This window comes from Roseateles saccharophilus, from assembly GCF_031458095.1.
GTDB classification, from domain to species: Bacteria; Pseudomonadota; Gammaproteobacteria; order Burkholderiales; family Burkholderiaceae_C; genus Pelomonas; species Pelomonas saccharophila_A.
Window position 1 is genome coordinate 851,092 of the sequence record NZ_JAVDXU010000001.1, and the last position, 109,715, is coordinate 960,806.

General features: G+C 67.8%; 113 protein-coding genes and 2 tRNA genes (2 of these 115 only partly in view). 49 read left to right on the forward strand and 66 right to left on the reverse strand.

The window, feature by feature from the left end:
* Positions 1-307 carry the 5' portion of a tRNA adenosine(34) deaminase TadA gene (gene tadA, locus J2X20_RS03770; protein ID WP_310261044.1) on the reverse strand. It extends 254 nt beyond the left edge of the window, so only the first 307 of its 561 coding nucleotides appear in the window; its start codon is at positions 305-307; its stop codon lies off the left edge, out of view.
* Positions 308-332: 25 nt separating this feature from the next.
* Positions 333-836, reverse strand: coding sequence for a winged helix DNA-binding protein (locus J2X20_RS03775; protein WP_310261047.1), 504 nt, complete (start codon positions 834-836; stop codon positions 333-335).
* A 57-nt stretch (positions 837-893) separates the two neighbouring features.
* Between J2X20_RS03775 and pxpB the strand changes: the two genes are divergently transcribed.
* The 6 genes from pxpB to J2X20_RS03805 all read left to right on the forward strand — a co-directional run bounded on the left by pxpB (position 894) and on the right by J2X20_RS03805 (position 6,016).
* Entirely contained in the window at positions 894-1,547 is a 654-nt protein-coding gene (gene pxpB, locus J2X20_RS03780) for a 5-oxoprolinase subunit PxpB (RefSeq protein ID WP_310261049.1), read from the forward strand.
* Positions 1,544-2,476, forward strand: a complete 933-nt coding sequence (locus J2X20_RS03785) for a 5-oxoprolinase subunit C family protein (RefSeq protein WP_310261051.1) — start codon at positions 1,544-1,546, stop codon at positions 2,474-2,476. The genes pxpB and J2X20_RS03785 overlap by 4 nt, the downstream gene beginning before the upstream one ends.
* A complete protein-coding gene (pxpA, locus tag J2X20_RS03790) occupies positions 2,461-3,195 on the forward strand; it encodes a 5-oxoprolinase subunit PxpA (protein WP_310261053.1) in 735 nt (244 codons plus the stop codon). The genes J2X20_RS03785 and pxpA overlap by 16 nt, the downstream gene beginning before the upstream one ends.
* A 165-nt stretch (positions 3,196-3,360) precedes the next feature.
* Positions 3,361-4,074, forward strand: coding sequence for a DUF969 domain-containing protein (locus tag J2X20_RS03795; RefSeq protein WP_310261055.1), 714 nt, complete (start codon positions 3,361-3,363; stop codon positions 4,072-4,074).
* The gene (locus tag J2X20_RS03800) at positions 4,071-5,030 is read left to right on the forward strand and encodes a DUF979 domain-containing protein (RefSeq protein WP_310261057.1); all 960 of its coding nucleotides are present in this window, start codon (positions 4,071-4,073) and stop codon (positions 5,028-5,030) included. Before J2X20_RS03795 ends, J2X20_RS03800 begins: the two co-directional genes overlap by 4 nt.
* Complete coding sequence (locus J2X20_RS03805; RefSeq protein ID WP_310261060.1) at positions 5,030-6,016, forward strand: DUF72 domain-containing protein; 987 nt, start codon at positions 5,030-5,032, stop codon at positions 6,014-6,016. The genes J2X20_RS03800 and J2X20_RS03805 overlap by 1 nt, the downstream gene beginning before the upstream one ends.
* On the opposite strand, the gene J2X20_RS03810 is transcribed toward J2X20_RS03805, so the two are convergent.
* The 11 genes from J2X20_RS03810 to guaB all read right to left on the reverse strand — a co-directional run bounded on the left by J2X20_RS03810 (position 6,006) and on the right by guaB (position 19,150).
* A complete protein-coding gene (locus J2X20_RS03810; RefSeq protein WP_310261061.1) occupies positions 6,006-6,248 on the reverse strand; it encodes a hypothetical protein in 243 nt (80 codons plus the stop codon). The genes J2X20_RS03805 and J2X20_RS03810 overlap by 11 nt on opposite strands.
* A 93-nt stretch (positions 6,249-6,341) precedes the next feature.
* The gene (thpR, locus tag J2X20_RS03815) at positions 6,342-6,887 is read right to left on the reverse strand and encodes an RNA 2',3'-cyclic phosphodiesterase (protein ID WP_310261063.1); all 546 of its coding nucleotides are present in this window, start codon (positions 6,885-6,887) and stop codon (positions 6,342-6,344) included.
* Positions 6,888-6,890: 3 nt separating this feature from the next.
* The gene (locus tag J2X20_RS03820; RefSeq protein WP_310261066.1) at positions 6,891-7,118 is read right to left on the reverse strand and encodes a hypothetical protein; all 228 of its coding nucleotides are present in this window, start codon (positions 7,116-7,118) and stop codon (positions 6,891-6,893) included.
* Positions 7,119-7,180: 62 nt separating this feature from the next.
* Entirely contained in the window at positions 7,181-7,831 is a 651-nt protein-coding gene (locus J2X20_RS03825) for a hypothetical protein (protein ID WP_310261069.1), read from the reverse strand.
* A gap of 22 nt (positions 7,832-7,853) precedes the next feature.
* Positions 7,854-10,043 carry a phosphocholine-specific phospholipase C gene (locus J2X20_RS03830; protein WP_310261072.1) on the reverse strand — a complete coding sequence of 730 codons (2,190 nt, stop codon included), beginning with the start codon at positions 10,041-10,043 and terminating at the stop codon, positions 7,854-7,856.
* Between the two features lie 205 nt (positions 10,044-10,248).
* On the reverse strand, positions 10,249-10,692 hold the full coding sequence (locus tag J2X20_RS03835; RefSeq protein WP_310261077.1) for a hypothetical protein: 444 nt from the start codon (positions 10,690-10,692) through the stop codon (positions 10,249-10,251).
* 23 nt (positions 10,693-10,715) lie between these two features.
* Positions 10,716-12,158 carry a hypothetical protein gene (locus J2X20_RS03840; RefSeq protein WP_310261080.1) on the reverse strand — a complete coding sequence of 481 codons (1,443 nt, stop codon included), beginning with the start codon at positions 12,156-12,158 and terminating at the stop codon, positions 10,716-10,718.
* Positions 12,159-12,467: 309 nt separating this feature from the next.
* The gene (locus J2X20_RS03845) at positions 12,468-14,453 is read right to left on the reverse strand and encodes a phospholipase D-like domain-containing protein (RefSeq protein WP_310261083.1); all 1,986 of its coding nucleotides are present in this window, start codon (positions 14,451-14,453) and stop codon (positions 12,468-12,470) included.
* A gap of 339 nt (positions 14,454-14,792) precedes the next feature.
* On the reverse strand, positions 14,793-16,379 hold the full coding sequence (guaA, locus tag J2X20_RS03850; RefSeq protein WP_310261086.1) for a glutamine-hydrolyzing GMP synthase: 1,587 nt from the start codon (positions 16,377-16,379) through the stop codon (positions 14,793-14,795).
* A gap of 7 nt (positions 16,380-16,386) precedes the next feature.
* Complete coding sequence (locus tag J2X20_RS03855; protein ID WP_310261089.1) at positions 16,387-17,619, reverse strand: MFS transporter; 1,233 nt, start codon at positions 17,617-17,619, stop codon at positions 16,387-16,389.
* Between the two features lie 61 nt (positions 17,620-17,680).
* Positions 17,681-19,150, reverse strand: coding sequence for an IMP dehydrogenase (gene guaB, locus J2X20_RS03860; protein ID WP_310261092.1), 1,470 nt, complete (start codon positions 19,148-19,150; stop codon positions 17,681-17,683).
* A gap of 202 nt (positions 19,151-19,352) precedes the next feature.
* Between guaB and J2X20_RS03865 the strand changes: the two genes are divergently transcribed.
* The gene (locus tag J2X20_RS03865) at positions 19,353-19,835 is read left to right on the forward strand and encodes a DUF4124 domain-containing protein (RefSeq protein WP_310261095.1); all 483 of its coding nucleotides are present in this window, start codon (positions 19,353-19,355) and stop codon (positions 19,833-19,835) included.
* Positions 19,836-19,849: 14 nt separating this feature from the next.
* On the opposite strand, the gene J2X20_RS03870 is transcribed toward J2X20_RS03865, so the two are convergent.
* Positions 19,850-20,164, reverse strand: coding sequence for an RnfH family protein (locus J2X20_RS03870; RefSeq protein WP_310261098.1), 315 nt, complete (start codon positions 20,162-20,164; stop codon positions 19,850-19,852).
* Positions 20,154-20,612, reverse strand: coding sequence for a type II toxin-antitoxin system RatA family toxin (locus J2X20_RS03875; RefSeq protein ID WP_310261101.1), 459 nt, complete (start codon positions 20,610-20,612; stop codon positions 20,154-20,156). The genes J2X20_RS03870 and J2X20_RS03875 overlap by 11 nt, the downstream gene beginning before the upstream one ends.
* A gap of 47 nt (positions 20,613-20,659) precedes the next feature.
* Here J2X20_RS03875 and smpB point away from each other — a divergent pair, with 47 nt between their 5' ends.
* Positions 20,660-21,118 carry an SsrA-binding protein SmpB gene (gene smpB, locus J2X20_RS03880; protein WP_310261103.1) on the forward strand — a complete coding sequence of 153 codons (459 nt, stop codon included), beginning with the start codon at positions 20,660-20,662 and terminating at the stop codon, positions 21,116-21,118.
* Here the strand turns inward: smpB and J2X20_RS03885 are convergent.
* The 4 genes from J2X20_RS03885 to phaR form a co-directional block, all read right to left on the reverse strand.
* Positions 21,104-22,294 (reverse strand): PLP-dependent transferase, encoded by a 1,191-nt coding sequence (locus J2X20_RS03885; protein ID WP_310261106.1) that lies wholly within the window; start codon positions 22,292-22,294, stop codon positions 21,104-21,106. The genes smpB and J2X20_RS03885 overlap by 15 nt on opposite strands.
* Positions 22,294-23,691 carry a 30S ribosomal protein S12 methylthiotransferase RimO gene (gene rimO, locus J2X20_RS03890; protein ID WP_310261109.1) on the reverse strand — a complete coding sequence of 466 codons (1,398 nt, stop codon included), beginning with the start codon at positions 23,689-23,691 and terminating at the stop codon, positions 22,294-22,296. Before rimO ends, J2X20_RS03885 begins: the two co-directional genes overlap by 1 nt.
* Positions 23,692-23,779: 88 nt before the next feature.
* A complete protein-coding gene (locus J2X20_RS03895) occupies positions 23,780-24,001 on the reverse strand; it encodes a hypothetical protein (RefSeq protein WP_310261112.1) in 222 nt (73 codons plus the stop codon).
* Between the two features lie 94 nt (positions 24,002-24,095).
* On the reverse strand, positions 24,096-24,623 hold the full coding sequence (gene phaR, locus J2X20_RS03900) for a polyhydroxyalkanoate synthesis repressor PhaR (RefSeq protein ID WP_310261114.1): 528 nt from the start codon (positions 24,621-24,623) through the stop codon (positions 24,096-24,098).
* A 184-nt stretch (positions 24,624-24,807) separates the two neighbouring features.
* Here phaR and J2X20_RS03905 point away from each other — a divergent pair, with 184 nt between their 5' ends.
* From J2X20_RS03905 to J2X20_RS03990, 18 genes are all read left to right on the forward strand, one after another.
* On the forward strand, positions 24,808-25,212 hold the full coding sequence (locus J2X20_RS03905) for a hypothetical protein (RefSeq protein ID WP_310261117.1): 405 nt from the start codon (positions 24,808-24,810) through the stop codon (positions 25,210-25,212).
* Positions 25,213-25,345: 133 nt separating this feature from the next.
* Complete coding sequence (locus J2X20_RS03910) at positions 25,346-25,795, forward strand: Hsp20/alpha crystallin family protein (RefSeq protein ID WP_310261125.1); 450 nt, start codon at positions 25,346-25,348, stop codon at positions 25,793-25,795.
* Between the two features lie 25 nt (positions 25,796-25,820).
* Positions 25,821-26,213 (forward strand): Hsp20/alpha crystallin family protein, encoded by a 393-nt coding sequence (locus J2X20_RS03915; protein ID WP_310261128.1) that lies wholly within the window; start codon positions 25,821-25,823, stop codon positions 26,211-26,213.
* Between the two features lie 16 nt (positions 26,214-26,229).
* Positions 26,230-26,766: an Hsp20/alpha crystallin family protein gene (locus J2X20_RS03920; RefSeq protein ID WP_310261130.1), complete on the forward strand. Its 537-nt coding sequence runs from the start codon at positions 26,230-26,232 to the stop codon at positions 26,764-26,766.
* A 274-nt stretch (positions 26,767-27,040) separates the two neighbouring features.
* Entirely contained in the window at positions 27,041-27,301 is a 261-nt protein-coding gene (locus tag J2X20_RS03925) for a hypothetical protein (protein WP_310261132.1), read from the forward strand.
* Between the two features lie 528 nt (positions 27,302-27,829).
* On the forward strand, positions 27,830-28,609 hold the full coding sequence (locus tag J2X20_RS03930; protein WP_310261135.1) for a GntR family transcriptional regulator: 780 nt from the start codon (positions 27,830-27,832) through the stop codon (positions 28,607-28,609).
* A 13-nt stretch (positions 28,610-28,622) separates the two neighbouring features.
* Positions 28,623-30,350: a fumarate reductase/succinate dehydrogenase flavoprotein subunit gene (locus tag J2X20_RS03935; protein WP_310261137.1), complete on the forward strand. Its 1,728-nt coding sequence runs from the start codon at positions 28,623-28,625 to the stop codon at positions 30,348-30,350.
* A gap of 14 nt (positions 30,351-30,364) precedes the next feature.
* Positions 30,365-30,598 (forward strand): 4Fe-4S dicluster domain-containing protein, encoded by a 234-nt coding sequence (locus tag J2X20_RS03940; protein ID WP_201804485.1) that lies wholly within the window; start codon positions 30,365-30,367, stop codon positions 30,596-30,598.
* Positions 30,599-30,600: 2 nt separating this feature from the next.
* Positions 30,601-31,557 carry a HEAT repeat domain-containing protein gene (locus J2X20_RS03945; protein WP_310261142.1) on the forward strand — a complete coding sequence of 319 codons (957 nt, stop codon included), beginning with the start codon at positions 30,601-30,603 and terminating at the stop codon, positions 31,555-31,557.
* The gene (gene fdxA / locus J2X20_RS03950) at positions 31,554-31,892 is read left to right on the forward strand and encodes a ferredoxin FdxA (protein ID WP_310261144.1); all 339 of its coding nucleotides are present in this window, start codon (positions 31,554-31,556) and stop codon (positions 31,890-31,892) included. Before J2X20_RS03945 ends, fdxA begins: the two co-directional genes overlap by 4 nt.
* A 79-nt stretch (positions 31,893-31,971) precedes the next feature.
* Positions 31,972-33,450: an ABC transporter substrate-binding protein gene (locus J2X20_RS03955; protein ID WP_310261147.1), complete on the forward strand. Its 1,479-nt coding sequence runs from the start codon at positions 31,972-31,974 to the stop codon at positions 33,448-33,450.
* A 5-nt stretch (positions 33,451-33,455) separates the two neighbouring features.
* Complete coding sequence (locus tag J2X20_RS03960; protein ID WP_310261150.1) at positions 33,456-34,388, forward strand: ABC transporter permease; 933 nt, start codon at positions 33,456-33,458, stop codon at positions 34,386-34,388.
* 5 nt (positions 34,389-34,393) lie between these two features.
* Positions 34,394-35,254, forward strand: coding sequence for an ABC transporter ATP-binding protein (locus J2X20_RS03965; RefSeq protein WP_409034154.1), 861 nt, complete (start codon positions 34,394-34,396; stop codon positions 35,252-35,254).
* Complete coding sequence (locus J2X20_RS03970; RefSeq protein WP_310261155.1) at positions 35,254-35,562, forward strand: gamma-butyrobetaine hydroxylase-like domain-containing protein; 309 nt, start codon at positions 35,254-35,256, stop codon at positions 35,560-35,562. Before J2X20_RS03965 ends, J2X20_RS03970 begins: the two co-directional genes overlap by 1 nt.
* A complete protein-coding gene (locus J2X20_RS03975) occupies positions 35,559-36,332 on the forward strand; it encodes a ferredoxin--NADP reductase (protein ID WP_310261157.1) in 774 nt (257 codons plus the stop codon). Before J2X20_RS03970 ends, J2X20_RS03975 begins: the two co-directional genes overlap by 4 nt.
* Before the next feature lie 6 nt (positions 36,333-36,338).
* A complete protein-coding gene (locus tag J2X20_RS03980; RefSeq protein WP_310261159.1) occupies positions 36,339-37,388 on the forward strand; it encodes a YeiH family protein in 1,050 nt (349 codons plus the stop codon).
* A 452-nt stretch (positions 37,389-37,840) separates the two neighbouring features.
* Positions 37,841-38,578, forward strand: coding sequence for a DNA/RNA non-specific endonuclease (locus J2X20_RS03985; RefSeq protein ID WP_310261161.1), 738 nt, complete (start codon positions 37,841-37,843; stop codon positions 38,576-38,578).
* Between the two features lie 459 nt (positions 38,579-39,037).
* Positions 39,038-40,177 carry a hypothetical protein gene (locus J2X20_RS03990; RefSeq protein ID WP_310261163.1) on the forward strand — a complete coding sequence of 380 codons (1,140 nt, stop codon included), beginning with the start codon at positions 39,038-39,040 and terminating at the stop codon, positions 40,175-40,177.
* A 467-nt stretch (positions 40,178-40,644) separates the two neighbouring features.
* Here the strand turns inward: J2X20_RS03990 and J2X20_RS03995 are convergent, their stop codons facing one another.
* The 7 genes from J2X20_RS03995 to J2X20_RS04025 all read right to left on the reverse strand — a co-directional run bounded on the left by J2X20_RS03995 (position 40,645) and on the right by J2X20_RS04025 (position 46,755).
* Positions 40,645-41,490 carry a CPBP family glutamic-type intramembrane protease gene (locus J2X20_RS03995; protein ID WP_310261167.1) on the reverse strand — a complete coding sequence of 282 codons (846 nt, stop codon included), beginning with the start codon at positions 41,488-41,490 and terminating at the stop codon, positions 40,645-40,647.
* A gap of 233 nt (positions 41,491-41,723) precedes the next feature.
* Positions 41,724-42,164: a response regulator gene (locus tag J2X20_RS04000; RefSeq protein WP_310261170.1), complete on the reverse strand. Its 441-nt coding sequence runs from the start codon at positions 42,162-42,164 to the stop codon at positions 41,724-41,726.
* A gap of 108 nt (positions 42,165-42,272) precedes the next feature.
* Complete coding sequence (locus J2X20_RS04005) at positions 42,273-42,596, reverse strand: hypothetical protein (RefSeq protein ID WP_310261172.1); 324 nt, start codon at positions 42,594-42,596, stop codon at positions 42,273-42,275.
* Positions 42,568-43,008 (reverse strand): hypothetical protein, encoded by a 441-nt coding sequence (locus J2X20_RS04010; protein WP_310261174.1) that lies wholly within the window; start codon positions 43,006-43,008, stop codon positions 42,568-42,570. The genes J2X20_RS04005 and J2X20_RS04010 overlap by 29 nt, the downstream gene beginning before the upstream one ends.
* 491 nt (positions 43,009-43,499) lie before the next feature.
* Positions 43,500-43,576: transfer RNA gene (locus tag J2X20_RS04015), tRNA-Val, on the reverse strand.
* A gap of 45 nt (positions 43,577-43,621) precedes the next feature.
* A complete protein-coding gene (locus J2X20_RS04020; protein WP_310261177.1) occupies positions 43,622-45,877 on the reverse strand; it encodes a RelA/SpoT family protein in 2,256 nt (751 codons plus the stop codon).
* The gene (locus J2X20_RS04025) at positions 45,874-46,755 is read right to left on the reverse strand and encodes an alpha/beta fold hydrolase (RefSeq protein WP_310261180.1); all 882 of its coding nucleotides are present in this window, start codon (positions 46,753-46,755) and stop codon (positions 45,874-45,876) included. The genes J2X20_RS04020 and J2X20_RS04025 overlap by 4 nt, the downstream gene beginning before the upstream one ends.
* A gap of 46 nt (positions 46,756-46,801) precedes the next feature.
* Between J2X20_RS04025 and J2X20_RS04030 the strand changes: the two genes are divergently transcribed.
* The gene (locus tag J2X20_RS04030; protein WP_310261183.1) at positions 46,802-47,572 is read left to right on the forward strand and encodes a 3-hydroxybutyrate dehydrogenase; all 771 of its coding nucleotides are present in this window, start codon (positions 46,802-46,804) and stop codon (positions 47,570-47,572) included.
* Here J2X20_RS04030 and J2X20_RS04035 read toward each other — a convergent pair whose 3' ends face one another.
* Positions 47,573-48,265 (reverse strand): SIMPL domain-containing protein, encoded by a 693-nt coding sequence (locus tag J2X20_RS04035; protein WP_310261186.1) that lies wholly within the window; start codon positions 48,263-48,265, stop codon positions 47,573-47,575.
* A gap of 139 nt (positions 48,266-48,404) precedes the next feature.
* On the opposite strand from J2X20_RS04035, the gene ompR reads away from it, so the two are divergent.
* Both ompR and J2X20_RS04045 read left to right on the forward strand, forming a co-directional pair.
* Positions 48,405-49,139, forward strand: coding sequence for an osmolarity response regulator transcription factor OmpR (gene ompR, locus J2X20_RS04040; RefSeq protein ID WP_056197934.1), 735 nt, complete (start codon positions 48,405-48,407; stop codon positions 49,137-49,139).
* A gap of 20 nt (positions 49,140-49,159) precedes the next feature.
* Positions 49,160-50,479, forward strand: coding sequence for an ATP-binding protein (locus J2X20_RS04045; RefSeq protein WP_310261193.1), 1,320 nt, complete (start codon positions 49,160-49,162; stop codon positions 50,477-50,479).
* A 40-nt stretch (positions 50,480-50,519) separates the two neighbouring features.
* Here the strand turns inward: J2X20_RS04045 and J2X20_RS04050 are convergent, their stop codons facing one another.
* Complete coding sequence (locus J2X20_RS04050; RefSeq protein WP_310261196.1) at positions 50,520-51,218, reverse strand: hypothetical protein; 699 nt, start codon at positions 51,216-51,218, stop codon at positions 50,520-50,522.
* 47 nt (positions 51,219-51,265) lie between these two features.
* On the reverse strand, positions 51,266-51,754 hold the full coding sequence (ispF, locus tag J2X20_RS04055; RefSeq protein WP_310261199.1) for a 2-C-methyl-D-erythritol 2,4-cyclodiphosphate synthase: 489 nt from the start codon (positions 51,752-51,754) through the stop codon (positions 51,266-51,268).
* Between the two features lie 76 nt (positions 51,755-51,830).
* Here ispF and J2X20_RS04060 point away from each other — a divergent pair, with 76 nt between their 5' ends.
* The 7 genes from J2X20_RS04060 (at position 51,831) to J2X20_RS04090 (ending at position 60,264) form a co-directional block, all read left to right on the forward strand.
* On the forward strand, positions 51,831-52,532 hold the full coding sequence (locus J2X20_RS04060; protein ID WP_310261202.1) for a substrate-binding periplasmic protein: 702 nt from the start codon (positions 51,831-51,833) through the stop codon (positions 52,530-52,532).
* 22 nt (positions 52,533-52,554) lie between these two features.
* Positions 52,555-54,741: a patatin-like phospholipase family protein gene (locus J2X20_RS04065; protein WP_310261204.1), complete on the forward strand. Its 2,187-nt coding sequence runs from the start codon at positions 52,555-52,557 to the stop codon at positions 54,739-54,741.
* Between the two features lie 95 nt (positions 54,742-54,836).
* Positions 54,837-55,409, forward strand: a complete 573-nt coding sequence (locus J2X20_RS04070; protein WP_310261207.1) for a DUF4402 domain-containing protein — start codon at positions 54,837-54,839, stop codon at positions 55,407-55,409.
* Between the two features lie 20 nt (positions 55,410-55,429).
* Positions 55,430-55,864 (forward strand): hypothetical protein, encoded by a 435-nt coding sequence (locus tag J2X20_RS04075; protein WP_310261210.1) that lies wholly within the window; start codon positions 55,430-55,432, stop codon positions 55,862-55,864.
* Position 55,865: 1 nt separating this feature from the next.
* On the forward strand, positions 55,866-56,315 hold the full coding sequence (locus tag J2X20_RS04080) for a DUF4402 domain-containing protein (protein ID WP_310261212.1): 450 nt from the start codon (positions 55,866-55,868) through the stop codon (positions 56,313-56,315).
* A 68-nt stretch (positions 56,316-56,383) separates the two neighbouring features.
* Complete coding sequence (locus tag J2X20_RS04085) at positions 56,384-57,217, forward strand: fimbrial biogenesis chaperone (RefSeq protein WP_310261216.1); 834 nt, start codon at positions 56,384-56,386, stop codon at positions 57,215-57,217.
* A 20-nt stretch (positions 57,218-57,237) separates the two neighbouring features.
* Positions 57,238-60,264, forward strand: a complete 3,027-nt coding sequence (locus tag J2X20_RS04090) for a hypothetical protein (protein ID WP_310261219.1) — start codon at positions 57,238-57,240, stop codon at positions 60,262-60,264.
* Here the strand turns inward: J2X20_RS04090 and ispD are convergent.
* From ispD to J2X20_RS04110, 4 genes are read right to left on the reverse strand one after another with little or no spacing between them, the layout of a single operon-like run.
* Positions 60,233-60,934, reverse strand: a complete 702-nt coding sequence (gene ispD, locus J2X20_RS04095) for a 2-C-methyl-D-erythritol 4-phosphate cytidylyltransferase (protein ID WP_310261222.1) — start codon at positions 60,932-60,934, stop codon at positions 60,233-60,235. The two genes, J2X20_RS04090 and ispD, sit on opposite strands and share 32 nt — an antisense overlap.
* 7 nt (positions 60,935-60,941) lie before the next feature.
* Positions 60,942-61,901, reverse strand: coding sequence for a bestrophin family protein (locus J2X20_RS04100; RefSeq protein ID WP_310261226.1), 960 nt, complete (start codon positions 61,899-61,901; stop codon positions 60,942-60,944).
* Complete coding sequence (locus J2X20_RS04105; RefSeq protein WP_310261229.1) at positions 61,898-62,779, reverse strand: alpha/beta fold hydrolase; 882 nt, start codon at positions 62,777-62,779, stop codon at positions 61,898-61,900. Before J2X20_RS04105 ends, J2X20_RS04100 begins: the two co-directional genes overlap by 4 nt.
* The gene (locus tag J2X20_RS04110; RefSeq protein WP_310261232.1) at positions 62,776-63,525 is read right to left on the reverse strand and encodes a class II aldolase/adducin family protein; all 750 of its coding nucleotides are present in this window, start codon (positions 63,523-63,525) and stop codon (positions 62,776-62,778) included. The genes J2X20_RS04105 and J2X20_RS04110 overlap by 4 nt, the downstream gene beginning before the upstream one ends.
* 72 nt (positions 63,526-63,597) lie before the next feature.
* On the opposite strand from J2X20_RS04110, the gene J2X20_RS04115 reads away from it, so the two are divergent.
* From J2X20_RS04115 to J2X20_RS04145, 7 genes are all read left to right on the forward strand, one after another.
* Positions 63,598-64,635 (forward strand): RNA methyltransferase, encoded by a 1,038-nt coding sequence (locus J2X20_RS04115; protein ID WP_310261235.1) that lies wholly within the window; start codon positions 63,598-63,600, stop codon positions 64,633-64,635.
* A gap of 96 nt (positions 64,636-64,731) precedes the next feature.
* A complete protein-coding gene (locus tag J2X20_RS04120) occupies positions 64,732-65,328 on the forward strand; it encodes a chalcone isomerase family protein (RefSeq protein ID WP_310261238.1) in 597 nt (198 codons plus the stop codon).
* A 67-nt stretch (positions 65,329-65,395) separates the two neighbouring features.
* Positions 65,396-66,388 (forward strand): 2-hydroxyacid dehydrogenase, encoded by a 993-nt coding sequence (locus J2X20_RS04125; RefSeq protein WP_310261240.1) that lies wholly within the window; start codon positions 65,396-65,398, stop codon positions 66,386-66,388.
* 11 nt (positions 66,389-66,399) lie between these two features.
* Entirely contained in the window at positions 66,400-66,735 is a 336-nt protein-coding gene (locus J2X20_RS04130; protein ID WP_310261243.1) for a hypothetical protein, read from the forward strand.
* A gap of 101 nt (positions 66,736-66,836) precedes the next feature.
* Entirely contained in the window at positions 66,837-68,051 is a 1,215-nt protein-coding gene (locus tag J2X20_RS04135; RefSeq protein ID WP_310261246.1) for a TolC family protein, read from the forward strand.
* A 5-nt stretch (positions 68,052-68,056) separates the two neighbouring features.
* Complete coding sequence (locus J2X20_RS04140) at positions 68,057-69,250, forward strand: efflux RND transporter periplasmic adaptor subunit (protein ID WP_310261249.1); 1,194 nt, start codon at positions 68,057-68,059, stop codon at positions 69,248-69,250.
* Positions 69,251-69,414: 164 nt separating this feature from the next.
* Positions 69,415-72,558, forward strand: a complete 3,144-nt coding sequence (locus tag J2X20_RS04145) for an efflux RND transporter permease subunit (RefSeq protein WP_310261255.1) — start codon at positions 69,415-69,417, stop codon at positions 72,556-72,558.
* Here J2X20_RS04145 and J2X20_RS04150 read toward each other — a convergent pair.
* The 4 genes from J2X20_RS04150 to J2X20_RS04165 form a co-directional block, all read right to left on the reverse strand.
* Entirely contained in the window at positions 72,523-73,884 is a 1,362-nt protein-coding gene (locus tag J2X20_RS04150; RefSeq protein ID WP_310261258.1) for a sigma-54-dependent transcriptional regulator, read from the reverse strand. The two genes, J2X20_RS04145 and J2X20_RS04150, sit on opposite strands and share 36 nt — an antisense overlap.
* Positions 73,871-75,715: an ATP-binding protein gene (locus J2X20_RS04155; RefSeq protein WP_310261261.1), complete on the reverse strand. Its 1,845-nt coding sequence runs from the start codon at positions 75,713-75,715 to the stop codon at positions 73,871-73,873. Before J2X20_RS04155 ends, J2X20_RS04150 begins: the two co-directional genes overlap by 14 nt.
* Positions 75,693-77,039 carry an MFS transporter gene (locus tag J2X20_RS04160; RefSeq protein ID WP_310261263.1) on the reverse strand — a complete coding sequence of 449 codons (1,347 nt, stop codon included), beginning with the start codon at positions 77,037-77,039 and terminating at the stop codon, positions 75,693-75,695. Before J2X20_RS04160 ends, J2X20_RS04155 begins: the two co-directional genes overlap by 23 nt.
* 164 nt (positions 77,040-77,203) lie before the next feature.
* Complete coding sequence (locus tag J2X20_RS04165; RefSeq protein ID WP_310261266.1) at positions 77,204-78,973, reverse strand: DUF885 domain-containing protein; 1,770 nt, start codon at positions 78,971-78,973, stop codon at positions 77,204-77,206.
* 120 nt (positions 78,974-79,093) lie between these two features.
* On the opposite strand from J2X20_RS04165, the gene mfd reads away from it, so the two are divergent.
* From mfd to J2X20_RS04190, 5 genes are all read left to right on the forward strand, one after another.
* On the forward strand, positions 79,094-82,552 hold the full coding sequence (mfd, locus tag J2X20_RS04170) for a transcription-repair coupling factor (RefSeq protein WP_310261268.1): 3,459 nt from the start codon (positions 79,094-79,096) through the stop codon (positions 82,550-82,552).
* A 59-nt stretch (positions 82,553-82,611) separates the two neighbouring features.
* A complete protein-coding gene (locus J2X20_RS04175) occupies positions 82,612-83,154 on the forward strand; it encodes a PEP-CTERM sorting domain-containing protein (protein WP_310261271.1) in 543 nt (180 codons plus the stop codon).
* Between the two features lie 47 nt (positions 83,155-83,201).
* Complete coding sequence (gene serB / locus J2X20_RS04180; RefSeq protein ID WP_310261272.1) at positions 83,202-83,912, forward strand: phosphoserine phosphatase SerB; 711 nt, start codon at positions 83,202-83,204, stop codon at positions 83,910-83,912.
* Positions 83,909-84,643, forward strand: coding sequence for a substrate-binding periplasmic protein (locus J2X20_RS04185; RefSeq protein WP_310261274.1), 735 nt, complete (start codon positions 83,909-83,911; stop codon positions 84,641-84,643). The genes serB and J2X20_RS04185 overlap by 4 nt, the downstream gene beginning before the upstream one ends.
* Positions 84,644-84,955: 312 nt before the next feature.
* Positions 84,956-85,693, forward strand: coding sequence for a PEP-CTERM sorting domain-containing protein (locus J2X20_RS04190; RefSeq protein ID WP_310261276.1), 738 nt, complete (start codon positions 84,956-84,958; stop codon positions 85,691-85,693).
* Between the two features lie 70 nt (positions 85,694-85,763).
* Here J2X20_RS04190 and J2X20_RS04195 read toward each other — a convergent pair whose 3' ends face one another.
* The 6 genes from J2X20_RS04195 to J2X20_RS04220 all read right to left on the reverse strand — a co-directional run bounded on the left by J2X20_RS04195 (position 85,764) and on the right by J2X20_RS04220 (position 90,942).
* The gene (locus J2X20_RS04195; RefSeq protein ID WP_310261280.1) at positions 85,764-85,988 is read right to left on the reverse strand and encodes an RNA-binding S4 domain-containing protein; all 225 of its coding nucleotides are present in this window, start codon (positions 85,986-85,988) and stop codon (positions 85,764-85,766) included.
* Complete coding sequence (locus J2X20_RS04200) at positions 85,981-87,693, reverse strand: thiamine pyrophosphate-binding protein (RefSeq protein ID WP_310261283.1); 1,713 nt, start codon at positions 87,691-87,693, stop codon at positions 85,981-85,983. The genes J2X20_RS04195 and J2X20_RS04200 overlap by 8 nt, the downstream gene beginning before the upstream one ends.
* A 57-nt stretch (positions 87,694-87,750) precedes the next feature.
* Positions 87,751-88,038, reverse strand: coding sequence for a hypothetical protein (locus J2X20_RS04205; protein ID WP_310261287.1), 288 nt, complete (start codon positions 88,036-88,038; stop codon positions 87,751-87,753).
* Positions 88,039-88,223: 185 nt separating this feature from the next.
* Positions 88,224-88,643, reverse strand: coding sequence for an NAD(+)--rifampin ADP-ribosyltransferase (gene arr, locus J2X20_RS04210; RefSeq protein ID WP_310261289.1), 420 nt, complete (start codon positions 88,641-88,643; stop codon positions 88,224-88,226).
* A 216-nt stretch (positions 88,644-88,859) separates the two neighbouring features.
* A tRNA-Arg gene (locus J2X20_RS04215) sits at positions 88,860-88,936 on the reverse strand.
* Positions 88,937-88,953: 17 nt separating this feature from the next.
* Entirely contained in the window at positions 88,954-90,942 is a 1,989-nt protein-coding gene (locus J2X20_RS04220; protein WP_310261291.1) for an OPT family oligopeptide transporter, read from the reverse strand.
* Positions 90,943-91,204: 262 nt separating this feature from the next.
* Here J2X20_RS04220 and J2X20_RS04225 point away from each other — a divergent pair, with 262 nt between their 5' ends.
* Positions 91,205-91,600, forward strand: a complete 396-nt coding sequence (locus tag J2X20_RS04225) for a hypothetical protein (protein WP_310261294.1) — start codon at positions 91,205-91,207, stop codon at positions 91,598-91,600.
* 6 nt (positions 91,601-91,606) lie between these two features.
* On the opposite strand, the gene J2X20_RS04230 is transcribed toward J2X20_RS04225, so the two are convergent.
* The 23 genes in view from J2X20_RS04230 to J2X20_RS04340 are tightly spaced (at most 19 nt apart) and all read right to left on the reverse strand, a layout consistent with a single transcriptional unit that may run on beyond the window.
* Positions 91,607-92,347: a sigma-70 family RNA polymerase sigma factor gene (locus J2X20_RS04230; protein ID WP_310261297.1), complete on the reverse strand. Its 741-nt coding sequence runs from the start codon at positions 92,345-92,347 to the stop codon at positions 91,607-91,609.
* Positions 92,301-93,041, reverse strand: coding sequence for a flagellar type III secretion system pore protein FliP (fliP, locus tag J2X20_RS04235; protein ID WP_310261299.1), 741 nt, complete (start codon positions 93,039-93,041; stop codon positions 92,301-92,303). The genes J2X20_RS04230 and fliP overlap by 47 nt, the downstream gene beginning before the upstream one ends.
* Positions 93,038-93,373 carry a flagellar biosynthetic protein FliO gene (locus tag J2X20_RS04240; protein ID WP_310261301.1) on the reverse strand — a complete coding sequence of 112 codons (336 nt, stop codon included), beginning with the start codon at positions 93,371-93,373 and terminating at the stop codon, positions 93,038-93,040. The genes fliP and J2X20_RS04240 overlap by 4 nt, the downstream gene beginning before the upstream one ends.
* Positions 93,370-93,744: a FliM/FliN family flagellar motor switch protein gene (locus J2X20_RS04245; RefSeq protein WP_310261303.1), complete on the reverse strand. Its 375-nt coding sequence runs from the start codon at positions 93,742-93,744 to the stop codon at positions 93,370-93,372. The genes J2X20_RS04240 and J2X20_RS04245 overlap by 4 nt, the downstream gene beginning before the upstream one ends.
* On the reverse strand, positions 93,702-94,415 hold the full coding sequence (locus J2X20_RS04250) for a FliM/FliN family flagellar motor C-terminal domain-containing protein (RefSeq protein WP_310261305.1): 714 nt from the start codon (positions 94,413-94,415) through the stop codon (positions 93,702-93,704). The genes J2X20_RS04245 and J2X20_RS04250 overlap by 43 nt, the downstream gene beginning before the upstream one ends.
* Entirely contained in the window at positions 94,412-95,605 is a 1,194-nt protein-coding gene (locus J2X20_RS04255; RefSeq protein ID WP_310261307.1) for a flagellar hook protein FlgE, read from the reverse strand. The genes J2X20_RS04250 and J2X20_RS04255 overlap by 4 nt, the downstream gene beginning before the upstream one ends.
* Before the next feature lie 19 nt (positions 95,606-95,624).
* Entirely contained in the window at positions 95,625-96,005 is a 381-nt protein-coding gene (locus J2X20_RS04260) for a flagellar hook assembly protein FlgD (protein ID WP_310261309.1), read from the reverse strand.
* A complete protein-coding gene (locus J2X20_RS04265) occupies positions 95,989-97,086 on the reverse strand; it encodes a hypothetical protein (RefSeq protein WP_310261311.1) in 1,098 nt (365 codons plus the stop codon). The genes J2X20_RS04260 and J2X20_RS04265 overlap by 17 nt, the downstream gene beginning before the upstream one ends.
* The gene (locus J2X20_RS04270; RefSeq protein ID WP_310261313.1) at positions 97,064-97,642 is read right to left on the reverse strand and encodes a hypothetical protein; all 579 of its coding nucleotides are present in this window, start codon (positions 97,640-97,642) and stop codon (positions 97,064-97,066) included. The genes J2X20_RS04265 and J2X20_RS04270 overlap by 23 nt, the downstream gene beginning before the upstream one ends.
* The gene (locus J2X20_RS04275) at positions 97,639-98,949 is read right to left on the reverse strand and encodes a FliI/YscN family ATPase (protein ID WP_310261315.1); all 1,311 of its coding nucleotides are present in this window, start codon (positions 98,947-98,949) and stop codon (positions 97,639-97,641) included. Before J2X20_RS04275 ends, J2X20_RS04270 begins: the two co-directional genes overlap by 4 nt.
* 3 nt (positions 98,950-98,952) lie before the next feature.
* Positions 98,953-99,669, reverse strand: coding sequence for a FliH/SctL family protein (locus tag J2X20_RS04280; protein ID WP_310261317.1), 717 nt, complete (start codon positions 99,667-99,669; stop codon positions 98,953-98,955).
* Positions 99,666-100,124 carry a hypothetical protein gene (locus J2X20_RS04285; RefSeq protein WP_310261319.1) on the reverse strand — a complete coding sequence of 153 codons (459 nt, stop codon included), beginning with the start codon at positions 100,122-100,124 and terminating at the stop codon, positions 99,666-99,668. Before J2X20_RS04285 ends, J2X20_RS04280 begins: the two co-directional genes overlap by 4 nt.
* Entirely contained in the window at positions 100,121-101,569 is a 1,449-nt protein-coding gene (gene fliF / locus J2X20_RS04290; protein ID WP_310261321.1) for a flagellar basal-body MS-ring/collar protein FliF, read from the reverse strand. The genes J2X20_RS04285 and fliF overlap by 4 nt, the downstream gene beginning before the upstream one ends.
* Positions 101,570-101,572: 3 nt before the next feature.
* Entirely contained in the window at positions 101,573-101,875 is a 303-nt protein-coding gene (fliE, locus tag J2X20_RS04295; RefSeq protein ID WP_310261323.1) for a flagellar hook-basal body complex protein FliE, read from the reverse strand.
* Positions 101,872-102,303, reverse strand: a complete 432-nt coding sequence (locus J2X20_RS04300) for a flagellar basal body rod protein FlgC (RefSeq protein ID WP_310261325.1) — start codon at positions 102,301-102,303, stop codon at positions 101,872-101,874. Before J2X20_RS04300 ends, fliE begins: the two co-directional genes overlap by 4 nt.
* The gene (locus tag J2X20_RS04305; RefSeq protein WP_310261327.1) at positions 102,303-102,668 is read right to left on the reverse strand and encodes a flagellar basal body rod protein FlgB; all 366 of its coding nucleotides are present in this window, start codon (positions 102,666-102,668) and stop codon (positions 102,303-102,305) included. The genes J2X20_RS04300 and J2X20_RS04305 overlap by 1 nt, the downstream gene beginning before the upstream one ends.
* A 9-nt stretch (positions 102,669-102,677) precedes the next feature.
* Positions 102,678-103,781 (reverse strand): flagellar basal body P-ring protein FlgI, encoded by a 1,104-nt coding sequence (locus J2X20_RS04310; protein ID WP_310261330.1) that lies wholly within the window; start codon positions 103,779-103,781, stop codon positions 102,678-102,680.
* 1 nt (position 103,782) lies between these two features.
* Complete coding sequence (locus J2X20_RS04315) at positions 103,783-104,451, reverse strand: flagellar basal body L-ring protein FlgH (RefSeq protein WP_310261334.1); 669 nt, start codon at positions 104,449-104,451, stop codon at positions 103,783-103,785.
* The gene (locus J2X20_RS04320; protein WP_310261337.1) at positions 104,448-105,128 is read right to left on the reverse strand and encodes a flagella basal body P-ring formation protein FlgA; all 681 of its coding nucleotides are present in this window, start codon (positions 105,126-105,128) and stop codon (positions 104,448-104,450) included. The genes J2X20_RS04315 and J2X20_RS04320 overlap by 4 nt, the downstream gene beginning before the upstream one ends.
* Entirely contained in the window at positions 105,125-105,886 is a 762-nt protein-coding gene (locus tag J2X20_RS04325; protein WP_310261339.1) for a flagellar hook-basal body protein, read from the reverse strand. Before J2X20_RS04325 ends, J2X20_RS04320 begins: the two co-directional genes overlap by 4 nt.
* Position 105,887: 1 nt before the next feature.
* Entirely contained in the window at positions 105,888-106,595 is a 708-nt protein-coding gene (locus J2X20_RS04330) for a flagellar hook-basal body complex protein (RefSeq protein WP_310261342.1), read from the reverse strand.
* The gene (locus tag J2X20_RS04335) at positions 106,592-108,634 is read right to left on the reverse strand and encodes a flagellar biosynthesis protein FlhA (RefSeq protein ID WP_310261344.1); all 2,043 of its coding nucleotides are present in this window, start codon (positions 108,632-108,634) and stop codon (positions 106,592-106,594) included. The genes J2X20_RS04330 and J2X20_RS04335 overlap by 4 nt, the downstream gene beginning before the upstream one ends.
* On the reverse strand, positions 108,631-109,715 hold the 3' portion of the coding sequence (locus J2X20_RS04340; protein WP_310261348.1) for an EscU/YscU/HrcU family type III secretion system export apparatus switch protein. It continues 4 nt past the right edge of the window; 1,085 of the gene's 1,089 nt are visible here — the last part of the coding sequence; its start codon lies off the right edge, out of view — the gene reads right to left on this strand; the stop codon is at positions 108,631-108,633. Before J2X20_RS04340 ends, J2X20_RS04335 begins: the two co-directional genes overlap by 4 nt.

The window sequence follows — 109,715 nt, forward strand, 5'->3', positions numbered from 1 at the left end:
AGCGTGCATGCATCAGCGCCATCGCGCACATCGCGCAGGGCTCCAGCGTCACGAAGAGCTCGCACTCGGGCAGGCGGTAGTTCTCCAGCAGCGTGGCCGCATGGCGCAGGGCGACGATCTCGGCGTGGGCCGTCGGGTCATGCGTCGTGATGGGGCGGTTGTAGCCGGTCGCGATGATCTGGCCGTCACGCACGATGACGGCCCCCACCGGCACCTCGCCCACCAGCCAGGCGTTGTGGGCCTGGTCCAGCGCCTGGCGCATGGCGTATTCGTCGGCGGGGGTGAAGATCGTCGGCTGCTCGCTCATCGGGCCGGCAGTTTAGGCCCGGGCTTCAGAGCGAAGCGGCGGAACGCGACGCCTGGTCATAGAGCCCCGACAGAAGGCGCATCAGTTGGGCGCAGTCGCCGATGTCCTGGTTCTGCTGGCCGCTGTCGGCCAGGGCCTCCATCAGGCAGCGCTCGCGCACCTCCCGGTAGGCCGCGCACAGGGCCTGGCCCTGCTCGGTCGTCGAGAAGAAGGCCTCCTTGCCGATCTTCTCGCTGCTCACCAGCCCCATGCCGACCAGCTTGCGCAGCGAGTAGGCGACGACATGGGTGTCCTCCACATTCAGCACGAAGCAGATGTCGGCCAGCTTCTTCTTGCGGTCGCGGTGGTTGACGTGGTGCAGCAACGAGATGTCCAGCGCGGCCAGGTCTTTCATGCCGGCGGCGGCCATGCAGCGCACCATCCAGCGGTTGAAGGCATTGCTGACGACGATGAGTCCGAACTCGAACTCCGACAGCTCGGCGCTCTTTTCAGACACCAGATGCGAGGACGACACGATGCTGCGAACCATGATTGACATCATAAGCACGACTCGAATACAAATCGTATACGTTTTATTGATATTCAAATGAACACCGCGCCACCCGACCTCCTCGTTCGCCCGCTGGGCGAGGCGGCGCTGTGCTGCGCGGTGGACGGAGCCATCGACCTGGAACATCAGCAGCGCATCTGGCAGCTGGGCGCCGGGCTGGCCCAGACCGGGGGCGTGCTCGGCCTGATCCCGGGCATGAACAACCTGACCTTGACCTTCGACCCGCTGCAGACCGACGGCGCGGCTCTCGAGCAGGCCGCCCGCGCGCTGTGGGCGCGCCCGCTGCGGCGCCAGCAGGCGGGGCGGCTTGTCGAGATACCGGTGCGCTATGACGGGCCGGACCTGGCCGAAGTCGCCGCCCACTGCGGCCTGTCGCCCGAGGAGGTCGTGCAGCGCCACACCGCGGCCGACTACGTCGTCTATTTCATCGGCTTCCAGCCCGGCTTTGCCTATCTGGGCGGGCTGGACCCGGCCCTGCACACGCCGCGCCGCAGTGAACCGCGCACGGCCGTGCCGGCCGGCAGCGTCGGCATCGGCGGCGCCCAGACCGGCATCTATCCCCTCGTCACCCCCGGCGGCTGGCAGCTGATCGGCCGCACCGCCCTGCCCCTCTTCGACCCCCAGGCCGAGCCGCCGACGCTGCTGGCCCCGGGAGATCGCGTGCGCTTTGTCGCGGAGGCGTCTTCATGATCGAAGTCCTGCGCGCTGGCCCGCTGACCACGGTGCAGGACCTCGGCCGCGACACCTGGCGCGATCGCGGCATCAGCCGCTGCGGCGCCATGGACGACGTCGCCCTCGCCTGGGGCAATCTGCTGGTCGGCAACGACGCCGGCGCGGCGGGACTCGAGTTCACCCTCGGCCACGCCACGTTGCGCTTCAAGGCCGACTGCTGCATCGCCGTCACCGGCACCGATGCCGACGCCATGCTCGACGGCCGGCCGCTGCGGCCCTGGTGGCGCCAGCGCGCGCAGGCCGGCCAGACGCTGAAGCTCGCCGCGCCGCGCGAGCGCATGCGCAGCTATCTATGCATCTCGGGCGGCATCGCCCTGCCCCCGGCCCTGGGCTCGCTCAGCACCGACCTGAAGGCCGGCTTCGGCGGCCTCGGGGGCCGTGCCCTGCGCGACGGCGATGTGCTGCCACTGGCCGTGCCGGAACGCCTGCCCACACGCAGCATCGGCATCCGCCCTCCCGACTGGAACGCCAGCGTGCGCGTGCTCCCGGGCCCCGAGCATGAGGACTTCTCCGCCGCTGCGCACGAGGCCTTGTGGGCGATCGACTGGCAACTGACGCCCCAGAGCAACCGCATGGGCTATCGCTTTGCCGGGGCCGAACTGAAACGCGAGCGCGGCGGCGAACTCGCTTCGCACGGCGTGCTGCCCGGCGTCATCCAGGTGCCGCCGGCGGGCCAGCCCATCGTGTTGATGGCCGATGCGCAGACGACGGGCGGATACCCAAGGATTGGCGTCGTCATCCGCGCCGACCTGTGGAAGCTCGGTCAGCTGCGCTTGGGCGCCACGCTGCGCTTCACGCCCTGCACCGCCGACGAGGCTGTCGCCGCCCTGCGCGAGCGCCAGGCCACGCTGGCTCAACTGAGGACTGCCCTATGCATGTCGACCTGAACGCCGATCTCGGCGAAGGCGCGCCCGACGACGCCGAACTGCTGGCCCTGGTCAGCTCGGCCAATATCGCCTGCGGCTGGCATGCCGGCGATGCGCGGCTGATGCAGGCCACTGTGGCCGCGGCGCTGGAGCGCGGCGTGGCCATCGGCGCCCACCCGAGCTATCCCGACCGCGAGAACTTCGGCCGCAGCGAGATGCAGCTGGCGCCGGCCGATGTCAGGGCCGACCTGATCTACCAGATCGGCGCGCTGGACGCCCTGGTGCGCGCCGCTGGCGGCCGGCTGCACCACGTCAAGCCCCACGGCGCCCTCTACAACCAGGCCGCTCGCGATCCCGAACTCGCAGACGCCATCGCCACCGCCGTACTTGACGTCAATCCGTCGCTGGCGATCTACGGTCTCGCTGGTGGCGAACTGTTGAAAGCCGCCGAGCGCGCCGGCCTGCGCGGCGTCGCCGAAGTCTTTGCCGACCGCGGCTACCGCGCCGATGGCAGCCTGGTGCCGCGCAGCCATCCCGGCGCCTTCGTCGAAGACACGACCCAAGCCGTCGCCCGCACGCTGCGCATGGTCAGCGAAGGCGTCGTGCAAGCCGTCAGCGGCGAGATTGTTCCCCTGCAGGCCCAGACCATCTGCCTGCATGGCGATGGCCCCTACGCCCTCACCTTTGCCCGCGCCATCCACCAAGCCCTCACTCAAGCCGGCGTCGAACTGCGCGCCTGAAATGAAGCCCCTCGCCCGGTCTTGCCCCACTGAACGCGGGCACACCCGATCGATCCCCCGAGGGGATGACGATGCTCGCGGCGTCTAGCCGCGAGCACATCGTCAACGCGGGCCGGCTAGGGAGCGGCCCGGCGCTCGACCCGCAATAACCCATGGAGAACTGACATGTCTGCTGATGTATCCCTCTGGCCGCTGATCGGCGTCGCCGTCGTCATCGTCGGCTTTGTGCTGCGCTTCAACCCCGTCCTTGTCGTGGCTGCGGCGGGAATCGCGACCGGCCTGGCGGCCAAGCTGCCGCTGGACCTCATCCTCGCCAAGCTCGGCACCGGCTTCGTCAAGACGCGCAACCTGCCGCTGACCCTGCTGCTGCCCCTGCCCATCATCGGCCTGCTGGAACGACACGGCCTGCGCGAGCGCGCACAGACGTGGATAGCAGGCATTCGCTCGGCGACCGCGGGTCGGCTCCTCGTCGTCTATCTCTTCATCCGCGAATCGGCCGCCGCCATGGGCCTGACGTCCCTGGGCGGCCATGCGCCCATGGTGCGACCTCTCGTCGCCCCCATGACCGAAGCCGCCGCCGAGAAGACCCATGGCCCCATCCCCCAGGCCGTGCGCGACAAATGGAAGGCCATGGCCTCGGCGACCGACAACGTCGGCCTCTTCTTCGGCGAGGACATCTTCGTCGCCTTCGGCTCCATCGTGCTGATGCAGACCTTCCTGGCCGAGAACGGCATCGTCACCGACCCCTTGCATATCGCGCTGTGGGGCATCCCGACGGCCATCGCCGCCTTCATCATCCACGCCGCGCGGCTGATCAGGCTCGACCACCGTCTGCCGCAAGACATCGCCCGCGCCCGCGCTCTGGAGAACCAGGCATGAACGCTCTTCTCAAGCTTGACCAGCTCTTCCTGCTGACCGGCATCGCCCTCGTCATCGTCGCGGTGCTGACCTGGCGCGACCGCAGCAACCCGCGGCGCTGGAGCAGCGGCCTGTTCTGGGCCCTGTGGGCCCTCATCTACCTGGCCGGCGACATGCTGCCGCCGGTCGTCAGCGGCCTCATCGTCGTCATGCTCGCGGCCCTCGGCGGCCTGGGCGGCGTGTCCCTGGGCAAGCATGGCCAGCGCGAGGTCAGCGAGCGCCAGGCCAGCGCGGCGCGCCTGGGCAACAGGCTCTTCCTGCCCATCCTGGCCATCACGGTGCTGGCCCTGGTCGGCACGCTGACGCTGAAGGACGTCAGCCTGGGCGGCTGGCTGCTGGTCGAGAGCAAGAACGTCACGCTGATCAGCGTCGGCCTCGGCGCCCTGGTCGGCCTGGCCAGCGCGCTGTGGATGACGCGTGAGACGCCCATGCAGGCCCTGCGCGAGTCGCGCCGCCTGCTCGAGACCATGGGCCCCGCCGTCATCCTGCCGCAGATGCTGGCGACCCTGGGGCTGCTGTTCACCGACGCCGGCGTCGGCAAGGCCGTGGCCCATCTGACGACCAGCTATATCCCGGTCGACAACGCGCTCTACGCCGTCGCCGCCTATGCCCTGGGCATGGCCCTGTTCACCATGGTCATGGGCAATGCCTTCGCGGCCTTCCCCGTCATGACGGCCGGCATCGGCATTCCCATCCTGCTCGGCATGCACCACGGCAACCCGGCCGTCATGGCCGCCATCGGCATGTTCTGCGGCTACTGCGGCACACTGATGACGCCCATGGCCGCCAACTTCAACATCATCCCCGCCGCCCTGCTCGAGCTGAAGGACAAGAACGGCGTCATCCGCGCCCAGCTGCCCACGGCACTGATGCTGCTGGCCGTCAACATCGTGCTGCTCAAGCTACTGATGTTCTGATGCAGGACGAGCTGTTCGGTGGCGAGGTACCGGCCAGGCGCTCGCGCGGCGTGCAGCCGGCGCCGCCCGAGGCCGATGACCAGGCCCTGGCCGCGGCGCTGTCGCCGCATATCCACCTCGGTACGTCGACCTGGAGCTATCCGGGCTGGGAAGGCCTGGTCTGGGCCGGCAAGCACAGCGAGGCGACCCTGTCCAAGACCGGCCTCACGGCCTATGCCGCCCACCCGCTGCTGCGCGCCGTCGGCATCGACCGCGGTTTCTACCGGCCGATCACCGCGAGCGAATTCCAGCGCCATGCCGAGCAAGTGCCAAAGGGCTTCCGCTTCACGGTAAAGGCACCCAGCCTCGTGACCGACGCGCTGCTGCGCAGCGAGGACGGTCGCCGCCAGGAACCCAATCCGCTGTTCCTGGACGCCGTCACGGCGCTGCAGACCTTCATCGAGCCGGCTTACGAAGGCCTGGGCACCACCATAGGTGCCCTGGTCTTCCAGCTCAGCCCCCTGCCCGCCCTGCGGCTCTCGCGCATGAACGAGCAGCTCGACCGGCTGCATGCTCTGCTGCTGGCCCTGCCTAAACCGCCGGCCGGCGTGCTGGCCGTCGAGGTACGCGACGCGGCTTGGCTATGCCCGGACTTCGTCGCCCTGCTGCGCGGCACCGGCGCGCGCTACTGCGTCGGCCTGCATCCCAAACTGCCGCCGCTGCAGGAGCAATTGCCGCTGCTGCGCGCGCTGTGGCCGGGGCCGTTGGTGGTGCGCTGGAATCTGAACCGCCTGCACGGCCCCTATGGCTACGAGGAGGCCGAGAAGCTGTATGGCGAGTTCAACGCGATGCTGGACCCCGACCCCGAGACGCGCGCCGAGCTGGCCCGCGTCATCCGCGGCACCGCCGGCGCGGGTCAGGATGCCTTCGTCACCATCTCCAACAAGGCCGAGGGCTCGGCGCCGCTGAGCGTGCGGGCCCTGGCCGAGGCCATCGTCAAGGGCTGACGGGCTTGGCGCGGGGCGCGCGGCGCTTGGCCGGCGGCTTGGCTGGAGACTTGGCGGCCGTCTGAGGCGTCGGCAGATTGCCGCCCTCGGCCTCCCAACGATGCACGTCTTCGCGATGCAGGCGCTTGTCGTCATGGGCCCGGCGCAGCCTCTGCTTGTGGCTGAAATGCTGGATCAGCTTGGCGGCCAGGGCCGAGGTGGCAACGAGGGCCAGGATGGATTTGGTCAACATGGTGGTCTCTCCTTGCAGGGGGACGCTCCATGGTGGCCAGGGCCCGGCTGGCCGCCCGTCGGCCGGCGGCTTCAAGCCCTGTAGGAGCAGGCCTCAGCCCTGCAGGGGCCAGCGCGCGATGATCTCGTGCCGCGTCTGGCCTTGGGGGCTTTTGACGAGGACGAATTCGCCGGCCACCCAGCCGGCCAGGTCGACAGCCCAGTCTGGCGCCGTGCGCTTGTCGTAGCGCAAGGTCAGATGCGGCTGGAAATCGCGCTCCGGCGTCGGCAAATCATGCGCGGCAAGACGCTCGACCAGGGCCTCATGCAGCTCACGCACGGCCTCCAGGCCCTGGCCGCCCGTCAGTACGAAAGGGTGCTTGGACGAGCGCTCGTTGCCCCAGCTCCTGAAGCAGTCAAAGCTCAGGTCAAAGGCCGGCCAGACGACCTCGGACGCGGCGCGGCTCGCGCGGGCAATGAGCTCGGCATCGGGCTCGGCGTCGAAATAGCCGAAGTAGTGCAGCGTGATGTGGAAGATGCGGCTGGGCCTGAGCCGGGCCTGCAGCCCACGGGCCTCGTGCTCGGCAGTGGCAAAGCGGGCGATGCGCTCGGCCGTCTCTTCGTCCGGCCGCAGCGCGAAGAAGAGCCTGTGGCCGGTCACGCCTCAGTTCGTCGATGCCGAGGCCGCTTCGGCGGCTTTCCGGGCGGCCTCGTCGATGGAGTTCTGCACCTGCTGGCCCACGGCCTTGGGCGTGGGCAGGGCCGCACCGCCCGCCGCGGCCGACGACGCGCCCGCGGCAGCCGGCTTCAGGGCCGTGGCTTGCTTCTTGGCGAGCGACAGCACGATGGCCGCGACGATGACGAGGGCGAGAAGGCTGAAGGCTGCGCGCATGGCGGGCGGAGATGGTTGAGCCGGCATCGAGCATAGCCCGAGCCGCCCGGTCCCGCCCTCCTTCAGCGGCGCCGCCTCAGCAAGCCACCCAGCAGCCCCAGCCCCGCCAGCGCATAGGCCAGGGTACCGCCCTCGGGCACGCTGCTGACGACGAAGGACAGGTTGTCGGCATAGCCGTCGTTGTCGCCGCCGCCCAGCCGCTCCATGGACAGCGAGAACATCAGCGCGCTGGTGTTGGCCGGCAGTTGGCCCGACGCCGTGCGCAGGAACAGGCCGGTCTGGTTGCCGCGCTCGGCCGGCGTCACCGGGCCGATGGCGGCATGGCCGATCTCGTTGTCCTGGGCATCGAGGAAGGACACATAGAGCAGCGCGTTGTCGCCCTGGGCAGCCCAGCCGCCGAGGTAGCCGCTCAGCTCGTAATGCAGGGACTGGCCGGCCAGGGCGCCGAGGTCCAGGGTCTGGAAGCCAGCGGCCTGCGCGGTCAGGCCGGTGAACATCTTGCTGCCGCGGTCAAGCGGGCCGGGCTGGGTCGGCAGCACCCAGTTGCTGCCGTAGTCGACGGACTGGAACAGCGAATAGCCTTCGAAGCCGGTCCAGCCGGAGACGCCGGCCTCCGCATTGCCGTTGACGATGAGATTGCTGCCCGGGGTGGCCTGGGCCTGGGCGCCAAAAGCCACAGCCAGCAGGGCCAGGCCGAGGGTGTGCTTGATCATGAGGGGATGCCTTTGCGGGGGGTCAGGGATGGGTCTGGTCGAGCACGGCGGCGCCGGACATGGCCGGATCGCTGACCGAGGGCTCGCCGTTTTCCAGATGGCCGGCCAGGCGCAGGCCGAAGCCGGCCACCTCCTTGGCCTTGAGGCTGTAGTCGTACCAGCGGTGCTCGCCGTCGACCGAGATGCGCACGGTCTGGCTGCTGCCGGCGCTCACGATCCAGTTACGGTCGGGCACGGCGGCGTAGCGGTGGGTCTGCAGCACAAAGGTGCAGGCCTTGCTGCCGGTATTGCGCAGCTCCAGCACCAGCTCGAGGTAGACGCGATCGGCCTGCACGCCCACTGCAGGCTGGGCCTGGGCCACGCCGGCCTTGGGCAGGTTGCCGGTGAAATGGCGGTGGAAGCCGTTCGGGCCCAGCACCCACAGGTCGTAGGCCGAGCCGGCGGCGCCCGTCCAGGCGCCCTCAAGCTGCTTGCCGGCCTCGACGGTGTAGCGGCGCGGCAGCTGGTCCAGGGCCAGGCGGTTGTAGACATGGAAGACGGCACCGGCCGTGCCCGTGTTCTCGAAGCGCAGCGTGACGCCCGCGGCCGCGGCGCTGCATTGCACCTGCAGCTCGTAGGGCAGAGCCCGGGCCATGCGCAAGCCGGCCTCTTGCACCGGTGCGGCCAGCGTGGCCGGCGCGGCCGGCGTCTTGGTGCCGGGCAGGGTCAGGGCACGGGCACGCAGCGCGGCGGTGGCCGGCAGGTTCTGCATGAAGGCGCTGTCCTCGGGGCGGGCGAAGTCGAAGCAGCCGGTCAGGTCGCCGCTGACGGCGCGCCGCCACGGCGTGATCAGCGGCTCCGGCACGCCGAAGCGCGCCTCGATGAAGCGGATGACCGAGGTGTGGTCATGCACCTGGGAGTTGACCCAGCCGCCCTTGGTCCAGGGCGAGACGACATACATGGGCACGCGCGGGCCCATGCCATAGGGACGGTGCTGGTAGGCCGGGTCGCTGCCGTTGAGCACGTGGTGGTATTCGCCCGTCGTGTCCACCGTCGAGGCGCCGGCCAGCCTGGCCTTGGCCGGGTCGGCGTCATAGGCCTCGTAGGACGGCGCGGCGGGCGGCGGCAGGTGATCGAAGAAGCCGTCGTTCTCGTCGAAGTTGATGAAGAGCACGGTCCTGGACCAGACGTCCGGGTTGGCCGTCAGCGCCTCCAGCACGCGAGCCGTGTAGTCGGCGCCCGAGGCCGGGCTGGACGGCCCCGGGTGCTCGGAGCCTTCGGCCGTGGCGACGATCCAGGACACCTGGGGCAGCTGGTTGGCCAAGACGTCGGCCTTGAGCTGGTCGAGATCTCGCGTGCTGACGCCACGCTCCTTCAGCTGCGCCGAGAACCCCGGCCGGCCGTACCAGGCGTCACGGAAGGGCCGAAAGCCCGCCAGCGAGTTGTCCGTGAAGTTGTCGTTCATGTCCTGGTAGACCTGCCAGGAGATGCCGGCAGACTGCAGGCGCTCGGGATAGGTCGTCCAGGTGTAGTCGGTCAGCGGGTTCTCGTTGAACCAGTCGTGGCTGTTGTCGGTGGATGGGCCGCCGGCCAGGGCCAGCGGGTCGTTGCCGCCGCTCCACAGGAAGAGGCGGTTGGTGTTGGTGCCGGTCTGCGTGGCGCAGTGGTAGTGGTCGCAGAGTGTGAAGGCCTTGGCCAGCGCGAACTGGAAGGGGATGTCCGCCTCCTTGAAATAGCCCAGGGAATGGGCCTGCTTGGCGGCCGGCCAGTTGTTCATTCGGCCGTGGTCCCAGGCCGCCTGGGCATCGGTCCAGGAGTGCGGCGTGCCGCTGACGCGCATGACCGAGAAGTCCTGCTGGGTGTTCAGGTGGAAGGGCGCGATGGCCGTGCGCTGGCCACCCCAGTTGGGCCGGCCGGGCACCTTGGCGCCGCCGCCATTGGGCTGCACGAAGACGGTCTTGCCGGTGAAGGTGCCCGGGCGGTCCAGCGTGGGCGCCGGGAAGGGATCGCCAAAGCCGCGCACGCCGGCCAGGGTGCCGAAGTAGTGGTCGAAGGAACGGTTCTCCTGCGTCAGGATGACGATGTGCTCGACATCGTGCAGGGTGCCGGTGCGCTGGTGGGCGGGGATGGCCAGGGCGCGCCGGATGACGGGCGGGAAGCTGGCCAGCGCGACGCTGGCACCAGCGGCCTGGCCCAGGCTGCGCAGGAAGCCGCGGCGATCTTGTGAGGACATGGGGCACTCCGGGAAGAAGAGTCGGGATGGCGAGCGACTCTAGGAATGCGATGTGCAGGCCTCGTGACGGCGGCTGCGCCTGATGGACCAGGCTTGAACCCTGATTGGGTGACGCGTTAGCAGACGGCGTCTTCGACTTGTCATCACCCGGAAAAAACCCGCCGAGGCTGCGTGCCATCGGCGGGTTGGCGAAGAGCTTTGGACGTCAAGGTCGCCGCGTCGACAGCACGAAGCGCACCAGCCGGCGCTGCGCATCCGCCGTGACGCCGAAGGACAAGCTGCCCCAGTCCTTCTCATACACCAGATAGACCGGCACGCTGCCCGGGCGGAAGCGCGGTGACGGGATCTCGGTCTTGAAGTCCAGCCCGTAATGGGCGCCGATGGCCGTGCCGTCAATGCCGCCGTCCTCACGCAGGGTCGCGCTGAGAAAGATCGCGCCGTCGCCGATGTCGGGGTCGGGCATGCGCAGGTCGATGGCCTCATAGGCGCCTCCCTTGCCTGGAGCGGCTTCCCAGGACTCAACGGCGCCCGTGTCGGCGTCCGGGTTGCGCACCAGCGTGGCGCCCAGGAGTTGCCCGATCTTGGCGGGGTCCAGGGCCGGCTCGGCCAGCAGCTGGTCAATCGTGGCGAAGAGGATGGGGTCGCTCATGGGCGGGCGCTCCGGCTTGAAGGTCAGGGGAAGAGGGTCACGCCGCTCAGGTCGGCATAGGAGAGCTGCTTGGCGGGCTCGGACGCATGGGCGCTGTTCCAGGTGTCGATATGGCCGCGGCCATAGTAGGTCTTGTAGTCCTCATGCGTCGTGCTGGTGATGAGGCTGCCGAATTCCTTGGCCATGTCCTGGCGGGCCGTGGCCTCGTCGATCTCGCCCTTTTCCAGCTTCTCGTAGATGGCCATGAATTTGCCGGAGGCGTCGGCCGGCACCTCGCTGACCACGCCCTTGGCCGCATGCTCCTTGGCCGTGCGGCAGGCCACGAGCTGGGCCTCGCCTTCGTCGATGAAGTCGACCTCGGTGGCCTTGCGCACGTACTCCAGCCCGCTGGCCACGCTGGCCACCGTGGGCTTGGGCGGCGGCGTGAACAGCGCGTGGCCGGTCTCGTGCGCCAGCCCGCCCAGGGCCTCGTCGAGCGGGTCGTTGGGGTCGATGGCGATGGTCTTGTTGATCTTGTCGCAATAGCTGCCGCCGCCGGGCTCATTGAGCTTGATGACCCATTTGTCCTGCTGCAGCTTGACGATATTGGTCTTCAACGTCGGCGACTTCGCCAGCTTCTCGTTGATGCCCTTGAGGCCCTTCTTGATGGTCTTGCTGCCCTTGGGCACCTTCTCCAGCGGCGTCTCGGCCAGCTGGTTGGTCTTGTCGACGACGGTCTGGGCGAACTTCTTCAGCTCGCTCTCCGACATCGGCTTGTCGGTCTTGCCGAGCTGGTCCTTCAGGGCCTGGTCGAGGATGCGCTTTTGCTCGGCATCGAGCTTGTCCGAGCCCTTGAGCTTGGCCAGCTCGGTACCGGTGGAGCTGAACTTCGCTGTCGCCGTGTCGACATTGGCCTTGCGTGCCACCGCCTTGGCGTAGTCGGCGACGGCGGTCTTGAACGCCGGCAGGGCCTTGATGCCGTCGACGTAGGCGGCGATGGTCTTGGGATCGGCGGGCAGCCTGGCCTGGGCCTGGGTGACCGCGTCGAAGGCTGCCGTGAGTCCGGTGGGCGCCGTTGCCGGCTGGCCCTTGAGCGCCTTGTCGATGTCGGCCTTGGCGCTGTCGTACTTCTTCTTCAGCTGCTGGACGGCCTGGGCCTCGGCCTTCAGGTAGGCGGCCACCTTCCCGACCAGCAGCTCCAGCGCCTTGGCGGCGCGGGCGTAGTCCGGCAAGGTCTTGGGATCGGCCACCAGGCCGCGGCGGGCGCTCAGCACGGCCGCATGGGCCGACTCCACGCCAGGCGGCGTCACATCGGGCACCTTGGCCAGATCGCCCTGCTCGAGCTTGAGCTTGGCGGCATCGTATTTTTCCTTGGCCGCAGTCAGCGGGTCGGGCTTCTTGGGCTTGCTGCCGACCGACTCCAGCACCTCGCGAAGGGCGGTCTTGCCGCTTCCCTGCTTGGGCAACTGGTCGGGCGGCGTGGACATGGAAGCACTCCTTGCTGCGCCAGGGCAGCGCCGCTGGCGGCGGCATGGCGCGCGAGGATATCAGCGACGGCACCACTTCGCCGAGTTGAGCGACCACCGCCGGGCCTTCACCGACACCCTCTCCAGTTTCCCGCAGGGACACGGCAAGCCCAAGCGAAGTCCCGCACTTCACCCGAGAACGGGGCGACTCCGTTCACCCCGGAGCCCCACCCGTGATGCGGGCCTGAGTTTCGCGGCAACTGGATCATTGGCGCTACGCCTGGCGGCAGTTCGAAGCCGTCGTCTGTGCCGCCCGCTGGCTGCAGGCATTCAGTTCGGCCGGCCGCGCGCGAAATAGCGCATCAACGCACCCTTCTCGCCTTCTGCATAAGCCTCCAGCCAGGAATCATCCGAATCCAGGAAGCCGGACCAGCCTTTCTGATGCTTCTCCTGCCGCTCTGCCTGAACCGCACGGAAGCGGTAGTGGTCGTAGACGTCGAGGATATGCACCGCATAGGCTTCGGCCAGGGCCTGATCCCCACTCACGATCACCATGTTCTCGTCGTTGCAGTAGGAGGCCTTGAAGCCCAGGTTGTGACTGCCGAGGATCACCGTGCATTCCGGCGACAGCGGATCGATCACGACCACTTTGTCGTGAATGATTGCCCCGATGCCACCCTTCGCAGTCAGTTGTTCCGCCCCGAAGTCCGCCAGCAGTGCCCGATCGTCGACGCGCGACGCGCGAACGATCGAGACGTTGTTCTCGAAGAAGGTGCGCGGCGATTCGGCCGCCTCGTCGTCGCTGTCGTCGTCGGGATCGTTCTTCTTGGCGGCCACATAGTTCGGCATGGCCTGCGCGCTGGACACGGCGCCGGTGACGATGAGCTTGCCATCCTTGCGTCCGATGTCGATCGCCTCGCCGATGATGCAATCCTTGCCACTCTGGGCCGGGTAGAAGGCGAGGAAGAGGATGGCCTCGCGTGCGAGCCGCATGCGCCGGTAGACCTCCTGCAGGTCGGGCGGAGTCTTCTTCCCCTTGGTCCGCTGCTGCATATTCGGCGAATACCAGAGTTCGATACGCGCCCCGTTGGCGAGTCCCACGCTGGCAGAGGCTTCATTGGAACGTCTGAACTCCAGGCTTTGCTGGTTCTTCGACATGGGGCTGCTGAAGGGATTCGGCACGGCCAGCGCGTCCGCTTTCATGCGCTCCCAGTAGTCCATGAAGAGCTGCGCGACAGCATCGTCTTCGATCAACAGCGCATTGTTGCTTTGCCCCGCAACCCCCGTCGAAGTCCAGTTGGTGCTGCCGGTGAATACCGAACGCGCCCCGCCGTCCGCGGGATCATGCACGACGAACTTGTTGTGGCCGATGTGCGTCGCGTTGTTGAACATGCGGTGCTGGATGTCGGCACCGGCATCGATCAGTGCCTGCCGTGCCTTGGCGTTTCGGCCATCCCACTTGCCATCCTCCAGCCCTGTGTTCGCCAGGATGACATGGATGCGTGCCGCGTTGGCGAGGAGGAGATCGACCAATTCCTTGTCGTCCAGTTCGTACAAGGCCAAGTGGAACGTTCCCGGCCGTCCGAACAGTTCGTGCAGCAGCGGCAGGACGTCGCCGGCCAGATACTTGCGATGCGGGTCGGCGGGATTGGAGATCTTCTCGAACAGCTCGTTGGGGGAGATTTGACCGTCCTCCATCAGCACGTTGCGCAGCCACTGGGCCGCGAGAATGCCGTTGGTGAACGTCGACCTGAACACGCTGCGATGGCTGGTCACGCGAACCGGTTCGGTGGGTACGGCTGGCCCCAGGTAACCCAGCGGACGCGGCTTGCCCTCGTAGGCCTTGACGGCGACCTTGACGGGGTGTCCGTTCCCGTCCTTGACCGGCCGCCCACTGGCGTCTCGTTGAACGACCTGGACCGACTTTGGCGTCGGATCAGGCGCCGCTGGCATGCCCGGCTCCAAATCGCCAAGCGGGCGGATTTCGTACCGAACGAAGACCTCTGCGGGCCGGCGCTGGAGGCCGTCACGCCTCTTGCGGACGGTGAGGTCGCGCCATTCGAGCTTCTGCACCGGCCAGATGCCCGTGTCCTGCGGCAGCCAATGAGGATTGCGTTGGCCGGAAAAACCCACCCAACTCGCGCAACGCACGCGATCCTCGCTGCCGTCTGCACGCAGGGCGACGGATCCGTCGGCGTTCAGGTACACGCGGGTGACCTCAAAGCCGAGGCATCCCTCGATCTTGCCGTCCAGGTTCCAGGCAACGTAGGCGACTTCGTTGTTGGCGTACGCGCAGGCGCTGACGATCTTCCCCATGAGCCCTCCTTGCCGCGTCCCGATCTGGAACGGCATGACCTCAAGCTAGCCCTGACTCATGACACCTGATTGCAGGGCTGCAACGCACGCGACGTTCCCTCGCCAGCGCCACGCGCACATCCTCAATGCTGTGGATATGCGCTAACTGATGCCCGCAACGGCGAGTGCCGGCCGACCAGGCGTTTGGTGGGCGCAGGGGTAGCCAACCTGCCATCCAGGCACCGCACCTGCGTGACGGGGATTTACCAGCTTGGCCAGCACCAAGCGGCTCGACGAACAATTCGCCGCAGGTCTTGCCCCAAGGTCTGCCCAGATTGCCAACAGTGGCCCGATATCAAATCATTCCCACTCGATGGTCGCGGGCGGCTTGCTGGAAACGTCGTAGGTCACGCGGTTGATGCCGCGCACCTCGTTGATGATGCGGCCCGAGGTGCGCTTGAGCAGCGCATAGGGCAGCTCGGCCCAATCGGCCGTCATGAAGTCGCTGGTCTGCACGGCTCGCAGGGCCACGACATAGTCATAGGTACGGCCGTCGCCCATCACGCCCACGCTCTTGACCGGCAGGAAGACGGCGAAGGCCTGGCTGGTCAGCGCATACCAGCTCTTGCCGGAGGCCGGGTCGATGGTGTTGCGCAGCTCCTCGATGAAGATGGCATCGGCGCGGCGCAGCAGGTCGGCATAGTCCTTCTTGATCTCGCCTAGGATGCGCACCCCGAGGCCCGGGCCCGGGAAGGGATGGCGGTAGACCATGTCGGCCGGCAGGCCCAGAGCCACGCCCAGGGCACGCACCTCGTCCTTGAACAGCTCGCGCAGCGGCTCCAGCAGCTTCAGGCCCAGCGTCTCGGGCAGGCCGCCGACGTTGTGGTGGCTCTTGATGGTGATGGCCTTCTTGGTCTTGGTGCCCCCGCTCTCGACGACGTCGGGATAGATGGTGCCTTGCGCCAGCCATTTGGCGTTCGTGAGCTTCTTGGCCTCGGCCTGGAAGACTTCGACGAACTCGGCGCCGATGATCTTGCGCTTCTTCTCGGGGTCGCTGACGCCGGTCAGCTTGCCGAGGAACTGGGCGCTGGCATCCACATGCACGACCTTGGCGTGCAGGCGGCCGGCGAACATGTCCATGACCATCTGGCCTTCGTTCAGACGCAGCAGGCCGTGGTCGACGAAGACGCAGGTCAGCTGGTCGCCGATGGCGCGGTGGATCAGGGCGGCGGCCACGCTGGAATCGACACCGCCAGACAGGCCCAGGATGACTTCCTCATCGCCGACCTGCTCGCGGATCTTTGCAACCGCCTCATCGATATAGCTGCCCATCTGCCAGTCGCCCTGGCAGCCGGCGATGTCGCGCACGAAGCGGCGCAGCAGCGCGTCGCCCTGCACCGTGTGCGTGACCTCGGGGTGGAACTGCACGGCGTAGTAGCGCTTTTCCTCGTTGGCCATGCCGGCGATGGGGCAGCTGGGCGTGGAGGCCATCAGCTTGAAGCCGGGCGGCATCGCCGTGACCTTGTCGCCATGGCTCATCCAGACCTTGAGCATGCCGTGCTTCTCGGGCGTCTCGAAGTCCTGGATGCCTTCCAACAGCTTGGTGTGACCGTGCGCCCTCACTTCGGCATAGCCGAACTCGCGGTGGTCGGCCGCCTCGACTTGGCCGCCCAGCTGCACCGTCATCGTGAACATGCCGTAGCAGATGCCCAGCACCGGCACGCCGGCGTCCCACACGGCCTGCGGCGCGCGCAGCTCGTGGTCCTCGTAGGTGGAGGCGTGGCTGCCGCTGAGGATGATGGCCTTGGGCGCGAACGACCTGATGAAGTCGTCGGACACGTCGTTCGGGTGGATCTCGCAGTACACGGCCGCTTCGCGCACGCGGCGGGCGATGAGCTGGGTGACCTGGGAGCCGAAGTCGAGGATGAGGACTTTGTCGTGTTGCATGGTGAACTCAGGCGGTTTGCAAAGCGGTGCGCTGGCCGTGGAAGAAACGATAGGCCACGATGAGGGCGATCAGCTGCAGGGCGGCACAGGTGTAGAAGGGCAGGCCCATCAGCGGATCGGTCGCCGGGCGGTGCGACACCCAGCCCAGCAGGGTCAGGCCGACGCCCGGGGCGAGGACGGCCATCAGGCTGTTCAGCGACGACACGGCACCCATGGCCTGGCCCTGGCGGTCGGCCGCAGCGGCGTTGGAGATGATGCTCTGCACCGCCGCCGTCGCGACGCCGCCGAGCAGGTTGAAGCCGATGACGGCATACATCATCCAGCCCTCGGTGGCCAGGCCGAAGCCCAGATAGGCCAGCGAGGCCGAGCCCATGGCGACGAGGGCCAGGCGCTGCGGGCTGTAGCGGGCCAGCAGCGGCTTGAGCAGCACGCCCTGGCTGATGACCGAGACAATGCCGACGGCGAATAGAGACCAACTGACCTCCAGCGGCCCCCAGCCGAACTTGAACTTGGTGTAGAGCACCCAGGTCATGTGCAACATGAACTGCGCCAGCGAAGCCAGTGCAATGACGACGACCAGGGAGCCAACGCCCTTCAGCGCCACCAGGCCGCGCAGGGCCGACACGGGATTGGCCTTCTTCCAGTTGAAGCCGGTGCGCCGGTCCAGCGGCAGCGACTCGGGCAGCACGAAGAAGCCATAGCACCAGTTCAACACGGCCATGCAGCCCGCGGCGATGAAGGGCCAGTGCACGTCGTAGTGGCCCAGCCAGCCGCCGATGACAGGGCCCAGGATGAAGCCCAGGCCGAACATGGCGCCGAGCTGGCCGAAGCGGCGAGCGCGATCTTCAGCGGGCGTGATGTCGGCCACATAGGCGTTGGCAATGGCGATATTGGCCTGCATGGCGCCCGAGAACAGGCGCACCACGACCAGCATCCACAGCGCCGTGGCCATGGCCGTCACGAAGAAGCTGAGGGCCAGGCCGGCAAAGCCGATCAGCAGCACCGGGCGGCGGCCATAGCGATCCGACAGCGAGCCCAGCACGGGAGAGCCAATGAAGTTGGCCACGCCGAAGGCCAAGGTCACCAGCAGGAAGGCCGAGGTCTGCTCGTCGTTGCTGTGCGTGAAGGTCCCCACGATATGCGGCAGCACCGGCACCATCAGGCCGATGGAGATCATGTCGATCAGCACGGCGGCCATGATGAAACCCATGGCGGGAGTGCGTTTCGGGGGCTGGCTCATCGTGATTCTGAAAAGAGAAACGGGGCGATTCTCAAATCGCCCCGTTGTCGCGGTCAGCAGCTCATTCGCTGCGGTAGTTGGGTGCTTCCTTGGTGATCTGCACGTCGTGGACATGGCTTTCACGCATGCCGGCCGTCGTGATCTCGACGAACTCGGCCTTGTTCTGCATGTCGGCAATCGTCGCGCAGCCGCAGTAGTGCATGGAGGCCTTCAGGCCGCCGGCCATCTGGAAGATGACCTGCACGACCGAGCCCTTGTAGGGCACCTGGCCCTCGATGCCTTCGGGCACCAGCTTGGACGTGTTGGGGTTGTTGCCCGAGGTGTCCTGGAAGTAGCGGTCCGCGCTGCCCTTGGCCATGGCGCCCATGGAGCCCATGCCGCGGTAGCTCTTGAAGGTGCGGCCCTGGTAGAGGATGGTCTCGCCCGGGGCTTCCTCGGTGCCGGCGAAGGCGCCGCCCATCATGACGCAGTCGGCGCCGGCGGCGATGGCCTTGGCCAGGTCGCCCGAGTAGCGCACGCCGCCGTCGGCGATGACCGGCACGCCGGTGCCGCGCAGGGCCGTGGCGACGTTGTCGACCGCCGTGATCTGCGGCACGCCGACGCCCGCGACGATGCGGGTGGTGCAGATGGAACCGGGGCCGATGCCGACCTTGACGCCGTCGGCGCCGGCTTCCACCAGCGCGAGGGCCGCGGCGCCGGTGGCGATGTTGCCGCCGATGACGTCCACGTTCGGGAAGGCGCGCTTGACCCAGCGCACGCGCTCGACGACGCCGGCGCTGTGGCCGTGGGCCGTGTCGACGATGATGGCGTCGACGCCGGCCTTGACCAGCAACTCGACGCGCTGCTCTGTGTCTTCACCGAAGCCGACCGCCGCGCCGACGCGCAGCTTGCCGTGGGCGTCGCGGGCGGCGTTGGGGAAGCTGGTCTGCTTGGTGATGTCCTTGACGGTCATCAGGCCGCGCAACTCGAAGGCGTCGTTGATGACGACGACGCGCTCCAGCTTGTGGGTGTGCATCAGGGCCTTGGCTTCGTCCAGCGACGCGCCTTCGCGCACGGTGATGAGCTTTTCGGCCGGCGTCATGATCTCGCGGACCTTGGCGTCCATGCGCGTCTCGAAGCGCAGGTCGCGGCCGGTGACGATGCCGACGACGCGCTTGCCTTCGACGACCGGGAAACCGGAGAAGCCATGCAGGCGGGTCAGTTCGACGGCGTCGCGCACCGGGGCGTCGGGGCTGATGGTCAGCGGTTCGCGGACGACGCCGCTCTCATAGCGCTTGACCCGGGCCACCTCGCGCGCCTGGGCTTCGGCCGACAGGTTCTTGTGCACGATGCCGATGCCGCCTTCCTGCGCGATGGCGATCGCGAGGCGGGCTTCGGTCACGGTGTCCATCGCGGCGGACACCAGCGGCAGGTTCAGGGGGATGTTGCGCGACAGGCGGGTCGCAAGGCTGGTGTCGCGTGGCAACACCTGGGAGAACGCTGGCACCAACAGAACGTCGTCGAAGGTGAGCGCTTTGCCGAGAAGGCGCATGAGGAAAGCTCCAGACGCAAAGCGGCATTATACGGAGGGTCAGATGACCCGTCGCGCCGCCCCGGTGCAGAGGCCTTCGCGAAACTGGGGCAACGGGTTCGCCGAGACTGTGCATTGCGTCCCGTTTTGCCGCCATTGCCCCCACGTGAACAGGCCCTAAACTGGTCGGATGTCTCGCCAAGCCCTTCGCCAAACTCTCCTCGTGCTGCTCTGCCTCGCCGCTGCCGGCGCCGCCCAGGCGCAATGGAAGTGGCGCGACGCCAAGGGCAATGTGCAGTACAGCGACATGCCGCCGCCGCCCGGCACGCCGGACAAGGACATCCTGCAGCGGCCCTATGTGGCCAAGCCGACCATCGTTGTCGCGCCGCCCGCAGCTCCCGCCAGCGCCGCTTCGGCACCCAAGCCGGCCGCCAGCGCGCCGACCAAGGCCGAGCTGGACGCCGCCGCGCGCCAGAAGCAGGACCAGGAAAGCGAAGCCGCCAAGAAGAAGGAAGAAGAGCGCCGCGTGGCCGCCCAGCGCCGCGAGAACTGCGCCCGCGCCCAGGCCAATCTGCGCGACCTGCAGAGCGGCCAGCGCCTGACCCGCACCAACGAGAAGGGCGAACGCATCTTCATGGACGACGCCCAGATCGCCGCCGAGGTCAACCGCGCCCGCGACCTCATCACCAGCGAGTGCAACAAGTAAGGGGCGAGGCCGGCTCAGCCTGAGTGCTTGGGCCGGTGGCGCGACACGATGCGCTCGCCGCGCTTGGCATAGCGCAGCCGCCGGGCTTCCTTGGGATCGACGGTCAAGGGGCGATAGACCTCGATGCGGTCGCGCTCGCGCAGCGCGGTCGTCAGCGGACGCAGCCGCCCCCAGATGCCCAGGCGCAATTCCTCCAGAGGCTGGCTGTGCGCCGCCATGAAGTCGGCGCAGGCGCGCAGCGCCGCCTCCAGCGTGGCGCCCTCCTCCACCTCCAGCCAGCGCTGCTGGACAACGCCGGCGGCAGGGCTCCAGACCAGTTCAACGCGCACCGTAGAGGCCTTCCGCGCGCTGCACGAAGCTGTCGACAAAGGTGTTGGCGATGCGATCGAACACCGGGCTGACGACGGCCTCCAACGCACCGCTCGTGAAGGCATAGCTGAGTTCAAAAGCGATCTTGCAGGCCGTCGCCTCGGCGTCCGCTCCGGGCTTGTTCAGCGGCTGGAACTGCCACAACCCGTCCAGATGCGAGAAGGGGCCGTCGACCAGCTCCATGCGCACGCTGCGCCCGTCCTCGTTGCGGTTGCGCGTCGTGAAGGCATGGCGCACGCCGGCATAGGCCAGATGCAGGCGGGCCGTGACCGTGTCGTCCTCGCGCGCCAGCACATCGACCTTGTTGCACCAGGGAAGGAACTCGGGATAGCGCTCCACTGCGGTGACCAGCTCGTACATCTCACGTGGCGTGTACCAGAGCAGAACGGACTTTTTGACCTGCTTCATAGAATGCCGGGATTGTAAGAAGGGCCTTGCGCCCCACATCCCACTTCATGTCCATCGCCGAGAACCGCCGCGCCCGCTACGACTACCACATCGAGGAACAGTTCGAGGCCGGTGTCGTGCTGTCCGGCTGGGAGATCAAGGCCATCCGCGCCGGCCAGGTCCAGCTGACCGACGGCTACGTGATGATCAAGGACGGCGAGCTCTTCCTGATCGGCTGCCGCATCAATGCGCTGCGCAGCGCCTCCACCCACGTCACGCCCGAAGCCGATCGCACCAAGAAGCTCCTGATGCACAAGGCCGAGATCAAGCGCCTGGTCGGCAAGGTCGAGCAGCGCGGCTTCACCCTGGTGCCGCTGAACCTGCACTACAAGGGCGGCCGCGTGAAGGCCGACATTGCCCTGGCCAAGGGCAAGGCCCAGCATGACAAGCGCGAGACGGAGAAGAAGCGGGACTGGGAGCGCGAGAAGGGTCAGCTGATGCGGCACAAGGTGTCAGCGAAGGGCTGACAAGGCCTGCTCGATGTCCGCCTTGAGGTCATTGCCGTCCTCGAGGCCAATCGCGAATCGCACCAAGGTGCCGCCCTCGAAGGGCAACGGCAGGTCACGGCTGCGGCTCATGTCGTAGGGCACGGCCAGGCTCATGGGGCCGGCCCAGGAATAGCCGATGCCGAAGAGCTGCAGCGCGTCGACGAAGGTATCCACCTGGGCCGCGCTGTATTCGGGCTTGAACACCGCCGAGAACAGGCAGGCCGCGCCGGCGCCGCCGACGGCCAGCCAGTGCTCGTGGCCGGGCGAGCCGGGCAGCGCCGGGTGGAAGACCTGGGCCACCTCGGGCCGGCCGGCCATCCAGCTGGCCAGCTCGCGCGTCACGCGATCCTGGGATTCGTAGCGCAGCGGCATCGTCGGCAGGCTGCGCAGCACCGCCTCCACATCGTTCAAGCCCAGGCCATAGCCCAGATGCTCGTGGGTGTGGTTGAGGCGGTCGTGCAGTTTGCGGTCGCGCGTGCAGACCGAGCCCATCAGCACGTCGGCGCCGCCGCTGGCGTATTTGGTCAGGGCCTGCATGACGATGTCGGCGCCCAGGCCCGGATGGGTGCCAGGCGCCGGCTCGAAGCCGTTGAAGGCCAGGCCCGCGCCCCAGGTGTTGTCCAGGGCCGTCGTGATGCCGCGCGCGCGGCAGGCGGCGAGCGTGCCCAGCAGGTCGGGGAACTCCAGCGTGATCGAGCCCGCCGCTTCCAGCCAGACCAGCTTGGTGTTGTCGCGCAGCTCCGGCACCGTCAGCGGGTCGTAGAAGCGGTGCGTGACGCCCCATTGCGGCAGCCAGGACTCGGTCAGATAGCGGTTCTGGCCATAGACGTTGTCCGGCACCAGCACCTCGTCGCCCGGGCGCAGCATGGCCAGGGACGGCAGCGTCACCGCCGCCAGGCCGCTGGGCACGAGCAGGCAATACTCGGCATGCTCCAGCGTCGCGATGCGGGCCGCCAACGTATAGCTCGTCGGCGTGCCGTGCAGGCCGTAGCGATAGGTCAGGCCATCGCGCGGCCGCGGCTTGTGCAGATCGGCCGTGTTTCTGAAGAGCACGGTCGAGGCCTTGGCCACCGGCACGGGCACCGCATCCCAGCCTTGCGGGGCACGGTAGGGGTGGTGGATGAGCTGGGTACTCGGTGCCTTCTTCTTGCTCATCAGACCAGGCTCGCCACCAGGTCATGGCCATCCGCGGCGACGACGCGCGCACGCACGAAGTCGCCCACCTTCATCGTCTTGCTGGCCTTCTCGGGCGGCAGGATCTTCACGGTGCCGTCGATCTCGGGCGCGTCGGCGTAGGAGCGCCCCACCCCGCCCTTGCGGCCCAGGGCCGGCGCGGAGTCGACGAGGACCTGCAGCGTCTGGCCCACGCGGGCCTGCAGCTTGGCGGCCGACACCTGCTCGGCCACGGCCATGAAGTGCGCGCGGCGCTCCTCGCGCACTTCCTGGGGCAGCGCGCCGGGGATGTCGTTGGCGCTGGCGCCCTCGACCGGCGAATAGGCGAAGCAGCCGGCGCGATCGATCCTGGCTTCCTGCATGAAGTCCAGCAGATGCTGGAACTCGGCCTCGGTCTCGCCGGGGAAGCCGGCGATGAAGGTGGAGCGGATGACCAGCTCCGGGCAGCTCTCGCGCCAGCGCAGGATGCGCTCCATGTTCTTCTCGCCGTTGGCCGGGCGCTTCATGCGCTTGAGCACATCGGGATGGGAATGCTGGAAGGGCACGTCCAGATAGGGCAGCACCAGGCCCTCGGCCATCAGCGGCAGCACCTCGTCCACATGCGGATAGGGGTAGACGTAGTGCAGGCGCACCCAGGCGCCATAGGGCTTGGCGAGCTCGCCGAGCTGGGCGACCAGGTCCAGCATGCGCGTCTTGACCGGCTTGCCGTCCCAGAAGCCCATGCGGTACTTGACGTCCACGCCATAGGCCGAGGTGTCCTGGCTGATGACGAGCAGCTCCTTGACGCCGCTCTCGAACAGCGCCCGGGCCTCGTTCAGCACGTCGCCGATGGGGCGGGACACCAGGTCGCCGCGCATGCTGGGGATGATGCAGAAGGAGCAGCGGTGGTTGCAGCCCTCGCTGATCTTCAGATAGGCGTAGTGCTTGGGTGTCAGCTTGACGCCGAAGCTCGGCACCAGGTCGACGAAGGGGTCGTGGGGCTTGGGTACATGGGTGTGCACCGCGTCCATGACCTCCTGGGTGGCGTGCGGGCCGGTCACGGCCAGCACGCTCGGGTGGATCTCGCGCACCAGGCTGCCGGCATCCTTGCTGGCCGCGCCGGCCTTGGCGCCCAGGCAGCCGGTCACGATGACCTTGCCGTTTTCGGCCAGGGCCTCGCCGATGGTGTCCAGGCTTTCCTTGACGGCGTCATCGATGAAGCCGCAGGTGTTGACGATCACCAGGTCGGCGCCGGCAAAGGTCTTGGAGGTTTCATAGCCCTCGGCACGCAGTTGCGTGAGGATGAGCTCGGAGTCGGTGAGGGCCTTGGGGCAGCCCAGGGACACGAAGCCGATCCTGGGCGCGGCGGCCGCAGCGGCGGTGGTGGCGGATTCATTCATCCGCCTATTTTCGGCGATGTGGCGAGAAACCGGCTCGGGGGCCACCAGGCGCCCGCGCGAAATGCCCGAACCTGGGCCATTGCGCCGGCTATTCGACCGCTTCGACCGTGACGGAAGCCGCAAACGGAGCGTCGGTCGCCCGGGCTTCGCGGATGACGTAGCGCCCGACGCGCCCGCCCGAGGGATCGACCACCTCGAAATAGCTGATCCGGGTGTCGACGCCCTCGGAGCGGACCGATTCGCCGCCCGTACGCCTCAATTCGTGCCCAGGCGGCACATAGATACGCCGCTCATGCTTCTTGTCGCTCATGCCCGCTCCACCAACATTGCCAAGCTGGCAGGTGCGGACGGGATCTAGAAGGACAAGGCGCTATTACCTGCGCTCACGCGCCGTTACGCGAGGCCTATTTCTTGGGCACGAAGGGGAACATCACGCCCGCCTGCTTGAGCTGTTCCTGCCACTGGTTCATCAGCGTCTTGGACTGCTCGGCATAGCCGCCCATCAGCCCTGTCCAGGCCTCGGGCGTGAAAGGCATGCCGGGCGTCTGCTCGGTGAAGCGCTGCTGCATGTCGGTGAAGGCCTGCATCTGGCGCTCCAGCAGCCCGCCCATGACGCCCTGCATGGCGTGGCCGTAGAACCGGATGATCTGGGCCAGGGAGTTGGTCGAGAACATCGGCACGCCGCCAGTCTCTTCCTCCAGGATGATCTGCAGCAGGATGGAGCGGGTCAGGTCCTCCTGGGTCTTGGCGTCGTGGACCTCGAAGTCCACGCCCTCCAGCACCATGCGCTTCACATCGGCCAGCGTGATGTAGCTGCTGGTCTGCGTGTCGTACAGGCGCCGGTTGGGGTACTTCTTGAGGATGCGCAAACCGGGCTTGGCGTCGCCGGCCTGGGCTTGATCGGGTGCCGCTTTCTTGCGGGCTGTCGCCATGCGGAGATCTCCTGTGCAGTGCAGCAAATTCTAGGCAGACCCTGACTTTGCCTCTGAACGGGTTTACCTGGGGCCGCTTCCAAAAATCAGAAGCCATGCCATGGGTGGGAAGCCGGCCTCCTACACAAGCTTCGGCATCGGCGTAGCAACACTCCTGGCATAGCAACGACAACGACGGTGCGCCATGAGATTCGTCCTCGACTTCCTCGTTGGCGGCATCACTGCGGTGATCGTCACCAGCGCCGCCTGCGCTCAGCCGGCCCCCTCTTCCTCGCCACCCGCTTCGGCGCCCGAGACCGCGGCCTCAAGGGTGGCCCCGGATCGCAATCCAGCCCTCACGGCCTCCGAGAACGCGAAGGAACCTGGGGTGCAGCGGCCTGAGGAGCGGGTGGTTCCGCAGATTTCGGTGCCACTCAGGTCCAGGAACATCACCGCCCCTGCTGCACCGCCTGCATCCGCACCTGTCGGCAGCCGGCCGGGCGGCGTCAATGACGCAGCCGCGCGTTGCCTGGCCGCAGACAGCGCCAAGACGAAGGCGGCCTGCGAGGGCGCCGGCAAAGCTTCCGAGCCGGCGAAGGCCGCACGCTGAGAATTTCACGCCATCGGCTGCCCCCTAGTTCAAGGGAGCGAAGCCCACCCTTGAAATAGCCTGGCTTGCTCCTAATTCCGCGGTGACCGGCTGGACACCCGGCCGGTGAACATCACTGAACGGAGATCAAGCCATGTTCAACTCATTGCTGACCCATCCGAACAGCCTGTTCGGACAATTTGACCGCTTGCACCGCGAGCTCGACGAGGTCTTTGGCATCGCAGGGCTGCCCACCAGCATTCGCTCGGTGGCGACCGGCACCGTGCCGCAGATCAACCTCGGCCGCACGCCGCAGAGCGTGGAGGTCTATGCCTTCGCGCCGGGCCTGGATGCCAGCAAGATCGAGGTCACCCTCGACCGCGGCGTGCTGCGCCTGGCTGGCGAACGGGTGGCGCCCGCGTCAGGCAGCGATCGCCAGCGCTTTTATGCGCGCGAGCGTGCCACCGGCCGCTTCGACCGGACGGTCGCCTTGCCTGACGACGTCGATCCCGACCAGGTCAAGGCCAGCTACCGCGACGGCGTGCTGCAGGTGAGCATCGCCCGCCGCGAAGCAGCGCAGCCCAAGCGCATCGCCATCCAGTAATCACCGCCTTGAAGGAGTCGACATCATGAGCAAGGAGATCACTCAAAGCGACAAGCCCCAGACCGCCTCGGATACCGCTGTCACCGAGCGGGCAGTAACGCCGGCTGTGGACGTCTTCGAAGACGAAACCGGCATCACGCTGCTTGCCGATATGCCGGGCGTTCCTCGCGACCAGCTGGAGCTGCACGTGGAAGGCGATGCCCTCCTGATCGAGGGGCGCGTCCAGCCGCAGACGCCGAACGGCCTGGAGGCCATCTATGCCGAACTGCGTGTGCCGCGCTACCGCCGCAGCTTCACCCTCAGCCGCGAGCTCGACACGTCCAAGATCGATGCCAACCTCAAGGACGGTGTGTTGACGCTACGCATTCCGAAGCAGGCACACGCGCAACCGCGGCGAATCGCCGTCAACGCGGGGTGACCGGAGGGCCGAAACCATGACGCATCTCGCAGAGCAGTTGAAACATGGCGCCGGCCAAGCCTGGGAATCGCTGACGGAGGGCTGGCGCGAACTGGGCTCGCGAGCCAGCGGTGCGTTGACGCGCTTCTGGAGCGACGCCGACGACGCGCAGCCCGCCAATGCCGATGGCGGCAAGCCGAACATGGCTGGCAAGGCCGATCGCTGGCTCCCGCCGGCCCGCTGGTCCTTCATGGCGGTGGATGTCTACGGCGCCCATGACAAGCTGGTCGTCCGCATCGAGGCGCCCGGCATGGCGCAAGAGGACTTCCAGATCGAGATGAGCTCGCCGGAGGTGCTCAGCGTGCTCGGACGCAAGCGCTACGCCCGCGAACACGCGAGCAGCAGCTATGCGCTGGTGCAGTGCGCGTACGGCACCTTCCGGCGGGACATCCGCTTGCCGGCGGCGGTGGACGTCGAGCATGCCAAGGCCACCTATGAGGCCGGCGTGCTGCGCATCGAACTGCCTCGGCGCGAGCTGGCTTCGCACCGCCGCATCGAAGTGCGCGTGGCGTGACCTGATAGGCGTCGCCACACAGCCCTCACGGCCCGCTGACCCAGCGCATGGTTGTGGGGGCCCCAAGCTCTTTGTGAATGCCTGAACCGATTCGGGTGAGGAACTGAATCATGGCCAAGTTGAACGCTTGCATCGCCACATCGGGACGCGCGCCGCGTTCGCGCCCGTCCATGACGCCGTCCCAACTCCGGGCCTACTTGCTCGCCCGGGAAACACTGCGTCGCCTCCAACATGCTGCCTCGGTCTCGATGTCGCGGGCCATGGAGGCGCACAAATGAGCCTCGAGTGCTATCGAGTCAAGGTGCCAGAGGGCAGACGGCTGACCGGCTTCACGGTTGCCGGACAGCGCGTGCCCCTTCTGCCGGGCGAATATCACGTCCACCGCTTGCCGCCCAAGGCTGCGTTGACCGGCGCCGCCGCGCTGCGCTTCGTCGGCGCTCATGGACTCGACAACGATGTTCACATCAAGCTGCCCGACGGAGCCGACATGAGCAAGGCGTTGTCCGTTGAAGTACAGCCGGTCGAGGAAGCTTGAACTGGCAAACCGGAGCGGCCACTGCGCCGGGAAGCCGAAGTCGCCAGGACCGCCGGTCTCCCTGCGGCACCTGAGCCAGGCCCGTTCTTCGCGGGAGCTGAGCTGTTCTGCCTGGCCGAGCGCTGTCTCGGCATGCGGAACTGCTGTTGAGGTCGCACATCCGAATGGGTGCCGAAGCGGTCAATCCGGGCTGACAGTGTCCGCCTGAACCTGAAGCCCGCGCTCCACCGCGGCACCGCAAACGGGCGACAACTGCGCGCAGGGATGGGGCGTCGACCCGCTTCGGTGCACGGGCCTGTGGCTGCCGTGTGCCGGAATTTCCTCGCCGCCGGCAGAGCGGAAAACCGGCATGTTCCAGGGCGTCATACGCAACGAACAGACCTTCCCTGGGGCGCCAACAACGAACGCTGAGCACCTCAAATCCGACTCCAGTGAGGCTGGCACGGCTCATGCTCGTGATGACTTGTCATAACGAGTTGGACGGCCATGAGCAAAGGCGCTCTTGCAGCTAGGAAACCGTTGGCGCTGGTGACCGCCCCTGGGGCGGACGGCGCTCAGCGCATCAAGCTCACTTCACCGCTGCCGCTGTACACGCAGATCAAGGAGATCCTGCGCGCCCGCATCCTCGACGGCAGCTACCAGCCGCATCAGCAGATGCCGTCGGAGAGCGAAATGATGGCGTCGTTCGACGTCAGCCGCATCACGGTGCGCCAGGCGCTCAACGACCTGCAGAACGAAGGCCTCATCTTCCGCATCCACGGCAAGGGCAGCTTTGTGTCCAAGCCCAAGGCCTTCCAGGACCTCGGGCGCCTGCAGGGCTTCGGCGAGGCGATGCGGCAGATGGGCTACGAGACCTTCGCCCGCGTGCTGTCCATCAAGACGGTTCTGCCGCCGCCGCAGGTGGCGGAGAAGCTTCATCTGCCCAAGCGCGCCAAGGTCACGGAGCTGCATCGGCTGCGCTTCCTGAACCGCGAGCCGATCTCGCTGGACGTCACCTACGTGCCGGCGGCGATAGGCCAACGCCTGGCCAAGGAAGACCTGGCCGCACGCGATGTCTTCGCCATCCTGGAGAACGACTACGGCCTCGCGCTCGGCCATGCCGAGCTGCAGATCGGCTCGACGCTGGCGGACGAGACGCTCGCCGGTCAGCTCCGGGTCGAAGAGGGATCCCCCGTGCTTTTCATCGAGCGCACGACGCACACGGCTGACGGCGTTCCCATCGACTACGAACACCTCTATTACCGCGGCGACGCCTTCCAGTACAAGGTGCGCGTCGATCGCGTGCCTGTTTCCGAACGAGCCTCTTGAGGAGAGCCTGCACATGGACACGATCGAACACGAGTACGACATCGTCATCGTCGGCGGCGGTACCGGCGGCCCGATGGCCGCGGTGAAGGCCAAGGAGAAGAACCCCAAGCTGCGCGTGCTGCTGCTGGACAAGGCCAACGTCAAGCGCAGCGGCGCCATCAGCATGGGCATGGACGGACTGAACAACGCCGTCATTCCCGGCCATGCGACGCCCGAGCAGTACACCAAGGAGATCACCGTCGCCAACGACGGCATCGTCGACCAGAAGGGTGTCTACGCCTACGCGGCCAACAGCTACCCGATGATCGAGGAGCTGGACCGCTGGGGCATCAAGTTCGAGAAGGACGAGACCGGCGACTACTCGGTACGCAAGGTCCACCACTTGGGCAGCTATGTGCTGCCGATGCCCGAGGGGCACCACATGAAGCGGGTGCTCTACCGGCAGCTCAAGCGGGCACGCGTGGAGATCACCAACCGCGTCGTCGCGACCCGGCTGCTGACCGGCCCGAGCGGCGAGATCGCCGGCGTGATGGGCTTCGACTGCCGCACGGCCGACTTCCACGTCATCAAGGCCAAAGCCGTCGTCATCTGCACGGGTGCTGCCGGGCGGCTCGGCCTGCCGGCCAGCGGGTATCTGTTCGGCACCTACGAAAACCCGACGAACTGCGGCGAGGGCCATGTGATGGCCTATCACGCGGGTGCGGAGCTGACCAACCTCGAGTGCTTCCAGATCAATCCACTGATCAAGGACTACAACGGCCCGGCCTGCGCCTACGTCACCGGCCCCTTCGGCGGCTACACCTCCAACAACGCCGGCCAACGCTTCATCGAGTGCGACTACTGGAGCGGCCAGATGATGATGGAGTTCTTCAACGAACTCGAAGGCGGCAAGGGGCCGGTGTTCCTGAAGCTCGACCACCTCGCCGAGGAGACGATCAGCGAGATCGAGCACATCCTGCACACCAACGAACGTCCCAGCCGCGGCCGCTTCCACGCCGGCCGTGGCACCGACTACCGCAAGCAGATGATCGAGATGCACATCTCGGAGATCGGCTTCTGCAGCGGCCACAGCGCCTCGGGCATCTGGACCAACGAGCGCGGTGAGTGCTCCATTCCCGGGCTGTACGCCGCCGGCGACTGCGCCAGCATCCCGCACAACTACATGCTGGGCGCCTTCGTCTATGGCAAGTTCTGCGGCGAAAACGCGGCGGACTATGTCAGCGGCATCGCGCAGCCGAGCTTCGAACCGGCCAAGGTCGAAGCCGAGAAGGCTCGCGTCTACGCGCCGCTGGGCAAGACGGACGGGCTCACGCCCTTCCAGGTCGAATACAAGACGCGTCGCATCGTCAACGACTACCTGCAGCCGCCCAAGGTCACCCGCAAGATGGAGATCGGCCTGCAGCGCTTCGACGAGATCCGCGAGGACCTGCAGCACATGGGCGCGGCCGACCCGCACGAACTGATGCGGGCCATGGAGGCCCACACCATCCGCGACTGCGCCGAGCTGGCCGCGCGCGCCTCGCTGTTCCGCACCGAGAGCCGCTGGGGCCTGTACCACCTGCGCGTGGACCATCCCGACAAGAACGACGCCGACTGGTTCTGCCACACCAACGTGACGAGCGATGCCAACGGCAACGCCGTCTTCCGCAAGCGCGCCGTCGAGCCCTATGTGGTGGAGCTGAACGACGAAGAGAAGTCTGCCTACCAGCGCCTGCGCGTCGCCACCCCGGCCGCCGCCTGACCCCGGAGATCGCCATGACCATCGCCCTGACCCGAACCCAGGCCCCCGTCGTCATCGACGAAGACAAGTGCATCGCCGACAAGGGCTGCACAGTCTGCGTGGACGTGTGCCCCCTCGACGTGCTGGCCATCGACCTCACGAAGAACAAGGCCTTCATGAAGTTCGACGAATGCTGGTACTGCATGCCCTGCGAGAAGGACTGCCCCACCGGCGCCGTACGAGTCGACATTCCCTACCTGGTGCGCTGATCATGCAGTCCGCCTCCATCCACGACCGACTCCGCGATGCCGACGCGGGCGTGCGCCGCATCGCCGTCATCGACCTGCCCTACACCGACGAGGAAGACGATATCGCGCCGCTGCTGATCGCAGCGCTGGGCGACGCCGACGCCGCCGTGCGGCTCGAGGCCGCCAAGGCCCTCGAAGGCTTCGAGGAGCCCGCGGTGTTGGCGGCGCTGGCGCCCCGGCTCAGGGATGACGACGCCGCCGTCCGCGAGGCCGTCGCCTACACGCTGGCGGAGTTGAAGGACGCGGCCTCCGCCTCCGCCCTGCTGCCCTACCTCGATGACGCCGATCCCGAGGTGCGGGCCGCCGCGCTGCTGGCCGTGAAGGCCCTGCGTGTGGACGCGGCCTTCGACCCCGCCATGGCGGCGCTCTCGCACGCAGACGCCAGGGTACGCCGCGCCGCCGTCAGCGTGCTGGGCTATCTGAAGAAGCCTCAGGCGATCTCCGCGCTGACCGAAGTCGCCGCCCATGACGCCGACGCCGAAGTGCGCCGCGTCGCCGTCGGCGCGCTCAGCTTCGCGAACGATGCCGACATCAGCGTGCATCCGGCCCTCAGCCGCGCGCTCGCCGACCCTGTGTGGCAGGTGCGCGAGGAGGCCGCGACGACCTTCGCCAAGACCGGCTCCGCGCTGGGCGTTCCCAACCTCGTGCGCGCCATGGACGACGAGTACTGGCAGGTGCGCGTGAAGGCCGCGCGCAGCCTGGGCAAGCTCAGGGCGCGCGACGGCGTCACCGCGCTGGTGGAGGCGCTGATCCACCCGGTCAGCAACCTGCGCAAGGAGGCCGTCATCGCCCTCGGAGAGATCGGCGACCCCCGCGCCATCACGCCGCTGGAGCGCACGCTGCGCGACCCGGATCCCGACGTGCGCAAGCTCTCCAAGCTCGCCCTCACCACCATCCAGATGCAAGGCGGTGTCGTATGAGCTTCGTCGTCACCGAGGCTTGCATCCGCTGCAAGTACACCGACTGCGTCGCCGCCTGCCCGGTGGAGTGTTTCCACGAAGGCCCGGATTTCCTCGTCATCGACCCGGCCGCCTGCATCGACTGCGGCGTCTGCGTGCCCGAATGCCCCGTCGAGGCCATCTACGACGAGAAGGACCTGGCGCCCGAGCACCGCGAGTACGTGGAACTCAACCGCCGCCTGGCCTCGCAGTGGCCGCTCATCACGGCCGCGCAGGACCCCTTGCCCGATGCCGAGCACTGGGCCGGCAAGGCGCACAAGCGCGCCCTGCTGACCGAGAACGCCGAGCAGGTCTGAAGACTGGTGGAGCCGCCGCGCAGGCATCGATCTTGCGCAACGACTTCGTGAACGTGAACCGATTGCCCAGGAGATTGAGATGAGGATTGCCACGCTCTCGCATGTTCCCGCCGCCATCCTGCGATGCCTGACCGGCCTCGCGCTCGGCATGGTCCTCCTGCAGGCCCACGCCGCCAAGGAGGTGGTGACGATAGGCATCGGCACTCAGAACACCACCACCAACACCGTCACCGGCGGCGTCGTGCTCAAGGAACTCAAGCTGCTGGAGAAGCGCCTGCCCAGGACCGGCAAGTACGCCAACATCGAGTGGAAGCTCGACTGGCAGAACTTCACCTCCGGCCCGCCCATCACCAACGGCATGGTTGCCGGCAAGCTGCAGATCGGCATGATGGGCGACTATCCGCTCTTGGTGAACGGCGCCACCGGCCAGCAGAACAAGGGCAACGAGACGCAGTTGGTCGCCGTCATCGCCTACAACGCCTTCGGCTCGGGCAATGGCGTGGTGGTGCACAAGGACAGCCCCTACTACGAGCTGGCCGACCTGAAGGGCAAGACGGTCTCGGTGCCCTTCGGTTCGGCGGCGCACGGCATGATGCTGCAGGCCATGCAGGAGCGCGGCTGGCCGGCGGACTACTGGAACCTCGTCAGCCAGAGTCCCGAGGTCGGCACGACCAATCTGCAGGAAAAGAAGATCGACGCGCATGGCGACTTCGTCCCGTTTGCCGACCTGCTGCCGCAGCGCGGCTTCGCCCGCAAGATCTTCGACGGCGCGCAGACCAAGATCCCGACCTTCCACGGCGTGGTGGTGCGCAAGGAGTTTGCGGACAAATACCCCGAAGTCGTGGTCGCCTACATCAGGGCGCTGATGGAGGCCAACGACTGGGTGCGCAAGGATCCCAAGCTCGCCGCCACCCGGATCGAGGAATGGACCAAGATCGAGAAGGAAGTCGTCTACCTCTTCCTCGGCCCCGGCGGCATCCACACGCTGGACCCGAGCATCAAGCCGCGCTGGATCGAGACGATCAAGATCGCTCACGGCGTGCTGTCCAAGCTCGGCCGCGTGAAGGAGTTCGACATTGCCGCCTGGGTCAACGAGAGCTATCTGCGCGAAGCCTTCAAGCAGCGTGGCCAGGACTACGAGGCCCAGAAGCAGACGCTGGCCAACTACGACATCGCCGGCAACGACCCCATCTGCAAGCTGCCCGTCACGCGCCCCAAGGAAGCCGGTGAGATCTGGTTGGCCTCCGGCGAGATCGTCGCGCTCAGTTCGCCCGCCTGCCTGCTGGCCGGCATGAAGCAGTACGAGGCAGCGGGCAAGAAGGTCAACGTCGCCTATCTCTACGACAAGGAGCTGGGCATCAAGGTCGTTGCTGACAAGGCCTTCTACGCGGTGGATGCCAGCAACCCCAAGGCACCGCTGGCCGTGCCCTTCCTGCTGCGCAAGGACGCCGAGGCCTACGCCGCCAAGACGCACGGCAGGCTCGCCACCTTCGCGGAAGCCCTGGGCCAGGCGTCCGCGACCGTCGTCGCCACCACCACCGCGGCCAGCGCGAAGTGACTGCCATGAGCGCCCTGCCCCGCATCGAAACCTTCGTGCCGCCGCCCGTGCAGGCCGCACCCAAGGCCGCCTTGCCCACCCACGTGGGCCAAGGCGTGACGCCGCTGCCCTTGCCGCTGCCGGTGGCCACGGCGCCCAATCTGTGGCAGCGCTTCTGGCGGGGCCGGGGCGCGACGGCGCTGATGGGCGCGCTCTCCATCGCCAGCGTGCTGCTGTTCTGGCAACTGGCCACGCACTACAAGCTCGATGCCTACATCCGCTTCAACAACATCCCAACGCCCTCACAGGTGCTGGAGAAGGTGATCGAGGTCAACGCCAGCCCGAAGTTCGTCACCAACATCGGCATCAGCGTGAGGCGCATCCTGCTGGGCTTCCTGGTGGCGACCCTGCTGGGCGTCGGCCTGGGCGTGGTGATCGGACGCTACCGCCTGGCGCGGGCGCTGGCCATGCCGGCACTGGAGGTGTTCCGCCCCATCCCGGCCATCGCCTGGGTGCCGATGTCCATCATGCTGTGGCCCGACAACGAAGTCAGCATCGTCTTCATCACCTTCCTCGGCGCCTTCTTCCCCATCCTGCTCAACACCGTGCACGGTGTCGAGGCCATCGATCCGGTGCTGCTGCGCGCGGCACGCACGCTGGGCGCCGGCGAGGCCAGCCTGCTCAGGCATGTGGTGCTGCCCGGCGCCCTGCCCCACATCTTCACGGGCCTGGCCGTCGGCATGGGCGTGGCCTGGGTGTCGCTGATTGCCGCCGAGATGATCTCGGGGCAGTTCGGCATCGGCTACTTCACCTGGGAAGCGTATTCGCTGATCAGCTACGCAGAGATTGCGCTCGGGATGATCACGATCGGCGTGCTGGGCCTGCTGTGCAGCGGCGGCATCCGGCTACTGGCCAAGCTCGCCATGCCCTGGCAAACCCATTCGCAAGGAGGTCGGTGATGGACATGCCGGTGGCGTCTCATGGCCGCGTGGACGTGCGCGACCTGCATATCCGCTTCCACGTCAAAGGGCGGGAGGTCGAGGCGGTGAGCGCAGCCAACGTGCACGTTCGGCCCGGCGAGTTCGTTTCGCTGATCGGCCCCTCGGGCTGCGGCAAGTCCACGCTGCTGAACGCCGTGGCGGGCTTCCTCCAGCCCAGCGCCGGCCAGGTGCTGCTGGACGGCCAGCGCATCACCGGCCCCGGCTCCGACCGCGGTGTCGTGTTTCAGCAGTACTCCCTCTTCCCTTGGATGACGGTGCGGGCCAACGTGGAGTTTGGCTTGCGCATGCAGGGCGTTTCGGCCAGCGAGCGCGAGGCGCAGGCGCGCACGCTGCTGGGCCTGGCCGGCCTGCTCTCGTTCGAGAACCACTATCCGGAGCAGCTCTCCGGCGGCATGAAGCAGCGCGTGGGCATCGTGCGCGCCCTGGCCACCAGCCCCCAGGTGTTGCTGATGGACGAGCCCTTTGGCGCGCTCGACTCGCAGACCCGCGTCGTCATGCAGGAGATCCTGACCAATATGTGGCAGCGCCTGCGCATCTCGGTGCTCTTCATCACCCACGACATCGAGGAGGCCGTGTTCCTCTCCGACCGCATCTACGTGATGACGGCGCGCCCCGGCCGCATCAAGGCCGAACTTGACGTGCCGCTGCCGCGGCCGCGCACCGCCGAGATGACGTCCTCGCCCGAGTTCGCCGCCATGGTGAGGCAGATCAAGGGCCTGATCCGCGAGGAGAGCATCGCCGCCATGGGTGGCGAGCTGAGCGAAGGCGGCCTGGGGGGCTTGTGCACGGATGTCGGCCCGCGGGGCGTGGGGCAGTTGGTGTGATGGGCTCGCACGACACCGTGCCTGCCGAAGTGGTGTGGCACCAGGCCAGCGGCGTGCTGCAGCTGGGCTGGGCCGACGGCCGCCAGGTGCGATTCACCGCGCCGCGCCTGAGGTCGGCCTGCAAGTGCGCCGGCTGCGAGAAACACCGCCGCGCCGGTCACCCGCAGACCGCACCCGCCGACACCGCCCTGACCGGCATCCATCCGATCGGCGAATTCGGCCTGCAGCTCGTCTTCAGCGATGGCCACGACCGCGGCATCTTTCCCTGGCCCTATCTCCACCAACTTGCCTTGGAGTCCTGCGCATGAGCCACCTCTTCGACGCCCAGGTGCTGGACGTCCGCCACTGGACCGACCGCCAGTTCTCCTTCACATGCACCCGCGACCCGGGGTTTCGCTTCCAGAGCGGCCAGTTCACGATGCTCGGCCTGATGGTGGAGGGCAAGCCGCTGCTGCGTGCCTACAGCGTGGTGAGCCCGCACTGGGAAGAGACGCTGGAATTCCTCAGCATCAAGGTGCCCGACGGCCCGCTGACGTCGCGGCTGCAGCACATCCAGGCGGGCGACACGGTGCACATCGGCCGCAAGGCCTCGGGCACCCTGCTCACCCAGAACCTGCTGCCGGGCCGCCACCTCTACCTCCTGGCCACCGGCACGGGCCTCGCGCCCTTCATGGCCATGGTGCGCGACCCCGAGGTCTACGAGCTGTACGAGAAGGTCATCCTCGTGCACGGCTGCCGCCAGGTGGCCGAGCTGGCCTACGAAGACGTCATCACCCGCGAGCTGCCCGACAACGAGTATTTCGGTGACCAGGTGCGCGACAAGCTCATCTACTACCCGACCGTGACGCGCGAGCCCTTCCGCAACCAGGGGCGCATTCCCGTGCTGATGCAGACCGGCAAGCTGGCAAGCGACATCGGCCTGCCGCCGCTGTGCAAAGACAACGACCGCTTCATGCTCTGCGGCAGTCCGGAGATGCTGCGCGACACGCGCGCGCTGTTCGACGACATGGACCTGAGCGAGGGGAACATGAGCCACCCCGGGCACTTCGTCATCGAGCGGGCCTTCGTCGAGAAGTGAGCGGCCATGCTGGCACGCGCCGCATTCCTCGAGGCCCCGAGCCAGACCTTGCGACGGGTCTGGCCGGGCTGGGCCACCTGCGTGCTGATCGCACTGGCGGCCTCCTTCGTGGCGGCCCTGCACCAAGGCCCGCCGATGCTGTATGCGCTGCTGTTCGGCACCGCAGTGCATTGCCAGGACCCGAAGGACCGCACCGCGGCCGGTGTGGACTTCTGCAGCCGCACGCTGCTGCGCCTGGGCGTCGGGCTGCTGGGCGCGCGCATCACCTGGGACCAGGTGGTGGGCCTGGGATGGCCAACGGTGCTCGTCGTCTTGGGTGCGGTCGCCACCACCTTGTTGTGCGGCTGGTGGGGGGCCAAGGCCTTGCGCCTGCCCTGGACGCTCGGCGTACTGACGGGCGGGGCCACGGCGATCTGCGGCGCCTCCGCGGCGCTGGCCATCGGGGCCGTGCTGCCACGCGCCAGCGACGGTGACACGCCGAACGAACGCCACGCCCTGGTCGTCGCTGTGATGGCGACGTTGCTCTCGACGGCAGCCATGCTGGCCTTTCCGCCGATGGCGCACTACCTGGAGCTCACGCCGGCTGCAGCTGGCCTGTTCATCGGCGGCAGCATCCACGACGTGGCCCAGGTGGTGGTGGCCGGATATGCCATCTCGCCGGCGGCCGGTGATGCCGCCTCGCTCGTGAAACTGCTTCGCGTGAGCCTGCTCGTCGCCGTTGTGCTGGGCGTGTCCATCGCCTGCAACAGGCCGGCAGCGAAGCATGACCCGGCCCAACCGCGGGCCCTGCGGCTGGGCGGGCTGGTGCCCAGCTTTCTATGGCTGTTCGTTGCGCTGGCCGCGCTCAATTCCCTGGGCTGCCTGCGCCCTGTGCAGGACCCGCTCAACCTGGGGTCCCGCGCATGCCTGATGCTGGGCGTGGCGGGGCTGGGCATGAAGACCTCATTTCGGCACCTCGCCAGCGCCGGCTGGCGCCCGGTCCTGCTGATGCTGGCGACGAGCACGTGGCTTGCCGCTGTCACTCTTGCCGCAGCTTGCTGTCTGGGCCTGCATTGAACTTCATGGACTGGCGCGGGGGCCATCTATCCGTCGAAGGGGTGCCGAGCCTAAACATCGTCTGCAGGTCGCCGTCCCGGGCGTTGCTCACCCTGATCGGCTTATCGCGACAGAACCTGACCAGATCCGCCCCCGGGAAAGTCCCAGGGCTCATGACCCGCCACCGTCACACGAATATTGCTTACTTACTAGTAAGTCAAACAAGACCAGTTTGACTTCATGACCCTGCAGCCCGGAAATGCCGTAAAGCGGTGCTGATCGCACCGTTCCGGGTGCTGCGACACGGGGCGCGTTGGGAAGTAACTGTAGGAAGCCGCATCCGACCGATGCCTGCCAAGAGCGGGCAGCGCCCGGATTGCGTGTGCTCGGCCCGATCGGGCTGAGATGCGGTCGCGCCGTATGCCGTGCAGGGACATGTCACCTCTCCTTTCTAAACACCAAGAGGATCTGACATGACTCGCCAATTGATCGTCACCCTGTTCTTTGCCGTGCTGGGCCTCAATGTCCAGGCCGCCGTCGTCACGCTGGACAAGGGCGGCTTCAAGCTGACCTACGACTGCACCAACCGCGCAGCCACCCGCTACGAATACACGCTGACCAAGGACACTGGCAGCGCCGCACGTCCTTCCAGCTTCTACCTGGACCCCGATCTGCCGTCGGGCTGCCTCGGCCAGCTGTCTACCGCCTCCTACGCCAGTGTCGTCAGCGGCTGGGACCGCGGCCACCTGGTCACGAGTAACCACATGGACGCCAGCACGACCTATATCAAGCGTGCAAACTACATGAGCAACATCGTGCCGCAGGTCTCGACCTTCAACCAAGGCATCTGGGTGGAGGCCGAGAACGTGGCTGAGTGCTACCGCGACCTGGCCACGGTCTACGTCTACGGCGGCCTGGTCTACAACGACACAAGCAACGACTACTTCGTCTCCTCGCACGGCATCAAGACGCCGGACTACTTCTGGAAGACCGTCATCACCACCGACGCCACGTCTGGCGCGACCAAGGCGATCAGCTGGTACATCCCGAACAAGTCCGGCCTGAGCTCGCTGAACAGCTACATCGTGTCCATCAGCGAACTGGAGACCAAGATCGGCGCGGCCAACGTGGGGATCACCGCCACCGCCACAGTCAAGGCGATGAAGCCGACGACGACGTGGGCCACCCCGAGCGGCTGCGACCTGAGCTGAGGCGCACTCGGCCCGGTTCTGCCGCAGTACGCATATCGTGACGTGGCAGGACCGGGCAGTGTCGTAATAGCGCGGCTGGGCCACGGAAAGACCTCAAGGCAGTTCAGCAGGTGGAACCTGGAACACGTTCTTGGCCAGATCGAGGCCGATCGTCGCAATCTCCATGGTGGACGCTCCTTCGATCGAGTGGTTGCTGACGCTTCCACTGTGGCACTTCGGTGCCGTCTACCGGTGGGGCGTCCATCCGATTGCTTACGCACGATCAGGCGATCGTTCTCAGCTCGGCGCCGTCTTGCCAGAGGGCCTTGAGGCCACGCTTACAGACCAACCAGCCACCATCGCTGACCAGTTCGCTGGCGCTCAGCGCTGACCTGGCGGAAATGAACTTTGCAGGGCCGGCGCGGTAACCTCCGTCGCCGGCGCGGCCCGCCCGCCCGGGCCCGCCACTCCAAGGAGCCAATGAAACCAAGCACCGCCTGGACCGCAGCCGCCATCGCTGTCGTGGTGCTCGTCGCCGTGCTGGCCTGGCCTAGCGCCGAGACGCCCGCGCCGGACGCCGCTGAATCGCCCCCCGCGCAGGTGCTGGCGCTGCCCTCCGCGCCAGCCGGCTCGGCGCCGCCGGCCGGGCCCGCTGCCGCGCAGCCGGTGCTGCTTGCGGGCGCCAAAATGATGGTGGTGGACTTGTGCGGCCTGGGCCGCTTCTCCGCCGCCGCGCCCGCCGCCGACGACGAGGAGCCGCTGGATCTGGAATCCCTGCCCGGCCCGGTGGGCCGCGAGCCGCTGGCCGCCGCTCGTGCGACGCTGCTGGCCCAGTTGCGCCAGGGCGACGCGCGCGCCCGCGCCGCCGCGTTGCTGTTGTCGCCACCCGAGGGGGACGACCCCGCCGCCGAGCAGGCCTGGTCGCGTCAGCTGCTGCAGCTGGCGCAGAGCAGCGGCCAGCCTGAGGTGCTCGGCTGGGCCGAGAGCGCCTGCGCGACACAGCCCGACCCCATGGCCTGCCGCCACGGCCTGATCCGTGCGCGGCTGAAGCTGGAGCCCGACAACGCCGCCCACTGGGCCGCGCTGGCCGATGCCGACCCCAGCGCCTCAGACGAGGCCTGGCGCGGCCTGCTGCGGTCGCGCCGCTGGCAGGAGCGCCCGCAGTCGCTGCTGCTGGCCGCCCAGGCGGCGCTGCCCGACAGCCTGCCCGGCTATCTGCGCCTGGCGCTGGGTGCCGAGATGCGGCTGCGCGCGCCGGCACCATCGGGCGGCGGCGAGGGCTTCATGCAGGAGCGCTGCCAGCAGCACGGCCGCACCGAGGAATGCGGCGCGCTGGCGCGGCTGCTGTCCGAACGCAGCGACGCGCTGCGCACGCTGAGCAACGCCACCGCGCTGGCCCAGGCCGCAGGCTGGCCGGCCGACCACCAGCAGCGCCTGCGCGCCGAGGCCGAGCGGCTCGCCCGCGCCTCGCCCACCTGGTGGCGCCGGCAGGGCCAGCCCATGGCCTGCGCCACGGTGCAGAGTTGGCAGCAGCACCTGACCGAGGTGGCGCGCGTCGGCGAGGTGGCGGCGCTGCGCGAGCTCAGCGCCCGCCAGGCAGCCGCCAGCGCGGTGCAATGAACGCACGCTGTGCATCGCCTGGGATTCCGATCTGGCGGAATTCCTAAGCACGCTGGAGCCCGACCGGGTGAAGGGCACCCACCCGGAATATCGACGGGGCGCTGGAGCTGCTTGAGCGTTGGGTCGCCCACCGCCTGGACCTTTCGAATGAGGGACGTCTTGCTCTCATGGGCGGGAGCATTGGCGCGGGAATCCGGGGTCCAGAATCTAAACCCCACGCCGCTGCTACCCCAACGCCAATCCTGTCGAGGGCGGCAGGTCGTGCTTCCAAGCCCTGCTGTTGCGGGACGGACGTTCGCTGCGGCCGGTACGCTGATCTACCTTCGGCGTCAAACGCCCCGCTGGCGCGCGGCTGTTTTGGGCACAGTGCTGCCGTATGGACGCCGTCCGCGACCGTCAGCTATCGCTGCGAAGCCGTCGCCGCTGCGGAGGGCCTGACACGGATAGCGGCTCCAGGCTGAGAACCGCTATCCGCGGTTCGGTCCCCATGAATTACCGGCGCGCATGCCGACCGGGAATTGGGTCAAGCCGCCCTCGCGGCGCCCCGCGGCCATATGAGCAAGGCCACTGCGATGGCTGCATTGAGCAGCGCGATCGCCGACAGGATGGTGGGGCCTTGCTGCGTCGATCCGGGTGGGTACTCGGGCACCCACAGGGATGCGGCGCCGGTGCGCAGGCCGGTGGTGTCCTGGACCACGTTGGTCGCGACGTGAAAGCCCAGCGCGAGCGGCAGACTGCGCCAGCGGGAGAAGGCGGCCCCGAAGACCAGCGCGGAAGTGAAGACGACCGCCAGGACGCTGAGCCCTGGCAGCCCCGGCCTGCAGGTGCAGCAGTGCGAACGCAGCAGATGTGGTCAGGGTGGCGGCAGCGGCTCCGCATGCCGAGTCCAGCCGAAGGAAAAGGTAGCCGCGGTAGACAAGTTCCTCGCCGAGGTTGTTCAACAAGTGGAACAGGCAGGCCGCCAGCACGGCGCCGCCGCTGAAGGCTGGATTGGCGTGCCAGAAGGAGCCCGTGACCAGCGTGACGATGCCCATCCAGGCTGCCGCCAGCGCAGTGCCAGCCAAGAAGCCTGCCGCGAAACAGCTCGCCGGCCGCTGGCCGCGGCCCAGCCCCAGGGCGGCGCCCCTCCAGCCTTGCGCCCGCAAGGCCCACGCGGTGAGCCAGGCCACCGTGGTGGCCAGCACCAGGACGGGAATGACACCCGCCGTGGGGCTGTGCAGGCCGATGGGAGGGAAGTTCAGCAAGAACAGGTAAAGCAGGACGCAGGCAGCGGCGCCAAGCAGGAAGAGCGCTGGGATTTTGCAAGAGGCCAAGGCTTTATCTCCAGGGGTCCGACGCGCAAAGGCTGGCATGGGCGTTCCTCAAGGGAATGAGCATGAGGGGGAGCCTGACGGCGCAAGCTCCGCGCCCACCAAGATAAACGCCTGCGCTGCTGATGTCGGATTCGCGGCGTTGTCGGTCTGGGGGGCAGCGGATTCGGGTTGACCGAAATGGCCGGCGAGCGGAACGGGCGGCGGCTCAGTCCGCGGAAGCCGATGCAACCTGCCTAGCTTTCGGCTTGGGGCTTCTTACGCGCCTTGACATCGAGCGCGCGTTGCAAGGCGATCTCAAGCCTCTGACGACTCACCGGCTTAATCAGATACTCGAACGCACCGAGGCTCATTGCCTTGAGAACGTCGATGTTGAGCCTGTCTCCAGTCAGAAGAACGACGCGGAAAGATCCGGCGGAGATGTCTTCACTGAGCCTGCGGACAACCTCAATGCCGGACATGTCCGGTAGGTGCATGTCGAGCAGTATTGCGTCGGGATGTTCGCTTCGGGCCAGTCTTACGCCTTCATCGCCAGTCAGTGCTCGAATGAGACGCACGTCGGGATGGCTCGACAAGAGCTCTTCCACCACGATGAAGCTGATAGGTTCATCCTCGACATACAAGACTGAGCCCCGTAGCGTTGCCGAGGCAGGGCTCTCAGTCGAGGAGGTAGTCATATCGTGCTCCACGAAGTGGGTGACGACGAGCGACCTCCAGCGCATGCGAACGGCAACTTCCAGCCCATAGCCGCAGGCCGCTCCGCTGCGGGCGCAGACGTTGCGTGCTCACGGATGGGATGGTACGTCTTGACTGCCCGTTCGCGCCATGAACCCCACGGCTGCTACGGCGTTCGCCTCCAGATGATTTCGCCCGTTCAGCACCTTACGATCATTCGCTACTGCCGGGACGGCAGGCAATGGGATAGTGAACAGATTCGTTCGCCGTCGTGGCAGCACGTAGCTGTCGCCATTCGACGAATGGACAACTTCTGCCTTCCCATTGTTCTGTTGAACTGCAAAGAGCATGACGATGATGAGGGCATCATCAACGTGATTGGTGGTGCTGTCTGCGGGGTTCTGCTCATACCTTGGCGAGGAAGGCCGCTGCATCACCCGCTTCACACTTCCAGTCTGCGAAGACGCCGACCAGATTGCATTCCACGCAGCGGCAAGCTATGTAGTACCAGCGCACGTCATGTGTGCCCTCGTACACGGAGACACCAGACATCAGCTCGAACACCTCGTTCTCGCACACGCACTCGTGCGCCTCGGGCGCGGCTTCTTCAACGTAGTCCGCACTGTCGCCCATCAGGTGTTCCTGCCCGCAGTCAGTGCAAGTGCGGATCGCCACGCCGGCTTCTTCATCGGTCTGCAGCGCGAAGGTCCGGCACCCGCAATCGCATTTGGACGCGGCAAACCGGACGGCCTCGTGGCGATTCGCAACGCTGTAGCTACGCAGCTCGGCTTGGGTGTCGCCGGACGTTGTTCCGTACCAGAACTCGCCCTTCTTCGTCAGTGCCATTGATGCTGCTCCATCATTCAAGGCGGGCTTCCCGGTAGGCCTGACGCCAGGCTCGCCCCGATCATCTGGATTTTGCCCGGCGGCCCGGCGAGTCGTCGTCAAGGGCCGGGTCGGGGTGATCGCCGAGTTTCAAGCCTGGCTTCGCGCAGGAGCCCCAGGAATATCAACAGAAGAACTTGGCCGCTACCCGCCGGATGAGCTGGGCGCAGTCTCACAACCGCCGGGTTCAACTCCTGGCCGGCGTCGAGGTGCGCGAGATCAGCATGGACGATTGGCTCAAGGCCAACAAGACTTCAAGGCCGGCTGATTGCCTGGACGGCGCACGGCGGTAGCGCGGCCATAGGCATTGGCACCTGCGTTGATCAAACCCCGTTCTTTGCGGCCCGGTTTTCCGTACTTTTTCCGTACGGCCAAAGAAAAAGCACCTAGCGTTTCCGCTAAGTGCTTGTTCTACCTACCGACAGACCGAACCATGGGATCGGTCTCAAATCTGGTAGGCGCGATTGGATTCGAACCAACGACCCCCACCATGTCAAGGTGGTGCTCTAACCAACTGAGCTACGCGCCTGAAGAGCTGCGCACTATAGCATGGTTTTTTGGGTGTCGTCCAGATTCACTTGCGGCGCGCAGAACGAACGCCCGAGATGGCGCAGAGATCGCGCAGCACCTTGGCCAGCTTGGACGCATCCGACAGCTCCAGCGTGAAGCTCATCCAGGCCGTGTCGCCGCCACCGGCCCTGGGCTTGGTGGCGCCGGGCTTCATCGATTGCGTGTTCACGGCGACGACGTTCATCTTCTCCTTGGCGAAGACTTCCAGCACGTCACGCAGCAGGCCCTGGCGATCGCCCGCTTCCACAAGCACATCGACCGGATAGACCGGTGCCTTGCCCGCGGCCTCGCCGCCGCCCCACTCCACCGCGATGACACGCTCGGGTGAACGGCGCTTCATCTCGGCGAGATTGCTGCAATCGCTGCGATGGATGGCCACGCCCTTGCCGCGCGTGACGAAACCCTGGATGGCATCCGGCGGCGCAGGCCGGCAGCAGCGCGACAGCGTCGTCAGCAGCGAGTCGATACCCACCACCAGCACGCCACCGCGCGTGCCGCTGCTGGCGCTGCGCGTGTGCTTCTGCGCGAGCAGCTCGTCCTCGTCGGCCACGGGTTCGGGCGGACGCAGCAGCAGCTCGATATTGCGCAGCGAGTACTCGTCCTTGCCGACGACCTCGAACAGTGCGTCCGCGCCCTTGAAGCCCAGGCGCGCGGCCAGTTCGTCGAGCTTGAGTGCCGTCTTGCCCTCGCGCTGCAGCAGCTTCTCGACCAGGTCGCGGCCCTTGGCCACGGTCTGGGCCAGCTGCAGCGCGTTGAACCAGGCCCTGACCTTGGCGCGCGAGCGCTGGCTCTGCAGATAGCCGAGTTCGGGGTTGAGCCAGTCCAGCGACGGCCCGCCCTCCTTGGCCGCGATGATCTCCACCGTCTGTCCGCTGTGCAGCGGCGTGTTCAGCGGCAGCATCTGCCCGTCGATGCGGGCGCCGCGGCAGCGGTGGCCGAGGTCGGTGTGCACCGCATAGGCGAAATCCACCGGCGTCGCACCGGCCGCCAGCTCCACGATGGTGGCCTGCGGCGTGAAGACATAGATGCGGTCGTCGAAGCTGGCCGCGCCTTCGGCATGGGTCGCGTCGCGCTCCCAGGCCAGCAGCTGGTTGAGCACCGCCTTGCGGGCGCGCGCCACCTGTTCCTCGAACTCGCCAGCCGCACTGACACCGGCATAGCCCCGCGCCCCCGCCTCTTTGTAGGCCCAGTGCGCGGCCACGCCATGCTCGGCGTGTTCATGCATTTCGCGCGTGCGGATCTGCACCTCCATGGCCCGGTCGTCGGGCCCCAGCACGACGGTGTGCAGGGACTGGTAGCCATTGGGCTTGGGCTTGGCGATGTAGTCGTCGAACTCGCCCGGCACCGGCGTGTAGAGCTCGTGCAACCGCGCCAGCGCCGCATAGCAGTCGGCCACGCTGGCGACGATGACGCGCAAGGCACGCAGGTCGAAGACGCGGTCCAGCGACAGGTCCTTGCCCTGCATCTTCTTGTGGATGCTGTAGAGGTGCTTGGGCCGGCCCTGCACCTCGGCGGCCAGGCCCTGCGCATAGAGATCGGCCTGCAGGGCCGCCCGCGCGGCCTCGACACGCTGCTCGCGCTCGACGCGGGTCTCGTGCAGAGCCTTGGCCAGGGCCTTGTAGGTCTCGGGCTCACGAAAGCGGAAGGCCAGGTCCTCCAGCTCCCACTTGATCTGCCAGATGCCCAGGCGGTTGGCCAGCGGCGCGAACACGGCCTGCGATTCATCGGCCAGCTCCCGCGGGCAGGGCTGCTTGCTGGCGGCGTACCAGCGCAGCGTCTGCAGCCGGGATGCCAGGCGCAGCAGCACCACGCGCAGGTCGCGCGAGAAGGCCAGCAGCATCTTGCGCACGCGCTCGGTCTGCTCGGCGCGGACGTCGGCGCGCCGGTCGGTATGCACCTTGGCGTCGCGCGCGGCCCGCTGCAGTTGCACGAGGCGGCGCGTGTGTGTGACCAGGCTGGTGTAGCTGTCGCCGAAGGCCTTGGCGACGACCTCCTCGGGCTTGTTGAGGAAATCGGCCGCATAGACCAGATAGGCGGCCGCCTGCAGTTCCTGCGCGGCGCCCACGCCCTGCAGGATGGCCGCCACGCCGTCGGCATGGGCCAGGGCGTTCTCGCCGGTGTCCAGCACCTCGCCGGCCAGCAAGGGTTCGGCAAAGGCGCGGGCGCGCACGACCTCGGCCGTGGAATGCCCCGTTCCGGCATCCAGCAAAGCAACGATGGGCGCGGTGGCCGCGCCCTCGGGCATCAAGCCTGTCTTCATGAACTGAGGAAGTCCCTCACGACCGCGATCTGGTTGGCATGGATCAAGGTGGGCGCATGGCCGATGCCGGGCAGTTCGACGAGGCGGGCGCTGGGGCCTCGCTGCGTCATGGCGCGCGCCGTCTCGGCACTGAGCAGATCCGACTCGGCGCCGCGGATCAGCAGCGTCGGGCAGCGCAACTGGTCATAGGCCGCCCAGAGCGCGGCTTCGCCCGCCGCGGCGAGTTCGGGTGTGACGGCCGAGAAGGGCAAGGCGATGGCCGGGTCGTAATGCAGCTTCCACTCGGCGCCGTCCTGGCGGAACAGCGGCTCGGACAGGGCCAGCCATTCGTCGTCGGTGTGCGGGCCGAAGCCTTCGGAGATGCTGCGCAGATAGGCCGCCCCCTCCTCCAGCGATTTGAAGCGCATGGCCTTGCCGAGGTAGGCGCCGATGCGCTGCAGGGCCTCGAAGCGGATGGCCGGACCGACGTCGTTCAGCACCAGGCGGCGGATGGGGCTGGCCACGCCGTCGGGCCGTGGCAGCGAAGCCAGGCCCAGGCCGATCAGGCCACCCATGGAGGTGCCGACCCAGTCCACCTGTTCCACATTCAGCCGCGCCAGCAGGGCCACCATGTCGGCGACATAGCTGGGGATCTGGTAGCCGGTTGGCTGGCGCAGCCAGTCCGAGCGGCCTCGGCCGACGACGTCGGGGCAGATGACGCGGTAGCGATCGCCCATGGCGCGGGCCAGGGCGTCGAAGTCGCGCCCCTGGCGCGACAGGCCGTGCACGCAGACGAGGACAGGCGCGTCCACGCTGGGGCCGGCCCACTCCCAGTAAGCCATGCGATGCAGGCCGGTGCTGTCTAGGCAATTGACGAAGCGCAGTTGGGGCTGGGTCATGATGCAATCCTTTGAAGTCATCCTAGCAACCCAGAAGGACCCCTCCATGTTGAAAGGCAAGACCGCCCTCGTCACGGGCTCCACCAGCGGCATCGGTCTCGGCGTCGCCCTCGCCCTGGCCCGTGAAGGCGCCAACATCATCCTGAACGGCTTCGGCGACGTCGACGGCCCCAAGGCCGAAGTGGCGGCCCTGGGCGTGAAAGTCGGCTACCACGGCGCCGACATGAGCAAGCCGGCCGACATCGCCGCCATGGTGGCCTATGCCGACGCCGAATTCGGCGGCATCGACGTGCTCGTCAACAACGCCGGCATCCAGCATGTGGCGGCGGTGCAGGACTTCCCGGTCGAGAAGTGGGACGCCATCATCGCCATCAACCTGAGTTCCGCCTTCCATACGACCCGCCTGGCCCTGCCCGGCATGTTGAAGAAGAACTGGGGTCGCATCCTCAACATCGCGTCCGTCCACGGCCTGGTCGCCTCGGCGCAGAAGTCGGCCTATGTGGCGGCCAAGCATGGCCTGGTGGGCTTCACCAAGAGCATCGCACTGGAGACAGCCACGACCGGCGTCACCGTCAACGCCATCTGCCCGGGCTGGGTGCTGACGCCGCTGGTGCAGAAGCAGGTGGATGCCCTGGCCGCCAAGGACGGCGTCGACAACGACGAAGCCAAGCGCCGCCTGCTCGCCGAGAAGCAGCCCTCGCTGCAGTTCACGACGCCGGACGAACTGGGCGCCCTGGCCGTCTTCCTGTGCTCGGACGCCGCCGTCAATGTGCGCGGCCAGGCCTGGTCCATGGACGGCGGCTGGACGGCGGTATAACTATTTGGTGAGCTGAACGCTGCCGCTGACATTCACCGTCACGGTCGCCTTGCCGGCCTCGGTCGGCAGGGCCATGTCGCCAGCCTCGGCCTTCATGCGCATGATGCCCATCACCGGGCGCGGTCCGGCCTCGTCGCTGTTGATGCTGACCTCGCCGACCACATAGCTGCCGTAGCCGAACTGCCTGGCGTAGTCGGCCGCCTTGGCCCGGTAGCGCGAGATCGCCTGGGCCGTGATGTCGCCCTCGGCCTTCTCGCGCGCCTCGCGCGACAGGCTGTAGCCGACACGAGCGATCGTCAACGTATTGATACGGCTGGTCAGCTGGGCGATGGTCGCCGCGTCACGCCCTTCCACCAGCAGCTCGGCGCTGCCCTGCCAGCCGCTGAGCTTGCCGGTCTTGGGGTCGTGGCGCGGGTAGAGCGAGAAGCTGCCTGTCTGCACATCGACCTGGCCCGGCTTGGCGACCTTGCGCGCCTCGGCCAGGGCAGCGTCCAGGGCCTGCTTCAGCGCCGTTTGCACGCCAGCGGCGTCCGCGCCCTCGCGGGTCGTCGAAAAGGCGATGCCCAGCACATCCCGCGTCACCTCGGCGCTGGCGCTGGCCGACAGGCTTAGGCGCTCGCGGGGCGGCCCGTCGTTGGCCGCATGGGCCGATATCGTCAGGGCAAGGGTCGACAGGACAAGGACGGCACGCATGGGGAACTCGCTTTGCAAGGAGGGAAAGCCCAGATTAACGCCGCCAGTTGGCAACGAGCTGTAACTGCTGCGTGATGTCCTACAAAGCGGGGTTTCAAAACCTGCTCACAATGCCGCTGTTACAAATTCAGGAACCGCGATGAACAGCAGCGCGACACCCCGCCCCAACCGCATCCTCGTCGTCGATGACGACGCCCGCATCCGTGACCTTCTGCGCCGCTATCTGACGCAGGAAGGCTTTGAAGTCCTGCTCGCCGAGGACAGCCGTGCCCTGAACAAGCAGCTGACCCGCGAGACCGTGGATCTCATCGTGCTGGATCTGATGCTGCCCGGCGAAGACGGCCTGACCATCTGCCGCCGCCTGCGCGCCGCCAACGACCAGACGCCCATCATCATGCTGACGGCCAAGGTCGAGGACGTGGACCGCATCGTCGGCCTGGAGGTCGGCGCCGACGACTACCTGGCCAAGCCCTTCAATCCGCGCGAACTGCTGGCCCGCATCAACGCCGTGTTGCGCCGCCGCCCGCCGCCGGAAGCCCCGGGCGCACCGTCCAAGGAACCGATGACGGTCACCTTCGGCCCCTTCGAATTCGACCTGGCCCTGCGCCGCCTGACCAAGAACGGCGAACAGCTGCCGTTGACGACGGGCGAGTTCTCCATGTTGAAGACCCTGGTGCGCCACCCGCGCCAGCCTTTGAGCCGCGACAAGCTGGCCCAGCTGGCCCGTGGCCGCGAGTTCGAGCCCTTCGACCGCAGCCTGGACGTGCAGATCTCGCGGCTGCGCAAGATGCTGGAAGCCGACCCGGCCCAGCCACGCTATATCCAGACCGTCTGGGGCGTTGGATACGTCTTTGTGCCTGACGAGAACGCCTAAGCCATGCTCAACTCCTGAGCATGGCTCGGCCGCATCTCGCACTCAATCTCTTCTGGCGCACCTTTGCCTGGCTGGCCCTGCTGCTGGCCGGCGCGGTGCTGGCCTGGCAATACACCTTCAAGCTGCTGGAAGCCCAGCCGCGCGCGCTGGAGTCGGCCGAGCAGCTGGCCGGCCTGGTCAAGCTCAGCCGCATCGCGCTGGAGCACACCGACCCCATCAACCGCGTCGCCGTCATCAGCTCGATGTCGCGCGGCGACACGGTGCAGGTGCGCGTGGCCGAGACCAGCGACCGCTGGCTGCCCTATGACACCAGCCCCTTCGCCAAGCAGCTGGCCGCGGAGCTGCGCAACACGCTGGGGCCGGACACGGTCGTGGCGCGCAGCGTCAACGACGTGCCGGGCCTGTGGGTGCGCTATGTCGTCGGCGAAGACGCCTTCTGGCTGCGCACCAGCCCGACGCCGCTGTCCATCTCCCTGGCGAGCAACTGGTGGTGGGTCGTCATCGCCCTGCTGGCCACCGTCGTCGGCTCGGCCCTGATCGCCCGCCTCATCAACCAGCCGCTGCGCGAGCTGGCCGAGGCCGCCGGGCGCATCCGCGAGGGCGAGTACGACTCGCGCCTGGACGAGACGACGATGACCAGCGAGATCCGCGAGGTCAATATGGGCTTCAACCGCATGGCCCGCGAGCTGGCCAAGCTGGAGGAGGACCGTGCCGTCATGCTGGCCGGCATCTCCCACGACCTGCGCACGCCGCTGGCGCGCCTCAGGCTGGAGACGGAGATGAGCGTCAACGACGAGCAGGCGCGCCATTTCATGGCCCAGGACATCGATCAGCTCGACGCCATCATCAGCAAGTTCATGGACTATGCGCGGCCCAATGAGACCCAGCTGCGCGAAGCCCGCCTGATAGACATCGTCGAGCGCGAGGTGCAGGGCTTTCGCGACCCCGACCAGATCCGCTTTCGCGTGCAGGTCAGCGAGGCCCTCAAGGTCTTCGTCGACGACACCGAGCTGGGCCGCGTGCTGCTCAACCTTTTCGAGAACGCGCGCCGCTATGGCCATGCGGAAGGCGAACCGGCGCGCGTGGACGTCAGCGCCGCGCGCCAGGGCTCCTGGGTCGAGGTGAAGGTGCGCGACCACGGCCCCGGCGTGCCGCCCGACCGCCTGCAGCGCCTGACCGTGCCCTTCTACCGCGGCGACGCGGCCCGCACCGCCGCCAGCGGCGCCGGCCTGGGCCTGGCCATCGTCGAGAAGTCGGTGCAGCGCCTGGGCGGCACCCTGTCCATCAGCAATGCACAGGGCGGCGGCCTGATCACGGTACTCAAGCTGCAGGCGGCCTGAGCCCCTCAGGCACACCGGCCTCAAGCAGGTGCGCCGAGCCTCAGTGGGCCGACGCGGTGCTGGCGGGTGCCGATGCCGCGGCCGGCATCGGCTCGCCCAGAGACTGGGCCAGTTGCCGCGCCAGGTCACGCTCGATGCCCGCGATGGCCGTCAGCGTCAGGCGGTAGCCGCGCAGGGCCTTCAGCGCCTCCACGGCGTCGGCGCGGCCGAACTCGGCGTCCACTGCGGCGTCGGTCAGGCGCGAGAACGAGCCCAGCACATTGAAATTGGTCTGCACCGCCATCTGGGCTTCGCGCTGGGCGGTGTAGGCCTCGGACAGGCGGCGCAGCGTGTTGATCGGCATGTGCATCAGCGCCTGGTCGGCCACGGCCGTGTCCCAGGCATCGCGCCTCAGGCCCGGCGTGAAGATGCTGATGCGCAGGCGCTGGTTCAGGATCTCGCTCAGGGCCTCGGACGACGGTTTGTCCTGACGGGCCAGGGTCTTCAGCTCGGCGTAGATCGTGTCGACCGCGGCGATGGTCTTCTGGTTCTCCTGCAGCGTCGAGCGCACCTCGGCCAAGTTGGCCTTCAGCTCGACCTCCACCTGCTCGATCGTCTTGTTCGCCAGCCGGCGGTGATGCCAGGCCTCGAAACCAGCCTCCAGACCCAGGGCGGTCAGGATGCCCAACACGATCATCAGATAGTGGATGCCGAGTTCTTTCAGATTCGTCGGGGCGTGGGTGGGCGGTTCGACATGCATGGACGCGCGGCTCGGGAAGTCAGAGGGCGCGCGATGTTAGCGACTCCTCAGCGGCACAACAGGCAGACCGCCCTCGCCTCGATGGCCCGGCCCTCGCCCACCGGCCCCATCTTCTCGGCCGTCTTGGCCTTCACATTGATCTGGCCCATGTCCACGCCCAACACCTCGGCCAGCCGCGCCCGCATGACCGGGATGTGCGGCGCCATCTTGGGCGCCTGGGCGACGATGGTGCTGTCCAGGTTGACCAGCTGCCAACCCGCATCGCGCACGCGGCGATAGGCCTCGGCCAGCAGCACCATGGAGTCGGCGCCCTTGAACTCGGCGGCCGTGTCGGGGAAAAGCTTGCCGATGTCGCCCAGGGCGGCGGCGCCGAGCAGGGCATCGGTGATGGCGTGAGCCAGGGCGTCGGCGTCGGAGTGGCCGAGCAGGCCGTGCGTGTGCGGGATGGTGACGCCGCCGAGGATCAGCGGGCGGCCGGTGACAAGCTGGTGGGTGTCCCAGCCCTCGCCGATGCGCAGGGAGGTCAAAGCGGTCATGCAGGGATTGTCGGGGAGACAGATCAGGCGGCCACGCGCTACCCTGCCCGCCATTTCCGGAGGGATGGAATTCAGCATGCGAGGTCTGCTTGTTTTGTTGCTCGCGCTGCTCTGCGGCACGGCCCGGGCGCAGCAGCTTCAGTTGCTGGTCTTCCCCAATCCCGGTCTGTTCGATGTCGCTGCTGACGGCACCGTCAGCGGCCCGGGCGCCGAACTGCTCGCCAAGCTGGGCCGGGTCAGCGGCGTGCCGCTGGGCATCCAGGCCCTGCCCATCCCGCGCGCCTTGGCCACCGCCAGCGCGACGCCAGGCAGTTGCGCGGTGGGACTGTCACGCACACCCGAGCGCGAGGCCGCCTTCCATTGGGCCGGCCCGCTGGCCAGTGGTGCCCTGGTCGTCTACGCGCGCGCCGACGAGACCCAGGCCCTGAACGGACCGCTGGACCTGCGTGGCCACGGCGTCGTCGTGCAGCGCGAATCCGCTGCCGCCAACTGGCTGCGCGAGCAGGGCATCGCAGCCCAGGAGGTCAACAACTCGGTGACCGCCCTGCGCATGCTGCAGGCGCGGCGCGTGGACTTCTGGTTCGTCAACGAAATTGCGGCCGAGCGGGTGATCCGTGCCGAGGGCGGCGCGCCGCTCAAGCACCAGCTGACGCTGGGTCGCGTGGACGCCTATGTGGCCTGCCACTCCGCCACGCCGCGGGAGCCGGTCGACAGGCTGCACCTGGCCATCCAGAAACTGCGCCGCCAGGGCGAACTGGCGGAGTTCGGCCTGCGCTGACGCTGCTATGGTGCGGGCCGCCATGAAACGCCTGCTCCTCCTTTGCTGCCTGATCGCCAGCTCCGTGCTGGCCGCCGAACCACCCCGCCCCAAGATCGGCCTCGTCCTCTCCGGCGGCGGTGCCCGCGGCCTGGCCCATATCGGTGTGCTGCGTGTGCTGGAGGAGATGCAGGTGCCGGTGGACCTCATCGTCGGCACCAGCATGGGCGCCGTCGTCGGCGGGGCCTATGCCTCGGGCCGCAGCCTCGACGAACTCGAAGCCCTGGTGAAGAGCGCCAACTGGAACTCCATCCTGGCCGACCGCCCCGCGCGTGAGCGCCTGGCCATACGCCGCCGCGAGGACGACGAGCGCCTGCCCTCGCGCATCGAATTCGGCTTCACGCCCCAGCGCGGCGCCATGCTGCCCGGCGGCGCCGCAGCCAATGGCCAGCTGGAAGCGACGCTGTCCGCGCTGATTCCCGCCACGCGGGCCGACGACCCGCTGCGCCGCCTGCCCATCCCCTTTCGCGCCGTCGCCACCGACCTGCTCTCCGGCGCCATGCTGGACCAGGCCGATACGCCCCTCTTCGAAGCCCTGCGCGCCTCCATGGCCGTGCCCGGCGTGTTCGCGCCGCTGCGCGTCAACGGCCGCCCGCTGGTGGACGGTGGCCTGGTGCGCAATCTGCCGGTCGACCTGGCGCGCCAGCTCGGCGCCGATATCGTCATCGCCGTCAATGTCGGCACGCCGCTGCTGGAGGACCGCGAGATCACCAGCGCCGTCATGGTGGCCAACCAGATGCTGCAGATCCTGACCGAGCAGAACGTGCAGCGCTCGCTGCGCGAGCTGAAAGCCCAGGACATCGTCATCGACCCCGACCTGCCCGGCATGGGCTTCATGGACTTCTACCGCGCCGACGAGGCCATGGCCACCGGCCGGCGCGCCGCCCTGGCCGCGGGGGCGCGGCTGGCGGCCCTGGCTGCACCGGCCGACCAGGCCGCCCTGCAGGCCAGGCGCCTGGGCACGCCGGAATCCGCCCTGCCCGCCCTGCCTCTGGCCGAGCTGAAGATCAGCGGCGCCCGACGCGTCAACGCCGAGGCGCTGCGTGCCGAGCTGGGGCTGCAGCCGGGTGACCCCGTCGGCCGCGCTGAGCTGACGCGGGCCGTCGAACGCCTGGACGGCACCGGTGACTTCGAACGCATCGAGACCGAGATCGACGACCGCGACGGCCAGCGTCATGTCGAGTTCAAGCTCACCGAGGCCGACTGGGCGGCCAGCCGCGTGCGCTTCGGTCTGGAGCTCTACAGCAACTTCGCCGATGCCAACAGCTACTCCCTGGTCGGCATGCATGTGGCCAACTGGCTCAACCGCTGGGGGGCCGAGCTGCGCACCGTCGCCCGCATCGGCTCCACGCGTGGCCTCAACACCGAGTTCTACCAGCCGCTGGGGCCCGGCTCGCGCTGGTTCGTCAGCGCCAAGCTGGCCTACACGGCCGGCAGCAACGACGTCTTCGACCAGGGCCAGCGCGCCCTGCGCCTGTCCAGCAGCCTGACCAGCGCCCAGATCGAGCTCGGCCACCGCGTGGCGGGCCTGGGTGACCTGCGCTTCGGTGTCGGCCGCCTGCGCGCCAGCGACGAAGTCGTGCTGCCCGTCATTCCCGAGAACGGCCGGCGCTCGCAGACCTATGGCCAGCAGTATGTGGAGCTGCACACTGACTCCCTCGACTCGCTGGCCTTCCCCAGCCGCGGCCAATGGACGACGGCCCGCATCGAATGGCTGCGCCCGCGCGGTGAATCCAGCGTCATCAATGCCTCCCTGCTCGGCCTGTCGGCCTTCCGCCTCGGCGAATGGGCCGGCCAGCTCTATGGCGAATTCGCCCATGCGGAGCGCGGCCAGGCGCGTTCGCTGGGCGGCTATCTGCGCCTGTCGGGCACGCCGGATGGCTCGCTGGTGGGAGAGAACATGCTGCTGGCCCGCGTCGTCATGGCGCGGCGCATCGGCGAGATGCCGGTGGGCCTGGGCGGCGCCGTGCGCATCGGCTTCTCGCTGGAGACCGGGGCCATCGGCGCGGGCTCGGGCCTCAAGCTGGCCAATGTGCCGCGCAGCGGCTGGCAGCAGGCCGTCAGCGGCTTTCTCAGCGTCGACACGCGCTTCGGGCCCTTCTTCCTCGCCCTGGGCGCGACCCGCAACGGCGAGTCCGCGGCCTATCTGCTGCTCGGCCCCACCTGGTGAATTGGCATTCAAGCCCTGGCTTCTTCGGCCGATAAGCCCCTCATGAGGCCCTGCAGCATGCAGGCTGGCCCCCATCGGGCATTGAGGAGAAGACCATGATGACCCTGTCGCTGAAGAAGACCGCCAATGTCCGAGGCCTGCTGGCCCTGGGCGCTCTCGTGCTGCTGGGGGCCGCCGGCATGCGTGCCGTGCAGGCCGCCGACAACGCCACCGCCTCGGCGACGGCCGTCGTGCTGCAACCCATTGCCGTCACCAAGGCGGCCGACCTGGTGTTCGGCAACGTCGTCGCCGGCAACGGCGTCGTGACCCTGGCGACGGACGGCACCCGCACCAAGTCCGGCACCGCCGCACTGCCCACCGGCGTCGCCGGCGTGGCTGCGCGCTTCGACGTCACCGGTTCGGGCAACAACACCTTCTCCATCGACTACACCGGCAGCGACACCACGTTGAGTGACGGCGGCGTCAACACCATGGCTGTCGACTGGATCACCGAAGCCCTGGCGGCGGCGACCGCGACCGGCAAGACCGACGAGACCACCGATGCAACGACGGGCACGCTCTCAAGCGGCGCCGCCTATATCTTTGTCGGCGGCAAATTGACCGTCGGCGCAGCCCAGGTCGCCGGCACCTACACCGGCGTCGTCAAGGTCACCGTCGCCTACAACTGAGGGCGCCGCCCTTCGCAGCCATGACGAGCGCCTCCTGCGCCCTGTGCGCGGCCGCCGGCCTGCTGTGCGCCCTGACGCCGCTGGCGCCCGCCCTCGCGGCCACCGCCTCGGCCCAGGCCAGCGCGGTCGTCGTCGTGCCGGTGGCGGTCAGCGCCTGGCTGGGCGTGCCCATCAATGTGCAGGACCTGCTGCTGGCCCAGAACGCGCCGGCCGGCCCGGGCACCGGCGCCCTGGTGCCGCGCGTCGTCAGCGCGACGACGCCGACCGTGCTGCGCGCCCTGCCCATCTGGATCGCCGCCGCGGTGGAATCGCGCCAGGCCTTTGGCATGGAGATGGTTGCCGCCACGGGCTCGGCCTTGCCGCCGCGCGGACCGGCCGCGGCCATCTCGTTCGGCGCTGCGGGTAACGATGGCGACGGCGAACCGCCCCTGACCATCACCGTCGCCTTCAACTGACATGAAGCGCTGCCTGCCCTGGGCCCTGATGCTGGCCTGCACGGCCGCGCCGGCGCAGACGCTGACCAACAACGGCGCCCTGTCCTTCGGCGCCTTCACGGCCGGCAGCGGCGGCACCATCACGGTGGCGCCGGGCGGTGGACGCATGAAGACGGGCAGCGTCATCCTCGTCAACCAGTCCGGCACGGCCAGCGCCGCGCAGTTCACCATCAGCGGCACGCCCAACGCCGTGTTCACCATCTCCCTGCCCATCGACGGCACGACCTTCCTGACCGATGGCGGCAGCGGCAGCATGGCCCTGAACAGCTTCTCCAGCAGCCCGTCGGTGACGGGCGTGCTGTCCGGCGGTGGCACCCAGACCATCAACGTCGGCGCTACGCTCAGCGTCGGCAATCTGCAGGGCACGGGTGCCTACAGCGGCAGCTTCAGCGTGACAGTCAACTACCAGTAGCAAATTGGGCCGTGAATGCGGCGCTTTTGCGGGCTTTGCCGCCCTCAAGTCCTGGCGACCATGCCGGCATGCGTGCAACACCCAAGCTTTTCCTGCTGGCGGCCCTCGGGCTGCTGCTGTCGCGCGCTGCGTTCGCGGACCTGATGCTGTTCCCGACGCGCATCGTCTTCGACAAGCAGCGTGCCGCCCAGGTCGAGCTGATGAACCAGGGCAAGACGCCCGAGACCTATCGCATCCACCTCGTCAACCGCCGCATGGGCCCGAACGGCGAGTTCATCGCCATCGAGCAGCCCGGCCCCGGTGAGCAGTTCGCCGACGCCATGCTGCGCTACTCGCCGCGCCAGGTCACCATCCCGCCCGGCGGCTCCCAGATCGTGCGCATCCTGCTGCGCAAGCCCGAGGACCTGGCCGCGGGCGAATACCGCTCGCATCTGCAGTTCGACCGCGTCGCCGACGCCACCGGCGCCACCAGCGTCGAGGACGTGGCCAAGCGTGGCGTGCAGGACGTCGGCGTCACCATCCAGGCTCTCGTCGGCGCCTCCATTCCCGTCATCGTGCGCCAGGGCGACACCCAGGCCAAGCTGGACCTCGCCGACCTGGCCGTGCAGCCGCCTGCCGCAGGTGGCCCCGGCCTGCTGTCATTCCAGATGAAGCGCGACGGCAACCGCTCCGTCTACGGCGACCTGCTCGCCACCTTCACGACGACGGCCGGCGTGACCTTCGAGGTCGCGCGCGCCGGCGGTGTCGCCGTCTATGTGCCCAATGCCAGCCGGCGCGTGCAGCTGCCGCTGCAACTGCCCTCCGGCAACGCCCTGCCCGCCGGCACCTTGAAGCTGGCCTTCCGCGAGCGGCCCGAGTCCGGCGGCAAGCTGCTGGCCGAGACCGCCCTCGCCCTCCCCTGACGGGCCGGCGCCCGCGCGCCATGGCCCGCTGCGTCGTCCGCCTCGTCCTCGCTGCCCTGGCCGCGTGGCCCTTGCTGGCCCTGGCCTCGCCCGACGACGCGCCCACGCCCTTGCGGCAACTGGAAGTGCAGGTCGACGGCCGCAAGCTGGCCGAACCACTGGATGTCTTCCAGACCGACTACCAGGTGCTGCTGCCGCTGGCCGCCGTGTCGCGCCTGCTGGGGCTGAACGTGCGCGTGCAGACCGCCACCGGCCGCGCCGCCGGCACCCTGCCCGGCTCTGGCGAGCCCTTCTGCCTGGACCTCGTCGAGTCCAGCATGCGCATCGGCGAGCGCCGCCAGTCCTTCGAGCCGCGCCTGGCCCAGGCCATTGGCGGCGACATCTACGTGTCGACCCAGCTGCTGGCGCGCTGGCTCAGCCTCGAGGTCGCCGTGGACCTGCCGCACTGGCAGCTGCGGCTGCGCGCACGCGACACCTCCGCCGTCGCCGTGGCGCCCGCCCCTGCGCCGCCGCCGGGGCCGCATCGCATCGATGAGAACAACCTCCTCGTGCTGGAAGTGGTGCTGGACGGGCAGGTCATTTCGGACAGCTTCTCCGCCTACCAGGACGGCACCCAGACCCTGCTGCCGCTGGGCGAGCTGTCGCGCCTGTTGACCCTGGCCATCCAGGTGCGGCCCGACCGCGGCAGCGCCGAGGGCCGCCTGCCGCGCGACCGCGCCTTTGCGCTGAACCTGCCCGAGGCCCTGGCCAGCGTGGGCGGGCGCGAGCAGAACTTCGAGCCACGCCTGGCCGGCGTCGTCGGTGACGACATCTATGTGTCGCGCCAACTGCTGACGCGCTGGCTGCCGCTGGACCTGCAGCTGGACCTTGCCACGCTCAAGCTCAAGGTCATCCCGAGCGAAAAGCTGCCGCTGCAGGAAAAGCTCGAGCGCGAGCGCCTGGCCGCGGCCCTGGCCGGCCTGCAGCCCGCCGAGCGGCCCAACTACCCCTATGCGCCGTCCACGCCGGGCGCCATCGGCGTGCCGTCCATCGACCAGTCCCTCGGCGCCGATGCCCGCTACGGCCGCCACTCGCGCCAGTACAAGGCCGCCTACACGGCCTATCTGACCAGCGACCTGCTCGGCATGGAGGGCTCGGCCTATGTGCTCAAGACCCAGGACAAGGCCACGCCCGACCTGCGCGTGACCCTGGCCCGCAACGACCCCGACGCCGGCCTGCTGGGCCCGATGAAGGCGCGTTCGGTGGCCCTGGGCAACCTGACCCTGCCCAGCGTGCGCAATGTCATGGCGGGCAGCGCCAAGGGCAATGGCGTGGCCGTCAGCAACCGGCCGCTGGACCAGCCCAACAGCTTCGACCGCCACAGCCTGCGCGGCGACCTGCCGCCCGGCTGGGACGTGACCCTGTACTACAACGACCAGCTGCTGGGCTACCAGTCCTCGCGCGCCGACGGCCAGTACGCCTTCGACGACCTGCCGCTGTCCTTCGGCGCCAACGAGTTCCGCCTGGTCTTCCACGGCCCGCTGGGCCAGTTGCGCGTCGAAAAGCAGAGCTTCCTGCTCGACCAGGCCAGCGTGAAGCCCGGCGAGCTCTTCTACACCCTGGCCTCGCAGGTCGCCGACGACGGTTCGGTGCGCAGCGTGGCCCAGGCCGACATCGGTCTGGGCAAGAAGCTGACCGGCAAGCTCGGCCTGGTGCGCCGGCCGCGCCTGGTCGGCGGCGTCGCCACCGAGGCCATGGACTATGGCCAGCTGGGACTGCTGGCCTACCTCGACGCCATGATCCTGAGCGGCCAGCTGACCGGTGTGCGCGGCGGCGCCCTGGGCGAGCTCGGCCTGAAGACGCGCCTGGGCGGCTTTGCGCTGGACGCCCTGCACACCCAGCGCCAGGGCAGCTTCAGCAGCGACCAGTTCACGATGCGCCGGCGCGACGAGCTGCGCCTGCAGGGCAGCATCAAGCTCGGCACCCTGCCGCGCCTGATGCTGGACACCAGCGTGCTGCGCAGCGTGCTGGACTATGGCGGCACCGATCTGCAGCTCGGTCTGCGCACCTCGCTGATGTTCTGGGGCACGGCCCTGTCCAACAGCCTGCGCTGGCAGCGCCTGGGTGACCAGACGATGACCGACGGCGCCTTGCAGATCAGTCGCCGCGTGGCCGACATCGGCCTGAACGCGCAGTTCAACTACCGCCTGCAACCCGGCAGCAGCCTGCAGGCCGTCGCCATCAGCGCCGACCGCAATCTGGCCGACGGCTACCAGCTCAACGCCGGCCTGCTGCGCAGCATGGATTCGGGCCTGACCCTGGTCTCGGCCGGCCTTGCCAAGAACCTCGGCAGCTTCGGCCTGGCCCTGAGCGCCAGCTATTCCAGCCAGCGCGAGCTGGCCCTGGGCCTGCAGCTCTTCGTCGCCCTGGACCGCGACCCGCGCAGCGGCCGCTGGCAGTTCGACGGCCAGCCCCTGGCCGGCACGGGTGCCGTCTCGGCCCGCGCCTTTGTCGACCGCAACATGAACGGCATCCGCGACCCCGGCGAGGAGTTCGTCTCCAATGCCGGCTTCATCCTCAACGGCGGCGGCCGGCATCCGCGCCTGACCGACGTCGGCGGCATCGCCTTCCTGAACCGCCTGGCACCGGGCCGCTATGCCGATATCGCGCTGGACCCGGCCACGCTGGAGGACCCGCAGTGGAAGCCGCTGACGCCCGGCGCGCGCGTGCTGCCGCGGCCCGGCCGCGTCGAGCAGCTGGAGTTCCCGGTGGTGCTGAGCTCCGAGGTCGAAGGCACCATCTACCTCGTCGAGGCCGGTGGCAAGAAGCGCGGCATCGGCGACGCTCAGGTCGAGCTGGTCGGTGCCAAGGGCCAGGTCCTTGCGACGACGACGAGTTCGGCCGACGGCTACTACCTCTTCCACCAGGTGCTGCCCGGTGCGCTGCGGCTGCGCATCGCACCCGAACAGGCCGCCAAGCTCAAGCTGCGCGGCACGCTGGAACGCGACCTCGACGTGCCAGCCAACGGCGACTTCCTCAGCGGCGAGGATCTGGTGCTGAAGCTCTGAGCCAGCGCTCGGCCAGTTCGAAGTCCTCGGGCCAGGTCACCTTGAAATTGGCCATCGACGCCCGCACCAGCCGCGGTGCCAGGCCCAGAGCTTCGACGGCGCTGGCTTCATCGGTCGCCGCTGCGCCCATTGCAGCGAGCGCCTTTTCGACCAGACCGAGGCGGAACATCTGCGGCGTCTGTGCGGCCCATTTGTCGCGGCGATCGATGGTGGCCGTCACGCGGCCCTCGGCATCGCCGGACTTCAACGTGTCGGCAATCGGCTGGGCCAGCAGGCCACCGACGGCATCGGGCAGGCAGGCGTCGATCAGCGCATCGACCCATTCGGGCCGCAGCAGGCAGCGGGCGGCGTCATGCACCAGCACCCAGTCGTCATCGACCGCACCGCGGCGGCGCAGCTCGGCCAGGCCGCCCAGCACGCTTTCGGCACGGCTGGCGCCGCCGACACGGGCCACCCAGCCGACATGTCCCGGCACGGCCGCCTCGAAACGATCGTCGGCCGGTGACAGCACCACCAGGGTCTGGGCGATGCGCGGCACGGCCGCCAGCGCCGCCAGCGTGTGGGCCAGCATGGGGCGGCCGGCAATCTCGACGTATTGCTTGGGAATGCCAGCGCCGGAGCGCTCGCCGATGCCGGCAGCGGGCACAAGGGCAAAACAGCGTGAGGTCATCCGAGGATTAGAGCAACAGGTAGTCCACCGGCTGCAAAGGCGGCGGCGTGTCGGCGTCGCCCAAGGCCTGGCGCAGTTCGATCTCGATGCTGCGGCAGATGGCGTCCAGCGGCAGGTCGTTGGCCTCGGTGCCGAAAGGCTCCTCAATCTCGTCGCCCAGCGCGTCCAGGCCGAAGAAGGTGTAGGCCACGATGGCGACGACCAGGGGCGTCATCAGCCCGATGGCATCGACCAGGCCGAAGGGCAGCAGAAAGCAGTAGAGATAGGCCGTGCGGTGCAGCAGCAGGGCATAGGAAAACGGCAGCGGCGTGTGGCGGATGCGCTCGCAGCCCGCGGCGGCGGCCGTCATCGCGCTCAGCGTCGCGTCGATCTCCACGGCGCGCACGCCGTCCAGCAGGCCGTCGCGGCGGCAGCGCGCCAGGTCGGCGCCCTGGTTCAGCATCAGCGCGGCCGGCCGGTTGTGGGCGGATGCCAGGGCGCCCAGGGTCGCCAGCTCGGCGGGCGCCACCAGCCCCTGCAGGCCGCTGACGTCCTGGCCACGGCCGCGCAGCAAGGCCTTCAGCGCATGGCAGAAGGCTGCCGTGCGCAGCAGCAGGCGCACGCGCATGTCGGCCAGGTCGCGCGCCTCGGCGGGCGGCGCGGGCCAGTCGATGAGGTGCAGCACCTGGCGGGCGAGATTGCGCGAGCGCTGCACCAGCTCGCCCCAGAGCTTGCGCGCCTCCCAGTAGCGGTCGTAGCAGGAACTGTTGCGAAAGCCGAGGAAGACGGCCAGCGGCAGGCCCATCAGCGAGAACGGGATGGGCGACAGCATCAGCATCAGGGTCTCGCGCGGCAGTGCGCGATGGCCCAGGGTGACGATGACGGCCAGCAGCACATTGGCCAGCAGCACACCGCGGATGCGGGCCAGGATGGAGCCGCGCAGCACGAAGAAGAGCTGCAGGGCCGAGGGGCGCTGGCGAAGAATCATGGTGGCGGCATTGTCTTCGCCAGCGCGTGTTGCACGGCGGCGAGCACCGCCTGCGGCGCCTCCATCTGGGGGTAGTGGCCTACGCGGGGCAGCTCGACGATATCGGCCGCGATCTTCAGTTCGCGCAGCCTGGCGATCATGTGGGCGCCCGAGATCGGGTCGGCACTGCCGTTGATGACCGTCAGCGGCACCGGGCAGCGCTGCAGCGCCCCGACCCAGCGCTCGCGGTTCTCGCGGCGCTCGACCATGTAGCGGATCAGCCCCGGCAGGGCCAGCCGGCCGTCGTCCCGGCTCATCAACTGCCACATGGCATCCAGCTCGGCAGCCGTCGGCTTCGCGTCGCCTGCGATGGCGGTCAGGTTGGCGCCCAGCTTGGCGCGGCTGGACAAGCGGGCGATCAGCGGCCCCAGCGGCGACAGCAAGAGCTTCTGCAGCAGCACCGGCCGATGCGTCTCCGGGAAGAGTCCGCCGTTGAGCAGGATGACGCCGCGCAGCCTGACCGGCAGGCGGCCTTCGATCGCGCGGGCTATCAGCTCCTGGGCGATGGTGTCGCCGAGGTCATGGGCCAGCAAGGCGCACTCGCTGACGCCAGCTTCGGCCAGGGCAGCGAGGAAGAGATCGGCCTGCTCCGCCACCGTGTAGCGGTGCCCGCGCGGCTTGGCCGAGAAGCCCAGGCCCAGCATGTCGGCGGCGACCAGGCGATGCGTCTGCGCCAGGTCGGGCCAGAGCTTGCACCAGTCCCAACTCGCCGTCGGGAAGCCATGGATCAGCAACAGGGCCGGCGCGGCGGCCGGCCCGTCGGTCCGCATGAAGATCTTGCGGCCCCGGAAGTCGAAATGGCGGCCCGCCGCTTGCCAGGTCTCGATGCTGGGCGTCACGCGTCGTGGCCCGGGTTCTGGCGCGCCAGGCGGCGCAGCAGGCCCGGCCAAGCCAGCTCGGCGCCGGAGCCACGCATGACCTTGTCGCTCTGGGCCCGGATGCCGGCCAGGATGGCTTGCGGAATGCGTATCAACTCACCGCCCCCCGCCTGCGCCGCAATCTGGATCTCGCAGGCACGCTGCAGCATGAACATTTTGAGGAAGGTGTCGGCGGCGCTGTGGCCCAGGGTCAGCAGGCCATGGTTGCGCAGCATCATCAGCGACGCCTTGCCCAGGTCGCGCACCAGGCGCGACTTCTCGTCCGGGTTCAGGGCCACGCCCTCGTAGTCGTGATAGCTGAGGGAAGCCAGCGGGAACAGGCTGTGCTGGGAGATCGGCAGCAGGCCTTCACGCTGCGTGCTGACCGCCACGCCGGCCACCGTGTGCAGATGCATGACGAACTTCGCATCCTCGCGGGCCTCGTGCACGGCGCTGTGGATGATGAAGCCGGCCGGGTTGACGTTGTAGTCGCTGGGCGCGACCTTCTCGCCGGCCTTGTCCACCTTGACCAGGCTGCTGGCCGTGATCTCCTCGAACATCATCCCGTAGGGGTTGATGAGGAAGTGATGCTCGGGACCGGGAACGCGGGCCGAGATGTGGGTGAAGATCAGGTCGTCCCAGCCTTGCAGGGCGGCCAGGCGGTAGAGGGCGGCGAGGTCGCAGCGGACTGCCCACTCTTCGGGGGCGCAATTCGGCATCTGGCTCATGACGGTCTCCTCGTCAAAAGGGTCGATCCAGCATAGCGCCGACAATCGGGGGCTGTTGTCACCTCCGTTCCCATGCTGATTGCCGACCTCCGCCAGCGCCTGCGCGCGCTGGGCGCCAACCCCGACCACGAAAGCCGTGTGCTGCGCCACTGGGTGCGCAGGCTGCCGCTGGAGGGTGGCAAGCGGCCGCTGCAGGGCTGGCTGCCCAAGGCTGTCTGGGAGGCCCTGCCGGGGCTGATGGCCGAGCTGGAAGGCCTGCTGTCCCTGCGCAGCGAGCATGCCGGCGGCGATGGCCAGTCCGCGCGGCTGCTGCTGGGGCTGAACGACGGCCAGACGGTGGAGACCGTGCTGCTGCCGCGCGACGGCGTCTGCGTGTCCAGCCAGGTCGGTTGTGCTGTCGGCTGCCGTTTCTGCATGACGGGCGTGGACGGCCTGATACGCCAGGTCGGCAGCGCCGAGATCGTCGCCCAGGTGGTGCTGGCACGGTGCAAGAACGCCCAGCTGAAGAAGGTCGTCTTCATGGGCATGGGCGAGCCCTCGCACAACCTCGCCAATGTGCTGGACGCCATCACCCTGCTGGGCCGCGAGGGCGGCTTCGCGCACAAGCAGCTGGTGTTCTCCACCGTCGGCGACGAGCGTGCCTTCGAGGCCTTGAACGAGTCCGAGGTCAAGCCGGCCCTGGCCCTGTCCCTGCACACGACGGACGCCGCCAAGCGCGCCGACCTGCTGCCGCGCGCGCCGCGCCTGTCGCCCGAAGAACTCGTCGAAGCGGCCGACGCCTATGCCCGCGCCAGCGGCTATCCCATCCAGTACCAGTGGACGCTGCTGGACGGCGTCAACGACGGCCCCGAGGAGCTGGACGGCATCGTGCGCCTGCTCAAGGGCCGCTATGGCCTGCTCAACATGATTCCCTTCAACACGGCCGAGGGCCTGCCCTTCCAGCGCCCGAGCTGGGAGCGTGCGAGGGCCATTGCCGCCGAGCTGAGTGCGCGTGGCGTGCTGACCAAGCTGCGCGACTCGGCAGGCCAGGACGTGGAAGGCGGCTGTGGCCAGCTGCGCGCCCGCGAGGCCAAGGGCCGGCCGGCCCGGGTTGTGAGGATTCACGCCTGATTCGAGGGTGGCGGGCGGCCGGGTACAGCCGGTTCCAACCGCAGAATCGCGTCGCCGCAGCGGCACCGCTGCGAGAAGAGCCCCCTCGGAGAAGACATGACCCAGCCTCAGACGCTCGCCGCGCGCGTGCGCCTCGCCACCCTGATCGCCGGCACCGCGCTTTGCCTGCAGGCGGGCGCGGCTCCCACCGCCACCAAGTTCGACACCACGGCCCAGCTCGGCGGCAGCACCCTGCAGCTCAATGGCAAGGGCACGCGGGTTCGTCTGGTCTTCAAGGCCTATGACATGGGTCTGTACACGAGCAAGCATGTCGGCACGGCCGCCGAGCTGCTGGCCCTGCCAGGCCCCAAGCGCCTGCAATTCACGGCCCTGCGCGAACTGCCCGGCACCGACCTGGGCCGCCTCTTCCTGCGCGGCATCAGCGACAACACGCCCAGCCAGCAGATGACCCGCCACACGCTGGCGACGACCCGCCTCATCGAGGTCTTCTCCGGCAAGGCCAAGCTGATGCCCGGCGACAGCTTCACGATGGACTTCGTGCCCGGCAAGGGCACGCAGTTCTACATCCAGGGCCAGCCCCAGGGTGAGCCCATCGGCGATGACGAGTTTTTCGCGATGGTGCTGAAGATCTGGTTCGGCGACTCACCGGCCGACGCCAATCTGCGCGACGCGCTGCTGAGCGGCAGGGACTGAGCCTTCGCCGCTCCCGGCCGGCGCTGTCCGCCTAGGATGGGGCGTCACCCAGCCCGCCTCACCCGCCATGAAAACCGCCGTCTTCAGCGCCCGCCGCTACGACCAGCGCCTGCTGACCCAGGCCAATGCGCACGCTGGCCACGAGCTGATCTTCGTCCAGGACCGGCTCACCGCAGACACCGCGCGGCTGGCTGAAGGCTGCGCGGCCGTCTGCGTGTTCGTCAACGACAGCGTGGATGCCGAGGTGCTGGCCCGGCTGGCCGCCCAGGGCACGCGCCTGGTCGCCACGCGCTCCACCGGGTACAACCACATCGACGCCTCGGCGGCCGCAGCGCTGGGCATGGCCGTCGTGCGCGTGACCGACTACTCGCCGCACTCGGTGGCCGAGTTCGCCGTGGGCCTGCTGCTGGCTGTCAACCGCAAGATCGCCCGCGCCAGCGCCCGCACGCGCGACGGCAACTTCGAGCTGGAAGGCTTGATGGGGTTCGATCTGCACGGCAAGACCGTGGGCGTCATCGGCACGGGCAAGATCGGCGCGATCTTCGCGCGCATCCTGCATGGCTTCGGCTGCACGCTGCTGGGCCATGACGTGGTGGCCAACCCGGCCTTCGAGGCGCTGGGCGGCCGCTACCTGACCGTGCCGGAGCTGATGGCGCAGTCGGATGTCATCTCTCTGCATTGCCCGCTGCTACCGAGCACCCACCACATCGTCAACGCCGCATCGCTGGCCGGCCTGAAGCGTGGCGCCATCCTCGTCAACACCAGCCGCGGCGGCCTGGTGGACACCGAGGCCGCCGTGCTTGCGCTCAAGAGCGGCCAGCTCGGCGGGCTGGCCATCGACGTCTACGAGCAGGAGGCCAGCCTGTTCTTCCAGGACCTGTCGTCCACCATCATCACGGACGACGTCATCCAGCGGCTGGTGTCCTTCCCCAACGTCATCGTGACGGGCCACCAGGCCTTCTTCACCGTCGAGGCCATCGGCCAGATCATGGCGACCACCCTCGAGAGCCTGGACGACTTCGAGGCCGGCCGGCCGCTGCGCAATCTCATCCCTGCATAGAATCCCCGGCCATGCGCCGCTGCTTCCTCGTCCTGCTGACCCTGCTCGTCGCCGCGCAGCTGTCCTGGGCGGGCGCGGCGCTGTGTTGCGTGGACGAGCTGGGCGGCCAGAAGACCGGCCTGGCGCAGCTGGGGGGCGAGCAATCCCACACCGCCAAGGCCGCTGACGCCCATCCGGTCTGCGAGACCGGCCATTGCCACTGCCACCACGCCGGCTGCGCCACGCCGCTGGCCGAGCGCGATGCTCTCGCCGCGCCACTGGCCCTGGCCCCCGAGCCCGCCGATGCGGCCAGGCGCAAGTCCCACATCCCCGCCGGGCTCGAACGCCCCAATTGGCTGCGCGCCTGATCCGGCGCGCCGCTTCTCCCCCATCCCACTGAAGCGCAGGCACCCGACGGGTGCCGGCCGCGCCGAACCGTCCGTCGTTGTCCCAACAACTGGAGCGTTCGATGCGAACCCTTGCTTTCCTGCCGGCGCTGCTGATGGCGCTGGCCCCTGGCGTGACGCACGCCATCACGCTGGCCGAGGCGAGAGCCCTGGCCCAGGCCCACAACCCCGAACTGGCCGCGGCGCGGCTGGAGCTGCAGGCGCTGCAAGCTGCCGAGCTGCAGGCCGGCGCCCGGCCCAATCCCGAGCTGGGCGTGCTGCTCGAAGACACGCAGCGCAGCGCAACACGGACCAGCACCGTGCAGCTGTCCCAGGCCATCGAGCTCGGCGGCAAGCGCGCGGCGCGCCTGGCCGCAGCGGCGCAGACGCGCGAGCAAGCCGCAGTCGCGCTGCAGGCCAAGCAGGCCGAGATCCGCGCCGCCGTCACCGCGGCCTTCTCTGAGCTGCTGGCCGCCCAGCAGCAGCAGGGCCTGGCCGAGTCGTCGCTGGAGTTGGCCCGCGGTGCTGCCCACGCCGCCGACAAACGGCTGCAGGCCGGCAAGGTCGCGCCGCTGGAGCCCGCCAAGGCCCGCGTGGCCGAGGCTGGCGCGCGTGCCGAGCTGGCCCAGGCGAGAAGCGCGTTGCTGCTGGCCCGTGGTCGCCTGGCCGCGCTGTGGAGCCAAAGCCCACAGGCCGTCACGCCGGCTGAAGGCGACGCGACCGCCCTGCCCCGCCTGCCCGATGAGCAGCGCCTGGCCGAGCAGTTGCCCGATGCGCCGGCCCTGCGCCTGGCACGGCTGGACATCGCACGCCACCAGGCGCTCACCGAGGGCGAACGCGCCCGCCGCGTGCCCGACCTGACCGTCACCGTCGGCGCGAAGCGCGATGCCGAGCAGGGACGCACCCAGGCCGTCATCGGCTTCTCCGTGCCGCTGCCTCTGCACGACCGCAACCAGGGCGCCCTGCTGCAGGCCCTGCGCCGCGAGGACCAGGCCCGCGAGGCCCTGACCGTCGCGACGCTGAAGCTGCAGGGCGAGGTGGCCGAAGCCGGCTCTCGGCTGAGGCTCAGCCACGAGCAGGTGCAACTGCTGCGCGACGAAGCCCTGCCAACGGCGCAGACCGCCTATGACACGGCCCTCAAGGGCTATGAGCTCGGCAAGTTCGCCTTCCTGGACGTGCTGGACGCCCAGCGCAGCTTGTTCCAGCTGCGCCGCCAGCTGCTGCAGGACAGCGCCGCGGCCCACCGCGCCGCCGCCGACCTGGAGCGCCTGCTCGGCCGCAACCCCTCCGAGGAATGAAAGACATGATTCCCAAGAAAAACGCCATCGCCATTGCCGCCGTGCTGGCTGTGGGCCTGCTGCTGGGCGCTGCCATCCTGCGCAGCGGTGGCACCAAGCCCGGCCATGACGACCATGGCCATGCCGAAGAGAAGCCTCAGGCAGCCGCATCGGCGCCTGCCGCCGCACCGCGCACCCGCTTCAGCGACGAGCAGCTGCGCCATAACGGCATCGCCCTTGCCGCGGCCGGGCCGGCCCGCATCGAGACCGCGCTGCAGCTGCTCGGCGAGGTCAAGCTCAATCAGGACCAGAGCGTCGTCGTGACACCGCGCCTGGCCGGCCTCGTGGAGGCCGTGCGCGTGAACGCGGGTGACCGCGTGCAGCGCGGCCAGGTGCTGGCCCTGCTGTCCAGCCCCGCTCTCGCCGACCAGCGCAGCGAGCTGCTCGCCGCGCAAAAGCGCCTGGCCCTGGCCCGCAACACGCTGGAACGCGAGAAGAAGCTCTGGGAAGACAAGATCTCCGCCGAGCAGGACTATCTGGCGGCTCGCCAGGCCTTCCACGAGGCCGAGATCGCCGCCGAGAACGCGCATCAGAAGCTGGCCGTACTGGGCGCCTCGGCGGCGGCCACGCCGCAGGGACTGACGCGCTACGAGATCCGCTCGCCCATTGCCGGCGTCATCGTCGACAAGAAGATCGCTGTCGGCGAGGCGCTGAAGGAAGACACCGCCGTCTTCCAGGTCGCCGACTTGTCCAGCGTGTGGATCGAGCTGGCCGTACCCGCCAGGGAGCTGAACCGTCTGGATATCGGCATGACGGCCCGAGTCCGGGCCGCCGCCTTCGAGGTCGAAGGCGAAGCCCGGCTCGGGTATGTGGGCGCCCTGGTCGGCGAGCAAAGCCGCAGCGCCACCGCCCGCCTCGTGCTGGCCAACCCCAAGGGCCTGTGGCGGCCGGGCCTGCCGGTCACGGTGGATCTCAAGGGCAGCGACACCGAAGTGCCGGTGGCCGTCACGACCGACGCCGTGCAGACGCTGGACGAACGCAGCGTCGTCTTCGTGCGTCAGGGCCAGCAGTTCGAGGCCCGGCCCGTGACGCTGGGAAGGCGCGACGGCCGGCACGTCGAGGTGCTCCAGGGCCTGTCGGCCGGCGAGCGCCATGCGGCGAGGAACAGCTTCCTCGTCAAGGCCGACATCGGCAAGGCTGAAGCCGAGCACGAGCACTAAAGAAGCTATGAACGAACCACACACGCCCGCTAATCCCGCCGCGACGCCGCCACTCGGCGTTGCAAATGCTCGCCGTAGCACACGCTGCGACTCCGCTTTGCGCCTTGACTGGCGACGCCGCGACGGCCTGCTCGGCCGCGCGCGGTCCATTCACAGCTTCCGTCATGTTTGAAAACCTCATCCGATTCGCCATTGCCCAGCGCTGGGGGGTGCTGCTGGCCGCGCTTTTCATGGCGGCCCTCGGCGTCTTCAGCTACCAGCGCCTGCCCATCGATGCCGTGCCCGACATCACCAATGTGCAGGTCCAGATCAACACCGAGGCGCCGGGCTATTCGCCGCTGGAGGCCGAGCAGCGCGTCAGCTTCGCCATCGAGACGGCCATGGCCGGCCTGCCCAGGCTGGAGCAGACGCGCTCGCTGTCGCGCTACGGCCTGTCCCAGGTCACCGTCGTGTTCAACGAGGGCACCGACCTCTACTTCGCCCGCCAGCTCGTCGGCGAGCGCATCCAGCAGGCGCGCGCCGCGCTGCCGCCCGGCCTGACGCCCACGCTGGGCCCCATCGCGACCGGCCTGGGCGAGATCTATATGTGGACCGTCGAGGCCAAGGACGGCGCGCTGAAGGCCGATGGCACGCCCTACACGCCGACCGACCTGCGCGAGATCCAGGACTGGATCGTCAAGCCGCAGCTGCGCACCGTGCCCGGCGTGACCGAGATCAACACCATCGGCGGCTTCGCCAAGGAATACCAGGTCGCACCCTGGCCCGACAAGCTGGTGGCTTACGGCATCACCCTGCAGGAGCTGGTGCAGGCGCTGGAGCGCAACAACGCCAATGTCGGTGCCGGCTATATCGAGAGGCGCGGCGAACAGGTGCTGATCCGTGCACCGGGCCAGGTGGCGAGCATCGAGGACATTGCCGACATCGTCGTCGGCACCGCCCAGGGCGTGCCGGTGCGCGTGCGCGACGTGGCCGACGTCGGCCTCGGCCAGGAGCTGCGCAGCGGCGCCGCCACCGAGAACGGCCGCGAGGTCGTGCTGGGTACGGTCTTCATGCTGATGGGCGAAAACAGCCGCCAGGTCTCACAGGCCGTGGACAGGCGGCTTCAGGAGATCAACCGCAGCCTGCCCGCCGGCGTCATCGCCCAGACCGTCTACGACCGCACGACGCTGATCGACAAGGCCATCGCCACGGTGCAGAGGAATCTGCTGGAGGGCGCCCTGCTCGTCGTCGCCATCCTGTTCGGCTTCCTGGGCAACCTGCGCGCGGCCGTCATCACGGCGGCGGTGATCCCGCTGTCCATGCTCTTCACCTTCAGCGGCATGGTGGCCCACAAGGTCAGCGCCAACCTGATGAGCCTGGGCGCTCTGGACTTCGGCATCATCGTCGACGGTGCCGTCGTCATCGTCGAGAACTGCGTCAGGCGGCTCTCGCATGCCCAGGCCGCGGCCGGCCGGGTGCTGACGCGCGGCGAGCGTTTCGACGCGGTCTTCGCCGCCGCCCGCGAGGCGCGCCGGCCGCTGCTGTTCGGCCAGCTCATCATCATGGTGGTCTATCTGCCCATCTTTGCCTTGAGCGGCGTGGAAGGAAAGATGTTCCATCCCATGGCCTTCACCGTCGTCATCGCCTTGCTGGGCGCCATGCTGCTGTCGGTCACTTTCGTGCCGGCGGCGGTGGCCCTCTTCATCGGCGAGCGGGTCGGCGAGAAGGAGAACCGCCTGATGGGCTGGGCCAGGCGCGGCTACACGCCGCTGCTCCACTGGACGCTGGCCAACCCGCCGCTGGTGCTCGCCATCGCGGGGGTCAGCGTGGCCCTGAGCGCGCTGATGGCCACGCGCATGGGCAGCGAGTTCGTGCCCAGCCTCGACGAAGGCGACATCACGACGCATGCGATGCGCATCCCCGGCACGTCGCTCAGCCAGTCCGTCCAGATGCAGCGCGAGCTGGAGCGCACCCTGCTGGCCCAGCCGGAGGTGCTGCGCGTCTTCTCCAAGATCGGCACGGCCGAGATCGCCACCGACCCCATGCCGCCCAGCGTGGCCGACACCTATGTGATGCTGAAGCCCCGCGCCGAATGGCCGGACCCGCGACGCAGCACGGCGTCCCTTGTCGAGGACCTGCAGGCCCTGGCCGCCACCGTGCCGGGCAACAACTACGAGTTCACCCAGCCCATCCAGATGCGATTCAATGAGCTGATCTCCGGCGTGCGCAGCGACGTGGCCGTCAAGGTCTTCGGCGACGACATGGCGGTGCTGGAGGCGACGGCCGGGCAGATCGCGGACGCGCTGCGCGGCGTGGACGGCGGGTCGGATGTGAAGGTCGAGCAGACGACGGGCCTGCCCATGCTGACGCTGCAGATCGACCGCGCCAGGCTCGCACGGCTGGGCCTGAGCGTGGCCGACGTGCAGCAGACCGCCGCCACGGCCATCGGCGGCCAGGAGGCCGGCGTGCTCTTCCAGGGCGACCGCCGCTTCGACATCCAGGTGCGCCTGCCCGACGGCCTGCGCAGCGACGTCGACGCGTTGCAGCGGCTCCCGATCCGCCTGCCCGGCGGAGCCCATGTCCAACTTGGCGAGGTGGCCCGCTTCGAGCAGTCGCCCGGACCCAACCAGGTCAGCCGCGAGAACGGCAAGCGCCGCATCGTCGTGACGGCCAATGTGCGGGGACGCGACATCGGCTCCTTCGTCGCCGAGGCCCAAGCTGCATTGCAAGCCAAGGTGAGAGTGCCCACCGGCTACTGGACGAGCTGGGGCGGCACGTTCGAGCAGCTGCAGTCGGCCACCGAGCGCCTCAAGCTGGTCGTGCCGCTGGCCCTGGCCCTGGTGTTCGCGCTGCTGTTCGCCATGTTCGGCAATCTGCGCGACGGTCTCATCGTCTTCACCGGCGTGCCCTTTGCGCTGACCGGCGGCATCGTGGCGCTGTGGCTGCGCGGCATCCCGTTGTCCATCTCGGCTGGCGTGGGCTTCATCGCGCTGTCGGGCGTCGCGGTGCTGAACGGCCTGGTCATGATCGCCTTCATCCGCTCGTTGCGGGACGGCGGGTCCACCGTGGAGGACGCCGTGCGCGAGGGCGCGCTGTCGCGGCTGCGGCCCGTGCTGATGACAGCCCTGGTCGCGTCGCTGGGCTTCGTGCCCATGGCCCTGGCCACCGGCACCGGCGCCGAGGTGCAGCGGCCGCTGGCCACCGTCGTCATCGGCGGCATCCTGTCGTCGACGGCATTGACGCTGCTGGTGCTGCCCCTGCTCTACCGCTGGGCGCACCGCGAGCGCGGCGCTTCAGCTGGGGCGGTAGGCGTCGGCGTCCAGGCCTAGGCGGCGGATGCGGTCGTGCAGGGTCTTGCGCGCCAGGCCCAGGCGTTCGCCGGCCTTAGCGACATTGCCGCCGCTCTCCTGCAGGGCCTGCACGATCCACTGGCGCTCGACCGCGGCCAGGGCTTCGTCCAGCGGCGCCTCGGGCAGGGCCGCCGGCCTGCTGGGCACCGACGATGCAACCGGCGCTGATTCACCGACCAGGCCCAGCACCCAACGCTCGGCAAAGTTGCGCAGCTCGCGCACATTGCCGGGCCAGTCGCGTGACTGCCAGGCCGCGAGCTGGGCACCAGTCCATGTCGGCACGGCGCGCTGCAGGCGCTCGCCCGCCTGGGCGCAGAAACGGTCCAGCAACAGCGGGATGTCCTCGCGGCGCTGGCGCAGCGGCGGCAGCGCGATGCTGGCCACGTCCAGGCGGTAGAACAGGTCCTCGCGGAAGCGCCCTTCCCGGGCCAGCGCCAGCAGGTCCACCTTGGTCGCGGCGACGACGCGGCAGGCCAGCGGCACGGCCGTGTTGGCGCCCAGGCGCTCCACGCTGCGCTCCTGCAGCACCCGCAGCATCTTGACCTGCAGGGCCAGGGGCATGGACTCGATCTCGTCGAGGAAGACCGTGCCGTCGCCGGCGAATTCCAGCTTGCCGATGCGGCGCTTGTTGGCCCCCGTGTAGGCCCCGGCCTCGGCGCCGAAGATCTCCGACTCGAAGACGCTCTCCGGCAGAGCGCCGCAATTGATGGCGACAAACGCGCCGCGCGCGCCGCTGGCCGCGTGCAGTGCTCGCGCCACGACCTCCTTGCCCGTTCCCGTCTCGCCGTGGATGAGCACGTCGACCCTGGCGGGGCCCAGCGTGCCAATCAGCATGCGCACCTGCTCCATGGCGGCGCTGGCACCGATCAGCCCATCGGCCGGGCCGCCACCGAGCTGAGCCTTGAGGCGCCGGTTCTCCAGTACCAGGCGGCGCTGGGCCAGCGCGCGTCGCACGACCTCGACGAGGTGTTCGGCCGAGAAAGGCTTCTCGATGAAGTCCCAGGCGCCGTCGCGCATGGCCTCCACGGCCATGCCGATGTCGCCGTGGCCGGTGACGAGGATGACGGGCAGCTCCGGGTCCTGCTCGCCCAGGCGCTGCAGCAGCGCCAGGCCACTGTCGCCCGGCAGTTGCACATCGCAGACGACGACGCCGGCAAAGCCCGGCTTCAACCAGGCTTGCGCCGCCTCGGCCGAATCCACGCCATGGGCCTGCAGGCCGGCCAGGCGCAGGCTCTGCGTGGTGGCCAGGCGCACATGCTCGTCGTCCTCGACGAGCAGCACATCGATGGGGTCAGTCAGGGCCATGGGCGGATTGTGTGATGGGCAGCCTCAGCGTGAACTGGGCGCCGCCCTCGGGCCTGTTGCCGCCCTGCAGCGAGCCGCCGAGGGCGTTGGCGATGGAGGCCGAGATGGACAGGCCCAGGCCGAGGCCGTCGCCGCGGCGCTTGGTCGTGAAGAAGGGCTCGAAGAGACGGGCCAGCACCTCGTCGCTCAGGCCCGGGCCGTCATCCGTCACGCGCAGCAGGGCCTGGCCGGCCTCGACCTCGGCCTGCAGCGTGACCGTGCCGCCGCCCTTCTCGGCGCTGGCATCGATGCCGTTGCGCAGCAGGTTCACGAGCACCTGCTCAATGCGCACCTGCTGACCCTGCACGGCCAGGCCTGGAGGTACGGGCGGGCATTCAAGCTTGATGTGCTGGCGGCGCGCCTCGGCGCTGACGAGGGCCACGGCCGCCTGGAAGGCCGTGGCCACATCCACGGGCTGCACGCGCAGCTCGTCACGCCGCGCAAAGCCCTTGAGCTGGGCCACGATGGCGGCGATGCGCTGGGTGAGGCTGTCGATGGCCTCGAGATTGCCTTCGGCATCGGCCTGCATGCCGCGCTCGAGGAAGACGCGGGCGTTGTCGTTGAGCGCCCGCAGGGCCGCCAGCGGCTGGTTGATCTCGTGGGTGATGCTGGCCGCCATCTGGCCCAGCACGGCGAGCTTGCCGGCCTGCACGAGGTCGTCCTGGGTCGCGCGCAGGGCCTGCTCGGTGCGGTGCAGCTCGTCGACGCGGGCCTGCAGCTCTCGGGTGCGCTCGGCGATGCGGGTCTCCAGGCTGTCGTAGGCGGCACGCAACTCGCCCTGGGCGGCCAGGCGCTCGCGGGCGCGGCGACGGCGCAGCTGGACATAGGCCAGCGTCAGCAGGATGGACACCCAACCCAGGCCCGCGGCCCAGGCGCGGCCGGCGGCGATCTGCTCGGCGCCGCGGATCTCGGTGAAGGACAGCAGCGTCCAGCCGCGGCCTTCCACCGGCAGCTCGGTGACCAGCGCGCGCAGCCTGGCGGTCGCTGTGGCGATGCGTTCGATGCGCAACCCGGTCGACGCGCTTGAGGGTTCGCGCGCCAGCGCCGGCAGCGGCAGGTCGCCGTATTGCTGGGTCTCGTGCAGCTCCGTGCGTACGGCCGGCGACAAGGGCTGCAGCGTGCGGTACTTCCACTCGGGCCGGCTGGCCAGGAAGACCACACCGCGCGCATCGGCCAGCATCAGCTCGCCGGCGCTGCGCGCCCAGTTGGCCTCCATCTCGTCCAGCGATACCTTGAGCACGACAACGCCCGTCGCACGGCCGGCAAGGCGGTGGGCGATGAAATAGCCCGGCGTGCCCGTCGTCGAGCCGCGCGCATAGAAGTGCCCCCCGCCGCTCGCCATCGCGTCGCGGAAGTACGGCCGGTAGGCGTAGTTCTGGCCGACAAAGGTCTGGGCGTCGCGCCAATTGCTCGAAGCCAGCGTCAGGCCGTTGGCGTCGATGAGGAAGATGGCCGCCGCCGCGGCATCGCGGGCCACGCTTTCAAGCAGGGCGTTGACATCCGCCTGGCGTTGGCGCGAGCCCGGTTCGGTCAGCAAGCCGGACAAGGCAGGATGCCGCGCCAGCACCTGCGGCACGGCCTCGTATTTGTCCAGGGTGCCGGTCAGCTCGTGGGCGACAAAGCGCAGATGGCGCTGGGCGTCGTCCTGCGTCTGCCCCAACGCCAAGTCCAGTGACAATCGCCACGCGGCGTAGGCCACTGCCGCGCCGCCCAGCACCACCAGCAACAACAGCGCAAGGCTGCGTTGCCAGCGAGGCCGCTTGGGTCGGTCAGTGGGTTGCAGCTTCTGCATCGATCCTGGAATGCCGGCGCGTGTCACGCATCAGGACGTAGACGAGCAGCGAGCAGGCGATCACCGCGGTAGCGTACCAATAGAAGCCGCTCTCCAGGCCCTGCTGCTTGAACCACAGCGCCACGTACTCGGCGCTGCCGCCGAACACCGACACCGCGATCGCATAGGGCACGCCGACACCGGTGGCACGGATGGAGGCCGGGAAGAGCTCGGCCTTCACGACGGCGTTGATGGAGGTGTAGCCGCTGACGATGAGCCAGGCGCAGGCGATCAGGCCAAAGGCCTCCCAGGGGCCTTGCGCATGGCGGATGGCCGTCAGCAGCGGCACCGTGAACAGCGTGCCCAGGATGGCAAAGCCCAGCAGCAGGGGCTTGCGGCCGATGCGGTCCGACAGCGCGCCGTAGAGGGGCTGCAGCAGGGCCGCGAAAACCAGGCTGGCGGCGGACACGGCCGTGGTCTGCGCGTCCGTCAGGCCCACCGACAGCTTCAGGAACTTCTGCATATAGGTCGTGTAGACGTAGAAGGCCAGGGTGCCGCCCATGGTCAGGCCGATGACGATGAGGCATTCGCGCGGGTGCTGCAGCAGCAGCTTGAAGCCGCCCATGCGGTCCTTGCCGTGCTGGCTTCTGTGCTTCTCGAAGGCCTGGGTCTCGGGCAGGTCGGAACGCATGATCAGCGCGACGACGGCCAGCAGCGCGCCGATGAAGAAGGGGATGCGCCAGCCCCAGGCCTTGAGCTCGGCCGCGTCGAGCACGAAGTTCTGCAGCACCAGCAGCACGACCAGAGCCGTCAGCTGGCCGCCGATCAGCGTCACGTACTGGAAGCTGGAATAGAAGCCGCGGTGCTTGGACGTGGCCATCTCCGACAGATAGGTGGCGCTGGACCCGTACTCACCGCCCAGGCTCAGGCCCTGCAGCAGGCGCGCAACCAGCAGGATGGCCGGCGCCCAGACGCCGACGGCGGCATAGGTGGGCGAACAGGCGATGAGCAGCGAGCCGCCGCACATCAGCAGCACCGAGGCCATCAGCGCCTTGCGCCGGCCATGGCGATCGCCGATATAGCCGAATAGCAGGCCGCCGACCGGCCGGATGAAGAAGCCCAGCGCAAAGATGGCCGCGGTGGACATGGACTGGGCCACCGGGTCGCTGGACGGGAAGAAGGACGACGAGAAATAGAGGGAGAAGGCCGCGTAGCAATAGAAGTCGTACCACTCGACGAGATTGCCGATGGAGCCGACAAAGATGGCCTTGACGCGCTTGAGTTCAATGCGGTCCGGCGCTGCTGCGACCGGACGGTCCGAAGTCGGGGGATAGATCGCTGACATGGGGGCTGTCTCCTGTGGTTGTGTGCCCCAGGATGAGCAGCTTGCGTGCCAGGCTTGTGCGCGCGCCCCGCCCCGGGAGAGACGCGCAAGATCGGCGGTTTCTCGCCAATCCGGCTCGACGCAAGGCCGCCAGCGGCGGCAATCCGCCGGCGGTTTGCGAGGCCTTAGCGCCTGGACTTGACCCAGTCCATGACCAGTTCGCGCAGCACCGGCAGCGGCACCTGGCCGGCGGTCAGCACGACGCGGTGGAAGCCCTTGATGTCGAACTTCGGGCCAAGGGCCGCGGTGGCTTCGGCGCGCAGCTTGGTGATCTCCAGCTGGCCGATCTTGTAGCCCAGGGCCTGGCCCGGCCAGACGATGTAGCGCTCGACCTCGGAGACGACGTCGCTCTCGGCCATGGAGGAGTTGTCCAGCATGTACTGGATGGCCTTCTCGCGCGTCCAGCCCTTGTGGTGCAGGCCGGTGTCCACGACCAGGCGCATGGCGCGCAGCTGCTCGTCGGACAGGCGGCCATACCACTGGTAGGGGTCGGTGAAGAGGCCCAGCTCCTTGCCCAGGCTCTCGGCATACAGGGCCCAGCCCTCGACATAGGCGGTGTAGGAGCTGCCGTAGCGGCGGAACTTGGGCAGGGTCTGGTCTTCCTGCGCGATGGAGATCTGGAAGTGATGGCCCGGCGAGGCTTCGTGCAGCGACAGGGTCTCCATGCCGAAGATGGGCTGGGCCTTCAGGTTGAAGGTGTTGACGTAGAAGACGCCAGGCCGCGAGCCGTCGGCCGTACCGTTCTGGTAGGACGCGCCCGCCGCGCTCTCGGCGCGGAAGGCCTCGACCTCCTTGACCTCGTAGTCGGCCTTCGGATGAATGTCGAAGAGCTTGGGCGTCAGGCCGTTGATCTTCTTTTGCAGCTCGCGGTAGCCGTTGAGCAGGTCCTCGGGCTTGCTGTAGTAGTACTTGGGGTCGTCCTGGAGATGCTTGAAGAAGACCTTCAGGTCGCCCTGGAAGCCGACCTGCTTGCGCACGCCCTCCATCTCGCCCAGGATGCGCGCGACCTCCTTCAGGCCGATGGCATGGATCTCGTCGGGCGACAGCTTCAGCGTCGTCGATTGCTGCACACGATAGGCATACCAGGCCTTGCCATCCGGCAGGGCCGACCAGGCCGTGCTCTTGCGTGCCTTGGGCGTGTAGTCGTCGCGCACAAAGGCCAGCAGGCGGGCGTAGGCGGGCAGCACCTGGGCAGACAGCAGCTTGCGCATCTCGGCCGTGATGCGCTCGCGGTCGGCCGCCGGCACGGCCTCGGGGAAGTTCTTGATCGGGCCCCAGAAGAGGCTCTGCTCGGGGTCGGTCACGGCCAGGGCCTGCAGCTGGGGCAGCACCTTCTCCATGACGGCCTTGGGCTGGGTCACGCCGGCCTTGAGACCGTCGCGCATATTGGCGATGCTGCCGTCGAACAGGGGCACGGCCAGGGCCAGGCGCTTGAGCCAGTCGTCGTAGTCCTTGGTCGTCTTGAAGGGCTGGATGGACTGGCCCGTGCCCATCTGGGCCAGGAAGCTGGGCAGGCCGCCGATCTGGCTGATGGGCTGCATCCAGTCGGGGAAGCGCTCGCCGGCCAGGTTCTGCTCCAGGTCCAGCTTGAGCATGCTGTAGGAGATGCGGTCCTTGGCCTCGAGCTGGTCCTTCCTGAAACCGCCGAGTTCCTTCAGCGTCTGCTGCAGTTCGCGCTTGGCCTGGGCGCGGTAGGCCGCTGTCGTCGTGTCGATGAGGCGGTCGTTGTAGCGCGGGTCGCCCAGGGCGGTGGCGAGGATGGGTTGGCGCTGCAGGGTCAGTTCCCACTGGGCGTCCAGCCAGTGATGGAAGCGTTCGCTCTCGGTGGCGGCAAAGGCGGGCAGGCTGAGCGACAGGCTGGTGGCAAGCAGGCTCAGGGCATGACGACGGCGCATGGAATCTCCGGTTGGAAGAGCCGCGATGCTAGCGAGGCCCCTGCTGACAAGCCAAAGGCCATGGTGTCCCTAGAATTCCGCCAAGCCCCGCTTCGGGGCTGTTGTCGTTTGTAGGTCCGCATGAGTCTCCCCTCGCTGCCGGCAATCCAGCCCGGCAAGAAGTTCACCCATCCCCGCCCCCTCGGCTCGGCCGACGCCCTGCTGCTCGCCCGTTTCGTGCAGCAGCAGCGCGACGCCGGCCGCCTGGCCGCCATCTTCACGGCCGAGCCCGGTGACACCCAGCGCCTGGAAGACGAGCTGAAGTTCTTCGCGCCCGAGCTCAAGGTGGCCGTCTTCCCCGACTGGGAGACCCTGCCCTACGACAGCTTCAGCCCCCACCAGGACCTGATCTCCGAGCGCCTGGCCACGCTGTGGGAGCTGCTGCAAAGCAAAAAAACGAAAAGCATCGATGTGGTGCTGATGCCGGCGTCGACCGCCCTCACCCGCCTGGCGCCGCCCAGCTTCCTGGCCGGCACCACCTTCAACTTCAAGCAGAAACAGCGGCTGGACGAAGCTTCGCTGCGCAGCCAGCTGACCCTGGCCGGCTACACCAACGTCAGCCAGGTCGTGCAGCCCGGCGAATATGCCGTGCGCGGCGGCCTCATCGACCTCTTCCCCATGGGCTCGACCGTGCCCTATCGGGTCGACCTGTTCGGCGACGAGGTCGATTCCATCCGCACCTTCGACCCCGACAGCCAGCGCAGCCTCTACCCCGTGCCCGAGGTGCGCCTGCTGCCCGGCCGCGAGTTCCCGATGGACGAGGTGGCGCGCAAGAAGTTCCGCGAGCGCTGGCGCGAGAAGATGGACGGCGATCCCACCAAGTCGCGCCTGTACCGCGACATCGGCGAGGGCATCGCGTCCGGCGGCATCGAGTACTACCTGCCGATCTTCTTCGAGCAGCCGGCGTCGGTATTCGACTATCTCGGCGACACGGCAGCCCTCGTCCTGCACGGCGAGGTGGACGAAGCCATCCAGCGCTTCTGGACCGACACCAAGGAGAGGCACCGCTTCCTGCAGCACGACCCGGAGCGGCCGCTGCTGCCGCCGCAGGAGATCTTCCTGACGGCCGAGGACTTCTTCGGTCTGACCAAGCCGCACGCCGTGCTGTCGGTGCACGGCAACGAGCCCGTCGATTTCGCCCGGCCCCTGCCCGATGTCAGCGTCGAGCGCGGCGCCCAGGAGCCGCTCGCCCGACTGGAAGCCCACATCAAGGCGACGCCCCACCGCGTGCTGCTGCTGGCCGAAAGCGAAGGCCGGCGCGAAAGCCTGCTGGAGCAGCTGCGCGACCACAAGATCGACCCGCCCTCGGTGGCCAACCTCGCCGAGTTCTGGGCAGGCGACGAGAAATACGCCATCACCGCCGCGCCGCTGGCCGAGGGCTTCTTCTGGGTCGATGCCGAACGGCCGGTCCAGCTCATCACCGAGACCGAGCTGTTCGCGACGACGCCCACCACGCGACGGCGCCGCAAGCAGGAGCAGGTCAGCGACGTCAATGCGCTGATCAAGGACCTGTCCGAGCTCAAGGTTGGCGATCCGGTCGTGCACATCAACCATGGCATCGGGCGCTACCAGGGCCTCGTGAACATCGATTTGGGAGACGGCCAGAAGAGCGAGTTCCTGCACCTGGAATACGCCGACAAGGCGACCCTGTATGTGCCGGTGGCGCAGCTGCACCTGATCGGCCGCTACACCGGCGTGAGCGCCGAGGAAGCGCCTCTGCACAAGCTGGGCTCGGGCCAATGGGAAAAGGCCAAGCGCAAAGCCGCCGAGCAGGTGCGCGACACCGCCGCCGAGCTGCTCAACCTCTACGCCCGAAGAGCTGCCCGAGAAGGACATGCGTTCAGGTATTCAGGCCATGACTACGAGGCCTTTGCGGCCAGCTTCGGCTTCGAGGAGACGCCCGACCAGCGCGCCGCCATCCACGCCGTCATCCAGGACATGATTTCGCCCAAGCCCATGGACCGCCTGGTCTGCGGCGACGTGGGCTTCGGCAAGACCGAGGTGGCGCTGCGCGCGGCCTTCGTGGCGGTCATGGGCGGCAAGCAGGTCGCCATCCTCGCGCCGACGACGCTGCTGGCCGAGCAGCACTACCAGAACATCTCCGACCGCTTCGGCGCCTGGCCCATCAAGGTCGCGGAGATGAGCCGCTTCCGTTCGGCCAAGGAGATCAAGGCGGCGATGGAGGGCATCGCCGACGGCACGCTCGACATCGTCGTTGGCACGCACAAGCTGCTGTCCAGCGAGGTCAAGTTCAACCGCCTGGGCCTCTTGGTCATCGATGAGGAACACCGCTTTGGCGTGCGCCACAAGGAGGCCATGAAGGCCATGCGCGCCGAGGTCGACGTGCTGACGCTGACCGCCACGCCCATCCCGCGGACGCTGGGCATGGCCCTGGAAGGCCTGCGCGACCTGTCGGTCATCGCCACCGCACCGCAGCGCCGCCTGGCCATCAAGACCTTTGTGCGCGCCGAGAGCAGCGGCACCATCCGCGAGGCCGTGCTGCGTGAATTGAAGCGCGGCGGCCAGGTCTATTTCCTGCACAACGAGGTCGAGACCATCGAGAACCGGCGCCAGAAGCTCGAGGAGCTGGTGCCCGAGGCGCGCATCGTCATCGCCCACGGCCAGATGCCCGAGCGCGAGCTGGAGCGCGTCATGCGCGAGTTCGTGGCCGGCAAGCACAACCTGCTGCTGTGCTCCACCATCATCGAGACCGGCATCGACGTGCCGAGCGCCAACACCATCATCATCGCCCGCGCCGACAAGTTCGGCCTGGCCCAGCTGCACCAGCTGCGCGGCCGCGTCGGCCGCAGCCACCACCAGGCCTATGCCTATCTGATGGTGCCCGACCTGCAGGGCCTGACCAAGCAGGCCACGCAGCGCCTGGACGCCATCCAGGCCATGGAGGAGCTGGGCTCGGGCTTCTACCTCGCCATGCACGACCTGGAGATCCGCGGCGCCGGCGAGATGCTGGGCGAGCACCAGAGCGGCAACATGATGGAGGTCGGCTTCCAGCTCTACAACGACATGCTGGCCGAAGCCGTGCGCTCGCTGAAGGCCGGCCGCGAGCCCGACCTGCTGTCGCCGTTTGCGGCCACCACCGAGATCAATCTGCACGCCCCCGCCCTGCTGCCCGACGCCTATTGCGGCGACGTGCAGGTGCGCCTGTCCCTGTACAAGCGCCTGGCCACGGCCGAGAAGAACGAGCAGATCGACTCGATGCTGGAAGAGATCACCGACCGCTTCGGCAAGCTGCCCAACCAGGGCCAGACCCTGTTCGACCTGCACCGCCTGCGCGTGCTGGCCAAGCCCTATGGCGTCAGCAAGATCGACGCGTCGCCGGCCCTCATCAACATCAACTTCCGCCCCAATCCGCCCATCGACCCGATGCGCGTCATCGAGCTGGTGCAGAAGAACCGCAACATCAAGCTGGTGGGTAACGAGAAGTTGCGCGTGGAAAAAATGTTGAGCAGCCCGCAGGACCGTGCGCAGGCGGTACGTGAGGTTTTGCGGTTACTTGGGACACCAATTCAGGCGAACTAGGGGCTTTCAGCGTCGAGGTGTCTGCCTAGAGTGCGGCCACCTCATCGTTGGAGACGCTCATGAAGAAGCTCCTCGCCGTAGCCGCCCTGCTCCCCACACTTGCCAGTGCGGCCAGCCTGCTCGAGTCGAGCGTGAACGTGCACTACCACCTCTCCGACGGGGCGAACACGATCAACACGCTCGACAAGGTCGTGGTCGGGACCGGCGTGGAACTGACCTGTTCCGGCGATGCCGATCTTTGCAACGTGCTGACGGCGCCGACACAGACTCTGGACTTCAGCGCCAACGCCATCCGCTACAGCTATTCGGGCGTCGCTGGCACCAATTTCCTGGACACCCAGCACAACCGCTTCCAATTCACCTCGCTCTATGACGGGGGCGCGGCCCTCACGGGTGTGCAACTGACGACCAACATCGCCGGCTTGGATGCTTCGCGCATCAGCTTCGGCGGACACATGGTGAGCGTCGACATGCGCGGCCTGCAGGTGAACACCGGCGCGTTCTTCGAACTCGGGCTGCAGGCGACCCCGGTGCCAGAGCCCGCCAGCGCTGCCTTGCTGTTCGGCGGGCTCGCGCTGCTGGCCGCGCGCCGCCGCCGCTGAACGATCGGGATAATGCGGGCATCCGATGGCCCGCACTCTCCCGACCCGTGACCTCCCCCGCCCCTGAAGGCCTCGTCCTGCGCGACGGCCCCGCGCTGCCGCCGCTTGCCCATTTCAAGCTCGCCGCCTTCGACATGGACTCGACGCTGATCAGCATCGAGTGCATCGACGAGATCGCCGCCCTCGCGGGCAAGGGCCGGGAAGTCGCCGCCATCACCGAGGCCGCCATGCGCGGCGAGATCACCGACTTCAAGGACAGCCTGCGCCGGCGTCTGGCCCTCCTCGCCGGCGTGCCGGCGAGCGTGCTGGACCGCGTGCTGGCCGAGCGGCTGACGTTCAACCCCGGTGCGCGCGAGCTGTGCGCGGCCCTGAAGGCGGCGGGGCTCAAGCTGGTGCTCGTCTCCGGCGGTTTCACCTTCTTCACCCGCTTCGTCGCGGCCGAGCTGGGCATGGACTTCGTGCGCAGCAACGAGCTGGAGATCGAAGGCGGCGCCCTCACCGGCCGCGTCGTCATGCAGGACTGGGGCGACATCTGCGACGGCGAGCAGAAGCGCCTGATGCTGCTGCAGAGCTGTGCGGCCATCGGCTGCCGGCCCGACCAGGCCATGGCGGTGGGCGACGGCGCCAACGACCTGCCGATGATGGGCGCGGCCGGCCTGTCCGTGGCCTATCACGCCAAGCCCAAGGTGAGGGAACAGGCCCGCATCGCCATCAACGAGGGTGGCCTGGACCGCCTGCTGGAGTTGATCCAGCCGTGAGGCGACTGGCGGCGCTGCTGCTGGCCAACGTGCTTGCGGGCGCGGCAGCGGCGCAGTCGCCATCCTCCCTGCCGCCGCTGCGTTTCGTCGCGGCGACCAACAACGCGCTGCCCATCGCCCAATTCGACGCCAACGAGCGCCTGGTCGGCGGCATCGTCAAGGACCTGGGCGAACTGATTGCCGCCGGCCTGGACCGGCAAGCCGTCTTCGTGCCGATGGCGGGCAAGCGCGTCAGCGCCGCCCTGCTGGCCGGCGAGGCCGATGCCGTCTGCTTCGTGCTGCCGCAATGGCTGCAGGGCGACTTCCGCTGGACCCGCGGCCTCATCCCCGACGCCAGCCTGGTCGCCGCCCATGTCGACGCGCCGGCCCTGCGAAGCCTGGAGCAGCTCGCCGGCCAGCCCCTGGGCACCGTGCAGGGCTACAACTATCCCCATGCCGAGCAGGCCCTGGGCAAATGGTTCCGGCGCGCCGATGTGCCCAGCATGGCGGCCAATCTGCGCCGCCTGGCCGCCGGCAAGCTGCGCTACGCGCTGGTGGAGAAGACCTCGCTGCAGTTCTTCCTGCACGAGCAGCCCCACGCGCCGGTACGCATCGCCTGGGTCATCAACCAGTTCGACGCGCGCTGCGCCTTCTCGCCGCGGTCGGGCGTGCCCTTCCCCGAAGTGGCCCAGGTGCTGGATCGCCTCGTCAGCGACGGCAGCATCCAGCGCGCGCTGGCGCCTTACCGCTGACGCCGCCTAACCCGCCGCCCCCCGACTCAAAGCGGTCAGGCAGCAGGCGGCTCGCACGGCTCCGGCATCAATTCGAAGAGCGAAAAGCCAGGCGCGAAAGCGTTGTCGGCCGCGCCTTGAAGCCCCTATCCCCCATACCACAAGTTCAAACTAGGGATGTCGAGAACGTTGACATTCATTTGACCCGCGCAGCCCCCAAGAAGTCATTTATTTGTTTCCCATCAATGAGTTATCGCATCTGGCATGGACGGTGCTTTACACGCTTGTCCCGCGGTTTACCGCAACTTCATCAACCCTCATAGGGAGTTCACGATGCGCAAGATTCTTTCCTCCGTGGCGATCGCCGCCGGCCTGCTGGCCGCCGGCAGCGCCAACGCCTACCTGGTGTTCACTGGCATTGACAGCAACGGCAGCGCCAGCACGCAAGCCACGTCCACCAATTCGACCGCCGCCGAAACCGCCTTCAAGAGCAACCTCGTCGGCGTCGGCACCGAAGACTTCGAAACCCGTTCTGGCGGCGCTCCGCTGGCCCTGAACTTCGGCGCCGCCGGCACCGCCACGCTGAATGGCGCTGGCAACATCAACACCAATGCCCCGGGCGCCACCCAAGGCAACGGCCGCTACTCCGTGCCTGGCGGCACCCGCTTCTGGGAAGTGTCTGCAGGCGGCGGCAGCCCCTTCCAGGTGGACTTCAGCAACAACCTGGCCGCCTTCGGCTTCTACGGCATTGACCTGGGCGACTTCGGCGGCACCCTGACGCTGGAACTGTCCCGTGGCGGCAGCGTGATCGGCTCGCAGATCGTCAACATGGCCGCGCAAAACGTTGCCGACGGCAGCATCCTGTACTTCGGCCTGATCGCCTCGAACGCTTCCGAAGAGTTCGACAGCATCCGCTTCCTGTCGACCACCGGTACCGGCGACGTGTTCGCCTTCGACAGCTTCACCATCGGCACCAAGGAACAAGTGCGCCAGCTGCCCGAGCCGGCCAGCCTGGCTCTGGTCGCCGGTTCGCTGCTGGGCCTGGGCCTGGTGCGTCGTCGCCGCGCCTGATCCTTCACACCCTCGGGTGTCAAAACGGCGGCCCTCGGGCCGCCGTTTTTCTTTGCCGACCGGAGGCGGCCTAGCTGCCAGCCGGCCCCGGCATCACCTTGACCTGCTGGCCGCCAAAGTCCACCACCTGGCCGGCGCGGATCTTGGCGGTCTTGCGCAGCTCCACCTGACCATCCACGCGCACTTCACCGGCCGCTACAGCCAAGCGCGCCCGGCCACCGCTCTCGACCAGGCCCATGGCCTTGAGCAGCTTGTCGAGTTCGATGAAGTCGCCGCGCAGCGTCAGCTCAAGCATGCTGGGCCTTCTTCGCTGCTTCCCGAATAGCGGTCAGCGTGCTGCGCGAGGTGCTCACATCGCTGGACAGGCGCAGATGCAGCAGGGCCGGCTTGCCGGCAGCGATGGCCGCGTCCAAGGCCGGGCCGACCTGCTCTGTGCTCTCGGCCTTGAAGGCCACGAAGCCAAAGGCCTCCGCGAGCCTGGCGAAGTCGGGGTTGAAGAGATCGCTGCCCGACACACGGCCCGGGTACTCGCGCTCCTGGTGCATGCGGATGGTGCCGTAGGTGCCGTTGTCGACGACGACAACGAGCAGCTTCCTGGCGCCGTAGCCGGTGGCCGTGGCCAGCTCCTGGCCGGTCATCAGGAAGTCGCCATCGCCGGCGATATTGACCACCCAACGGTCCTGCAGCAGGGCCGCGGCCACCGCAGCGGGCACGCCATAGCCCATCGCGCCCGAGGTCGGCGCGAGCTGGGTCTTGCCGAAGCGGTGCAGGCCCGTGTAGCGGTGGAAGCGATGCAGCCAGCCGCTGTAGTTGCCGGCACCGTTCGTGAAGATCGTGCCCTCGGGCAGCTTGGCGTCGATGAGGCGGATGACCTCGGCCATGTCCAGCGGCGCCACGGGCGTCGGCACGAGATTGGCCTGGTAGTCGGCGTTGGCCGCCGCCGTCCAGTCGCGCCAGGCAATGTCGGCCGGCGGCGCCAGCTCGGCCAGGGCCAGCGCGGCCTGGCTCATGCTGGCGTTGATCAGCAGCTCGCCGGTGTAGACGCGCCCCAGTTCCTCGGCGCCGGCATGGATGTGGATGAGGGCCTGCGCGGGCCGTGGCGCCTGCAGCAGCGTGTAGCCGCCGGTCGTCATCTCGCCCAGTCGCGGGCCGATGGCGAGGATGAGGTCGGCCTCCTTCACGCGCGCAGCCAGCTTGGGATTGATGCCAATGCCGACGTCGCCGGCGTAGTTCGGGTGCGCGTTGTCGAACAGGTCCTGGAAGCGGAAGGCACAGCCGACGGGCAGCTGCCAGCCCTCGGCAAAGCCCTGCAGCGCGGCCGTGGCGTCAGGCGTCCAGCCGCCGCCGCCCGCGATGACCAGCGGCTTCTTCGCAGCCGCCAGGCGCTCGCGCAGCTCGGCCAGCGCCGCTGGCGTGGGTGCTGCCTCGGCGGGCCTGGCCGGCGCGACGACGGGTGCCGTGATGGGCTTGGTCAGCATGTCCTCGGGCAGCACCAGCACGACCGGGCCGGGGCGGCCCTGCATGGCGGTGTGGAAGGCGCGGGCCACGTACTCGGGCAGACGCTCGGCGTCATGCACCTCGCCCACCCACTTGGCCATGCCCAGCGTGCCGGGGCCGAACATCTGGCGGTAGTCCACCTCCTGGAAGGCCTCGCGGTCGCGCTGGTCGCTGGCGACCTGGCCGATGAAGAGGATCATCGGCGTCGAATCCTGGAAGGCCGTATGCAGGCCGATGCTGGCATTGGTCGCGCCCGGGCCGCGGGTCACGAAGCAGATGCCGGGGCGACCTGTCAGCTTGCCCTGGGCCTCGGCCATGAAGGCCGCGCCGCCCTCCTGGCGGCAGGCGACGAAGCGGATCTTGTCGGCGTACTCATGGAAGCCGTCGAGCACGGCGAGGAAGGATTCGCCGGGCACGCCGAAGGCCGTGTCGACGCCCTGGGCGATCAGCGCCTCGACCAGCTTGTGACCGGCGAGACGGGGGGTGTTGGCTTGTCTAGTCATGTGGAGACTTTAGCTGGCGTCGCCGTCCGGCCTGTCCCCTGAGCGCGGGCTTGCCCGTCAGCGCGTGGCGCCCTCGACGGCACGCTCGATGAGCTTGTCCTTGAGGCCGTCGTCGCGCGTCATGTCCAGGGCCTTGTGCAGTGCCGACGGCCCGCTGCCGGCTGTAGCGGGCTTGCTGACCGGCGTGGCGGGCAGCACGTTGACGGGCGCTGCGGTCACGGCCTGCTCCTGATACCCAGGCGGGCATTCGACGTTGGAGTAGGACACCTGCTGGCCCTTGACGCATTTGCGCAGGTCGCCGCGCTTGAACTGGGAGGGCGCCCTTGACGACGTGGCGTCTGCCACGGCGGGGCCGGGGCCAGGGCTGGCCGAGGCTTGCAACGGGACCGACTCAACCCAGGCTTGCAGCCCTTGCCGCTGATGCCAGCCCAGACCAAGCGCTGCGAGAAGGAACAGCACGGCGACAAGACCACGGGTCGACATAGAGGACGGCTGAAAGACGAGGCGACCACTTTACCGTTGGGCAGCGCTCAGTCGTCGACCGCTTCGATGCCCTGCTGCCGCAAGCGCGCCAAGTGTTCCCGCATCGTCTGCAGCTGCTCGGCCGAATGCCCCTGCCAGTCGCTGACCTCGCCCACCACCCGCAGAGGGTGCCGCGACCGGTACGACTTGGTGGGGTTGCCGGGGAATTTCTTGTCGGTCAGATTGGGATCGTCGGCGATGGGCCCAGTCGGCTCCACGATGTAGATCCGCTGCGGCCCATCCCCCTGGGCCAGCTCGGCCCCCCAGGTCGCGGCCTCCAGCGTGGCGCTCAGGTACACATGGTTGGCCTTGCGTCCGGTGCCGTAGTTGCTCATGTAGCCGGGCGCAATGAGGTCGCCTGGCTTCAAGTCCGCACGAGTGCCGTGATAGAGCGGTTGCTGATCGATATCGACTCGGTCGTTTCCCATGTTGGCCCCAGCGGTGGTGAAAACGGCCGCGACTGTCTCACAAGCCCGCCCAACAACCCCGTAAGCCATTGATACAAAAGGGAATTTTCTCCAGCAAGGAAATTCCAGCGCTACACTGTGGCCCAGCGCAACAGCCGTTCAGCGGCATCAGGCCCGCATGAAAAAAGCGCCCAGGCCGTTGACCGACCTGGGCGCCCGAGAGCGTGAATTCTGATGTGGCCTGCCCGGAGGGACTCGAACCCCCGACCTGCTGCTTAGAAGGCAGCTGCTCTATCCAGTTGAGCTACGGGCAGACTTCAACTCGTGATTATCAGATCAGCACGTTGATGATCGCGTTGCCGATGCCCATCAGCGCGGCACCCGAGATCAGGCCGGCGCAGATCGGCTCCATGCCTTCGACCCACACGCGGTGGCCCTGGGTGCCGGCCGTCTTGTGCTTCTTGGCCATGATCCAGAAGATCAGCGCGCCGACGAACATCGCAAACGTCGACTCCGGCGGCAGCGTGACGCCCAGGCCCACGGCCACGGCCGACAGGCCGAAGCGGCCCTTGGTGGCGATGCGCGTCAGCTCCATCGCGAGGGCCGCAAAGGCGGCGACACCCATGGAGATCAACGCCGACGTCGGCAGGCCCTTCAGGCCCTTGGCGATGATCTCGGCCACGCCCTTCCACTGCAGGGCGGCCGGCATCGCGAACTGGTCAGACACGATGGTGGCCGCGCTGCGCACGCCGTTGGCGTCGGGCTGCAGGAACAGCAGGAAGAACAGCGGCACGCAGACCAGCACGCCGGCCAGGTTGCCGATGACGTGGCCGATGGCCTGGTGGCGCGGCTTGCCGCCCAGCATGTAGCCGGGCTTGATGTCGGACAGCAGATTGGCCGCGTTGGACGCGATCTCGGCCGTCATGCCGGCCGGCAGCAGGTTGGAGCCGGGGTTGCTGCGGTCCAGCGCGCCCATCGTGAACTGCGTGATCTTGGACAGCGAACCGGTCGGCGTCCACGACGTCAGCGCCATCGAGTTCGTGCAGATGATGGTCAGCACGAAGATCAGCGGCAGCGACACCAGGGCCAGCCACAGCGGCACGCCGAAGAAGGCGTGGGTGATGTAGCTGCCGAACAGGCCCAGCACCGGGATGCCGATCCAGGAGATCCACAGCGGCACCTCGATGTCCTTCAGCAGGTCGTTGCCGGCCTTGGCCTCGGTCTTGGCGGCCGGGCTCTTGCGCTTGAAGGCGCTCGTGAAGATCTCTGGCTTGGCCAGCAGGCCCACCAGGGCGCCGACGACCATCATCGTCACGCCCCACCACAGCGACCATTGGTTGACGATCTCGGCGCGGTTCAGCGGGATCAGCGCGCCATTGGCGCCGAGGCGCGGCGCGATGTCGCCGCCCTGGATCATCAGCGGCGCAAGCACGACGAAGTTGATGAAGGCACCCAGGAAGCAACTCGTCGCCACCGCAATGCCCATCAGGCCGCCGACGCCCAGCATGGCGGCGTCCAGCGTCAGGCGCAGGCCGAGCTGGCGGATGTCCGTGCCCATGATGCTCGGGATCAGGTTCGAGGCCTTGCCGGCCCACATGTAGTAGTAGTCGTCCAGGCGTTCGTGGAAATGCCAGGGCTCCTTCAGGCCGGCCCACTTGTCCAGCATCAGGATCTTGAACTGCACCAGCTTCATCCAGCCATCGCTGACGAGGGCCTGGTAGAGCGCCGTCACGCCCGACACCACGCCCAGCAGCTTGGCCTTGAAGATGCCTTCGTCACCAGCGCCGTGGTACAGCGAATCCAGCACCACGCCGCAGGCGCGGCCTTCCGGGAAGGGGGCCTGGTCTTCGTTGATGAAGCGGCGCTTCAGCGGGAAGGCGATCAGCACGCCGATGGCCGCGATGACGAAGATCCACAGCATCAGCTGCCACCAGGGCGGGATGACGCCGGTCACCATCATGTAGGCCACCAGGCTGGAGAACAGCGGCGTGACCACATAGCCCGAGGCCGTCGCGATGGACTGGGTGCAGTTGTTCTCGAGGATGGTGTAGTCGCTGGCGATGCCGCTGGCGTGCAGGGCACGGAACAGCGCAAAGGCCAGGATCACCGACGTGAGGCCCACGCCGACGGCAATGCCCGTCTTGGCGCCGATGTACAGGCCCGTGGCCGACAGGATGCCGCCGAGCAGGAAACCGGTCAGGCCCGAGCGCAGCGTCAGCTGGGCCATGTCGCCGCGGAAGACGTTCTTGAACCACCACTCGTCCTTTTGGGCGCGAGTCATCGTGGCGATCTGATCGTCGGTCAGGTGTTGGAGTGCCATGGGATCAGGGCGGCGCTTGTGGCGCGGCCTGGTTAAGCAAAGCTGGGGATTGTCCCGGCCGACCGCTCGGTCGGACTTTGGGATATGCCCTGGGTCAAAGCCCCTGGATTGCGGGGGCCCAAAAAAATACCGCCACGGCAAAGCCAGCGGCGGCCCTTCGGTGCGCAGATGAGTTCACCCGCGCCTGCTTGGTCAGCGCGGCACATTTTGCCAGCTTTCGCCGGACGGGCCGGCGCCACAATGCGATGGCTCGACCCTCCACATGACGGCACCCATTTCTCCCCTGATTCACGCCCTGCGCCTGCTCAAGGCCGAACTGGCGCAGGCACGTCCGTCCCCGGCTCAAGGTCAGGCAGCGGGAGGCGCTTCAAGTGGTTTGGCCCATGGCACGGCCCCGCTCGCCGCCGCGACGGCCTTGCAGGGGCTCAGCGCCAAGCTCAAGGCCGCCCGCGCGCAAAGCGGCGGCGCCCTGCCCCGCTCCAAGGCGCTGCGCCTGTTCGTCGAAGCGGCACTGCTCGATGAACTCGGCGGGGACCTGCAACTGGACCCGGCCCTGGAAGGCCTGGTGGAGCGCACCTGCCGGGCGATTGAACAGGATGCCGCCAGCGAAACGCTGCTGAGCGAGGCCTTGCAAGAGCTGCAGTCCCTGGCCGACTGAGCTGCATCAGCCATCGCCGCTCAATGTCTTGAGCTCTATCAAGCGCTGGCGCAGCCGCCGCAGCGCAGCATGATGAAGCTGGGAGATTCGCCCCTTGGTCAGGTTCATGCTTGCGGCGATCTCGTCGAACGGCTGCTGCTGGAAGTAGTGCCGGAAAACCACCCGCCGCTCCGCTTCGGGCAAGCGCTCCGTGAGCTCGGCAAGCCGGCGGCGCAGCTGAGCCAATTCCATGCGCGCATAGGCGTTGTCGGGCTCGGCCGGTTCTTCGGCCTGGGCGAGCCCCGAGTCCTCAAGGGCAAAGCCTAGGGCCAGGCTGATGGCGAGCTCGGCCAGGCGCTCCAGTGCCGGTTTGTCCTGCGGCGTCGGCTCCTGCAGAGACTTCGCCCGTTCTCGCACCAGCTCACGCCGCACGGCCAACTGGCGCTGCAATTCGCTGTAGGCCGGAAGACCGTTGAGCAGGGCGCCCTCGATGCGATGGGTGGCGAAGGTCTCGAAGCGCACGCCGCGAGCCGGCGTATAGCGATCGATGGCTTCGAGCAGCCCCACCATGCCCATCTGCACCAGGTCGGTGTAGTCCAGATCGGCACCAAAGCGCCTGCCATAGACCCGGGCGGCCAGGCGCCGAACGAGCGGCGTGTAGGCATCCACCAGGCTGGCCCGCTCGGCCGGCGACTGGCGCTGGGCCCAGGCCGCGGCACGCTCAGTGGATGGTGCCGAGGAGTGATCGGGTGACGATGTTCCAGCCATCGATCAGCACAAAAAGCAGCAGCTTGAGGGGCACGGACACGGTGGTCGGCGGCACCATCATCATGCCCAGGGCCATCAGCGCGCTGGCCACGACAAGGTCGATGAGCAGGAAGGGCAGGAAGATGATGAATCCGATCTGGAAGGCGGTCCGCAGCTCGGACAGCATGAAGGCGGGGATGAGGTGCAGCATGCTGACGTCGGCCAGGCTCTGCGGCCGCTCGGCATTGGCCAGCTCGATCATCAAGCCCAGATCCTGTTCGCGGGTCTGCCGGACCATGAACTCCTTCAGTGGCTCGACACCCCGGTCGGCCGCGGCGGCCATCTTGACCTTGCCGGCCAGATAGGGCTGAACGGCATCGTCATTGAGCCGTTGCAGCACGGGCTGCATGGAGAACAGCGTCAGGAAAAGGGCCAGGATGATGATGACGACATTGGGCGGCGACTCCATCAGCCCGATGGCATGGCGCAGCATGGACAGCACCACGACGATGCGCACGAAGCAGGTCATGCAGACCAGGGCGGCCGGAATGAAGCTGAGCGCCGTGAGCCCGAGAAAGATGCGCAGCGCCGAAGCCATCTCGGGCGACTGCGCGCCCTGTTCTGCCAGGTTCCATGGCGACGGCGGTGTGCCGGCGGCCCAGGCTGCGCCGGCACCAAGCAAGGCGACAGCTGCAAACAAGCGGAGCCCCTTCATGCCTGCGCGTCCTCGGCGTCCGGATCGTCTCGCAGGCACTGAGTCCCTGCGGGGCCGATGCTGAGCAGCAGGCGTCTGCCCGCATAACGGGCAACCACGAGTTGGGTCTGGGTGCCCAGGCTGCGGGTTTCCAGCACATCGACCCAGGCCTCGCGGCTGCGCGGCCAGGCACTTCGCATGCCGCCGCGACGACGCAGGCCCCAAAGCATGAGTGCCAGCGCGGCCAAGCAAAGGACGATGGCCAGCCCCCATTGGGAGCCGCCCGGAAGGGCCGCATCATCGGCCGACCGATACGGAATGGCCGCGCTGGCCGCAGTGCCTGGAGAGTTCATGGCCGCGATTCGTGAGGCGCCACCTGCACGATGCGGATGCCGAACTGCTCGCCGACGGCAACGAGCTCGCCACGGGCGATCACGTTGTCACCCAGCATCACGTCAAAGGGCGCATTGAGCGCGCGGTCGAGCGCCAGCACGGCGCCTTCCTTGAGGGAAAGGATGTCGCCCACCTTGCTGCTGGCATGGCCCGCAACAACAGTCAGCTCGGCCTTGACGCCGGCCAAAGCGGCCAGCCGTTGGCTGGGGGCAGCCGCCTTCGAGCCGGCTTGCCCGTTCAGCTCGGGAAGTTCGATGGATTGAATGGTCATGGCTTGCTCGAACCGAATCAGGAGGCCAACCAGCGCACCGCGCGCCGAGGTGGATTGCAAATGGCTCCGAGATGTGCGGACAGCGCCAGCTCACTGCCCGGGGCCACCATGCGCAGCGGCGCGTCCAGCGTCTCCCGCAGAAGAAGCACGTCGCCAGGCGCGAGCTGCATCAGCTCGTCCAGGTTGACATCGGCTCGCCCCAGCTCGGCAACCAGTGGCACGGCAACATCGGCCAGCGCCCGTTCCAGGTTCACGCCGGGCATCGGCCTGGCCCCTGGCACTGCAAGCTTGCCGCCGGCTCGCAGCTGGGCGCATGTCAGCAAGAGACCGCAGCGCTGCCCGAGCAGTTCGACCAGGACCAGAACGCCCTGATGTCCCAGCGGCCCATGCACCTCCTCGCTGACCGACTTGGACGAGAACGTCTCGCCAAGTTCGCGCGTCAAGGCCAGGGCGACTCTGCGAGTGACGTTATCGATCACAGCCGATCCAGGCGCATCGAATTTGAAGAGTGCCTGGGAGAAGGATTGCCTCAAGTCCTGCGACGGAGCAGCCATCAGATCGATGAAATCGCGAGGTATTGGGGCAGCGGCCGCAAGCGGTTCGCAATGGACCGGCATCGGCTGCGGCAAGCCCCAGGCAGCAGCCCAGCGCGACAGCACGCCGTCCACGTCTCGAGCGACAGCGCCGCATACCGACGCCGGCACCCAGGCGAGGTTTTGAATCGCGCTCAACGGTGGCCCTTCATGTCGAACAGGTCTTGCAGCAGCTCGTTGGCCGTCGAGACGATGCGGGATGAGGCCTGGTAGCCGCGCTGCGCAACGATGAGATCCGAGAACTCGCTCGCCAGATCGACGTTGGAACCTTCGATCTGACTGGACCCGATGCTGCCGAATCCACCCTGATTCGCCTTGCCGATGTGCACACCCTGTCCGGAGTCGTAGGTGAAGTCGCTGCCGCCCTGCGGCTTGAGCTCGGCGTTGGCGTCGAACCTGGCCAACGCGATCCTGGCTCCCTTGGCGTTCTGGCCATTGGAGTAGCTCAGGCCCATCGTGCCGTCGGCATCGAAGCTGATCTGGCTCAGCGTCCCGACGCCGTAACCGTCGCTGCTGCCGACGGCCAATGACGAAGTCGAACCGGTGTCGAAGCTGGTGACGTTGCCCGAGAAATCCAGCGTGATGTTCGTGCCAGCCACGCCCGCGGGCGCGTAGGTGAAGTTCAGCGTATTGGCGATCGGCGATGGAATCCCGTTGCTGAACTGAATCTCGCCGGCCGCCACGTCGGTCGTCCCGTCGGTGATCTTGACCACCCAGGTTCCCGCCACACCGGTCTTGGGCTTGAAGTTCACGCTCAGCGCATGCTCGCCGCCGACCGCATCGATGACTTTGAGGTTGAACAGGTTGAAATCGGTCGCGCTGCTCGACAGATTGCCGCCCATCTTCACCGCCGTCGTCGCCCTGGGCGCCGATATGCGCAGGCCGTCCAGCGTGATCGTGGTTTGGGCGCTCGTCGCTGTCAGGCCCATGACCTGACGCTCGGTACCGCGAACGACCAGCACGCCGTCGCGATTGAACTCGAACTGGCCGGCACGCGTGTAGACCGGATTGCCGGTGCCCTTGTCGCGAGTGACGAAGAGCCCCTCCCCATTCACGTTCAGATCAAGGGGATTGCCGGTCTGGCGCAGCTCTCCGCTGCGGAAATTGACGACCGCCTGATCGAAGGCCACGCCGCTGCCGAACCGCGTGGAGCCGCCAGAGGATGGGCCGGAACCGTCACCGGCGCCGGCGTAGTAGAGGCTGGCAAACACCGAATTGCTCGCCTTGAAGCCGGGGGTGTTGAGGTTTGCGACGTTGTTGCTGATGACCTTGAGGTCTGCCGAGAACGTCTGAAGGCCGCTGGTGCCGATGAAGATGGAGTCGAGCATGGGGGTCCCTTGAAGTTTCTTACTTGACGGCCGTCACTTCGGCCAAGCTGATATCAGTCACAAAGCGTCCGTTGCCCGCGTCGACCGTCAGACGGGGTGAACCCGACGTGAAGGAGAGCGCTGTAACCCTCCCGTTTGCCGTGGCGCCGGTTTCCGTCCTGACGTCCACGGTCTTGCCAAGGAGGCCGACCGACTGCATCGATGCCTGAGCAGTCAGCAGGGAGCCCAGCTTGTCGTTCATCTCCTGCGTTTGCTGCAGCGAGGTGAACTGGGCCAGCTGGGTCACGAATTCCGTGTTGTCCATGGGCTTGAGCGGATCCTGATTGCCCAGCTGGGCAACGAGGATCTTGAGGAAGTCCTGGATTCCGATTTGGGTGACTGCGTCAGTGCTGGTTGCCATGGCGAGCGGATTGACTGTTGGGTGTTTCAGAAGCGGCGGCCTCCAGACGGCGCGCGGCAACCGTTGCCGTGTCTTCGGGTCCCTTGGACACGTCTTGCAGTTCGCGATGCCCATTGACGACCACCTGCACGCGTGCGTATCCGGCTTGCATCAAGGCCCTCGCGAGGCCTTGCGCTGCCAGCTGCGATTCATGCGATCCCAGCTGCGCGTCGCGCATCGAGGCAAGGACTTCTTGCGCGCCGACTTCCCGCAGCATGAGGTGCCGCGGCGCCGGCTTCTGATCCGGGCTGGTGGTCGACATCCGCTGCGGTGCGGCCTTGCCGGCTTCCATATCGCCATGGTCCGCCTCGGTAGACGGCAGCAGCGTCGGCGCCGCAAAGGCCGGCATGGAGCCCGGCCTGGTCGCTGTGGAGATGGTGGTGGTGCTGGTGGCAGCGACTCCTGTCGAAGCCTCTTGCTCAGCGGCGTTGCCAGCTGGCATGGCGCAGGCGGCGCCGGGGCCGCGCAGCGCACGCCCCGCTTCACCGTGGTCATTCTGTGGCGAATGCCGCAAGGTGTTCATCTGAGGCATGCCAGACCCAGCAATGGCCGTGTCGGAAGCGGCGTCCTGCGACTTCTGCTCCCCAGGCCGGACCTGTACGTGCTGGGTCCATCCGTCCGATGGCCGATGTGCATCCGTCGTCATCGCTGACATGCCGGCCTCACTCGACGCCAGATGACGGTCGCCAGCGCGGCTTGCTGACGCAGCGTGCACCCCGCTCATCTCGCTACCGCCTCCCCCTTCCATCTGAGCAGGGTTGGCCAGACCCCGACGTTCTGCAGAAACGGCCACCGAGGTTGACTTCGTGCGAATAGACGGGGACTCGGCCTGGACGCCGGCTGCCCTCTCGGCAGAAAGGGCCGGTTCATTTGCCGCTGCCGCCTTTTCATCCGGCGAAGCCGCTTGTGCCTGGGCCTGATCTGCTCGACCCCAGGTGTCCAGCCATTGGCGCTCGAGATCCTGCAGCAGACGCTTCTGGAGGGCCGTGCTGTCTTCGGGCCGCCCGCGCGGGACCACGCTACTGCCGTGTATCAATGTCATCGGAACCTCCTCCCTGTGGACGTGTCTTTGGAGAGCCCCCATCGGGGTCGATTTCGCCCGCCACCGGCGAGGCCGGCACCGCGATGGAACACTCGGGTTTGGGCGCCCCCCAGGGGCGTACGAATTGCCCCAACAGCCAGGCCTCGGCGGCACCCTGGGTTTCCTTGTCCCACGCCTCTCGCCGACGCTGCTCGGCGGCCTGTTGGGCGACCTTTTCCAGCGTTCGCTGCACGGCGTGGGTCTTTTGCAAGTCCGTCATCGCCACTTCCATGCGTGCCTGACAAGCCCGTTGAGACTCGCCGGCCACCTCGGCCTTGTCGCGCAGGAACCCGTGGAAGAGTCGGTAGACGCCATCCAGCTCAAGGCTCAGGGAAGCATCACGGCGCCGCCCTGCCCACGACTGGCTCAAAGTGTGCAGCGCCTGGCTGGAACGGCTGGCGAGTTGCTCGGCCGCTGACAACTCATCCCGTGCCTGCTGAGCGCGTTGCAGATGGTCGAAGGTCTGCGCCTGATGCGCGCGCACCGCGGCCTGCAGCCAAGTCCCGTGCCGCTTCATGACGCCACCCGCTGGCTCAACGCGTCCACCAATGCCATGCGCGTTTGCGGCAGGCTCGAGCGTTCCGCTGGCGCCTGCCGCAGAAACTCGTTGATGCGGTCCCAGTTCTGCAGCGCATGGTCCATCTTGGGATTGCTGCCGGCCTTGTAGAGACCCATGTCCACCATGTCGTGCTGGCGCCTGTGCACAGCCAGCAGACTGCGCAACTCCTTGGCCAGTTCACGGTCATCCGGCTTCAGCAATTCCTCGTCCAGACGGCTGACGCTGTTCAGTACGTCGATGGCGGGGTAGTGGCCGGCATTGGCCATCTCCCGGCTCAAGACGATGTGCCCATCGAGGGTGGCCCGCAGTGCATCCGAAACAGGCTCGTTCAGGTCATCCCCGTCCACCAGGACCGCATACAACGCCGTGATCGAGCCCGCGCCCAGCAGGCCGCCGCAACGCTCACACAGGGCTGGAATGGCCGAAAAAACAGACGGCGTATAGCCGCGCGCCGTCGGCGGTTGGCCGGCAGCCAGGTCGATCTCGCGGCGCGCCATCGCAAAACGGGTGATGGAGTCCATCATCAGCAGCACATGCCGCCCCTCGGCACGGAAATACTCGGCGATGCTGGTGGCGGTGTAGGCGGCACGCGCGCGCACGACGGCCGGCTGCTCGGCCGTCGCGACCACCACCACGGTCCTGGCCCGCGCTTCGGTGCTCAGCCGCTTCTCGAGAAAATCCTGGACCTCACGGCCGCGCTCCCCGATCAAGCCGATCACAGCCACATCCGCAGTCAGGTTGCGCGCCAGCATTCCCAACAGCGAACTTTTTCCAACACCGCTGCCGGCAAAGATGCCCATGCGCTGGCCACGTCCCAGCGGCAACAGGGCATCGATGGCGCGAATGCCGGTTTCGAGCGGCTCATTGATGGGGGCACGAGCCAAAGGATTCAGAGGCAGTGGATGCAGCGGCATCTCTCGCACCGCCCCCGCAATGGCGCCGTCGATCGGCCTTGCAAAGGCATCAACCACCTGCCCCAGGAGACCAGTCCCCACTTGCACGCTGGGCTGTACATCCAGGGCGACCACCTCGGCGCCCACCGTCAACCCTTTGCAAAGCGCATAGGGCATCAGCGTGATTTGATCGCCATGGATGGCGACCACCTCGGCCTCCATGCGCTCGCCGCCCGTTGTGCGCAGCTCGCAGATATCGCCCAAGGCAGCGGCCGGACCGCGGGACTCGATTCCCAGGTCGGTCACTCGCGTGACTCTGCCCACGCGCCGGTACAACGGCAACTGGGCGAGCGCTTGAGGCCAGGTCGACAAGGCTCAGTCCTCGGTGCCGGCGCGTTGGCGCCGGAGCTTGTCGAGGCGCTCGCGCAGCAGCTCGAGTTGAACCTCGAGGCGAGCATCCAGGGTCTGAACATCCGACTGAATCAGGCAGCCGCCGAGGCCAACCTTGGCGTCAGCCGCGAATATGACGTTCGCCGGCCAGGCATCCGACGCCATGGCGCCACCAGCCACAAGACTCGCCAGATCCTGTGCATGCAGCAGCACCGTCAGTGATCCCTCAAGCCGCGACTCCGCCAGCACTTTGCGCACCACGGCCGCGGCGTCCTCGGCAGCACGCTGGCCCAGCAGGCGCACGACGGCCACGAAAGTCCACTCGGTGACTTCGGCCTCAAGCTGCTCACGCAATGCCTGGGTCTGGCTGGCGAGGGCAGAGGCCAGACCCCGCCATTTCTCGGCCTGCTCCCTGGCGTGCCTGTCCTGAAGCCCCTTGAGCTCCTGCTCGAGCCGCGCTTTGGCTTCGGAATCGGCCCGCAGCTGAGCCGCCTGCTGAGCGAGCCGGCGCCCCTGCTCCTCGCCTTCGGCGCGGCCCTGCTTGATGCAGCGGTCCTTGAGCGCCTCCAGGTTGGCCTGGCTGATCCAGATTCCCGGGTCATCCAGCGGCGCCCCGCCGACCTCTGCCGGACTGCGCAGGACGAAGCGCGAAGCCGGCGACTCCGTCGCCAGACTCGCCTTCAATACCGACTTCGTGCTCATGCTGCAGCACCTCCTTGGGCCAGCGCGAGCTCGCGCCAGCTTTGCATCACGGCATCCTGCAGGCTGGGTGTCCAGGCCTGTGCAGCCACGGGGCTGGGGCGAGTCAGGAGTTCATAAGGCCAATGCATCAGAACGGCTTCCCGCTGCGATTCGGGCAATGCAGCAAGCAAAAGGCTCTGCAGAACTGGGGCCTCCTGCGCCAGCACGATGCACAGCCCTCGTGCTTCCTCGACGGTCGGCCCCTCATCGGACGAAGCCCCGGCAAGCGCGGCACGAATGACGCCCGAATCAGGCGTGATGGCCAGGTCTTTCAGCTCGCGCAGCAGCTCGCCGAGCGCGCGCCGGTCGGATTGCGGCAGTTGCTGCAAGAGCCAGTTGCGATCTGCGGGCCGCAGCGCATGCAAGGCCAAGGCTGCACGGCGCTGTCCGGCAGAGGTCTGCGATTCCAGATTCATGACTGCGGCCCCAGCCATTGCTTGATCGAAACCAGCAGCGCTTCGCGTTCACGCTCACTGAGCGCCGGCGCCTCCCTAGCCGGAGGCCGGCGCCGAGTCCACCAAAGCGCGCCCATCACAAGCAGGGCCAGCCCAATCATGGCGATCAACACCCTGGCAACTGCTCCAGTACCTCCCTCGCCTGATGGGCCGCCCGGATGTACCGGCTGGACCGCCAGCTCTCTGGAAGGCAATGCGGCCTGACTGGCCGCCGGCCCGACAGGCAAACCCAGAGCGCCGAGATCCGCGATCGAATGCACCGTCACCATGTCGCCGCGCGCAGGCTGCAACCCCACCGCGGCGGCGACCAGCTGTCGCACGCGCGCAAGCTCGGACTCGCCCAGATTGCGTTTGACGACCACGGCCACGTTCAGATGGGAAATCTGGCCGCCCTGCGACACCACCTGGGCGACGCGCCTGCCGGTCTGGTAGTCGGTCTCCTGCGTCTGAACCTGTGCGCTCACCACACCACCATTGACGCTGGTGTCGCCAGCGGGCTCCCTGGTCACGGTCCGCTCCCGAGCGATGACCCCAGCGGGGTGACCGCTCTGCCCTCCTGCGGCGCCCAGCGCCTCCTCCGTCGTGATACGCGACTGCTCATGATTGAGCACCACGTCCACGGCCACCATTGATTCACCCGGCTGGAACATCTGATCCAGCAGCCGCGCCGCCTTCTTGGTGAGATGGGCCTCCAGCCCCTGGCGCGCGTCCAGCTGGCCGCTCGCCAAGCCGGCGTCCTCTCCGCCCGCGTGCGACAGCACCACGCCATGCTGGTCCAACACCGTGACGTCCTCGGGCTTGATCTCGGGCACCGACGCCGCGATCAGGCGCTGAATGCCGACGACCTGATCCATGCGCAGGGATTGGCCGCCCTTGAGCGAAACACTGACGGAGGCCTTGGCTTTGGGGCCATCCTTGCGGAACAAGGTGGGGTCCGGAAGGGCGAGGTGGATGCGCGCATCCTGCACCTGATCGATGGCGAGAATCGTCCTCGTCAACTCGCCCTGCAATGCCCGCTGGTAGTTGACCTTCTGAACGAAATCGCTGACGCCAAAGTCGGCGTTGTTGAACAGCTCAAAACCCACCGCGCCATGCAGCGGCAGTGGCTTGCCCATCAGTGCCAGGCGTGTGCGATGCACGGTATCGGCAGCGACCAGAATGGAGCGGCCGTCCTCACTCAGGCTATAGGCTTGCTTGAGCTTGTCGAGCTCAGCGGTCAGGACCGCTGCGTCGCGCTCGGCCAGGTCAGAGAACAGCACGGCCTTGGGTACGCGCTGCGACCACCAGGCCAAGGCCAGGACAAGCCCGACGACAGCCACCAGGCTCAGGCCGAAACCCAGCTTCCTGCGCGTCGACCAGCCTTCGAAGAAGCCGCCCCATACGGCGGTTCGGGATTCGGTACCCATCGCCTACACCTGCATGCGCATCACGTCCTGATACGCCTCCAGTACGCGGGACCGCACCTGGCCAGCGATCTGCATTGCCAAGCGGGCCTGTTCCAGTTGTAGCATCACCGCATGCAGGTTCTCGGCCGTGCCTGAGGCCAGCTGGCTGATGCCTTTCTCCGCGCTGACGAGCTGCGTATTGAGACTGTTGAGTTCGTGCTCCACCCAGCTCGCAAAGCCCGGCGCAACGGCAGTCGTGCCAGCCTGGGTCGTCTGCAGGGTTTGGGGTTGAATGGCCTCAAGGGCCCCGATAGCCTGGACGCTCATCCCTGTCCTCCGATATCCAAGGCCTTGGCAGCCATGGCCCTGGCCGTGCTCGCCACGGCCACATTCGCCTCGTAGGCGCGCAGCGCCGTACTGACACTGACCATTTCGGTGACCTGGTCCACAGGCGCGTAGGCCACGAAACCCTGGGCATTGGCATGCGGATGGCCTGGGTCCTGCACCAGCCGAGGAGCTGAGTCGGACGCCACCAGCTTCACTTCGCGCGGCATGACCGTTGGTTCGGCCAGGCCCAGCGCGCGACTGAAGTTCACCAGCAGCGGCTGGGCGACCACCTTATGAACGGCGTAAGGTGCCTGCCCGGCGGGCGCGCTGCTGTGCATATTGGCCAGATTGAGCGCGGCGACGTCGACACGGCGCTTCTCGAAGTCCATGCCGGCGGCGGCAATCTGAAAAACGGCGCGGTAGTCCATCAGCGACGCCCCTCCTGTGCGGCCAGCGACAGGATGCTCAGCTGCCGGCTCAGGGCCTTCAGCAGCGCCTGATATTGCAGGCTGTTGCTCGACAAGGCAGCCGTCTCTTCGTCAAGCGCAATCGAACGGTCCGCGATGGCGACGACCTGCGGCACCGGCACGGCATCGGCCTTGAAGCCGCGGCCTGCGGCCAGGTCTGCCGGTATGTCGCCAAGTAATTCCTCGAACTGCACTCGTGTGGCCTTGGCGCCAGCAACGTTCGCGTTGGCGATGTTCTGGGCAATGGCCTGGTGCCTCAAGGCGCCCGCGTCCAGGGCGCGACTCACCAGTTGCAAGGTGGCGGGGTCAATGAAGTTCATCGGCATTCCCTGTAGTTACTGCACGATCAGTTCGGCATGCAGAGCGCCCGCCGCCTTGATCGCCTGAAGGATGGAAATCATGTCGCGCGGCGGCGTCTTGGCCTTGGCCAGCAACTGCACCAGATCGGTCACCCGCGTCGGTCCTGCCGGCACGAACTTCGGCATGACCGGCTCCTGCACACGGAGCTGGCTGTTGGTGAACACCTCGGTCCTGACGCTCGAACTGGGCGATCGCAGCAACATCGGTTGCGAAACCGCCGTTTCGGCGGTGACCGTCACCCGGGTTTCACCAACGACCACGGCCACCGGCGAAATCCGGACGTCGCCGCCGGCGACCAGCGTGCCAGTGCGCTCATTGATGACAACGCGCGCGTGGTGATCGGGCTCGACGGCCAGTCCTTCGATCTGCCGCACAAAGTGGGCGACCTTGGTGCGGTAGGCAAGCGGCACCTGCACCTCGACGGCGCCCGCATCACGGACCTCGGCCAGGTCGGCCCCGAAGCTCTCGTTGATGCGGTCCGCCATGCGGCCGGCGGTGCCGAAATCGGCCTGATTCAATACCAGCGACAACAGCGGCTGAACGTCCGGTCCATCCTGCAGGGCCACTTCGACCGTTCCGCCACCGCTGACAAGGCCCGCGGTCGGGTGGTTTTTCTGAACCTGATTACCCTGGGCATCGTGCCGAAAACCGCCGACCGTCAACGCTCCCTGCGCCAATACATAGACCCGTCCGTCGGCCCCCTTGAGCGGCGCCATCAGCAAGGTGCCGCCCTCCAGGCTGCGGGCATCTCCCACTGAACCCACGGAGACGTCCACGTGATCACCCGGACGGGCATAGGCGGGCAGGCTGGCCGTGACCATCACGACGGCGACATTGCGGCTGGCGATGTCGTCAGAGGCGATGCTGAGATCGAAGCGGTTCAGCAGGTTGGACAGGGTCACACGGGTCGCCTTGCTGCGCGAACTGTCGCCGGAGCCGGACAGACCGGTCACGACGCCATACCCCACCAGGGCGTTCTCGCGCTGCGCACCGACGCGGGCGAGATCCTTGAGCCGCACCGACTGCGACTGCGCGGGCAGCGCGACGAGGGCAAGGCTGAGAACAAGCGCCGCTCGCATATCAAATCCCGAACAGGCTCAGCAGCTTCTGCCACCAGCGCGGGCGCTGCATATCGCCGAGCACGCCGTCACCGACAAAAGCCAGCCTGGCTTCGGCCAGTCGACTCGACAGCACGACGTTCTGTTCGCTGACGTCGCGGGGCCGCACACGCCCTTCGGCGCGGATGGTCTGCTTCTCGCCATTGATCTCGAGCAGCTGCTCGCCGCCCACGCGCAGGTCCCCGTTGGGCAGCACCTCGCGCACCAGCACGGTGATCTGCGCCAGCACGCGGCCGGCCCGCTGCGTGCGGCCCGTGCCATTGAAGTCGTTGTTGGCCGTGGCGCCCACGCTCTTGTTCCAACTGGGCAGAGCGATGCCCAGGCCGACGTTGGAGTCCCGGTTCGTGCCGGTGTCGGCCGAGGACGTGGCCGACGCGTTCTCGAAGACCATGATGGTCAGCACTTCACCAACTTCGAAACGACGTCGGTCGGCGGTCAGCGACTGGAACTGCGCGTCCGAATACAGACTGCCTCGCGCTCGTGGACGCGGGGCCGCCCCCGCAGGAGCCACGGGGCTGGCCGAGGCAGGGGCCTGGGGCGCGACAGCGTCGGCCTTGGGAGGGACGGGATCGAAATCGTCGGCCCATGCCGCAGCACAGAGCGGGACCAAGGCGAAGGCAAGGGCTCTCATTCGTTCACCACCAGTGTTTGCGCGTCGACCAACCGCCCCTCAAGCGGCGCCGCACGTCCTGAAGCCTGTACCCGCGCGAGCTGACCGACGCTGGTCGGTGCCAGCAAACGGGCCGGCAGACGAATCTCCACCCCCCCCTGTACCAACAGCGCGATGACGTGATCGCCGCGTACCAACGCGTCGGCAGGCAACAGCGCAGCAGAAGTCAGAACGTCGCCGGTGTGCAGAGCATTGCGCAGGCGACCGAAGGGTTGGGCTTGTGCGTCAGCAGGCTGGACGACCAGTCCCTCGGGCCAGCGGTGCAATTGCAGCTCGAAGTCGCCTGACCGCAGCTCCGTGCCGGCCCGGAGGTCGCGGGCACTGACCCAGGCCGGGGCTGTCCAGGCCACCGTCAACGGCACCTGTTGGACATAGGTCCGTCCGCCACCTGGCTGAACACGCACCGGCCACGTCATGGGCCCGCTGCGAACGATTGGGCTCCTGGGCAACTCCATCGCGGACATGGAAACCCCGCCAGGCACCGATTGCGCCGCGGCCCGGCAGCGCACCTCTGCAGTCAGGCCACGGGCCCGGGCGAAGCGTTCCAGCCCGACCTGTGCGGCCTCGCACAGAGGGTTGGCTTGGGCGAACGGCACGGCGGTGAGACCGCAGAGCGCCAGGACGAGGGAGGGGTTCATTTGCGCAGGTTGTTGGTCATGCCGGCCACCTCATCGGCTGCCTGCATGACCTTGACGTTCATCTCATAGGCACGCTGAGCCACCATCAACTGCACCATCTCGTCGACCAGGTGGACGTTGGAGGCTTCCTGGTAGCCCTGCTTCAACCGACCCGCACCGGCCTCGCCCGGTGGCGCCAGCGTGGCCTCTCCCGAGCCGGTGCTAGAGCGCCACAGGCCCTCGCCAGCAGGCGCCAAGGCCGAAGCGTTGGCGAATACCGCGAGCTCGATGCGCCCCAGGGTCGTCGAGCGACCTGCGTCATCGCGCCCCGTCACCTGCCCGTCCTCGCTGATGACCAGGGTGCGGACGTCGGTGGGTATGTGGATGTGCTGGCGCAGGACGAAGCCGTCGGATACCGCCAGCAGTCGATCGGCATTGACCTCCAGTCGCGCACCACGGACGAATGCCGGACTGCCATCCGGCAGCTGCACCTCGAGGAATCCGTCGCCCTGAACCGCAACGGACATGGCGTCATCGACGCGCCGAAGTTCACCGGCCACGAAGGAGCGCTGCACAGCACCAATCTTGACGCCAGCAGAAACCGCAGAAGCCTCGACGGACCGCTGACCCTCCAGGCCGGTACTGACCAGGTCGCCAAAGCGCAGATTGCTGCGCTTGAAGCCCGGCGTGCTGACGTTGGCAACGTTGTTGGCAATGGTGTCGAGTTGGGCGGTCTGGGCCTTCATGCCTGTGGCGGCGATGTAGAGGGCGTCGTTCATGTCAGTTGTTCTCCCCCAGGCGACGGATGGCGGTCGCCTGCATGTCGTCGGCCGCCTGGAACAGGCGCACCATGGTCTCGGCGTGGCGTGTGATGCTCATCAGGGTCACCATCTCCTGGCTCGAGAGGACGTTGGACTGCTCCAGATGACCACTGCGCACACCGATCACCGGGGACTCAGCCTCCCATTGACTGCTGTCCGCAACGTAAAGGCCGTCCCCGAGCGGGCGCAGCGCCTGGTTGGGCCGCACGCCGATGAGTCGCAAGGCGTCCACCACCTGTCCCTGCTGCCTCAGCTGTCCCTGGGCATCGATTTCAAGGCCGGCGCGCTGATCGGCTCGCAAGCTGACCGCGCCACGAGCCCCCAGGACCTTCTGGCCGGCCAGGGTGCGCAACAAGCCTTGGGCGTCGATCTGCAGCGCTCCCTGGCGGCTCAACGCCAGCCCTCCGTCCTCCGCCTCCAGCAGCAGATAGCGCCCGTCCGGCAGAGCGATGTCCAGCGCCTGGCCGGTCGCATTCAGCTTGCCGGCCCTGACGTCGGTTTGCACCTGCAACTCGCTGGCCGGGCCCACCAGATCGGCAAACGGCGTCTGCACGGCGATCTGGCGCTTGTAGCCCGGCGTGGAGAGATTGGCGACGTTGTGGCTGGTCAGCTTGAGCCGGTCCAGGTCCTGCTGCAAACCGATGGCGGCGATTTCCAGGGTATTCATGGGCTGCTTTCGGTGGTCGGCAGGCTCAGGCTGCCAAAGGCCTTGAGCGGGATCAGGTTGGGCACCTCGGTGACCGCCAGGACTCGCATATGCGGCAGTGCACGTTCCGTGAGCGCACGCAGATGGCGGCGCAGATCGGGAGCGCAGAGCAGGACGGGCAGCAGATTGCTGCGGACCATCTGCTCAGCCAGCACGACGGCGCGCGCCAGGACCTGCTCAATGAATCGGGGATCAGTGGGCGCTGCGTCATGAGCGCCTTGACGCAGCCGCTGCTCCACGCTGGGGTCGAGCGTCAGCACATGCAGGGCCTGGCCATCAGCCATCAACTGCTGACAGATCGCCGCACCCAGGCGCTGGCGCACGGCTTCCGTCAGAAGCGCCGAGTCCTTGGTGCTTCGGCCTGCGTCTGCCAGGGTCTCGACGATGCCCTCGGCGTGCACCAGGCTGACCTTCTCGCGCAGCAGTGCCTGGAAGACCTTCTGGACGTCAACGACGCCAAGCACGGTGGGGATCAGTTCCTCGACCAAGCCAGGCTGGGCATCCCGGACCCGATTCAGCAAGCGATCCGTCTCGGCGCGGGTCACCAAGTTGGCGCAATGCTGGCGCAGCGTCTCGCTCAGATGGGTGATGAAAACCGTGGGCGCGTCCACCAGCGTGTAGCGCGCCGCCCGCGCCTTCTCGCGCTCGCTCTCGGCTATCCAAACCGCCGGCAATCCGTAGGTTGGCTCGCGCGTCTCGATGCCCTTGACGTGCTTGGTATCACCACTGGGATGGATGGCCAGCAGTTTGCCCTCGTGCAACTCCCCTCGGCCGTAGACAACGCCATAGATGGCCAGCTCGTAGGCGTTGGCTTGCAGACGTGCCTCACCGACGAAGCGCACCGCAGGCAGCAGCAAGCCGAAGTCCTGGGCAAACTGCTTGCGCAGCGCAGCGACGCGCTGCATGAAAACCGATGCCTCGCCCTGAGCCAACGCCGAGAGGGCACTGCCGATACGGACCTCGACCGGATGGACCCGTGGAATGAGGTCGTCGCTTTTGGACTGCTCTTCCGCAGAGGCTTCGGCTTGTGGCTCCTCGCCTTCGCGTCGGCGCCAGCCAGCGGTCAGGGCCAGCATTGCCAGGACTGTGGCGACCGTGAGCACGGGCATTGCCGGAATTCCAGGCAGCAGCAGCAAGACGCCCAGAGCTCCCACCACCAGCCAGATGGCCTTCGGGAAACTGGTCAGCTGCTTGAGGACCTCGTCGCTGAGATCGCTGTCCGAGGCCGATCGCGTCACGATGATGCCGGTGCCGACTGAAATGACCAGCGCCGGAATCTGCGTGACGATGCCGTCACCGACCGTCAGCAGCGTGAAGGTCTGCAGCGCCTCGCTCCAGCCCATGCCGCGTTGCATGACACCGATGACCAGCCCACCCACGATATTGATGAGCAGGATGATGATGCCGGCGACGGCATCGCCCTTGACGAACTTGCTGGCGCCATCCATGGCGCCATAGAAAGCCGCCTGCCGCTCCAGTGTCTTGCGGCGGCGCTGGGCCTCGGCCTGGTCGATGAAGCCCATGTTCAGGTCCGCATCGATGCTCATCTGCTGGCCAGGCATGCTGTCCAGAGTGAAGCGTGCCGCCACCTCCGACACCCGCTGCGCGCCATTCGTCACGACAACGTACTGCACGACGACCAGGATCAGGAAGACGATCAGGCCGATGACGAAGTTGCCGGCCACGACATAGGAGCCCACCGCCCCGATCACTTGACCCGCGCTGGCGTCCGTCAGGATGAGCCGCGTGGCAGCGACGTTCAACGACAACCGGAACAGGGTTGCAATCAGCAGCAGCGACGGGAAGGTCGAGAACTCCACCGGCCTGTGCATATAGAAGGTCAGCATCAACAGCGTGAGCGCGAAGCCGACGTTGGCCAGGATCAGGAAGTCCAGCAGTGCCGCCGGGATCGGTGCGAACAGCACCGTGAGCACGCCCAGCACCATGAGCACCAGCAAGACATCGGCATGGCGACCGAAAACACGACGCAAGCTGCTCATGCCGGTCTCACTCCGCCTCGGGCTTCACGCAGGCTGCGCAGCCACACCAGGATGCGGGCCACCGGCGGATACCACTGCTCCGGGACATAGGCGTCCTGGGGCACCTCCTTGTACAGAGCTCGTGCCAGGCGCGGGCTGTGAACGATGGGCACGCCTGCCTTGTTGGCTGCACGGCGGATCTGCCGCGCCAGCATGCCCGCCCCCTTGGCGACGACCAGGGGAGCCGGCGTCACGCCATGCTCGTACCTGAGCGCTACCGCCACATGCGTGGGATTGGTGACCACCACCTGCGCTTCAGGCACCTTGCTCACCGAGCGCGCCGCCTTCAGGAACTGCATGCGGATCTCGCGCTGGCGGTTGCGGATGCGCGGGTCGCCTTCGCGGTGCTTGTGTTCGTCCTCGATCTCGCGCCGGCTCATGCGCAGGTTGCGCAGGAAGTCCCAGCGAACGAAGAGCAGGTCGATCAGCACAAAGATCAACAGCGCCGCGCACAGTTTGGCCATCAGGCCTCCCGAGGACTGCATCACGCGAAAAAGGACTGCCTTGCCAGGCAACCCAAGCAGCTTCACGGCGTCCGGCCAAAGAACCTGGAGGGAAAGATAGGCCGTAGCGATCAAGGCCGCCAGCTTGAGCGTGCTCTTGAAGGCCTCGTAGAACAGGCGCATCGAGAACAGCTTCTTGAGGCCTTGCGCCGGATTCAACCTCGCGAAATCTGGCTTGAGTGGCGTGGACGAGAACACCAGCCCACCGCTTTGAAGAAGGCCCGTCAACAGCGCTGTGACGACAACTGCGAAAAGCAAGGGTGCCAGCACCAGCACGACATCGTGCAGCCCTCTTTCCATCAGCCGCGAGGCGGCCACGGAGTCGTCCAGCAGCCCTGGGCGCAAAGTCAGGCCGCGGACCAGCAGCTTGGCCAGATCCTTGACGGCCGGAGCGAGCAGTGCAAAGCAGCCCAGCGTCATCGCCATCAGCACCGCAAAACTCGCAGCCTCCGTGCTGCGCGCCACCTGGCCACGCTTGCGCGCCTCTTCGAGCTTGAAGGGCGTGGCCCGCTCGTTGCGGTCGAGATCCTGCTCGCGGC

Excerpts from the sequence above, each read along its gene's own strand:
- J2X20_RS03775 (WP_310261047.1), bottom strand. The coding sequence starts at position 836 with ATGGTTCGCAGCATCGTGTCGTCCTCGCATCTGGTGTCTGAAAAGAGC.
- pxpB (WP_310261049.1), top strand. The coding sequence starts at position 894 with ATGAACACCGCGCCACCCGACCTCCTCGTTCGCCCGCTGGGCGAGGCG.
- J2X20_RS03785 (WP_310261051.1), top strand. The coding sequence starts at position 1,544 with ATGATCGAAGTCCTGCGCGCTGGCCCGCTGACCACGGTGCAGGACCTC.
- pxpA (WP_310261053.1), top strand. The coding sequence starts at position 2,461 with ATGCATGTCGACCTGAACGCCGATCTCGGCGAAGGCGCGCCCGACGAC.
- J2X20_RS03795 (WP_310261055.1), top strand. The coding sequence starts at position 3,361 with ATGTCTGCTGATGTATCCCTCTGGCCGCTGATCGGCGTCGCCGTCGTC.
- J2X20_RS03800 (WP_310261057.1), top strand. The coding sequence starts at position 4,071 with ATGAACGCTCTTCTCAAGCTTGACCAGCTCTTCCTGCTGACCGGCATC.
- J2X20_RS03805 (WP_310261060.1), top strand. The coding sequence starts at position 5,030 with ATGCAGGACGAGCTGTTCGGTGGCGAGGTACCGGCCAGGCGCTCGCGC.
- J2X20_RS03810 (WP_310261061.1), bottom strand. The coding sequence starts at position 6,248 with ATGTTGACCAAATCCATCCTGGCCCTCGTTGCCACCTCGGCCCTGGCC.
- J2X20_RS03820 (WP_310261066.1), bottom strand. The coding sequence starts at position 7,118 with ATGCGCGCAGCCTTCAGCCTTCTCGCCCTCGTCATCGTCGCGGCCATC.
- J2X20_RS03825 (WP_310261069.1), bottom strand. The coding sequence starts at position 7,831 with ATGATCAAGCACACCCTCGGCCTGGCCCTGCTGGCTGTGGCTTTTGGC.
- J2X20_RS03830 (WP_310261072.1), bottom strand. The coding sequence starts at position 10,043 with ATGTCCTCACAAGATCGCCGCGGCTTCCTGCGCAGCCTGGGCCAGGCC.
- J2X20_RS03835 (WP_310261077.1), bottom strand. The coding sequence starts at position 10,692 with ATGAGCGACCCCATCCTCTTCGCCACGATTGACCAGCTGCTGGCCGAG.
- J2X20_RS03840 (WP_310261080.1), bottom strand. The coding sequence starts at position 12,158 with ATGTCCACGCCGCCCGACCAGTTGCCCAAGCAGGGAAGCGGCAAGACC.
- J2X20_RS03845 (WP_310261083.1), bottom strand. The coding sequence starts at position 14,453 with ATGGGGAAGATCGTCAGCGCCTGCGCGTACGCCAACAACGAAGTCGCC.
- guaA (WP_310261086.1), bottom strand. The coding sequence starts at position 16,379 with ATGCAACACGACAAAGTCCTCATCCTCGACTTCGGCTCCCAGGTCACC.
- J2X20_RS03855 (WP_310261089.1), bottom strand. The coding sequence starts at position 17,619 with ATGAGCCAGCCCCCGAAACGCACTCCCGCCATGGGTTTCATCATGGCC.
- guaB (WP_310261092.1), bottom strand. The coding sequence starts at position 19,150 with ATGCGCCTTCTCGGCAAAGCGCTCACCTTCGACGACGTTCTGTTGGTG.
- J2X20_RS03875 (WP_310261101.1), bottom strand. The coding sequence starts at position 20,612 with ATGAAGCAGGTCAAAAAGTCCGTTCTGCTCTGGTACACGCCACGTGAG.
- smpB (WP_310261103.1), top strand. The coding sequence starts at position 20,660 with ATGTCCATCGCCGAGAACCGCCGCGCCCGCTACGACTACCACATCGAG.
- J2X20_RS03885 (WP_310261106.1), bottom strand. The coding sequence starts at position 22,294 with ATGAGCAAGAAGAAGGCACCGAGTACCCAGCTCATCCACCACCCCTAC.
- rimO (WP_310261109.1), bottom strand. The coding sequence starts at position 23,691 with ATGAATGAATCCGCCACCACCGCCGCTGCGGCCGCCGCGCCCAGGATC.
- J2X20_RS03895 (WP_310261112.1), bottom strand. The coding sequence starts at position 24,001 with ATGAGCGACAAGAAGCATGAGCGGCGTATCTATGTGCCGCCTGGGCAC.
- phaR (WP_310261114.1), bottom strand. The coding sequence starts at position 24,623 with ATGGCGACAGCCCGCAAGAAAGCGGCACCCGATCAAGCCCAGGCCGGC.
- J2X20_RS03905 (WP_310261117.1), top strand. The coding sequence starts at position 24,808 with ATGAGATTCGTCCTCGACTTCCTCGTTGGCGGCATCACTGCGGTGATC.
- J2X20_RS03910 (WP_310261125.1), top strand. The coding sequence starts at position 25,346 with ATGTTCAACTCATTGCTGACCCATCCGAACAGCCTGTTCGGACAATTT.
- J2X20_RS03915 (WP_310261128.1), top strand. The coding sequence starts at position 25,821 with ATGAGCAAGGAGATCACTCAAAGCGACAAGCCCCAGACCGCCTCGGAT.
- J2X20_RS03920 (WP_310261130.1), top strand. The coding sequence starts at position 26,230 with ATGACGCATCTCGCAGAGCAGTTGAAACATGGCGCCGGCCAAGCCTGG.
- J2X20_RS03925 (WP_310261132.1), top strand. The coding sequence starts at position 27,041 with ATGAGCCTCGAGTGCTATCGAGTCAAGGTGCCAGAGGGCAGACGGCTG.
- J2X20_RS03935 (WP_310261137.1), top strand. The coding sequence starts at position 28,623 with ATGGACACGATCGAACACGAGTACGACATCGTCATCGTCGGCGGCGGT.
- J2X20_RS03940 (WP_201804485.1), top strand. The coding sequence starts at position 30,365 with ATGACCATCGCCCTGACCCGAACCCAGGCCCCCGTCGTCATCGACGAA.
- J2X20_RS03945 (WP_310261142.1), top strand. The coding sequence starts at position 30,601 with ATGCAGTCCGCCTCCATCCACGACCGACTCCGCGATGCCGACGCGGGC.
- fdxA (WP_310261144.1), top strand. The coding sequence starts at position 31,554 with ATGAGCTTCGTCGTCACCGAGGCTTGCATCCGCTGCAAGTACACCGAC.
- J2X20_RS03955 (WP_310261147.1), top strand. The coding sequence starts at position 31,972 with ATGAGGATTGCCACGCTCTCGCATGTTCCCGCCGCCATCCTGCGATGC.
- J2X20_RS03960 (WP_310261150.1), top strand. The coding sequence starts at position 33,456 with ATGAGCGCCCTGCCCCGCATCGAAACCTTCGTGCCGCCGCCCGTGCAG.
- J2X20_RS03965 (WP_409034154.1), top strand. The coding sequence starts at position 34,394 with ATGCCGGTGGCGTCTCATGGCCGCGTGGACGTGCGCGACCTGCATATC.
- J2X20_RS03970 (WP_310261155.1), top strand. The coding sequence starts at position 35,254 with ATGGGCTCGCACGACACCGTGCCTGCCGAAGTGGTGTGGCACCAGGCC.
- J2X20_RS03975 (WP_310261157.1), top strand. The coding sequence starts at position 35,559 with ATGAGCCACCTCTTCGACGCCCAGGTGCTGGACGTCCGCCACTGGACC.
- J2X20_RS03980 (WP_310261159.1), top strand. The coding sequence starts at position 36,339 with ATGCTGGCACGCGCCGCATTCCTCGAGGCCCCGAGCCAGACCTTGCGA.
- J2X20_RS03985 (WP_310261161.1), top strand. The coding sequence starts at position 37,841 with ATGACTCGCCAATTGATCGTCACCCTGTTCTTTGCCGTGCTGGGCCTC.
- J2X20_RS03990 (WP_310261163.1), top strand. The coding sequence starts at position 39,038 with ATGAAACCAAGCACCGCCTGGACCGCAGCCGCCATCGCTGTCGTGGTG.
- J2X20_RS04000 (WP_310261170.1), bottom strand. The coding sequence starts at position 42,164 with ATGACTACCTCCTCGACTGAGAGCCCTGCCTCGGCAACGCTACGGGGC.
- J2X20_RS04005 (WP_310261172.1), bottom strand. The coding sequence starts at position 42,596 with ATGCAGCGGCCTTCCTCGCCAAGGTATGAGCAGAACCCCGCAGACAGC.
- J2X20_RS04010 (WP_310261174.1), bottom strand. The coding sequence starts at position 43,008 with ATGGCACTGACGAAGAAGGGCGAGTTCTGGTACGGAACAACGTCCGGC.
- J2X20_RS04020 (WP_310261177.1), bottom strand. The coding sequence starts at position 45,877 with ATGAAGACAGGCTTGATGCCCGAGGGCGCGGCCACCGCGCCCATCGTT.
- J2X20_RS04025 (WP_310261180.1), bottom strand. The coding sequence starts at position 46,755 with ATGACCCAGCCCCAACTGCGCTTCGTCAATTGCCTAGACAGCACCGGC.
- J2X20_RS04030 (WP_310261183.1), top strand. The coding sequence starts at position 46,802 with ATGTTGAAAGGCAAGACCGCCCTCGTCACGGGCTCCACCAGCGGCATC.
- J2X20_RS04035 (WP_310261186.1), bottom strand. The coding sequence starts at position 48,265 with ATGCGTGCCGTCCTTGTCCTGTCGACCCTTGCCCTGACGATATCGGCC.
- ompR (WP_056197934.1), top strand. The coding sequence starts at position 48,405 with ATGAACAGCAGCGCGACACCCCGCCCCAACCGCATCCTCGTCGTCGAT.
- J2X20_RS04045 (WP_310261193.1), top strand. The coding sequence starts at position 49,160 with ATGGCTCGGCCGCATCTCGCACTCAATCTCTTCTGGCGCACCTTTGCC.
- J2X20_RS04050 (WP_310261196.1), bottom strand. The coding sequence starts at position 51,218 with ATGCATGTCGAACCGCCCACCCACGCCCCGACGAATCTGAAAGAACTC.
- ispF (WP_310261199.1), bottom strand. The coding sequence starts at position 51,754 with ATGACCGCTTTGACCTCCCTGCGCATCGGCGAGGGCTGGGACACCCAC.
- J2X20_RS04060 (WP_310261202.1), top strand. The coding sequence starts at position 51,831 with ATGCGAGGTCTGCTTGTTTTGTTGCTCGCGCTGCTCTGCGGCACGGCC.
- J2X20_RS04065 (WP_310261204.1), top strand. The coding sequence starts at position 52,555 with ATGAAACGCCTGCTCCTCCTTTGCTGCCTGATCGCCAGCTCCGTGCTG.
- J2X20_RS04070 (WP_310261207.1), top strand. The coding sequence starts at position 54,837 with ATGATGACCCTGTCGCTGAAGAAGACCGCCAATGTCCGAGGCCTGCTG.
- J2X20_RS04075 (WP_310261210.1), top strand. The coding sequence starts at position 55,430 with ATGACGAGCGCCTCCTGCGCCCTGTGCGCGGCCGCCGGCCTGCTGTGC.
- J2X20_RS04080 (WP_310261212.1), top strand. The coding sequence starts at position 55,866 with ATGAAGCGCTGCCTGCCCTGGGCCCTGATGCTGGCCTGCACGGCCGCG.
- J2X20_RS04085 (WP_310261216.1), top strand. The coding sequence starts at position 56,384 with ATGCGTGCAACACCCAAGCTTTTCCTGCTGGCGGCCCTCGGGCTGCTG.
- J2X20_RS04090 (WP_310261219.1), top strand. The coding sequence starts at position 57,238 with ATGGCCCGCTGCGTCGTCCGCCTCGTCCTCGCTGCCCTGGCCGCGTGG.
- ispD (WP_310261222.1), bottom strand. The coding sequence starts at position 60,934 with ATGACCTCACGCTGTTTTGCCCTTGTGCCCGCTGCCGGCATCGGCGAG.
- J2X20_RS04100 (WP_310261226.1), bottom strand. The coding sequence starts at position 61,901 with ATGATTCTTCGCCAGCGCCCCTCGGCCCTGCAGCTCTTCTTCGTGCTG.
- J2X20_RS04110 (WP_310261232.1), bottom strand. The coding sequence starts at position 63,525 with ATGAGCCAGATGCCGAATTGCGCCCCCGAAGAGTGGGCAGTCCGCTGC.
- J2X20_RS04115 (WP_310261235.1), top strand. The coding sequence starts at position 63,598 with ATGCTGATTGCCGACCTCCGCCAGCGCCTGCGCGCGCTGGGCGCCAAC.
- J2X20_RS04120 (WP_310261238.1), top strand. The coding sequence starts at position 64,732 with ATGACCCAGCCTCAGACGCTCGCCGCGCGCGTGCGCCTCGCCACCCTG.
- J2X20_RS04125 (WP_310261240.1), top strand. The coding sequence starts at position 65,396 with ATGAAAACCGCCGTCTTCAGCGCCCGCCGCTACGACCAGCGCCTGCTG.
- J2X20_RS04130 (WP_310261243.1), top strand. The coding sequence starts at position 66,400 with ATGCGCCGCTGCTTCCTCGTCCTGCTGACCCTGCTCGTCGCCGCGCAG.
- J2X20_RS04135 (WP_310261246.1), top strand. The coding sequence starts at position 66,837 with ATGCGAACCCTTGCTTTCCTGCCGGCGCTGCTGATGGCGCTGGCCCCT.
- J2X20_RS04140 (WP_310261249.1), top strand. The coding sequence starts at position 68,057 with ATGATTCCCAAGAAAAACGCCATCGCCATTGCCGCCGTGCTGGCTGTG.
- J2X20_RS04145 (WP_310261255.1), top strand. The coding sequence starts at position 69,415 with ATGTTTGAAAACCTCATCCGATTCGCCATTGCCCAGCGCTGGGGGGTG.
- J2X20_RS04150 (WP_310261258.1), bottom strand. The coding sequence starts at position 73,884 with ATGGCCCTGACTGACCCCATCGATGTGCTGCTCGTCGAGGACGACGAG.
- J2X20_RS04155 (WP_310261261.1), bottom strand. The coding sequence starts at position 75,715 with ATGCAGAAGCTGCAACCCACTGACCGACCCAAGCGGCCTCGCTGGCAA.
- J2X20_RS04160 (WP_310261263.1), bottom strand. The coding sequence starts at position 77,039 with ATGTCAGCGATCTATCCCCCGACTTCGGACCGTCCGGTCGCAGCAGCG.
- J2X20_RS04165 (WP_310261266.1), bottom strand. The coding sequence starts at position 78,973 with ATGCGCCGTCGTCATGCCCTGAGCCTGCTTGCCACCAGCCTGTCGCTC.
- mfd (WP_310261268.1), top strand. The coding sequence starts at position 79,094 with ATGAGTCTCCCCTCGCTGCCGGCAATCCAGCCCGGCAAGAAGTTCACC.
- J2X20_RS04175 (WP_310261271.1), top strand. The coding sequence starts at position 82,612 with ATGAAGAAGCTCCTCGCCGTAGCCGCCCTGCTCCCCACACTTGCCAGT.
- J2X20_RS04190 (WP_310261276.1), top strand. The coding sequence starts at position 84,956 with ATGCGCAAGATTCTTTCCTCCGTGGCGATCGCCGCCGGCCTGCTGGCC.
- J2X20_RS04195 (WP_310261280.1), bottom strand. The coding sequence starts at position 85,988 with ATGCTTGAGCTGACGCTGCGCGGCGACTTCATCGAACTCGACAAGCTG.
- J2X20_RS04200 (WP_310261283.1), bottom strand. The coding sequence starts at position 87,693 with ATGACTAGACAAGCCAACACCCCCCGTCTCGCCGGTCACAAGCTGGTC.
- arr (WP_310261289.1), bottom strand. The coding sequence starts at position 88,643 with ATGGGAAACGACCGAGTCGATATCGATCAGCAACCGCTCTATCACGGC.
- J2X20_RS04220 (WP_310261291.1), bottom strand. The coding sequence starts at position 90,942 with ATGGCACTCCAACACCTGACCGACGATCAGATCGCCACGATGACTCGC.
- J2X20_RS04225 (WP_310261294.1), top strand. The coding sequence starts at position 91,205 with ATGACGGCACCCATTTCTCCCCTGATTCACGCCCTGCGCCTGCTCAAG.
- J2X20_RS04230 (WP_310261297.1), bottom strand. The coding sequence starts at position 92,347 with ATGGCTGGAACATCGTCACCCGATCACTCCTCGGCACCATCCACTGAG.
- fliP (WP_310261299.1), bottom strand. The coding sequence starts at position 93,041 with ATGAAGGGGCTCCGCTTGTTTGCAGCTGTCGCCTTGCTTGGTGCCGGC.
- J2X20_RS04240 (WP_310261301.1), bottom strand. The coding sequence starts at position 93,373 with ATGAACTCTCCAGGCACTGCGGCCAGCGCGGCCATTCCGTATCGGTCG.
- J2X20_RS04255 (WP_310261307.1), bottom strand. The coding sequence starts at position 95,605 with ATGCTCGACTCCATCTTCATCGGCACCAGCGGCCTTCAGACGTTCTCG.
- J2X20_RS04260 (WP_310261309.1), bottom strand. The coding sequence starts at position 96,005 with ATGGCAACCAGCACTGACGCAGTCACCCAAATCGGAATCCAGGACTTC.
- J2X20_RS04265 (WP_310261311.1), bottom strand. The coding sequence starts at position 97,086 with ATGACATTGATACACGGCAGTAGCGTGGTCCCGCGCGGGCGGCCCGAA.
- J2X20_RS04270 (WP_310261313.1), bottom strand. The coding sequence starts at position 97,642 with ATGAAGCGGCACGGGACTTGGCTGCAGGCCGCGGTGCGCGCGCATCAG.
- J2X20_RS04280 (WP_310261317.1), bottom strand. The coding sequence starts at position 99,669 with ATGAGCACGAAGTCGGTATTGAAGGCGAGTCTGGCGACGGAGTCGCCG.
- J2X20_RS04285 (WP_310261319.1), bottom strand. The coding sequence starts at position 100,124 with ATGAATCTGGAATCGCAGACCTCTGCCGGACAGCGCCGTGCAGCCTTG.
- fliF (WP_310261321.1), bottom strand. The coding sequence starts at position 101,569 with ATGGGTACCGAATCCCGAACCGCCGTATGGGGCGGCTTCTTCGAAGGC.
- fliE (WP_310261323.1), bottom strand. The coding sequence starts at position 101,875 with ATGAGCGTCCAGGCTATCGGGGCCCTTGAGGCCATTCAACCCCAAACC.
- J2X20_RS04300 (WP_310261325.1), bottom strand. The coding sequence starts at position 102,303 with ATGGACTACCGCGCCGTTTTTCAGATTGCCGCCGCCGGCATGGACTTC.
- J2X20_RS04305 (WP_310261327.1), bottom strand. The coding sequence starts at position 102,668 with ATGCCGATGAACTTCATTGACCCCGCCACCTTGCAACTGGTGAGTCGC.
- J2X20_RS04310 (WP_310261330.1), bottom strand. The coding sequence starts at position 103,781 with ATGCGAGCGGCGCTTGTTCTCAGCCTTGCCCTCGTCGCGCTGCCCGCG.
- J2X20_RS04315 (WP_310261334.1), bottom strand. The coding sequence starts at position 104,451 with ATGAGAGCCCTTGCCTTCGCCTTGGTCCCGCTCTGTGCTGCGGCATGG.
- J2X20_RS04320 (WP_310261337.1), bottom strand. The coding sequence starts at position 105,128 with ATGAACCCCTCCCTCGTCCTGGCGCTCTGCGGTCTCACCGCCGTGCCG.
- J2X20_RS04325 (WP_310261339.1), bottom strand. The coding sequence starts at position 105,886 with ATGAACGACGCCCTCTACATCGCCGCCACAGGCATGAAGGCCCAGACC.
- J2X20_RS04330 (WP_310261342.1), bottom strand. The coding sequence starts at position 106,595 with ATGAATACCCTGGAAATCGCCGCCATCGGTTTGCAGCAGGACCTGGAC.
- J2X20_RS04335 (WP_310261344.1), bottom strand. The coding sequence starts at position 108,634 with ATGAGCAGCTTGCGTCGTGTTTTCGGTCGCCATGCCGATGTCTTGCTG.